Here is a 115,343-nt window from a genome sequence, read left to right as displayed (position 1 = left end):
TCAAAGGGGGTGGGGGAGCGGGTTGGCTCCCAGATGGCTCCCAGCGAGACCTTAGGCGATGGCTGCTGAGTCCGCGTTTCGCGCCGTGCACGGAGGCCGACGAGGCGAGCAGTTCGACATTTGGCTGAGCCACGCGGAGCTGGCCCAGCATTCTGCAGCAGGTGACCACGCGACATACGGCGCATGGAACAAGCTTGTCAGCCCCTGACCTGCCCTGGAACAGGGTCCGCGCTATGTCCGTTAACCGTCGCAATCCTTGGTCGCGTCTGCGGATCTACGTGTCAAAGAGGGTGATGCTCATGGGCTGCCCTGATCGCCGGACCTGTTGGCAGCGCAGCCCTACCTGGAGCCTGGCAGACTGCGATTGTGATACGCGAACCAGCAGAACTGCAGATCGATGACGACGGCCGCGTGTCCCTGCCGCTGGGGCTCCTCGCGGAGGCGGGCCTGGATGCAGCGGGCCGAATCCTGGCGTTCAGCGACGGCGACGGGCGCATCGTGCTGCAGCGATAGGTAGACGTCTTCAAGGCACTGCTGCACGACGGGACTATGTGAGTGGAGATCCCGCTGCCGCGAGGCCACTCCCGTTGCAGCGATCGGGGATTGTCGGTGCGCGGCCGCGTGGGGTCCGCGGGTGCGAGGTTTGCGATCGCCCTTCCTCGCCACAGGGAAGCACCGAGAGTAGAGCTGGACGGACAGTAACGGGTCTTCGCAGGCGGGACGCCCCGGAGGAAGCTGTCTCTGAGCTGTGGGAGATATGGGAGAGCAGAAACTACCAGAAGGACTGGCCGAGCAGTGGACACCGCCGGAGGGGTCGTGGGCGTCGTCGGCCGCGACCCGGCGGAGCATGGTCGGCAACCGGAGTCGTGATACTGCGCCCGAGCTGCTCCTCCGCTCGCTCGTCCACGCTGCTGGACTGCGCTACCGGGTAGCGGCTAAGCCGCTCCCGAAGATGCGCCGAACAGCCGACATGGTCTTCCGCCCTGTGAAAGTCGCAGTCTTCATCGACGGCTGTTTCTGGCACGGCTGCCCGGAGCACTTCGTCATGCCCAAGACGAACCAGCCGTACTGGGAAGAAAAGATCGGCCGGAACATCCAGCGCGACCGGGACACAGACGACCGCCTCGCGAAGGCTGGCTGGTGCTCCGTTTCTGGGAACACCTCGAACCAGAGGCGTGTGCTGCCACTGTCATTGAGGCTGTGGCAGCACGGCGACAGGAAGGCCAAGCCTCGAAGCATCCGAGGAAGACCTCCTGACCGTCGCGTCGCTGGAGGCAGAGGTCAGCTGAACTCCGCAGGGTTTAGCGAGAAGAGCTCGTACCGGGGGCCGTCTTGGCCTCTGCGAGATGGAGTTGATCAAGCAGGGCGAGACCTGGTCAGCTCCCGTCATAGGCCACCTGCAGTCGCGTGGTGCTCTTAGCCGTGTGCAAAAAGGCGTCGCCCTGTCCGGCCAGAGCTTCGGCTCCCGTCTCGTCCAGAATGATGCGGCTGTCGGTCGCTGTCTTGACGCGCAGGGCGAGTTGGGCAGGGAAGTTGGAGCGGATGGTCGTAGAGATGACGTCCGCACTCGGTCGCTGCGTGGCTGTAATGACGTGGATGCCCGCAGCGCGGGCTTTCTGCGTCAGGCGCTTGAGCAGCGCTTCGATCTGCTTCTTCTCTTCGGGATCGCTAGTGAGATCGGCGTACTCATCAAGGACGATGACGATCCAGGGCTTTCGATCTGCCTTGTCGACCTTGGCGTTGTACTCGACGAGCTTGCGTGTGCGGATCGCCTTCATGTCCTTGTAGCGCACGGCCATCTCTTCGACGGTTTCCTCAAGGATCTCGATGGCGTCGGCAGCGTCCATACCGATCACGCCGTCAAGGTGCGGGTCATCCTCGAAGTCGACAAGCTCGGTCCCCTTGGGGTCAACGAGGCGGAGTCGCAGGGTGCTCTTGTCGTACCGGACCAGGCCCTTGAGGATCGTATCCAGCGCGACGGACTTTCCTGATCCGGTAGTGCCGGCCACCAGCAAGTGCGGTGAGTCTGCGGAGGAGAGGTCAATGGTGACCGGGTTGCCCTCGATGTCGGCGCCCAGCGGGGCGATGAGGCTCTCGGGATTGGCCGGGCACCGCAGCCACAGCGCCTTGGCGTCGACCCCGTACTTCTCGTCGTCGATCTTGGGGATCTCGAAGAGCACGGAGCCGCGGTCGCTGCGGGCACGAATGCTGAACCCGGAGGGGAGCGCCAGGGCCAGGAAGATCTCGTCGCGTCGGTTGGTCAGCTTGTCCACGGTGACCCCAGGATTGGGGATGAACCGGAAGATATAGAAGCCGGGTCCCTCCTGCCACTTGCCGACCTCCGGTGCGGTGACCGCGACCTTGTGGCGGGCAAAGACGTCAACGATCTTGTTGTATCGAAGCGCCAGCTCCTCCTCGGAGAGCCCACCGCGGGAAGTCTTCAGAGGTGCAGGACCTGCCTCTGGGGCAGGGTGACGCGCAAGTACCGCGCCTGGCGCAGCTGTTAGAGCGGCCGCCCCGCCGGCCTCGGCAGATGCCGTTGTTTCTTCCAGAGTGGGCGGTTCGGCGGAAAGGCCCACAGAGGAGGTTTCGACGGCAGTGTCAGCGGCATTCATGGTCCCGCTGAGGTCTCCAGAGACAACAAGGGGATCGGCGTTGGTGGGGTCCTCCTTGGCGCGTAGAGCGCCGATGAGGTTCAGCAGTTCCCGTTTGTTCAACCTCACTAGGGTGTGCCTGCCGAGGCTTCCGACCGCGGGTGCCGACTGATCGTCCTCTGCCGAGATAGCCACGGCAACGCCAGTGACGTGGCCGAGCTGGACATCCTCGGAGCGTAGGGCATCAAGGACCTTCGCCTCGACCTGGCGGTGGTCGTCATTACCGAGCAGGGTACGAGCTGGAAGGTCTTCGGCCTGCGTGGTCTTTCCACTGGTCTGAGCGATCGCGGCAGCAAGCTCGTCCAGCCAGAAGGGGCGGTCGTGGCGAGCTTCGCCGTCCGAACGGAAGGCGTCCCTACACAGGTCAGTGGTGCGGTTGAGCTGTTCCTCAGCCGAACCGACGTCGAAGGTCTGGCGGAACTTGGACTCGGCGACCAGGATATCCAGGCGAACAGTGCCGTCATCCTGGACCGTCAGCACAAACCGGCCGAGGTCGGCACGGGTCTTGTGTCCGCGGCCGAACCAACGGTGGTGCTCGTCGAAGCTGATCCACGTGACCAGGCTCGTGCCCTGCCTAGAGACGGGAAACTGCTGGTCGATGACAAACCGCGTGGCTACCAGGCCGACGACTTCGTTGACCGTAGTGCCAATGCCGAGGGAGCGCAGCACGGCGCCAGGGGCCACGTTGCGGCCGACCTCGTAGATTCGTTTAGCGGTGCTTTCCGAGTCCTGTGGGGTGACGACACCGATCTGCTCAAGGCGGCGGCACAGTCGCTGAACGACGAACTGCCGACCGGTCTGCGAGCTGACAATGAGGGTGTAGGACTCGTTCTTGCCGACGCTGGGCTTGACGAGGATGACGTCAGGGCGGTTGCGCAGGGCGTCGATTTGCTCACGGCCGATGAAGCTGTCGAGAGTGACGACCCAGTGGGCCACACGGTGCAGGGTCTCGAACAGGTTCTGGTGCTGGTCGAACTGCACCTGCATCTCGAAGTAGTCGATGCCGTCGACGCTCTCCCGGGAGACCGGGGAACGGCGGTCGTAGCGCACGCACAAGGTCGACCAGGACTCAAGAGTTTCGTCGGCGGTCTCAGGCAACAGCGCTCTCACGACGTTCTCGCTGGTCTGAGCCAGGTTGTGTGAGGCTGGGTGCTTCCAGGGGTTGAAGTAGCCCGACAGGGACTCCTTCTTGGTGCTCTCCTTCATACTGGTCTGCGTGCCGAACAGTGCCGGCGCCAGAGCGAGGTCGATGGTGTCCTCCAGCCCTGACAGGTCTGCTTCCTGGTCGGGCTCCCATGCCTGAAGGATCAGTTGGACGTCGGGCAGGAAGCTGTCGTCGGACATCTCCGTACCGGAGAACTGCAGGTCGAAACCCTGGATGATCTCGTGGTGGGTGGCCTGCGGAGCCAGTACAACCAGATCAACTTTCAGACGAGGGTTCTTGGCCCGCATCTGCTTGGCCACGCGCATCGGTAGGACAGGGTCGCCGTTGCGGTCCAGAAGCAGTACGCGCAGCCCATCAAGCTTGTGGGGGTAGGTCGTCAGGTAGTCGGTGATGACGCGGACCATCTCGTCGATCGCGGTCTCGTCGACGCTGGAGAGCCAGTCCTTGGACTCGTTTCCGCCGTAGCGGACCGGTGCGTACTCCTCGTGCCCGGCTGACTCTCGCATCGGAATGGCAATAGTGCCGCCGGGGCCGACGAGGACAGCAGGTGTCCCGTGTGGGGAGATACGGTCAATGGCGTCGAAGAAGAGCTCCTCGTTTTCCTGGTTGAGGCTCAGACCTCCCTCCTTGTTCAGGGCGGTCTCGATGCTGTCAGCAGCCTCCTCGTAGTTCTTTGCCAGCCAGCGCAGCTTCAGCGGGTGAGTGGCCAGCATCATCATGCGGTGGTCGGCAAGCCCGACAACATCGGTCAGGACGACAGCCTCGAGGTCTGCGTTCGGAGCGTTGTCGGGAACCAGGGTGGTGCGAGCTTCGCGGAGCACGCCTTCCCACTCGCGTACGTAATCGTTGATCTTCCCGGCGTCAAGCCCGTCGCAGAAGCGGCTGAAATGCTCCAGCCTGAGGCGCTCCAGCTGACTGGCAAACTGCGATTCGGAAACAGGCAAGGGTTCGTCGGCCTGCCACTGCCGGGGGTCATTGAACCTTTCGAGGAAGGTGTCAAAGGTCAACTTACCGGTCTGGCCAGGGGGAGTTTGCCAGCCGTGTATGAGAGCCGCCAGCGCGATCTGCCCCGGGATGCCAAGAGGGTCCCAGCGAAAGCGTCGCTGGGCGCCGTCCATCTCGACCAGGATGCGCAGCGGGGCCCACTCCGTGTTCGGATCGAACGGCTCGTCCTCCTCCGGGAGGGGCGGCTTGGTCAGGTCCAACAGGCACTTCTTGACGTCCAGAGTCAGGCGAAGACCGGTGGATTCCCGGATGTCATCCAGGGTGTTGGCGTACAGGAAAGCAAAGAGCCAACGGCTCCACCGCCCAACTTCCTGGTTGCCTTCCAGCCCGACGACGACGGAGCCTTCCTCTTCATCGGAGAAGTAGGTCAGCTCGCGCAACAGGGCACGCAGTGGGTCCTGGACGAACTGAGAGTCCGGAAAGGCAAGCTTCTCGACTTTGCGGCGCGACCGCTTGGACAGCAGGTCGGCCAGAGGCTCCGCCCCGCCGATAGGAGCCTCGTCAAGGAAACGCTGTGCGGCTTCCTGATCTCCGAGGTCGAGTGCATCTTCGATCACCATGGCGTCGAACTCGTCGACCCGATCTGCGTCGGCCTTCTCGATCTCCTGCCGGACCTGCTGGCCCAGGCCGATCTTCTTGGACTTCTGCTCGAAGACTTCCAGCCAGAGGGTCAGGTCCTGCTCTCGGCGCAACTGACGAGAATCCTGCGGAGTGGAGCCACTGCGATTGAGGTTGAGTACGAGGCCGCGCATGAGCTCCTTGGCAGTCTCGGAGTCCGTGCCGACGTGGTCCAAGGACTCCGCACTGAACTCGGTCGCGCTTATGCGGTCTATCAGGTCGTCCTCGGTGATCTCCTTGCCCGTGGGCTGCTTGAAGGCACTTACCGAGACGTTCTTCTTGATCCGAGTGGGCAGCGCGGCGGGCTTGACGAAGAGTCCTCGGTCTGGGAAGAGATCAAGAGCCGGCAGGGCAGCAGAGATCTCCGGGTAGACCACGTCAGGGGTGCGGACCTGAGTTGCTGCGACCTTCTGCGCAGTGTCGACCAGGAAGGCTGCCCAGCGGTGCAAGGACCGGGGCTCCTCATCGGTGACGGCACCCCAGATCGCCGGCAAAACGGTGCCCATCGCGGCTGGAACAGTGCCGATACCCCCAGCTTCCCGCCATGCTTCCGCCATGAATCTGTCGAACCCACGCTCGCCGGAGGAGTCATGGTAGTTGCCCAGGATCGTGGCATCGTTCAGGGCGTTCATGGCCGCCAGCCCCTGTGCGTCCGGAGACTGTCCCCACTCGAAGAGCAACACCGCCCTGCCCTGTCCTGAATTTCGCCACTTGGTCAGCTGGTCCTGCGGTTCCAACAGGTAGTCAGCAGGGACACCTTCGATTGGCTCTGAGGTGCCGACCTTGACGACAACCTGACGGTCCGGCGAGCCCAACAGCTGACGGGCAGTGCGGCGGAGAGCCTCGGCCACGGTCGGTCGGTCGAAGCCGCTGACGCGCAGGACGGCGCGGGCCCCGTTGGCCTCAGTGACCTTGCGGAGTGCTTCGTCGGCGACGAACCGACCGAGCGCTCGGATGCTGCTGTCGGTCACCGGGGCTCCCCTCGAACCATGCTGGTTGCATCTGAATATTGAGTGAGCAGACCAATAGCGGCGAGTTTCTCCCGGAACGCCTTGCCATTGTGGTCAAGGACCGATGGGTCGACCTCGTAGGCCAACGGGCTCGTTGCCGCGACCTTGTCCTCCATCACAAGCCCATACCTCTCGTACAACAGCGTGCAGAACTTGTCGAACTCCATCTCCGCTTCCTGAGCGACGGTGGCGGAGACCAGAGCCTCGAGCATCGGGGGCTTCATGGTGAAGTGTCGGCGCCCGGCTGTCGCGTTCAAGGCTCCAACAGCGGCGAGAGTCTCGCTGAAGAACGCTCGGGGTGAGGCGACCGCGGTGCCGCCTTCCTTCAAGAATCTCTCGTAACGGCGTTTTTTACCCTCGTCGCCTTCGGCTTCGCCGATCATTACCTGGGCCTGGACATTGATAGCTTTGACGATGTCGTTGCGGAAGCCAGCGAGGTTCTTCTGCGACTCCCTGCGCAGCGGGGTTGCCTCGTTGCCGAAGTCCAACAGGATCGACTCGCGGTTGGTGGCACCGAGCTTGGTGCGTGCGAGGTGGAGCTGATGGCGTGCCAAGCAGTAGGGGACCCAGTGCATGAGGCTCTCAGTGCGCTTGGCCCTCGGGACCGTAGCGATCCGAGTGACGATGTTGCAGGTCCCCTCCCTCAGCAGATCAGGCCACGGGCTGAGCTCCTCATACAGCTCGATTTCTGTGTCTGAGCCCTCCACGGGAGCTTCGTCGTAGTCGAAGTCGTGCGCGCTGAGGGCCTTGGCGAGATTGCCCAGCGGGGTTTCGCTGTCCTGCACGAGGTCGCTCAGGCCCTTCCGGGTCGCTTCCTTGCGGTCAGGATCGAGGTCGGCACGAAGGGCTTTGTAGGCCCAACTCCCACCATCGCGAAAGAGGTAGCGCTCGATACTAGGAGCGTTGATTCCGACAGCGACTTTGGTGGCCTGCTTGCGCTTCTTAGCGCTCTTCTTGGCATCGATTTGCTTGACTCGTCGTTCGACTGCGTCGTAGTGGATGAGCTCACCGACGAACGGATAGATGTGCGCGCCGAACCAACTGGGCTGGCTGCGACGCCCTGGGATCTCAACCAACAGGGAGGAGAACAGGGCGTGGAGCGTTTCCATCGTCTCGGGAGAGTCCAGCTCGACGGCCTTGCCGAGTTCTTCAGCGCCCTCGACTATGCGGGCCTTGGTCGCGATTCGCCGGGCCAGGTCGTGCGAGGTTCTCTTGTAAGCCGTGCCGGCTCCGTTGTCCAGGAGCCCTGCGAACTGCTCCGGGTCTTCCTGATGCGCCAGGTAGACGCCGCGGGCGATCGCGAGCATCTCAAGCGGGATGTAGAAACCGCGGCCCTGCTGTTCGAGATTCACCCCAAAGAGGCGAAGGACGACCTCGGCCTTGGAACGATCAGCCATTACGCACGCACCGACCTGATCTTGTCGCCGACGTCGATCATGAGTTTTTGCATGACGTTGCCCACCAGTACCTGGATCTCGTCGTCCTTGTTCGACGAGTCAGCCAGCTCAGCCAGGGATCCACTCAGGCCGCGGATCTCTGCCTCGTGCTGCACCTCGCTGCGCAGGCCCGCGGCCCACCGCGTCAACAACTCGAAACGCAGGAGGTCCGCTTCCACCGAGACTGCGTCCTGGTCAGGGGCGACGGCTGGGATACGGATGTAGATGGCCCGGTTGAGCCACTCGACGGCGTTCCGCATCTCGGGGGTGGTGCTCGTGCCGGCTTCCCTTTGCCACTGGGTGACCTGGTCGACCACCTCGACGCCCTTGCTGGGCACTCGCCGGGAGACCACGGCCGCGCGGGCGCGGTGTGTGAAGAAGGCGGGGTCAAGTACGAAGAAGTCAGGGTTGCTCGCTGCCCGGTGAATGCCCTGGACGGCCTCCAGACCCTTGAGAAATAGGTCTCGCACTCTGGTGTCTGCCGGGTCCCGGTTCTTGTCCTGGACACGCACAAAGTCGTCTCCGGCCTGCAGACCCATGCGGGCGAAACGGTCCGTGTCGTCGTCACTGTTGAAGAAGTCGGCTCGCCGCAGGAACGTGTACAGGCCCCGCAACTGTTCGGCCTGCTTCTGGGCGTCCCGATTCGTGCGGACCTTCTGCAGGTAGCTGCTGGCGTCCGCGGGAGGGAAGTCGCCTGCCGTGTCTGGGTCCAGCCGGTCGTCGACCTGGCGACGGGAGACCCGGCCCGGGTCCAACTTCCGTAGCGCGAAGAAGGCAGGAACCAGGTGGCGCTGTTGCTGGCTCAACCGGTCGCCGAAGAGCGCTTGGTGGTACAGGTGGGGAGCTTGCCACTGCCGGTTCGAATGCGATCGCTGGTACCTGGTGTGGACGTCATCGCAGGACAGGCCGCCGGTGAGCATGTAGCTGGTGACCGACAGTGCCTGACGTGTGGTGATTACGGCCCCGGTCCGCTCGGCCGCAGCGAACATGTCCCGGATCGCGGCCCGCCGCTGAGGCCCGCGGGTGGGATCACTCAGTTCGTTGCGGTTGGCCAGAATCGGGCAGACCGTGCGTGCATCACAGGTTTCGCACCGCTTCCACCGCGATGACTGGGTCGTTGTCCACTGCTTCAGGACCCAAGGGATGAGCCCGCCGTTGGAACCGTCCGCCGCTACGGACTGGTAGTTGAGGTTGATGACGGTCACTGCACCATCAGAATCACTGACCTGCCCGCGAACTATGCCCTCCGTGAGGGTCTGCACCAGAACCTTGGCACGTCCCGTGCCAGCTTTGCCAAGGTTGTCATCCTCGGCGACGCACTTGCGTAGTTGGCCCTCGTTCGCGCAGATGATCGCGATGCCTTTGTCCGGAGGGTCGAGAAGCTCCACGAGCTTGTGAGCACCGGCCTGCGGGCTGAGCTCGCTCAGATCGCTGAGGATGTACAGCGGGCGTCCGCTACGGGTCCGGCCGACAGGGCGGCTCGCGCCTTTTGCCTCGGACAGGCTGAGGAAGACCGCCTTCCGGACATCTGGCGTGATCGGCTCGTCACCGGCCCGCAGTTTGCCCAGAAGGCTGGCGCACAGGCTCGTCTTGCCATGCCCGGCGTCTCCGGTGAGAACGATGGTCTTCGTGGCCTGTCGCTCGATGACGTTCAGCAGGTAGTCCAGTGTCACGACCGGGAACTGTGGCTGTGTCCAGTCTGCCTGCGTCTCATAGACCATCTCAGAGGTGGCGACGTCGAACGGCTGGTAACGACGAATCCGGTCGACGTGCTTGTTGACCTCTAGCGGCATGCTGCTGTCCTTCGTCGAGCGAGCTCGGAGCTGCAGAATTTTAGCTGCCAGTTGGTCTGACGGGACTGCTGCACGGATAGGTGACACCTGACCTGGCTTGCTGAGAGGCGGCCTGGAAGGATGTTGCAGTGCCCAAGCCGTATCCGAAAGAGTTCCGCGAGGACGTCGTGCGGGTCGCACGCAACCGCGAGCCCGGCGTCACGCTGGAACAGATCGCCGCCGACTTCGGCGTCCACCCGATCACGTTGTCGAAGTGGCTGCGCCGCGCCGACACCGACGAGGGCGGCGCCAAGCCCGCGCCGGTGTCGGGTGAGTCGGCCGAGCTGCGCGAGGCCCGTAAGCGCATCCGGCTCCTGGAGCAGGAGAACGAGGTACTGCGCAGGGCTGCGGCGTATCTGTCGCAGGCGAACCTGCCGTCAAAATGATGTACCCGCTCGTCCGCGAGCTGGCCGCCGCCGCTGCCCCTGACCGGGTGCCGGTGGCGGTGACGTGCCGGGTGCTCAATCTGGCCCGCCAGCCCTACTACCGGTGGCTGGCTTCACCGGTCACCGACACCGAGAGGGCCGAGGCATACCGGGCCGACGCCCTGTTCGACGCGCATCGCGACGACCCGGAGTTCGGACACCGTTTCCTGGCCGACGAGGCCCGGGCGGCCGGTGAGGCCATGGCCGAGCGGACCGCCTGGCGGATCTGCCGCGACAACCGCTGGTGGAGCGCGTTCGGCAAACGCCGAGGCCGAGGCAAGAACACCAAGGCCGGCCCGCCGGTCCACGACGACCGGGTCCGGCGGGACTTCACTGCTGCCGGGCCGAACCGGCTGTGGCTGACGGACATCACCGAGCACGCCACCGGCGAGGGCAAGCTCTACCTGTGCGCGGTCAAGGACGTGTACTCCAGCCGCATCGTGGGCTACTCCATCGACGCCCGGATGAAGTCCAGCCTTGCCGTCAAAGCCCTGGAATCCGCCGTCGCCCGCCGCGGCCAGGTCGCTGGATGCATCGTGCATTCCGACCGAGGGTCGCAATTTCGTTCCCGGAGGTTCGTTGCCGTTCTCGCACGTCACAGCATGATCGGATCGATGGGCAGAGTCGGTGCCGCCGGCGACAACGCGGCCATGGAAAGCTTCTTCGCGCTGCTGCAGAAGAACGTCCTCGACCGCCGCACCTGGGCCACCCGCCAGGAACTGCGGATCGCCATCGTCACCTGGATCGAGCGCACCTACCACCGACGCCGGCGTCAGAAACGCCTGGCCCGATTGACCCCCATCGAGTACGAAGCCATCATGACCCCACCCGCAGCCCTGGCTGCATAGAACCCGCTGTCACCTACGCGTGCAGCAGTCCCAACAGTAGGTCAAATGTTGTGACTCGGCTTGAAAATTCTCCTGGCTTGACTCCGGTCCCCGTGAAGGTGTGCAGGCGTTGGTCTCGCCTAGGCCGCAGGAGCAACAGGGGCGCAGGGCGATGGTCGTTGACGAGCTTGTTCAGGGGTTGCGGAACCGATGTGAACGGCACGTCAGTCGATGCGTAGGTGCCGGTCCGCAGCACGTGATCACCCTTGATCGAGTACGATGACCGCTCGTTCCGCCGGTTCTACGAGCAAGTGCAGATGGGGGTCACACGTGGGTGAGCGACACCCCTTGCGGGCCAAGCGGCGGCCAAAGTTTGAGGAGGGTTTCGGTTCCCTGCGAGTCGTGGACCTCTTCGCCGGCTGCGGTGGCCTCACCCTCGGTATTGCCCAGGCAGCGCACAGGCATGACGTCTCGCTCGATGTTCGTCTCGCGGTTGACTTCGAGGCTGCCCCCACCAAGGTCTTCAAGGCAAACTTTCCCAAGGCCAACGTCCAACAGGGGACCGTCGAATCCTTCTTCGATGGTGACCTTGGCGCCTCGTTGACCGCTCAGGAGAAGAAGACTCTATCCACGGTGGGTGAGGTAGAGCTCCTGATCGGCGGGCCACCGTGTCAGGGGCACAGCAACCTCAACAACCACACCCGCCGCGATGATCCCAAGAACCGGCTGTACCTGCGTATGGCCCGGGCCGCAGAGGTTTTGCGCCCTAGCGCAGTCGTCATTGAGAACGTGCTGGCCGTTGTCAACGACAAGCAGCAGGTGGTCTCCCGCGCCATCGTTCACCTCAAGAGGCTTGGATACGATGTCGCCACAGGTCGTATCGACCTGCTCAAGCTCGGGGTCGCTCAGACACGCAAGCGCCACATACTACTGGCCATCCGCGAAGACGCGCTGCCTTTTGGGTTCTCGGCTGCTGACTTGCTGAAGGTCGAGGATCGCATTGCCGTACCGCATGACCTGCGTTGGGCGATCGGTGACCTGCTCGACGTTCCCGCCAAATCATTCTTCGATGAAGCTGCCGTACCCAACGCGGACAATCAGCGGCGTATGAAGTACCTCTTCGAGAATGATGAGCATAATTTGCCGAACGGAGAGCGCCCCGAGTGCCACCGCGGCGAGCACAATTACACCTCTATGTATGGCCGTCTATGGTGGGATCGTCCGTCTCAGACCATTACCAGCGGATTTGCCACGATGGGGCGCGGACGCTTTGTTCACCCTGCTGTTCCTCGATGCCTAACCGCCCATGAGGCCGCGCGCATCCAGGGCTTCCCGGACTACTTCAAGTTCGTGGACGAGAGGGTCAAGCCTCGCTATGAGTTGACTCGCACCGAGGTTCAGGTAATTATCGGCAACGCCGTGCCCCCACCCCTGACCGAGGCGCTGACCTCCAGACTCTTCGATGCTGAAGTTCTGCAGGCGAAGAGCGGCGCGTCTCGGCAGCGCAATGACGACTTCGCTACCGCTGCTGTAGATCTCGCCTGCTGAGCCTCCAACGAACTAGTGTCCGTCCGAAGACGCCCTGGCGGGCCAGTTGCCCCCTGGGGGCTTAGACGCTGTTGTCTTTCCGAGTTTGACGACTGTGTTTTTGCTGGTCAGGGGTAGGGGCGGCGTTGATGTGGGAGTGATGGGTCGTCGTTTCGTCGCTCTCGTGGAGGTCGCGGATGCCGTCGGTTGTCGGACTGCTGGAACAGCACGAGCTTGCCGCTCGTCGTCGTGTGGACGGGCTGCGTGAGGAAGCCGACCGTATCCAGGCCGAGCTTGCGATGGCCGAGCAGGAGTGGTCGGAGTGGACGGTCGCCCGCGAGCGTGTCGGTGCGGTGCTGTCCGCGCCGGGCGGTGACTCAGTCGGCGTGGTCGCCACCGACGTGCCAGAGGGTGCCGTGACGGAAGCCGAGGTGGAGGCGTCTGCGCCTCTGGTGGTGAAGGCGAGGTCACAGGTTGCGGTGTGGCGCGAGGGGCTGGACTGGACGGCACTGTCGGTGGACTACCAGCGCATCCTGGCCGCGATCGAGGATCGGGTCCGTCTCGGTCAAGGGCCGCTGACCTGTCAGGAACTGGCCGCCGCGTTCGGCATGGATGTGGTGCCGGCCAAGGTGGAGGGGCTGCGGTCGAAGGCGAAACGCCTGGTCGCGCGGGGCTGGCTGGCCGAGCCGGCACCGGGCCGGTTCACCCTCGCGCGGAGCGTGAGCGGGCCAGGCGGCGGGTCATGATCATGGTCATCGACCAGTAGATCATCGCCTCGGCGCTGCTGGTGGATCGTTCGAAGTCACGCACCAGGCGGCGGCTTCGCATCAGGTGCGCGAAAAGCCGCTCGACGATCCACCGCTTGGGCAGCACCACGAAGCCGCGCATGTCGTCGCTCCGCTTGACGATCGCCAGGACCAGCGCGAGGGCGGTCAGGCAGTGCTCGACGAGGCTGCCGGTGTAGCCGCCGTCGGCCCAGACGAGTTCCAGCCGGTGATGAGCGCCAGCCACCTGGGCGAGTAGTTCCTTCGCGGCAGCGCGGTCGCCGATGTCCGCGCTCGTGACCATCACGCCCAGCAGCAGGCCGAGGGTGTCGACCACCACGTGCCGCTTGCGGCCGTTGACCAGCTTCCCGCCGTCGAAGCCGCGGCTGTCGGCGCCGACGACGGCGTCCGCCTTGACGGACTGCGAGTCGATCACGCCGGCCGTCGGTTCCGCATCCCGGCCCGCTTCCTCGCGGACCCGGCCGCGCAGCCGGTCGTGGAACTCTCTGACCAGCGCGTGGTCGCGCCAGCGGCGGAAGAACGCATAGACCCGGTCCCACGGCGGGAAGTCGGCCGGCATCGCCCGCCACTTCGTTCCGTTGTCGACCAGATAGCGGATCGCATCCAGTATCGCCCGGTGGCAGTACGCCTCCGGCTGCCCGCCCCGACCTCGCATCCACCCCGGCACCGGCAGCAGCGGCCGGACCACGGCCCACTCCGCGTCCGTCATGTCCGAGGGATACCGCCGAACACGCTCTGGATGGTCGGCCGCATTCCCGAACCGGTGAGCGACACAATCACACGACAGAGCAGCCGAGTTGAACTTCACCGACGCGAGCACGTACAACTGCGGCAACAGGGTCTCCTGGATCTCGGTTGGCTTCGCAACCCCGAGCTACCAAGAGGCCCTGCCTTCATGCCCACAGCCGGCCACGGTCACCCGAACGAGACTCCCGTTCGACGCCCACCCCTCACGATCGGAACGACAACAGCTACTCAGGGGCGTGGTCAATTGGCCACCGGGCTGCCACGGTGCGTGAGAATTGGCCACGGGATCTGGGATCCCACAAGCGTCGCCCGTGGCCTAGTTCGCCGGGGGGCAGACAGGAAAGAGCCACGAAAGACTGGCCAGCGAGTGCAGAGGGATGTCAACGTAGACGACCTCCCAGAACCCCCAGTTCAGAGCATTGATCGGCGCGCCTGCGGCTCCCCTGGGCGCAGCTTCTCCACTCGTTCTATCTAGCTGGCGGCGCGACGCCGACAGAGGGCTCGGGCGCCTACCGCCCGAGGTAGCCGTCGCCATGAACCGGCAGCCCTCCCGTCCAAGCGCTGCCGCGCCACGTTGCCGGCGACCAGTACACCCGAACTCGGCCCTTGGAGGCACTCCTGAATTCGCACTACCCGTTGGATCCGTCCTTTGCGGCTGGCGCTCTTCCCGCGTACTGGGTCAGCCCCCGACACCTAGCCGGCGATGACGGTCGTCTCTGCGATGTCGTCGCAGACAGCCTCACCGGTCTGGGCTGGATGAGCCTGACAGCCGTGCGAGGACGGCGAGACTTCGATGAGCTGGGAGATCACCAGGTGCTGCGCAGCACCGTTCTGCACATCAGTCCCGACGCCCTTCGGTGGGCACAGTGGATGCTGGCGGACGAGCCGTTCCACCTCGGTGGCCTGCCGGTCGCGTGGCAGGTCTCGGCCCGCTCGGACACCACCAGTTCGCTCGCGGACTGGTCCGCCTACTTCACCCCAGGCGTACCGGGAGAGGCCATCACCGAGTTTCTCCTGGCGCTCGACCAGTGCAGCCAGCCCACCACCTTGTACGACGGTCCCGAGGTGGTCCTCGCTGCGGCCGCCAGGCACGGTTGGCTCCGCGACGCCGACCAACCCCACGCGGCGGCGATGCACCCCACCTTCACCGCCCGCCTCAGCCTCGGTGAGGTGCCGCCCCTCATCCAGGATGCCGACCCCAGCGTCCTGACCGCCGAGGGGGACGGGCAGGTGGCGATGGGCTGGCAGGCGTGGGCTGAGCCTGCAATGGGGGCTCCGTACCTGTGGGCCGCCTCATTCAGCGCGAGCGTGCCTCACCGTCTGGTCGCCGCGTTCGCCTCCTCGCTCAGCTCCACGGCACCGGTACTGCGCCGGGTGCTGCCGGAAAGCACGCGGGACCAGCTCCTGTGTGCCCCCGCCAGCTGAGAAGCGCCCCCCGCGTAACAAAGCCGGGCCTCCCGTCTGGGCGGCCCGGCTTTGTGCTGCTCTAGCAGGTCTTGTGTGCAGCGGACTCGTGGCTGCTGAGGCGGGATCGTGTCAACACTGGGTGCTATGTCCCGCTTGCTGGCACCGCTGAGCGACGGTGCCTATCTGATCTCTCGTCGCTCCGATCGCTGAGGCTGGCAGACACTCCGGCCAGGCCGATTCCTCGCCCTGGTCGAACAACGACGCGGCCCTTCGTCAGAAGGTGTTGGCGGTGAAGGGACGCGAGGGTATGGCTACGAGGTCGAGCAGGCGGTTGAACTCCGTCCGGTCCTCTTCGCTCATGAGCTCGTGGGCGTTGCCGAGATTCTTCACGGTGAGCTGCTGCATGAACGGGGCGAGGAAGCGCTGCAGTGCTTCCGGGGCGTCAGCCCATGTCTGCCGGTGCTTCACGAAGCGCTTGAACTGCGCCTCAAAATCGAGGAACTCGCTGCGCGTCGCTGTGAGGACATGAGCCTGTTCTTCCTTACTGAACGGCCGTCCGTCGCGATGGCTCCACGTGTTGGTGTCGGCCCGGTACTTGAAGTCCGCGTCGGCGAGGAGGGCGATGATGTCGGGTCGGGAGGAGGTTGCGGTCATACGGGTGTGACGCTCCTTTTGGGATTGGATGGGGAGCATCAAGCGTCTGGAAAATCGCCGGTTGGGCTAACCGGCGATCGTCGGCTATGTTGCGCCCGTTTCCCCGGGTCAGTGCCTGCGGCTGGAGTGGTTCGACGCCTGAGCCGCGGGCGGTGTGGCGGTGGCCGGTGTCGGGATGCGCCGGCCGTCTCGGGTGCCTGCGGTCTGGAGGCTTTCGGGTGCTGCTGCGGGCAGGTGGGCGCTGCGGCGTAGGCGCCAGACGAGGACATCGCTGATGGAGTCGGCGCTGCCGAGCTCGCGTCGCCGGGCGGCGTCGGTGAGCAGTGCGGCGGGGTCGTGGCCCGCTTGGCGGGCGTCGGCGAGGGTGGCGGCCAGGGCGGGCCAGCCGGTCTCGGCCTGGATCCGTTCGGCGAGCTCTGGCAGTGCCTGGTGCAGGAGGTCGGCTTGCCTCTCTCGAATACGCGGTGCCATCCGCTGGCCTCGCTGGCGGAGGGTGGCGATGGGGTGGGCTGCGGCTGCCTGGTAGGCGGTGCGTAGGTGTTCGGCGGCTTGCTGGGCTGCGGCTGCCTGCTGGCTGTGGTGCCTTTTGGCGTGCCAGTTCGCTGCGGCGATGGCGAGGAAGATGGCCATGTCGATGACCATCGCCGTGGTGGCTCCGTCTTCGCCGCGGCCGAGTGCGGGGCCACTGTGGACGAGATCGTGGGCGGCCTGCCGGAGGGCGTGGTCGTGCCCGCGTACGGCGCGGACGTGGGAGCGGCTGGCCCGCTCGAACACGGACGCCGCCTCCCGGAGTTCTGCACGGGTGTGGGCCGCAGAGGTCTTGGCGAGCGCGTCCAAGACCTCACCCGCTGCGGCGATCTGCGCTGCCGCCGTGCCGTCGTCGCCGTGGTCGCCGTGGTCGATGATCAGTAGGGCCTGCCAGCCGGCGGCTGCCGCACGGCGCCGAGCGAACGCAGGATGGGTCACCTGCGGCAGGGCGGGCTGCGCCGGCTCGGAACCACCCTCGGAGACCGCCTCTGCTTGGAGGGACCAGCGTTCGCGGATGCGGGGCAGGGACAGGTCGGGTGCGAGGGTGGAGCCGGCATAGAAGACCGGCTCGTCGTCCTTGTTGCGGTCACCAGGCAGCGCGACCTTGTAGCCGAGCAGGTCGCCCGAGGGTGCGATCCGCTTGCGGATCAGAAGACCGCCGGCGGCCAGACGGTCGAAGAACTCATCTGTGGAGGCGGCGCCGGCCGACGCGCCGCGCACGGTCTCGCGCAGTTCCTCTCGCACCGTGCGCTCTCGCCCTTGGCGTTCGGCTTTGTGGCGCTCGGCGCTGGTGGGGCGTTTGGCTGCGGTGCCGTCGCCGGGGGTCACGCGGTGCAGGTCGTAGTCGGCTTCGATGAGACGGGCTTCCGCCTGGGCGCGCCGACCGGAGCGGTGGTGGTCGGGGCGGCGGCCGTCCTCGCGTACGAGGGTGGCGATGATGTGGATGTGGTCATCGGCGTGGCGGACGGCGGCCCACCGGCACCCGGCGTCGTCCGGGCCACCGGAGTCGATGCCGGTGGCGGCCACGATGCGGCGGGCGATGTCGCCCCACTCCTCGTCGCTCAAAATGCGGTCGGTGCGTGCCGCGCGGACGGAGCAGTGCCACACGTGATGGTCGGGCCGCTGGTCTGCGTCGAGGAGGTGCAGCGGCTGGTCGAGAAGCCGCTGGAGATCTTCCTTCGTCGCGGAGGGGTCGCGGCCGGGGTCAGGCGCCATGCCGTCGAAGGAGGCGACCAGGTGCGGGTCGACGTGCTCTTCGCGGGTGCCCTTGCCGTAGAGGTAGTTGAGCAGGCCGCGGGTGCTGCTGCCTTGCTTGTGGATGCTGGGGATCAAGTGGTCTCGTCTATCTGCCGGTTATTGATCCGCTCGACGGCCGCCTTGGTGGCGGTAGCCGCGCGGCGGACGTAGGTGAGGGTTTCCACGATGCGGGCGCTGTCGATATCGCCGCCCGAGTTGAGGGTCTTGGCCATCTGGTTGAGGTTGCTGCCGGCCCATCCGAGCTTGCGGCTGGTGGCGAAGAGCTCGGTGAGGATGTCGTGGTCGGCGGCGATGGTGGCGGCGGTGCGGGTCTGGTCGCGGGCGGCGGCGAGCGCGGAGTGGGCGAGGAATCCGGCGATACTCATGCCGACGGCATCGGCGCCGGCCTGGATGAGAGCGCGTTCGCGTTCGTTGAGTCGGACGCTGTGGGCGGGGCGCTGCTTCTTGTCGCGCGGGCGGGGTTTCCCCTTGGTCAGGCGCGTGTGACCGGCCTTACTTGGCTGCGAACCGCCCTCGGTCGCAGCCCTCCCGTCCGGCGCCCCCTGGCGCTGGTCGGGCCCCGCCACCCCTGGGGCGGGGGCGGGTTCGGACGTTCCCCCTGCGGGGGAGTGTCCGAACCTCCAACTTGCTCCGCTTTGGGCTGGTGTGGCTTGGGGCGCGTTCTGATGCTCTGGGCTGTGGGTGCACGAATCCTGCATGGAGAGCAGCTCCTGGTTGAGGGGAGAGGGCAGCGGACCAGGTCGACGTACGGGCAGCGTCCCCAACGCCCGCTGGTTCGAGCGGTGAGTCGCGAGGGAGGGCCGTGCGTGCCTGGTCAAGCGGTGCCAATGGGGCGGGGCCGTGGGACCAGACGGGGTGCTGGTCCCACGGCCCCCGTTCGGCGTTCAGGGCTGACCGGATATCCGGTCAGCCCGTGGGGACGGCGGTCTCGCAACCCTGCTCTGCCACCAGGAGGGCCTTGAGTTCGGTGAGCCGGTCCTCGGAGATGGGGAGGTCGGCCTCGCGGATGGCGTTCCGTAGCACGGCGCGGGTGGCTGTTCCGTGCATGGCGATGGCCGCGCGGCCGATCGCGAGGAGTTCGTCCATCTCGGCACCGGGAGGACGTCCGTAGCGTTGCGCCGCAGGGACGTCGTCCTCGTGGGATGGCTCGGTGGTCTCGCGGGTGGGGACCGAATCGTGCAGGGGAAGTTGGTTCTGCACGGATCGAGGAGGCAGGGGCTCAAGACGAAGGTTGGATTCGGCGTGCTCCCCGGCTTCCTCGCTCGTCAAGTCGAAACCTGCACCCGATCGGCTGCGCCGCGGAGTCGTCTCGACGTGGCGCATGGCGCCTTCGTTCGGAGTGAACGCGTTCCAAGGCGATGGCAGTTCGATCGTGGCCAGCGCTGTCGCGTGACGGCGGACGGCAAGCTGGTGCAGCAGCACTTCGCGCTGGCGCATGTCGATTCCCACAGACGCTAGGGCGACGGCGCGGGAAAGCCGTCGCGCGGTTCGCCGGCCTCGCCAGCCGGCGCACTGCTCCGGGGTTCGCTCCGCAAGGTGCGCGGCCAGGGCGACTGCCCTGCGGGTGGCACGGTCGCGGCTGATCTGCGCGGCGTCACGATCGTGTTCGGCGATCCCAAGGCGCGAGAGGCCGCGTTCGCGTACTTCGCGACCTATCCGGGCGAGGAGACTGTGGGAGGCAGCCTCGGGCGTGCGGATGCGTAGTTCGATGCCCATGGCCTGATGCCACAGCAGTGCGGCCATGACCGGTCCCACGAAGGCCCGCACCGTGCCGCCGACCACACCTGACTCGGCGTACGCGGGGATCACCTGCACAGCGGTGATCACCCAGGTCAGGACGCCGGGCAGGCCGGGTGCTTGCTTCGGGCCGTGCAGGTTCTGCCGCGCCAGCAGGGCCGTGGCGAAGAGGGCGAGTTCCGCGGCGGCGAACATCGCGGTGCGCTCGGTGGTGCCCCTCATGTCGAGGTAGTCGGCGGCGAACCGCCAGCTGGTGTCGGCGCTGTAGGCAGTGCATCCGACCGCGGCCAGTGCGGCGACCCTGACCGCGGGCGTTCCGGGCTGTCGCTTGGCGTGGTTTCGGGGAGCGCGTCGGTAGATCAGCCAGCTGACCAGCAGCACTGTGCAGGTGGCAAGGAGGGCGGCGAGCGCGATAGGTATCGCGTTCCAGTGCCCGAGTGCGGGCATGGCAAGTTCCGTCATGCAGGGGTCTCCAAAGGGCCCGATGCGCCGTGTGGGCAGGCGTGGGCGCGGACGGGCGGTGTGGTGAAGGTGAGCTGGTGCGGGGCGGCGCCGTGCGGTCAGGCGGAGAGCTGGCGTCTGCGGTCGGCGCCGGTGAGGACGACGGTGCTGGTCATCTCGGCGAGACGGGAGGCGACGCGGTCGCCGACGGCGTCGCGGAGCGCGGCGGTCGGCAGATTGGTCGTGAGGAGGGTGGGGAGCAGGTCGGTGTAGCGGCGGTTGACCAGCCGGTACGTGATCTCCTCGGTCCACTCCGACTGCTTGGCTGCGCCGAGGTCGTCCAGGATCAGCAGCGGGCAGGTCCTGAGGGTGGCGAGGTCGCGCTCGGCGTCGTGGCCGGGGCGTGGGCGCAAGCGGGCGTACAGGTCGGCTGTGGTGGCTGCCTCCCACCGCAGCCGTACCCCGGCGGTCAGCAGCGAGCGCACCGCGCCGTACGCCTGGTGCGTCTTGCCGGTGCCGGTGGGCCCGGCGATCAGCAGGGACGGTCCGAGTGCGATACCCCGGGTGCCGCTCGGGCCGGGCCGTGCGGCGAGCGCCACCTCGTCGACCCAGGCGGCAACCTGCTGGTGGCCGGCGAGCGCGTGGCGGTAACGGGGCGGGATGCGGGCCGCGGCCAGTTCCAGGGCGGTCACCCGTTCCGAAGGAGCCTCGGCAGGTGACGTAGTTGGATCGATGCCCCGTTCGGCGAGGATCGTGCCGAGGCGGGCGGCGAGGGTGTTCATGCGCTCCGGCTCCCGGCTGGTGGTGGCTGTGGTCACAGCTGACCCCCGTAGGCCGCCTCGACGTCAGCGGGCGCCGGGTTGGTCCATGCTCGGTGCGGGGCGGCAGCTGCCCGTGGAGCGTTCATGGCCTCGTCGACCAGGCTCGGCAGCAGCCCAGCGGACAGCCCCTTGGTACGCATGCGGTCCATCCCGGCCCTGATGTGGTCGGGGGACAACCCCTCGCCGAGCAGTTTGCTGACCACCTTGCCGAGGCGGCCGAGGACGTCGCTGGGCGGGCGGTGTTGGCATGCGGCGACGTGCTCGGCGACCAGGTCCTTGGCCGAGACCGAACCCGAGACGGCAGGGGGCGTGGGGGCGCTTGCGCTCCCCACCGGAGGTGATCCTAGATCCAGGATCCTAGGTCCTAGATCCGGACCCTGAGTCCTCACCGCAGTCTCCCAGCGTTGTGGTGAGGGCTCACTGAAATTGCTCTGACCTGCGGTTTTCCGGTTCACGGAGGGCTCGCTGCATCCGCGTGACGCATCAGGGCGTCCACCGTGAGGGCTCACGGCCTGTTCATGGAGGGCTCCGTGAACAGGCGAGGCCGCCTCGTCCGACCGGCTGCCCTGGTGGCGCGGGCAGGCCGGGCAGCGGCTGCCGCTGGGCCGGTTGATCTTCTGGTGACGGGCCCAGGTGACGATGTGCAGGTACCGCTTGCCGTCGTCGCCTTCGTACCGGCAGATCAGACCCGCACTGTCGAGCTGCGTGAGGTCGTCCTCGACCTCCAGCGGGCCGTGCTCGGGGCGCAGGGACCACAGGGCGCCGGCGATGACAGCGGCCTGGTCGCGGAAGCGGCCGTGGTCGTCCGCCTGCGTAAGCAGGCCGAAGAAGGTCCGCTCGGCATGGACGCTCACCGCGGCCAGCGACTCGGAGATGAAGGCTTCCGGCTTGATGGTGCGTATCCGCGCCATGTCTATCGCCCCGCCTTCGTGCGCCGAGCAGGCGAGTTCGGCGACGGGGATGCGACTACGGCCACGAAGGCAGTAGCTTGTTGGGGCATGCACAGTTCCTCACCCGGTGGCGTTATGACCGCCACCGTCTTGATCGTTCAGGTACGGGCGATATCGGTAGGGACTTCTTGGCCCCCGGCGTTGGCCCGCCGGGGGCTTCTTCATGTGCTCGGAACCGCAGGGGTTTCCGGGCGCATGGCCAAGACAGCCACATCTTCCCCGCACAAGTCCAGCATTCCGCCGGGAAAGCAAACAGCTCTCGGCGAACGTGTCGTGCGCGGCTTCCTTAAAACGGTAGACCCGAATCGCCGGTTGACCAAGGAGGCGCATAAATCGGGCAGTTGGCAAGCGAATCCGTGGGCGGCGCTGGTGAGCGCGCGATGCAAGATGCCCACGTCGAGACCACGTAGGTGCTACCAGCATGAGGGCAGCAGGTGATTTGGTCATCCGCCAATTCCGGTCTATGTTGCGCCGCTCGCAAGGAGCCTGGGGACCAGATCTGACAAAAAAGATGCGAAACATAGCAGCACATCGCCGGTTACCCAAACCGGCAATGCAGAGCTACAACTGACCCATGCCTGAAAGCCCCTTTGGGAATTGGTCCGGCCGGCGTGCTGACCGCCCGCGCCATTACCCGTGCCCGCACAGCGCGCGGATTCGCCCAGCGCCAGCTGGCCGAACGTGTCACCGCGCTCGGCCGGCCCATGACCATCACGATGCTGTCCCGCATCGAATGCAGACAGCGCCGCTGCGATGGCGACGACCTCGTCGCCATCGCAGCCGCTCTCGGCCTCTCCCCGCTCGCCCTGCTCGCCGAGACGAGTTAGCCGAACGAGCCCCAACAGCGCTCCCCGGGTGGGCCAACACCCGGCAGCCGCTACGCACATCACCTCGCCCGTACCTGAAACACCAAGACCGGCGTACCCGTCTCCGCACGGCCGCGCCAGAGAAGGAACCTCCTTGCGCCGAGAGGCCATTCCCCCTGCCCCGTTGCCGTTCCGCCTCCGTACCGCGAAGGAGGCGATCTCGCATGGCTGAGCAGTCAGGCACCGGCGTAGCGCCGCCCCGCCTCTACCGTCCCGAGGACATCGCTGCTGTTCTCGGCTGCTCTGCCTGGTGGGTCAAGGACAGGGCCCGCCGGCGACTGATCCCCTTCACCCGGGTCGGCCGCGCGTACCGCTTCACCGCAGAACACCTCGCAGAGATCATCCGCCTCCACGAGGAACGGCCCGCACGAGCGCACCAGCCCGTCACAGCTCGGACCGTCGCCAAGGCCGACGCCCAGCAGGCGAACGCGGCTCAGAGTGCCGCGCCCACAACCCGCCTGCGGGCGCGGCCTCCGCTCCGCGCCAGGCAGAGCCAGTTCAGCACCGTCGCGTGACACGACCGCGTGCCAAGGGAGAGGAGGAGCGTGGGTTTCGCGGAGAAGCGCGCGAACTACTGGCGTGGCCGGTACAAGACCGCACCTGGGAAGCACCTCACGGTCGTCGACGAGCAGGGCAAGGCGATCAAGTTCGCCACCAAGGGCGAGGCTCAGCGCGCCGCGAGCGAGGCCGAGAACAAGTACCGGCGCGGCGACTGGCGTGACCCGGCACTCGGCCAGGAGACGTTCGGCGAGTACGCGAGCCGCTGGTACGAGGCCCAGGACCTGGCCGCATCGACGATGCAGAACTACAAGCGCCACATCGAAGAGCACCTGCTTCCCGACTTCGGGGACCATGCGCTCGCCGGCATCCTGCGCTCGGACGTCGACCGGTGGGAGAAGAAGGAAAGGGCTCTGTACGCGGCCTCCAGCGTCAAGACCTGGCGCTCGACGTTCCACCTGATCTACGAGGACGCGATCGACGAAGGACTGATCACGTCGAACCCGGCGACGAGGCGGCGTGGGCGGGGCAAGCGCGCGGGCCGCTCCCGTGACCGAGGCCCGGAGAAGGTCGTCACCGATCCGCTCGGCATCCTGTTGATCGCCGAACGAGCAGCACTGCTGTCCGGCCGAGATGACGAGTTCGTCGGCGTCGTCCTCAAGGGATACACCGGCATGCGCTGGGGTGAAATAGTCGGCCTGGAGACCGAGTTCGCTCGGCCTGGCTCCGTCCGTGTCGAATGGCAGCTGTACGAACTGGACTCGGGCGAAATGGTGCGCTGCCCGCCCAAGGACGACAGCTATCGCACCCTCGACTCGATGGACTGGCTGTCCGCCCTGGTCGCCAATCACATCGCTCGCACGAAGCCGACGCCCTGCCCCTGCCACGGTAGGACCTACATCTTCCGCGGGCAGGGCACGGCTCGTACGGGCGGCCACCACGGTGCGAAACTCGTCGACGTCGCACGCCGTGCCGAAGTCTCCACGGGGACGGTGTCCAACGTCCTCAACCACCCCGATCGCGTCGCTGAGGCGACGCGAATGCGGGTGGAGGAGGCCATCACGGACCTCGGGTTCGTACGAGGCGGCGCGGTGGTGGAGCCTGCGGCCCACTGGCGCAGGAACGGTTTCGCGACGTGGCTATTCACCCCGGCGGTATCGGGCTGGTACCCGAAGAAGGCCCCGCAGGAGGCACGACCCGTGCCGCTACTCGGCGAGCCGTGGCCAGGAGTCCCCGCGCGAGGGCGGGGCGCCGGCCAACGAGCTGACGCCTGCTGGCTCCCGATCGCCAAGGGCCTCACGCCTCACGGACTGCGCCACGCCCATAGGACCGTGATGGAGGACCTCGGCACCGAGAAGGTCCTCATGGACCAGCGCATGGGACACATCGACGGCTCTGTCTCGGCGCGCTATGCCCATGTCACCCCAGGCATGCGCAAGCGCCTCATGTACGGCCTGACCGAACAGTGGGAGACGGCTCTCGATTCGCGGCTTGCCATGTGTCCTACATCATCGGTGCGTGTGCTCGATGACCTTCTGCGCGTTCGCCGGCAGGCGCGTGGCTTGGTGTAACACCAGCGGTGAGTGGCGCCTGTGACCCCCACGGGTCACAGGCGCTTTCGCCTTGCTCGAAGCACCTGTGCCTGCCCACCGAGCCCGATCATGCCGACGGGATCTGGGCACTCGATTCCTTCTGGTGGTTTTGGCGAATCGGCGGGCGCTGGTGCCAGCAGACCTGGCTCAATAGGCGCATGGAAATGGGTGAGCACTGGGCGTATCGAGTGAGGCCGAAGGACCTGGGCAGCGCGGTTCACCAGGTAGAGATTGTTCGTGTCGGCGGCCCCGGCAGGACGGGCGGGGTCCACGTGCGGTTCCTTGAAGGGGACGCAGCCGGGCTACAGGAATGGGTCAACCCCACGTGCCTCGTGGTTCCGTGGGCGGAGGCCGAAGAGTTCCACGCGGACGACGCGGCGGAGTTGGCGTTGGCCGAGGCGTCGCGACACGTGAGGGGCAGCACGGAGTTCGAGGCCGCGCGGCTGATCCTCGGGTTCGTCAGACCGAAGAGCAAACTGCGCCTGCGGCGAGGCGTCCAGGACGCCGGCATCCTGGACATGGGCCGACTGGATGAGACCGCACCGCTCGTCGGCATGGACCCCGCGAAACTGCGGGACGATCCTGCGGTCCACGAGAACCGCGACGGCCACTGCCTTGCAGGTTGGCCAGTCACTGAACGTCTCGCCCGCCATGTGGCCGAACGTCTCGCCGACACGATCCTGCCGGAGGTGGACCGCCAACAGCAGAGCCTTGAGCAGGAACGCGCCCAGGGTTCTTGGTACTCCTCCTACAGCCGTCGCGATGACCGCAAGCTGGACGCCGAAGCGACCGTCCTGAGGACCGTGCGGGCCTGGTGCGGCGAGGACAAGTCTGAGCGCTATGACGAACTGGTCGCCCTGCGGGCGGAGGTCATCCGGCTCGGGAAACTGGTCGAGCGGGCGGTGACGACCCTACGTGACCGCGGACACGGCTTCATCGCCTCCACCATTGAGCGCGAGCTGGGCGTCCATATCTCCAGCCTTGATCCAGACGTTCGTCGCTGAAGTCGTGCCGCCGGTCCGGCTCCGGCTTGGGTGACGCGACTTCCACCTGAGGCTTCTCCACCGACTCCACTTTCTCGGGACGCTGCGGGTGCCAGCCGTCGAGGAACGGCCGCATCTGGTCGCCCGTCGGCTGCGCATGGAAGCCGTGGCCGGTAAGTCCCCTGCCGCGCGCAGTGGGGTCGAGCCGCTCGGCCTCGGCCTTCCCCCAGGCCGACCACTCCCGCAGCCTTTCGGCGTCGAGGTCGTCGCTCGACGTGGCAGCGGCCTTGTCCAGCGCTGAGCAGAAATCCCTGATCTCCCCCGCAGTCCGCCAGTGCTCCAAGGCCGTACTGAAGAGCTCGACCCGCACCGCGTCCACGGCCTTGATCGTCGCGACGCTGACAGCGGCCTCCCACTCCTGCTGCCTGCGCTGCATCTCCTCCGCTTCCTGTAGGCGGCGCTCTCTCTCCTCCCGCTCCCGCTCCTCACGCAGTCGCAGTTGCTCCGCTTCCCGCTCCTCCCGCAGCCGCCGCTGCTGAGCCTCGCGTTCCAACCGAGCCCGTTCCTCCTCTTCGGCGTGTGCCTTGAGCGCGCGGAATACCGAACCGATCTGGTCCTCCAGCGACTTCTTGGCGGTGTCGGCCCAGTCCTTCTTCCATCCGGATCCGTAGCCCGACTGCTGGCTGAGATGCAGTTCCAGCTCGCCGGACGGCTCGGACCGGTTCGCCGGAGCAACCCGCTGCCAGTCGTACGTACGCCGGCCCGGTTGCTTGGGCACGTACCTGACCTGCTTCTGCCGCTCGCGGAAGCTGACCTCGTACGTCCTGCCGTGGACCGTCAGCAGGGGGCGCGCCTGCCGGCGCTTCTTGGACACCGCGATCTCGCCATGACGAACGATGGCCTGCTCGGCGAGGAGACGGAGCAGCGCAATCACCCGGGGGAGGACTTCCTCGGAGATCTCAAAGGCACTGTGGTCTGCGGTGACCGCGGCGACCACGTCCTCAACGTCGGTGATCACTCGGCTGCGCGCCAGGCGAATCCGATTCCACTCGGTGTCGTCCTCGCCGGTCACCCTGAGTAGCCCGAGAACGAAATCACCCCTCTCCCGCCCCGTGTGCTTGAGGTGGTACCCCTCGGGGGCGCATTGCCGCGCAGCATCGAATGCTCGCCGGTAGCGGGCCCGCTCCCCGTCGCTCGGGTTCGTGATGCGGAGGAAGCGGCCGGCCTCCTGCACTTGGGTGATCAGGGCCGTTCCAACCTCCCTCGACGACGGCCGTCGGGGCGCCTTTCGGTGGGCCTGGCTAGCGTGGGTCGCGGCGGCCTTCAGGTCAGTAGCGACTTTCTGCGGCGCGCGTTCGGACCCCTGTATCTCCGCAGCTGGGGCGGGCTGCGGCTTCCGGGCCGGTCGTTCCGGTCTTTCCGGATGATGTCCGTGCTCCAAGTAGAAGCACCCCGCACCGGTGATCTCCGCCTGCCACTTGCCCTCCTTCTTGGGCATGGTGACGAGTCCCCGTTCCTTGAGGACTATGGCGGTACGAGCAAGCTCGGGGCTGTCAGAAGTGACGGGCTCGTTGCCATGCCTGATGCGAGTGAGCAGCGAGAGTTGGCGATCGTTCAGGGGCGTCCAACGGTGCATGGTGATGGTCGTACCGTCAGTGTTCGCCCCGGCGCAAGCCGTGCGGAGAACCTTTCACTGCTCAGTGGCAGTGGCTGGGGAAGCGCTTCAGCCATCTCCGAGGCTCCTTCTCCTTGCTCGCACGGAGTAGCTCCCACCGCCGCTTCCCCAGCCCCGGGTTGTGGCGATGTCCCAGCCCCGCTGCTCGCGCATCTGTCGAGCGAAGACGTCCAGATCACGGACTGCGCACCCGCAGTCGAGCCATACCTCGATCGAGATGTAGGTGCCATCGGGCTTGTCCTCCCAGAGACGACAGTTCCCACCGGACGTCGTGCTGGTGTTCCGCCAGGCCGGTGCGCTCCTCGTCGTGAACGATGCCGAGTGCCTTGGCGTACTCGTCGAGATCGTCGATGACGAACAGGTGGCTGGACCATTCGCCGGGCCACACCGCGTACAGCTGAGAATCACCCGCTAGTACCCGCCGATAGGTCTGAGCGTCGTGGCCGTGTGTGACGGAGCCGTCCTTGTGTACCTCGATGTAGCACATGGTCCCGAGCTGGTAGGGGAATTTTGTTCCTTCGGCTCCAGCGCTGCGCGGCTGCATGGGCTTACCTTCCCCCGGTTGGTCCCTGTGGTGGAAGCCTACGGTCGGCTTCGCCGGCCATGGTCCGGGAGCCCGAAATCGGTGTGGATTCAAACTGTCTCGTGCAGGTCCGCGACCAGGGTGGAGGGTGCCACCCTCGCGAATCACGCCTCTGTCCTAGCGGGTCAGCTGACGGGCCTTACGGGCAAAGGCCGACCCGCTGTGCAAGATCGGGCCAATGACCGTATTTCAGCTGCCGGGGTGGCGGGATTTTACCCCGATATAGTGCAGATAGGGGTCTCTATCCCTCCAGTTCACCCCTGATGCCAGTTCGCACGTCAGGCAGGGCGGGTTGTGCGGCGTGGTGCCGCAAGAAACTCGCATCAACTTCGATGTCGCTCACCAGGCGCCATGCCCGCCTCTCGTAAGAGAGGCTCCCGGAGACGGTGAAAGGAAGCTTCTCCTGATACGCCTGTATTGCCCACTCGTGATCCTCGCCCGACAGCATCACGTGCACAAGGCGGGACTTTCCGTTGACCTCAGCAGCGAGGGTCACGTCCGCTGTTTCTTCATCGTCCGCAGAGGCTGAATCGTCTCGATTCAAACCCTTTACGAGCCCTACCAAGGTTTCCTGTCGAGGTGGCTCTTCTTGGCGCACCAATCGCTCTCGCACCCTGGGTAGTTCAACCATCACGTCGCGGTCGAGCGTGATCGTTGCTAGACCCACGTCTGGCCTGGGCTCCGCGGCAGCCCACTCAAAGGACAGATCGAGTTGGCGCAAGTGGCTGGGTTGCGACAGGTCTTCGAGGGACTCCACCAGCCCAGCGCTGATGCCCGCGCGGCCCGGTGACGTCAAGACATCGTCGCTCCACTCTCGGGTCAAGCGCTCAGTTGTCTCCAACCCCCGGGCTAGCGTCTCCATAACCCTGCGAGGAAATGGTGGGGCTTGGGGGCCCTGCCCCTCTGATTTAGGGGGAGCGTCTCCGAGTCTCGCGACGATGGTGAACACGAAACTGCCGCGCTTCGTGTGTCCTAGCCGGACGTCATCTTCAAGGAAATTAGATACGACCGAGGGGGATCGAACGCTATGTGATCGCGAGGGGTCATGCGCAGTGGTGGCTGCTGACCGCATCATCTTGTACAGAGCTTGAAGCGCCTTCTCCGCCTGCTGGAAGGGAATAGTTCCGTCCACCATTGCTTGGTCGAGGCGAATGAAGAAAAGATCTGCACGAGTTGCGATGATGCGTTCATATAGCGTTACTGCGTCGAGAGAGTGGATATGTCCCAGTGACAGCAGGGTATCCGTGAAACGTTGAGAGAAATCATCGAAACCCCTAGCGAGGGGTAGCATGATTCTTCCCTCGATAGCGCCGTTGGTTCCGGGAAGGCGCCAAATTTCACGCACGTGGTCCTGACGTGCTTCGAGTTCCCACTGATGGGCGGCGAGGAACTGAGATACCGCGGACGGACTCAGTGTCGCTGCGGCCTCACGGTAGTCTCCGAGGGGTGACGTACTCACCTGGTGCCTCCCTCGTCGTCGCCTATGCTCTTCATGATTCCGAGCAGCTGCTCACCCGCGAAGAGGTTCGCGCGGGGCAGGTGAACCGTCTTGGTTTTCTGTGTTCCATTGTCCGGGGCGAACTCTGACGCCGCCTGCCAGTACATACGGCTCTCGGTAATCAAGCGATTCTCATCTACGGATAGCCACTTGTCAGCATCTTCCGGCAGTAGGAGCACGCCCAGGTAGACGCGCTGGTATCGCCTGGGTTGGATGAGTTTTCTATACGGTTTGGTGTGCATCGGCCACGTCATGTGCGTGTCGTTCAAATACCGATGCTGAGTAGTGCACTTCAGTTGAAGATCAAACTCTGCACCCCAGTAGCGTCTATAGTCGGCCGACGACGTGAGCGTTATGTCTACGCCCTCGTAGTCTGTGTCATGGGACTTGACTGCGCAGCCTGCCACGTAGGCAACCATGCGAGTGAACGCCAGGCTGAAGTGCTCCTGTCGAGCAGTCATGGGAAGCTGACCATCTACGAGATCACGCTCGTCGCTCTCGCGGTCCTCTTCAACATCATCGGAATTCGAACTCACCCAGGCCCCCCTGCTGTCCAGATCGCGAACATATCGTTCATGGGCTGGCATGAGAACCCGCGGGTCGTAAGCCGCCACATGTTGACATGCTCGTGGTGTCAGCCGCAGCCCGGTTCCATCCGGCAGCAGGCCCGCGCTGCCGAGGACGTGCGCGGCGTTGCGAAACCGCGAGCGCTCTTGCAGTTTCTGAGCCGCCACTTCACCCTCGACCGGTCGGGGTGAGCGTGAACCCCATTACCTCCGCAGTCGGAAAGACCCTGGTGGAGCCAGCGATGAGGTGCCCGTCTACCTTCCACAGGCTCACCTGGATGAGAGTCGATGTAGAGGCTTTCTCACAGCCAGACCATCGAGTGAGTGCTCTGCGTGGGGAAGCCGATGGCGATGAACACCTGCCGAGGGTGCTAGATCAGCTCTGGGTTCCACTCCCCGTCCAGGTGGCCGAGTGGCGCTGCCTGCACGCGTCGAGTCGAGGGCCTGCCCCTACACGAGAGGGAGTCGCGGTGTGCCCGGTGGGAGCGTCCCGGTCGAACCGGGAGACCAGGTCGGCATAGGTGTTCGCCTGGAGGTGCGCGTCATGGTCGGCCGTTCCGCGCGTCAGCTCGACCACGATGAGGGGGCCCGGTCGCGTTCAGCCCCACCACGTCCAGCCGGTCGCGCGCAGGCACTCCGTCCGTGTCGGCCCACCGCTCGTACTCCGCGGTGATCACGGGCACCGAGTCCCCGAGCACCTGCGGGTGGGCGATCACCCACGCCTTGAGGCGCTGCCGCTCAAGAAGGCTTTCCGCGGCCAGCCTGGTGCGCGAGATCGGCGTGGCCGTCTCGCCGGCGACGGTGAAGAAATGACCCACGGCGCCCCTGGTACTCCGGCAGTGGCACGCCGGACGTTCAGAGCCTACGTGGGCGGTTTGCCTTCGCCCGCCCATCCGCCCTCTTCACCTTCTGGGAGCCGGATTCCAAGATTGGCTCCCAAACGGCTCCCAAGACGCCCCCAGGAACGAGTCAGGGGCCTGATCCACTAAGTGGATCAGGCCCCTGACCTGGTCTTACAGCTGTCGGGGTGGCGGGATTTGAACCCACGACCTCTTCGTCCCGAACGAAGCGCGCTGCCAAGCTGCGCTACACCCCGATCGTCACTGGTCTCCCGGCGACATCGATTACTTTAGCCCACCGGCGCCCGGAGACGAAATCCGGTTTTTGTCGGGATCGGGTGGGGCGTGGGTCACGCGTCCCGGGGCGTCAGTGTCAGGAGCGTCGCTTCCGGGGGGCAGGCGAGCCGGACCGGGGCGTAGCGGCTGGTGCCGCAGCCGGCCGAGACGTGGAGGTAGGCGCGGTTGCCGTGGGCGTAGTGGGTGGAGAGGCCCTTGACGCGGTCCGTGTCCAGGTCGCAGTTGGTGACCAGGGCGCCGTAGAAGGGGATGCAGACCTGGCCGCCGTGGGTGTGACCGGCGAGGATCAGGGGGTAACCGTCCGTGGTGAAGGCGTCGAGGGAGCGCAGGTAGGGGGCGTGGACGACGCCGATCGAGAGGTCGGCGTCCGTTTCGGGGCCGCCCGAGACCTCGGCGTACCGGTCGCGCTTGATGTGGGGGTCGTCCAGGCCGGTGAAGGCGAGCTCCAGGCCGTCGAGCTTGAGGCGGCCGCGGGTGTTGGACAGGTTCAGCCAGCCCGCCTCGTCGAAGCCGTCGCGCATCGGCTTCCACGGGTTGTGGACGACGCCGACCGCCGGGGCGTTCCCGTTGAGGCCGTGCTTGCCCGACGCCTTCTCGAAGAGGTAGCGGACCGGGTTGCGGAGCTTGGGGCCGTAGTAGTCGTTGGAGCCGAACACGTACACACCCGGGAACTCCATCAGCGGGCCGAGCGCGTCCAGCAGCTCCGGCACGGCCTCGGGGTCCGAGAGGTTGTCGCCGGTGTTCACGACGAAGTCCGGGCGCAGCCCGGCCAGCGACTGGAGCCAGGCGCGCTTCTTGCGCTGGCCGCTGACCATGTGCACGTCGGAGATCTGGAGGACCCGCAGCGGGCGGGCCCCCTGCGGGAGCACCGGGACCGTCACCCTGCGCAGGCGGAACGAGCGGACTTCGAAGCCTGCCGCGTAGGCGAGACCGGCGGCGCCGGCCGCGGCGGTGACCGCCGTGATTTTCAGGGGTACTCCGTAGCGTGCGCGCATGCGCCCATCGTCGCAGACGAGGCGGGCACGCAGGAAAACAGGCGGGCGCAGGGCACCCCGCACCTGCCACAATCACCCCATGACCACGCTCAAGTCCAAGCTCAAGGAAGACCTCACCACGGCCATGAAGGCGCGTGACGAGCTGACCTCGTCCACGCTCCGGCTGACCCTCACCGCGATCACCAAGGAAGAGGTCGGCGGCAAGACCGCCCGCGAACTCTCCGACGACGAGGTGCAGAAGGTGATCGCCAAGGAGGCCAAGAAGCGCCGCGAGGCGGCCGAGGCCTTCGCCAAGGGCGGCCGGACCGAGCAGGCCGAGCGGGAGAAGAAGGAGGGCGAACTGCTCGACACGTATCTCCCGCAGCAGCTGAGCGACGAGGAGCTGGCCGCGATCGTGGCGTCCGCCGTCGACGAGGCCAAGGCCGCCGGCGCCGAGGGGCCGCGTGCGATGGGTGCCGTCATGAAGATCGTCAATCCGAAGGTCGCGGGCCGCGCCGACGGCGGCCGGGTGGCCGCCGCGGTGAAGAAGCTCCTCGCAGGCTGAGTCCGCCCCCCTCCCCCAGGTCCACCCGCGGAGGATGAGTGGGCGTTGGACGTACGCGCCGGACGGAGCCGCGCCGCTCGGGTAAGCCGTCGGACGCATCCGTCGCACGGACAGGCGTCAGACGTGGACGTAGACGTATATAAGCAGGTGCGATACGAGGAGGGGCGCCCCCGGACAATCCGGGTGCGCCCCTCCTCGTATCGCACCTGCGGCTCAGGCGCCGTATCGCTGTCCGCGGCGGCTCACGGGCCGTTCGTGCCGCCGTCGTTCTGGCCGCGGCCGTGGCCGTCGTTCCCGCCGATCACGCCCGGCGGGATGCTGATGCCGGGGAACGGGTTGTTGTCGTCACCGGGCTTGTTGTCGTCGCCGGGCTTCTTGCCCGGGTCCTTGTTCTTGTCCTTGTCCTTCTCTTCCTTCTGCTTCGCCCGCGGTACATCGACGTGGTTGAAGGACGGGGTCTCGGCGGAGGTCAGGGAGCCGGTCATCGCCGTACGCCATATCGGGCCGGGGAGGCAGCCGCCACAGACGTCCTCGTAGTACTGGCCGCCGATGGTGATGTTGCTCATCGAGATCTGCTTGGCGCCGTCGCTTCCGACCCACACCGCTGTGGACAGGTTCGGCGTGTAGCCGACGAACCAGACGTTCTTGCGCTCGTCGGTGGTACCGGTCTTGCCCGCGTTGTCCCGGTCGTCCAGGCCGGCCTGCGTACCGGTGCCGTCCTCGACGACGCCCTTGAGCATCTGGTTGATCGTGTCGGCCGTGTGCTCACTCATGGCCCGGTTGCAGGTCGTCTTCGGTACGTCGATCGGCTTGCCGTCCGGCTTGGTCACCGAGAGGAGGGCGACCGGCGTGCAGTACGTGCCACGGTTGGCGAAGGTCGCGTACACCGAGGCCATGGCCAGCGGTGTCGACTCCTGGCTGCCGAGGGTGGTGGTGGGGATCTGGAGCAGCTGCTTGTTGTCGCCGCGGTCGTAGCCGACCTTCTTGGCCATCGCGAGCGTCTCGCAGAGGCCGGCCTTCTGCTCCAGCTTGGCGAAGTAGGTGTTGATCGACTTGCCCAGCGCGCTGGTCATGTCGAACATGCCCTTTTCCGACTCGGTCTCGTTCTCCACGTCCCACGGTTTGTCGTCCGCGGGGCCGCCGTCACAGGTGCGGAAGGCGTCGGCGGGCAGCGTTATCGAGGAGGGAGTGTCGAAGCTCTGGGCCGGGCTGATGCCCTTCTCCAGCGCCGCCGCCGCAGTGATCGGCTTGAAGGTCGACCCGACCTGGAAGCCGGCGTAGCTGCCGCCCATCTTGTGGTCGACGGAGAGGTTCAGCACGGTCTGGTGCTTGGACGCGTCGAGACCGTACGGCCGGGACTGGGCCATCGCCAGGATCTGCCCGGTGCCGGGCTGGACCTGGACGAGCGCGGCCGCGACCTTGTCGTCGTTGTTGACCCGGGAGGTGGCCGCCTCGTTGGACGCGGCCTGCGACCTGGGGTCCAGGGTGGTCTTGATGGTCAGTCCGCCGGTCGCCCAGAGCTTGGCGCGGTCCTTCGCGGTCTTGCCGAAGGCCGAGTCGCTCGTGACGATCTGGCGTACGTAGTCGCAGAAGAAGCCGGCACCGTTCACGGCGGTGATGCAGCCGTTCTGCGGGCGCTTGACCTTCAGCTTGATCGGGGTGTCCTTGGCCTTGTCGGCCTGCTCCTGCGAGATCTTCTTGACGTCCGCCATCCGCTGGAGCACGGTGTTGCGGCGCTTGGTCGCTTCCTCCGTGTCGTTGATGGGGTCGTAGCGGCTGGGCGACTGCACGATCCCGGCGAGCAGCGCCGCCTCCTCCAGCTTCAGGTCCTTCGCGGACTTGGAGAAGTAGCGCTGGGAGGCCGCCTCGACGCCGTACGCCTGCTGCCCGAAGAAGGTGATGTTGAGGTAGTTCTCCAGGATCTTCTTCTTGCCGAGCTCTTCCTCGACCTGGATCGCGTACTTCAGCTCCTGGACCTTGCGGCCCAGCGTCTGCTGGGTGGCCTCGGCGACCTTGGCGGGGTCGTCGCCCGCCTCCTCGACGAAGACGTTCTTCACGTACTGCTGGGTGAGGGTCGACGCGCCCTGCGCGGTCCCGCCCGCCTGTACGTTGCTGTTCATCGCGCGCAGGATGCCCTTGAGGTCGACCGCGCCGTGCTCGTAGAAGCGGGCGTCCTCGATCGCGACGATCGCGTTCTGCATGTACGGGGAGATGCTTGTCAGCGGCACCACTGTGCGGTCGCGCGAGTAGACCGTGGCGATCAGACCGCCCTTGTTGTCCAGGATCTTGGTGCGCTGACTCAGCGGCGGAGTCTTCAGGTTGGCCGGGATCTCGTCGAACCCGTCGACCGTCCCCTTGGCGGCGAGACCCAGTGCTCCGGCAGCCGGCAGCGCGATGCCCGCCAGAACGACTCCGGAGAGTGCGGCGACACCGAGGAACTTGGCGGCCTGCTGGGTCGTCGTGAGACCCCCGCCCGAGCGCTTCTTTGGCATGGGGGCAGCCTACGTTCTCATTCGCCGGACACACGTATATGCCTTGGCCTAAGCTGCTCCCAACTGTCACAGCAGTCCAGTTCCGTATCAACCCCCGTGCACGATCCGGCCACACGCTCCGGCGCTCCCGAATTCGCCTCGTGTGTCACCGAACGTCCGTTGTGATTCTGGTGAACTGTCCCGATTCTGACGGGATAGTCGCGCATGTCCTCACCTCACTCCCCTGGGTGATCTGCCGCATACGCATAGTCCGTTCGGGCCATTCAAGATTGGGCCCGAAGGGGGTGTTGTGCTGTCGCCACCTTCCGTAACGTCCTCAACTGGCAGCGGTGAATATGCCGCTGCCGCCGTGGGGGAGCCTCGATTCGGGAGAGGACGGCGCCGGGATGGGCTGGGTAACCGACTGGAGTGCGCAGGCAGCCTGCCGCACTACTGATCCGGATGAACTGTTCGTACAAGGGGCAGCGCAGAACAGGGCAAAGGCGGTGTGCACCGGATGCCCGGTGCGGACCGAGTGCCTGGCCGACGCGCTGGACAATCGCGTCGAGTTCGGCGTGTGGGGCGGGATGACCGAGCGGGAGCGCCGCGCATTGCTGCGCAGGCGTCCGACCGTGACGTCCTGGCGCCGGCTGCTGGAGACCGCCCGCAGCGAGTACGAGCGGTCCACGGGCATCCTGCCTGTGGCGATCGGGCTGGAGGACGACGAGCTGCACGAGACGTTCGCCGCCGTGGGATAGACCGGCGGCAGTACGTACGGCTTACGCGTACGAGGGGCTAGGCAGCTCCGGCCGGGGGCGAACCGGTCGCGAGCCGGTCCCCGATGGCTCGTAGCCCCGAGAGGTCATGGACATCTCCGGGCAGCGCGGCCACGGCGGTCACGGCCACCTCGGGGTGCAGTGCGGTGAAGCGGTCGCGTGTGTCCTGTTCGCGCGCGACCATCTGCATGCGTTCGGCATGCAGACGCAGCAGGGCTGCCGTCAGTTCTTCGGTGGTGACATCCGGTGTGACCTCTGTGGTGGCATCTGCCGTGACGTCGGCTTCGGGCGTCGCGTCCGAGTCGGCTTCGCGTGCGTGGGATGCGGTGGTGTCGGGGGGCGGTGCGGACCCGGCCGCGGGGGAGTCGGCGGGCTCACGAAGTCCAGCCTTCCCGGCCGTCTGATCCACAATGCCGACGGCTTCAAGATTTTCTGCGGCGGTCAGCGCCTGCTCGGCCGAGAGCCGTGCGGCGTCACTGCCGTGGACCCGGTTGAGCACCAGGCCGGCCAGCGGCATGTCCTCCGCGGCCAGGCGTTCCACGAAGTACGCCGCTTCGCGGAGCGCGTCCCGCTCCGGCGTCGCGACGACGAGAAACGCCGTACCGGGCGCCTGAAGCAGTTTGTACGTGGCATCGGCCCGGGTACGGAAGCCGCCGAACATGGTGTCCATCGCGGCGACGAAGGTCTGTACGTCACGCAGGAACTGGCCGCCGAGCAGCTTGCCCAGCGTCCCGGTCATCATCGACATTCCCACGTTGAGGAACTTCATTCCGGCCCGGCCGCCCATTTTCGCCGGAGCCATCAGCAACTTGATGAACTTCCCGTCCAGGAACGAGCCCAGCCGCTTCGGTGCGTCCAGGAAGTCCAGCGCGGACCGCGACGGAGGGGTGTCGACGACGATCAGGTCCCACTCGTCGCGCGCCCGCAGCTGGCCGAGCTTCTCCATCGCCATGTACTCCTGCGTGCCCGCGAAGCCGGCCGACAGGGACTGGTAGAAGGGGTTCTCCAGGATCGCGCGGGCCCGCTCGCCGTCCGCGTGCGCCTCGACGATCTCGTCGAAGGTCCGCTTCATGTCGAGCATCATCGCGTGCAGCTCACCGGCGTCCTCGCCCTCGATGCCCTTCACCCGGCGCGGGACGTTGTCCAGGGAGTCGATGCCCATGGACTGGGCGAGCCTGCGGGCCGGGTCGATGGTGAGGACGACGACCTTCCGGCCGCGCTCCGCCGCCCGTACGCCGAGCGCGGCGGCGGTGGTCGTCTTGCCGACACCGCCCGAGCCGCAGCACACGATGATCCGGATGTCCGGATCGTCGATCAGGGCGTCGGTGTCCAGCGAGGGGGCGGGGGCCGTCGTGCTCGTCCCCTCGCCCGCTCCCGCGTTCGTACGTGCTGTCATGAACCCGCCCCTCGTCCGGACTCGCCTGCGCCCGCGCCCTGCTCCCGGAGCCCGACCGCCAGGTCGTACAGCCCGGCCAGGTCCACCCCCTCGCCGATCAGCGGAAGCTCGTATCCCGGCAGGCCGAGGCCGGCCAGCACGGCGCGCTGCTCACGTTCCAGTTCGACCCGCTGGGTGTGCTCGGCGGCCTGCTCGACCAGGGGGCGCACGAGCCCCGCGGCGCCGGTCACGCCGGCCCGCGTCAGCGTCCTGGCGATCTCCTTGCGCCGGCCGCCGACCGTGGCACGCAGCGCGTCCCCGTCCAGCAGCTGCGGGCGCACCATGTTCACGATGACCCGGCCCACGGGTAGTTCGGCGGCCCGCAGCTCCGCGATGCCGTCCGCGGTCTCCTGGACCGGCATCTCCTCCAGCAGCGTCACCAGGTTCACCGCGGTCTCCGGGGACTTCAGCACCCGCATCACGGCCTGCGCCTGATTGTGTATCGGGCCGATCCGGGCGAGCCCCGCCACCTCGTCGTTCACATTGAGGAAGCGGGTGATGCGGCCGGTCGGCGGGGCGTCCATGATCACGTAGTCGTAGACGAACCGGTTCTGCCGGTCCTTGCGGCGCACGGCCTCGCAGGCCTTGCCCGTCAGCAGGACGTCCCGCACACCCGGCGCGATCGTGGTCGCGAAGTCGATCGCGCCGAGCTTCTTGAGCGCCCGGCCCGCGCTGCCGAGCTTGTAGAACATCTGGAGGTAGTCGAGGAGCGCGAGCTCCGCGTCGATCGCGAGCGCGTAGACCTCGCCGCCGCCCGGGGCGACGGCGATCTTCCGCTCCTCGTAGGGCAGGGAGTCCGCCTCGAAGAGCTGGGCGATGCCCTGTCTGCCCTCGACCTCGACGAGGAGGGTGCGCCTGCCCTCGGTCGCGAGGGCGAGCGCGAGGGCGGCGGCAACCGTGGTCTTACCGGTACCGCCCTTGCCGCTGACGACCTGGAACCTGCTCACGTATTCGAGCCTAACCAGTCACACCGCAGGCTACGCACGAGGCTGCGCATGGCCGGGATTGCGCAGGCATTACAGTCGGGCCATGACCAAGTGGGAATACGCGACCGTGCCCCTTCTCGTGCACGCGACCAAGCAGATTCTGGACACCTGGGGCGAGGACGGCTGGGAGCTGGTCCAGGTCGTTCCCGGCCCGAACAACCCCGAGCAGCTCGTGGCCTACCTGAAGCGGGAGAAGCAGTAGTGGCGGGCACCGTCGAGGCGAAGCTCGCCGAGCTCGGGCTGCCCCTGCCGGCGGTCGTGCCGCCGCTGGCCTCGTACCAGCCGGCCGTGCGGTCCGGGGTGTATGTGTACACCTCGGGGCAGCTGCCGATGGTGGACGGCAAGCTGGCCGTGACCGGCAAGGTCGGTGCGGAGGTCACGCCCGACGAGGCCAAGGAGCTGGCGAAGACCTGCGCGCTCAACGCCCTCGCCGCCGTGAAGTCGGTCGCGGGCGACCTGGACCGGATCGCACGCGTCGTGAAGGTCGTCGGCTTCGTCGCGTCGGCCACGGACTTCACCGGCCAGCCCGGTGTGATCAACGGCGCCAGCGAACTGCTGGGCGAGGTCCTCGGGGACAAGGGTGTGCACGCCCGCAGCGCCGTGGGCGTCGCCGTGCTGCCGCTGGACGCGCCCGTCGAGGTCGAGATCCAGGTCGAGCTCACCGAAGCCTGAGCCCGGCTCCGTAACCGCCTTCTGATCCCGCCCGGTCGCGAAGACCGGGCGGGATCTCGCGTATCCGGCGCCCGCGGCCGCATCTGTGTACGGGCCATGTACAGATCACCGCCCCCCTCGAACATCGTCGCGGTTCCGGATAGCCTCCGGCCATGTCCAATGGTCAGTGGTACCCCCCGGAATGGCCTGGCCGGATCAAGGCCCTCGCGGCAGGCGAGCTGACGGCCGCCGTGCCTCGGCGGGCCGCCACCGTGATGCTGCTCAGGGACGACGCCGCCGGGGGCGCGCCCGCCGTCCACATGCTGCGCCGGCGCACCTCGATGGCCTTTGCCGGAGGGGCGTACGCCTATCCGGGTGGCGGAGTCGACCCCCGTGACGACGACCGGCTCGTCGGCTGGGCCGGGCCCGCGCTGGAGACCTGGGCCCAGCGCCTCGGCGTCGCCACGCCGGTCGAGGCGCAGGCGGTCGTCTGCGCGGCCGTCCGTGAGACGTACGAGGAGGCAGGCGTCCTGCTCGCCGGGCCCACACCCCGGACCGTCGTCACGGACACCACGGGCGACGACTGGGAGACCGACCGCGAGGCGCTGGTCGCGCGGGAGCTGTCCTTCGCGGAATTCCTGGAGCGGCGCGGGCTGGTGCTGCGGTCGGATCTGCTGGGGGCGTGGGCGCGCTGGATCACCCCCGAGTTCGAACCGCGCCGCTACGACACCTGGTTCTTCGTCGCCGCGCTGCCGGCCGGACAGCGGACCCGCAACGCCTCGACGGAGGCCGACCGCACGGTGTGGATCACCCCGGGCGAGGCGGCCGATGGATACGACCGGGGCGAACTGCTGATGATGCCGCCGACCGTGGCGACACTGAGGACCCTGCGTCCGCATGCCACCGCCGCGGAGGCTCTGGCGGCGGCCTCGGTGCAGGACCTCACCCCCGTACTCGCACAAGCCCGTCTGGACGGTGACGAACTGGTGCTGAGCTGGCCGGGGCACGAGGAATTCACCAAGAACATCTCCACGGGCGGCAAGGACGAAACGCGCGGTGGGGGCGAAACGCCCCGAAGGGGTGAAACGCGCGGCGAGGAGAAGACGGCCGGCGTGGAAGGGGGCGCGGCATGAGCGACGCGGCGGTGTTGCCGGGGCAGCCGCGGGGCGGTGTGCTGTCCGGTCCCGCGACGGCTCGCGCGCTCAACGTCCTGGCACCCAACCCGTCCGCGATGACGCTGGACGGCACCAATACGTGGATCGTGGCCGAGCCCGACTCGGACCTGGCGGTGGTCATCGATCCGGGGCCGCTGGACGACGCGCATCTGCGGGCGGTCATCGACACCGCCGAGCAGGCGGGCCGCCGGGTCGCGCTGACGCTCCTCACCCACGGCCACCCCGACCACGCCGAGGGCGCGGCACGGTTCGCGGAGCTCACCCGTACCAAGGTACGGGCGCTCGATCCGGAACTGCGGCTCGGCGACGAGGGCCTGGGCACGGGCGACGTGATCACGACCGGCGGTCTTGAGATGTACGTGGTGCCGACGCCGGGCCACACGGCGGACTCGCTGTCGTTCCATCTGCCGGCCGACCGCGCGGTGCTGACCGGGGACACGATCCTCGGCCGCGGTACGACGCTGGTGGCGCATCCGGACGGTCGGCTGGGGGACTACCTCGACTCACTGCGGCGGCTGCGCTCGCTGACGGTGGACGACGGGGTGCACACGGTGCTGCCCGGTCACGGGCCGGTCCTGGAGGACGCGCAGGGAGCGGTCGAGTTCTACCTGGCCCACCGCGCGCACCGGCTGGCGCAGGTGGAGACGGCGGTGGAGTCCGGGCACCGGATCTCCTCCGAGGTGGTGGCCCATGTGTACGCGGACGTGGACCGTTCACTGTGGCCGGCGGCGGAGCTGTCGGTGCGGGCGCAGCTGGAGTATCTGACCGAGCACGGGCTGATCTGAGGGCGTACGTGTGAGGGGCCCTGCCGGTCACCGGCAGGGCCCCTCACACGTGAGGTACGACGCTGGGTCAGCGGGAGCGCTTGGCCAGCCGTTCCACGTCGAGCAGGATCACCGCACGGGCCTCCAGCCGCAGCCAGCCGCGGCCGGCGAAGTCGGCGAGGGCCTTGTTGACCGTCTCGCGGGAGGCGCCGACCAGCTGGGCCAGCTCTTCCTGCGTCAGGTCGTGCACCACGTGGATGCCTTCCTCGGACTGGACGCCGAACCGGCGCGACAGGTCCAGGAGGGCGCGGGCGACGCGGCCCGGGACATCGGAGAAGACCAGGTCGGACATCTGGTCGTTGGTCTTGCGCAGGCGCCGGGCGACGGCGCGCAGGAGGGCCGTGGCCACCTCGGGGCGTGCGTTGAGCCAGGGCTGCAGGTCGCCGTGGCCGAGGCCGAGCAGCTTGACCTCGGTCAGCGCGGTGGCGGTGGCGGTGCGCGGGCCCGGGTCGAAGAGCGAGAGCTCACCGATCAGCTCGCCGGGGCCGAGGACCGCCAGCATGTTCTCGCGTCCGTCGGGGGAGGTGCGGTGGAGCTTCACCTTGCCCTCGGTGACCACATAGAGGCGGTCGCCCGGGTCACCCTCGTGGAACAGCGCGTCGCCGCGCGCGAGGGTCACCTCACTCATCGAGGCGCGGAGCTCCGCGGCCTGCTCGTCATCGAGCGCCGCGAAAAGCGGGGCGCGCCGCAGAACGTCGTCCACGAGTTCTCTCCTTGTCGGCCTGTTCAGGGAACCGTGGTCCCCATCATGCCGGACGGTAAAACAGTGCGATCAATCACAAACCAGTTTGACGCACGTGCGTGCCGGAGCGTACGGCAGGGGGCCGATTGGGGGTGGATCACCGGTGACCGGGGCAGATGTCAGTGGCGGGCTCTAGGCTGGCCGGGTGTCCAGAATCGCCGGTGAGAGCGCAGGCCAAGGGGGCTGATGGGGTGTCGGACGGCCATGATTCCGCTGTGGGCGAACAGGCTGCGGGCAGCCGGAAAAACAAGGACAAAGCGACAGTAAACCGGTCCGGAAGGGCGGGAAGCGCCGGCTCGTCCGAGCGAGCGACGGCGGGCCGGGGGGAAGCGGTGGCCACAGGGGTGCAAAGCGCGGCGGCGGAGTCCGGTGCGACCGGAGCCGACGGTCCGAAGAGCACGAAGGGCACGAAGAGTGCGAAGGCTCCGGGGAAGGGGCCCGGTCGGCCGGAATCGCACCTGGCCATGGTCCGCCGTGCCCGCCGGATCAACCGCGAGCTCGCGGAGGTCTACCCGTACGCCCATCCGGAGCTGGACTTCAGGAACCCGTTCGAACTGCTGGTCGCCACGGTCCTCTCCGCCCAGACCACGGACCTGAGGGTCAACCAGACGACTCCTGCCCTCTTCGCCGCCTATCCCACCCCCGAGGACATGGCGGCCGCGGTCCCGGAGGATCTGGAAGAGATCATTCGCCCGACCGGCTTCTTCCGGGCCAAGGCCAGGTCGCTGCTCGGCCTGTCCGCCGTCCTCCGCGACGATTTCGGTGGCGAGGTGCCGGGGCGGCTGGCGGACCTCGTGAAGCTGCCGGGCGTCGGCCGCAAGACGGCCAACGTCGTTCTGGGCAACGCGTTCGGGGTGCCTGGACTCACTGTCGACACCCACTTCGGTCGGCTGGTCCGGCGGTGGAAGTGGACCGAGCAGGAGGACCCGGAGAAGGTCGAGGCGGAGATCGCGGCGATCTTCCCCAAGAGCGAGTGGACCATGCTCTCGCACCGCGTCATCTTCCACGGCCGCCGCGTCTGCCACGCCCGCAAGCCCGCCTGCGGGGCCTGCCCGATCGCCCCGCTGTGTCCTTCGTACGGTGAGGGCGAGACGGACCCGGAGAAGGCCCAAAAGCTTCTGAAGTACGAGATGGGCGGCAAGCCGGGCCAGCGGCTGAACCCACCGCCGGACTTCCCCGGAAGCCCGGCACCTCCGCTGGGCGCCGACTGAAGCGGAGGGCCGCCGCGGACTGCCGTCGCCATGTCCGGGCGCGGTTCTCGGCTGCGGTTCGCGGTCGCGGAACGAATCGTGTGACGACAGGCGTTGTGAGACGGAGGGGTGCCTATGAAGACGCATGAACCCGGCACGGGGCAGTACGGCGGCACGGAGAGCGGTGAGCGCGCGGTCGCCGTCTCGGCCGAAGGGCTGCCCGGCTGGCTCGACCCCGTGTTCCGGGCCGCGCAGACCGTACGGCCGCAGCAGCTCAGCCGCTTCCTGCCGCCGGAGAGCGGCGCGGGCCGCCAGTCGGCTGTGCTCGTCCTGTTCGGCGAGGGGGCGCGGGGCCCCGAGCTGCTCCTGATGGAACGGGCCGGAAGCCTGCGTTCCCATCCGGGCCAGCCGTCCTTCCCCGGCGGCTCCCTCGACCCGGAGGACGGCGACCAGGCGACGACCGGGCCGCTGAGGGCCGCGCTGCGGGAGGCCGAGGAGGAGACCGGTCTCGATTCGCGCGGGGTGCAGATCTTCGGTGTGCTGCCCCGGCTCTACATTCCTGTGAGCAGTTTCGTGGTGACGCCCGTCCTCGGCTGGTGGCGTACGCCCAGCCCGGTCGGGGTCGTCGATCCGGGGGAGACGGCACGGGTCTTCACGGTGCCCGTGGCGGATCTCACGGACCCGGCCAACCGGGCGACGGCCGTGCACCCCAGCGGTCACCGGGGCCCGGCGTTTCTGGTCGAATCCGCACTCGTCTGGGGGTTCACGGCCGGGGTGATCGACCGGATTCTGCACTTCGCGGGCTGGGAGCGCCCGTGGGACAGAGCCAAGCAGGTGCCGCTCGACTGGCGTGCATGACAGGCTGACTTCCGTGCTCCGCAGCTCCGGTCCGCCCGGACCACGGAGACGTACGGGCCCGGTGACGAATCTGCGAGGCAATAGACGGTGAACGTGCTGGACATCCTGCTGCTGGCCGGCGCCGTGTGGTTCGCGGTCATCGGCTACCGCCAGGGGTTCGTCGTCGGCATCCTGTCGGTGATCGGGTTCCTGGGCGGCGGTCTCGTCGCCATCTATCTGCTGCCGGTCCTGTGGGACCAGGTGACGGACGGTTCGGAGGTCTCCTCGACCGCCGCTGTCGTCGCGGTCGTCATCGTGATCGTGTGCGCGTCCGTCGGCCAGGCCTTCACCACGCACCTGGGCAACAAACTGCGCCGGCACATCACGTGGTCTCCCGCGCGCGCCCTGGACGCCACCGGCGGCGCCCTGGTCAACGTCGTGGCGATGCTGCTGGTCGCCTGGCTGATCGGCTCGGCCCTGGCGGGCACCTCGCTGCCGACGCTGGGCAAGGAGGTCCGTAGCTCCTCCGTCCTGCTCGGCGTCTCCCGGGTGCTGCCGCCCCAGGCGTCCACCTGGTTCACGGACTTCTCGTCGGTCCTCGCGCAGAACGGCTTCCCGCAGGTCTTCAGCCCGTTCGCCAACGAACCGATCACCGAGGTCAGGGCCCCCGACCCGGCACTGGTCGGCAGCCCCGTCGCGGCGCGCGCCAAGCAGTCGATCGTCAAGGTCGTCGGTACGGCCCCGAGCTGCGGCAAGGTCCTCGAAGGCACCGGATTCGTGTTCTCCGACCGCCGGGTGATGACCAACGCCCACGTCGTCGGAGGCGTCGACGAGCCGACCGTCCAGATCGGCGGCCAGGGACGTCTGTACGACGCGAAGGTCGTCCTCTACGACTGGCGGCGCGACATCGCCGTCCTCGACGTCCCCGACCTCGACGTGAAGCCGCTGCAGTTCGCCACCACGGACAACGACGCGGAGACAGGCGACAGCGCCATCGTCGCGGGCTTCCCGGAGAACGGCGCGTACGACGTACGCTCCGCGCGCGTGCGTGCCCGCATCGACGCCAACGGCCCCGACATCTACCACCGGGGCACGGTGCGCCGCGATGTGTACTCGCTCTACACCACGGTCCGCCAGGGCAACTCCGGCGGACCGCTGCTGACCCCCGAGGGCAAGGTGTACGGCGTCGTGTTCGCGAAGTCGCTCGACGACCCGGACACGGGTTACGCGCTGACGGCGGACGAGATCCGCGACGACATCACGCAGGGCCGTACCGCCAACCAGCAGGTCGACAGCCAGGGATGCGCCCTTTAAGGAGTCGGCCCCTCAGGGAGTCGGCAGCGCGGGCCCCCGAAGCGGTCCGGAGGCCGTGAGCGGGTCAGTTACGAGGATGGCGCAGCCGCGCCGAGACCCAGCGGGCCCGGCGGCGGAGGATGCGCGAGATGCCGAGTCGGGGATCATGCAGAACGTGCAATGTGTGCACCCGGCCCGGAAGGCCGTCCCCCTCATGAGTGCCCGGAACCGCCGTGGCGGTCGAGCGACGGTTGCGTGCTGCGTCACCGAAGTCGTGCGTCCAGCCCATACCCGGACGTCTGCCCGTGCCACATGGTCCGTAATCGCCTATCCGTCAGCCAATTGGCCTATGCGCCAGGCACGTGGCCATTTCTCGGACACGTGTGCCCCGGCGGCTAGCGGTCGGGCTCGGAATCCTTGAGCCAGTTGATGAGTTCGGCCGAGAACCCGGCCGGATCCTCCTCGTGGGGGAAGTGACCCAGACCGTCGAAAAGTCGCCATCGGTACGGTGCCTCGACATATTCGCCGGACCCCGCGGAGCTGCGGGTGCGGACCGCCGGATCGAGTGAACCGTGCAGATGCAGCGTCGGCACCCGCACAGGCCGTTTCATGCGCCGGTTGAACTGGATGCCGTCCGGCCGCGCCAGCGAGCGCACCATCCAGCGGTACGGCTCGATCGAGCAGTGTGCCGTCGAGGGGATGGACATGGCCCGTCGGTAGACATCCAGCGAGCTCTCGTCGGGGAACTCAGCCGTGCCCGGACCCGCCCAGTCGGTGATCAGACGGGCCACCAGCGCCGCGTCGTCGGCCACGAGCTGACGTTCCGGTACCCACGGCCGCTGGAAGCCCCAGATGTACGAGCCGGCCCGGGACTGCGCGAAGTCGGAGAGCATCGAGGAACGCCACCGTCGCGGGTGGGGCATCGAGGAGACGGCCAGCCGGCGCACCAGCTTGGGGCGCATCACCGCGGCCGTCCAGGCCAGGTATCCGCCCATGTCGTGGCCGACCAGGGCCGCGTCCGGCTCACCGAGCGACCTGATCACGCCGGTGATGTCGAGCGCCAGGTTGGCGGGGTCGTAGCCGCGGGGCGTGCGGTCGCTGCCGCCCACCCCGCGCAGGTCCATCGCCACGGCCCTGAAGCCCGCCTCGGCGAGCGCGGGCAGCTGGTGGCGCCAGGTCCACCAGAACTGCGGGAAGCCGTGCAGGAGGAGGACCAGCGGCCCTTCGCCCATTTCGGCGATGTGGAAACGCGCGCCGTTCGCCGCGACGTCCCGGTGGGTCCAGGGGCCGTCGATGCGGACGGGGCCGCCGGCCGGGGCGGACGGTGCGGGGGCGGGGTCCGCCGGGCCCGGCCCTTCGTGGCCCGCCCGGTCTTCGGAGCCGGGTGGGCCGAACGCGCTGGAATCGGGGACCGTCATGTGGTTGAGCGTGCCACAGCCGACGCGTTGTCCTGGACCGGAACGTTCTCGATGGCCCTGTCCGAGCGGGTGCTGCCGCCCACCGGGAGGATCGCGTCCGCGGCGATGCCCGGACGGGGGTGCGGCTTGACGCCCTGGAGGACGGCGGCGGTCTGCTTGGCGGAGGCGATGGACTTCTCCGGCGGCTTGACCTTCTTGAACTTCGCGTACCCGAAGAGCGCGAGCAGGATGCCCAGAAGGATGAACGCCCCGCCCACGATCAGGAACGACCAGGCGAGGCCCAGCCCCAGATTGTGGATTCCGTACGCGGCCGCGAAGCTCAGCACCGGGATCGCGAACAGGAGCAGCACGCCCGTGACGATGAACGCCGCGCTGCCGATGACGCCTCGTTTGACGTCCTGCCGCACCTCGGCCTTGGCCAGGGCGATCTCGTCGTGCACCAGTGCCGACAGTTCGGCCGTCGCCGACGCGACCAACTGGCCGAGACTGCGGTCGGCGCCGCCCGCGTAATTGCCGGGGTCGCTCATCCCTGACTCCCTCTCCTGTTCAACACGTCCGATGTCAGATCATGCCGGACTGTCCGGCTTGTTGCTCGCTGCCCCCGCCAGTCGGGCAAGGCGGCGGTGCTCGGCCGCCTTCTTCTCGTGGATGGCGGCCATCCGCAGGTGGTACGCCGGGTCGTCCTGTTCGTAGACGTCCGGCACCCCGGACCCGTCCTCGTCGAGTTCCTCCGCCTCGGACAGTGCCCTGTATCTGCGTACCCGGAGTTTGAGCAGTACACCGGAGAGTACGGCGGCAATCAGGGAGCCGAGCAGAACCGACGCCTTGATCTCGTTGATCATGCCGTCGTCACCGGCGAAGGCGAGCTCCCCGATCAGCAGCGAGACGGTGAAACCGATGCCGGCAAGGGTGGCGACGGCGAAGACATCGGCCCAGGCCAGCTCCTTGTTGAGCTCCGCCCTGGTGAGCCGGGTGGTCAGCCACGTACCGCCGAACACGCCGATCGTCTTTCCGGCGACGAGCCCCAGGACGACGCCGAGCGTTTCGGGCCGGCTGAACACACCCGCCAGCGCGCCGCCGGAGAGGGAGACACCGGCGGAGAACAGCGCGAACACCGGGACGGCGAAGCCCGCCGACAGCGGGTGGACCAGATGTTCGACGCGTTCACCGGGCGAGTGGTCCTCGCCGTCGCGGCGGGTGCAACGGAGCATCAGGCCCATGGCGACACCGGCGATGGTGGCGTGGATGCCGCTGTTGTACATCAGGCCCCAGACGACCAGGGCGAGCGGGACGTAGATGTACCAGCCGCGCACTCCCAGCCGCAGCAGCAGGTAGAAGACGCCAAGGCCGACGAAGGCGCCGCCGAGCGCGACGAAGTCGATGTCCTCGGTGAAGAAGACCGCGATGATCAGGATCGCGAAGAGGTCGTCCACGACGGCGAGGGTCAGCAGGAATGCCCGGAGTGCGGCCGGCAACGAGGTGCCGATGACGGCGAGGACGGCGAGGGCGAAGGCGATGTCGGTGGCGGTGGGGACCGCCCAGCCGTCCGTGGAGCCGTCGCCGAAGACGTTCACCAGCGTGTAGACGACCGCTGGTACGGCCATACCGCAGAGCGCGGCGGCCACGGGGAGCGCGGCAGCTTTGGGGTCGCGCAGTTCGCCCGCGACGAGTTCCCGTTTGAGTTCTACGCCGGCGACGAAGAAGAAGACCGCGAGCAGCCCGTCGGCGGCCCAGTGCGCCACGGAGAGATGGAGGCCGAGGCTTTCGGGCCCGAAGTGGAAGTGGCTGACGGCCGCGTAGCTCGAACCGAAGGTGTTCGCCCACACCACTGCGGCCACGGCGGCGACCAGCAGGATGACACCGCCTACGGTCTCCGTACGCAGGGCCTCGGCGACGAAGTTCCGCTCGGGGAGCGGAAGCAGCCCCAGGAACGTGCGGCGGGGGCCGGTGGGTGCAGGGTCGGGCGTGGCCACGGGGAGAGACCTCCGGGTCGGTACGGCAGCGATGGCATGGCTGATGCACTTGCCGACCAGACTTCCCGGCACCCCTGTGGACTTTTTTTCTTGTCTTCTACCGATCAGCGGCCACTGTACCCGGGCGATGTGCGGGGGTGTGGGTAGTGATCAGCACTCTAGATGCCCGAAGGGCGTCCGGCGCGCTGCCGGATGCCCTTCGAGTGCCGGCGCCCGTCTCCGGAGAGGGGGCTGAACTCGGCCGACGGCGTGTGCGCCAACGGCCGGGTCCGTGCTCCTCGGGCCGTGGGCTCAGTCCTCCGACGGGGCTGACGGCAGCTGGGTCTGGATCAGGTCCATGACCGAGGCGTCGGTGAGGGTGGTGACGTCGCCGAGGGCGCGGTTCTCCGCAACGTCACGCAGGAGGCGCCGCATGATCTTGCCGGAACGGGTCTTGGGCAGCTCGGCGACCGGCATGATGCGCTTCGGCTTGGCGATCGGGCCGAGGGTGGTGCCGACGTGGTTGCGCAGCTGGGCCACCAGTTCGTCGGAGGCGGTGGCGGTGCCTCGCAGGATGACGAAGGCGACGATGGCCTGGCCGGTCGTCTCGTCGGCGGCGCCCACCACGGCGGCCTCGGCGACCGACGGGTGCGAGACGAGCGCGGACTCGACCTCGGTGGTGGAGATGTTGTGTCCGGAGACCAGCATGACGTCGTCGACCCGGCCCAGCAGCCAGATGTCGCCGTCCTCGTCCTTCTTGGCGCCGTCGCCGGCGAAGTACTTGCCCTCGAAGCGCGACCAGTAGGTGTCGAGGAACCGCTGGTCGTCGCGCCAGATGGTGCGCAGCATGGAGGGCCACGGCTCGGTGAGCACGAGGTAGCCGCCTCCGCCGTTGGGTACCTCGCGGGCGTCGTCGTCGACGACGGTGGCCGAGATGCCCGGCAGGGCGCGCTGGGCGCTTCCCGGCTTGGTCTCCGTGACGCCAGGCAGCGGCGAGATCATCATCGTGCCGGTCTCGGTCTGCCACCAGGTGTCCACGATCGGGCACTTGTCGGCACCGATGTGCTTGCGGTACCAGATCCAGGCCTCGGGGTTGATCGGCTCGCCGACCGAACCCAGGACACGCAGGGAGGTCAGGTCGAACTTCGCGGGGATGTCGTCCCCCCACTTCATGAACGTACGGATCGCGGTCGGCGCGGTGTAGAGGATCGTGACCCCGTACTTCTGGACGATCTCCCAGAAACGCCCCTGGTGCGGGGTGTCGGGGGTGCCCTCGTACATCACCTGCGTGGCGCCGTTGGCCAGCGGCCCGTAGACGATGTACGAGTGCCCGGTGACCCAGCCGATGTCGGCGGTGCACCAGTAGACGTCCGTCTCCGGCTTGAGGTCGAAGACCGCGTGGTGGGTGTACGCCGCCTGGGTGAGGTAACCGCCCGAGGTGTGCAGGATGCCCTTGGGCTTCCCCGTCGTGCCCGACGTGTACAGGATGAACAGCGGCTGCTCCGCCTCGAATGCCTCGGGGGTGTGCTCGGCGGACTGGCGGCCGGTGATCTCGTGCCACCAGACGTCGCGGCCCTCGGTCCAGGCGGTGTCCTGTCCGGTGCGGCGGACGACGAGGACGTGCTCCACGGTGTCGATGCGCGAGACGGCGTCGTCGACCGCGGGCTTGAGCGCGGAGGGCTTGCCGCGGCGGTACCCGCCGTCGGCGGTGATGACGACCTTCGCGTCCGCGTCCTGGATGCGGGCGGCGATGGCGTCGGCGGAGAAGCCGCCGAAGACGACCGAGTGCGCTGCACCGATGCGGGCGCAGGCCAGCATCGCGACGGCGGCCTCGGGAATCATCGGGAGGTAGACGGCGACCCGGTCGCCCTTGCCGACACCGAGCTCGGTGAGGGCGTTGGCGGCGCGGGAGACCTCGTCCTTCAGCTCCGCGTAGGTGATGGCGCGGCTGTCGCCGGGCTCGCCCTCGAAGTGGATGGCGACCCGGTCGCCGTTGCCCGCCTCGACGTGACGGTCCACGCAGTTGTACGCGACGTTGAGCTCGCCGTCCGCGAACCACTTCGCGAAGGGCGGGTTGCTCCAGTCGAGTGTCTCGGTCGGTTCGGTGGCCCAGGTCAGGCGGCGGGCCTGCTCGGCCCAGAAGCCCAGCCGGTCCGCTTCGGCCTGCTCGTACGCCTCTGCGGTGACGTTGGCGTTGGCGGCCAGCTCGGCAGGCGGTGCGAACTTCCGCTCTTCCCGAAGCAGGTTGGCCAGGCTCTCGTTGCTCACGACTTCTCCCAGTCCCAGGGTGTCCGTTGTGTCCCGGGGCATAGCTCATCAGGCCCAAGGCCGGGTGACAAGTGTCTGCCAGGAATTGGTTTAGACCTGTGTCTCGTGTATAGGGGCATGATCCCGCTTCCGCGCCGGAGTGACGCGGTGGAGCACGGCGCCGGTGTGGCGGAGTGCCAGGTGGCGCCGTAGTCGGGTGGTGGTTCACCCGTGTGGCGGCGGTGCTGGTGGCGGGCTGGGGGGCGGTGCGGCGCGGTTGCGCGGTGACGCGGAAGCGGGATCACAAGGTCTCACGGACCCGAGGCCTGTGCGGTTCAGGCGCCGGTACGTGCCAGCTCGGCCGGTTGGGCGGGCGCGACCGGGTCGAAGACCTCATCCGGCCCGTTTCCGGTCCCCATGCGCTCGGTCAGCAGATACGACTGTGCTTCGGCGACGTGGAAATACATGCCGTGGAGCTGGAGAGTGCCGTCGGCGATGCGGCGCGCCACCGGTGGATGGGCCCGCAGGTGGTCGAGCTGCTGGACCACATTGGTCAGACAGAGCTGCTCCACCGCGTCGGCGGGCTGCCGGCCGGAGAGCCTTGCGGGGGCTTGGTTGCGCGAAGCCATTCGCTCCAGGCTGGGAAGTCCGTGCCGGAGCCAGCGCCGTAGCGGCGTGTCCCGGGTGTCCGGCTCGGCGCCGAGGAGGGCGTTCATCGCACCGCAGCCGGAGTGCCCGCACACGGTGATGGACTCCACGCCGAGCGTGTCCACCGCGTACTCGATCGCCGCCCCCACCGAGTGGTCGCCGTCCTCGGTCTCCGGGGGCGGCACCAGATTGCCGATGTTGCGCACGGTGAACAGGTCGCCCGGTCCGCTGGCCGTGATCATGCTCGTCACCAGGCGTGAGTCAGCGCAGGTGATGAAGAGCTGGGAGGGCCGCTGGCCCTCCTCGGCGAGCCGTGCCAGCTCCCCACGGACCAGGGGTGCCGTATCGCGCTGGAACGAGCTGATACCTCTGACCAGCCGGTGAGCGCCGCTCGCGCGTGAGGTCCGGGCGGTCCGTGCCGGCTGCGCGAGGCGTGGCGCCGACGCGAGGATTGTGGGCTGCGGGGGCTGCGGGGGCTGCGGGGGCTGCGGGGGCGCGGGCGACGCGGGCGTGAGCTGCGGGCCCGGCGGGGGTGAGGTGGGTGTGAGCTGCGGGCCCGGCGGGGGTGAGGTGGGGGCGGCGCTCGATTTGGTGCGGGGCTTCGCCGAGGGGGTCGTCCAGCTGGAGGCGTGCCGGGTGGTTGCGGAGGCTGCCGCAGTGGTGGGGGCCGGGCCGGTGGGGGTGGCGGTGTGGGTGGCCTCGGGGGCCGCGCCGGGGGCCGGTGGCGGGGCGGTAGCGGGGTGGTCGGCGGGCGTCCTTGTGGGAGGCGCGTGTTCGGGCTGGTCGTGGCAGTGGTGGTTGCGCCACGGGGTCCATGGACGGCAGCAGGAGTGAGCCGATGAGGTGGGCTCGGCGATCCTGCCGCCCGATCTGCCGGCGAAAGCCACTCCGCCGCCGTGTGCGCTATGGGCGTTGCTCCAGTCCTGGATCGTCTCGTACGCCGCGTGATCCATGAAGAAGCCGTCCAGTTCGACAACCACGTCGGCGTCCTGGGGCAGCCGTCCCAGCGTCCGGCTGAGCCGCGGCACGGCCAGGAAGGTCAACTGGCCGCGTACAACGACGAGATACCGGCCGTCTCGTTCGGTGACCGCGATGCGGGTGCGGGCCAGCCGGTGCAGAGCGACCACCACCGCCGCAGCGATTCCGATCGCCACGCCTTTGAGGACGCCGACGAGCAGCACTCCGGCGATCGTCGCGCCGTACACAAGGAACTCCCGGTGCCGGTGGACGTTACGGATGTGCGCGAAGCTCACCATCTTGAGCCCGACCATCATCACCAGCGCGCCGAGGGCGGCCAGCGGGATGCGCTCCAGGGCGGTGACGAGCAGGACGGAGGCGAGGAGAATCCACACGCCGTGCAGCACCGTGGAGGCGCGGCCGGTCGCCCCGGCCCTCACGTTCGCCGAACTGCGCACGGCCCCGCCGGAGACCGCGAGCCCGCCCAGCAGGCCCGATACCGCGTTGGCGATGCCCTGTGCGCGGAGCTCCCGGTCGAGGTCGGAGCGTTTGAGCGGAAGGCTGAGGCGGGCGGCGCCGACCGCTCCCTGTCCGTCTCCTGCCGCGGCGGCACCGGCAGCCCGCTCACGGCTTCGGTCGGCGGCCAGCTTGTCCACGGCGACGGCGGCGAGCAGCGATTCGAGGCTGGCCACGAGCATCATCGTGAAGACGGCTGTAGCCAGTCCGAGCACGGGGCCCTGCGGCATTTCGGGGAGGGCGTGTGAGCGCCAGGACGGCAGATCGACCCGGGCGATCGACGGCGCCGCCCACGCTGCTGCGGCGGTGGCCAAGCCCACGGAGGCCAGGGCTGCCGGAACGCGACGCAGGAGCCGACCTGACCGTCCTGGCAGCCGCGGCCACAGCACCAGGATCGCGATCGTGAGTGCGCCGATCAGTGGAGCGGCCGGACTGACACGTGCCAATTGCTCCGGGAGATGGAGCGCGTTGGAGACGGCCGAGCTCTGTGGTGAACCGCCCAGCACGATGTGCAGTTGAGCGAGCGCGATGGCGACACCGATGCCGGCGAGGGTGCCGTGCACGATGGCGGGGCTGACGGCGAGCGCGCTGCGGGCGGCGCGCAGTGAGCCCAGCATGAGCTGGAGCAGTCCCGCTCCGATGGTGATGGCGCAGGTGGTGCGCCAGCCGTAGATCTGGATCACCTCGGCCGTTACCACGGTCAGCCCGGCGGACGGGCCGGAGACCTGGAGGGGGGTCCCGCCGAGCAGTCCGGCGACGATGCCACCGACCGCGGCGGAGATGAGGCCCGCTTCCAGCGGGGCGCCCATGGCGACGGCCAGGCCCAGCGACATGGGGATGGCGAGCAGGAAGACGGTGATGGATGCGGACACATCGGCGCCCGCGATGCGGAATCGGCCGCCGCGCCGTGGCGGCGGGCTGTGTGGTCGCTTGACTCCCGAGGACCGGGGAGGGCGTGAACTGCGGGACGAGCGGTCGTGGCGAGTGGGTACGCAGGCAGACATGTTTCCCGTCTCCTCCTGAAGGGCGCGGTCGCGGAATGCGGTGACGCGGGCCGTGAATTACGGCATGCAGCGGCGGGATATCTCAACTCTCGGTAAATAGACCGTAATGGAGAGTAAAGAAGCGTGTCCAGGGTTGGCGGCAAATGGGCCAGCCGACCACCCATTCCGGTGAATAGGCAGCTTTTCATTCGGCCTGTCGCGCCGATCTCTGAGCAGTGCGTGCGACCTTGGCCGCGCCGTGTCGGCACTCGGCGCAAGCTACCTGCGAGAAAGAGGGTGGGCGGATGATGGCCGCCACGAAAAGGATCACCTTGGGCGTCATGGCTGTTGCGCTGCTCGCGGGGGCGGCCGGATGTTCGGGATCGGGCTCCGAGTCGCAGGCCTCGGGTCTCGGAGCTGTGAACGGGGCCGCCGGGGAGAAGAAGAAGGCTGCGGAAGCGGCACCCAAGAGCGTGTTCCGGGCCATCGGTGACGGATCCACCGCGTTCACGGGCGTCCAGCCCAAGCAGCCGGCGGTACAGCGCTTGGCGGCCGGCAAGAAGCCGCCTCAGTTCGTGGTGTTCTCATGGGACGGGGCAGGTGAGGACAGCCAGAAGCTCTTCTCGCACTTCCGCGAGGTCGGCAAGAAGTACCACGCCAACATGACGTACTTCCTCAGCGGCGTCTATCTGCTGCCCGAGGCCAAACGGGCACAGTACGACCCGCCCAAGCACAACGCAGGAAGCTCGGACATCGGCTTCAACGACACCAAGGGCATCCGGAACACCCTCACCGAGCTGCGTGGCGCCTGGCAGGACGGAAACGAGATCGGCACCCACTTCAACGGCCACTTCTGCGGCGCTGACGGCGGCGTGGGCACCTGGTCCGTCGATGAGTGGAAGAGCGAGATCAGCCAGGCCAAGTCGTTCGTGAAGAGCTGGAAGACGAACGATCCGGGCCTGAAGAGCGAGAAGCCGCTGCCCTTCGACTACGACAAGGAACTCGTCGGCGGACGCACTCCCTGTCTGGAGGGCCAGAAGAACATGGTGGCGGCGGCCCGCACCATGGGATTCCGCTATGACTCCAGCGGCGTCAACAACCAGGTCTGGCCGAAGAAGAAGGACGGGATCTGGGATCTCTCCATGCAGCTCGTCCCGGTACCCGGGCGCGAATTCGAGACGCTGTCGATGGACTACAACTTCATGTTCAACCAGTCCGGTACGACGCAGGGAGACCCGGACCAGCACGAGTACTGGGGCAACCAGATGCGTGACGGTCTTCTCCAGGCCTTCGACCGCGCGTATGACGGCAACCGCGCGCCGCTGATCATCGGCAACCACTTCGAGTCCTGGAACGGTGGCACGTACATGCGTGCCATCGAGGAGACGATTGCAACGGTCTGCACCAAGAAGGACGTGCGCTGCGTCTCATTCAGGCAGTTGGCTGACTGGCTCGACGCGCAGGACCCGGCGACGCTCTCGAAGCTCGAAACGCTGAAGGTCGGCCAGGCCCCGAAGGCCGGGTGGCCCGCGTTCCTCGAGGCCGGTACAGGATCCGGCCGCGACCAGGCGGCTTCGAAGGCGCCTGCGGCTGCCGCGGGGAACCCCGCCGGCCGTTGAGGGCGGTTCGCCTTCCCGTTGGGCGCCGGGCAAGCGACATGCCCGGCGCCGTCCGGTACATCGGGGCGGGTGGCTCGGCGCCGTCACGGCCGGCCCCGGCCCGGCGGGGCCCCTGACTGCCGGTTCAGGCAGGCTGGGCGGCTTCGGTCCGAACGCGGCGCTCGTCGAGCACGAAAGCCGGGTCGACCTGGGCGGCCAGATCGGCACCGGTCTTCTCGTTGCCCCAACTTTCCGCGTTTCGCAGGTGGAAGTGGACCATCTGCCGTGTGTACCGGACCCAGTCCCGCCGCTCGTACGAGTCCTCCGCGGCGTTCTGCAGTGCCTGCAGGGCCATCCTGTTGTCCGCCTCCAGCAGCTCGAAGCGCGCGGGACGGCCCTTCTCCATGGCACGTACCCAGTCGGAGTGGCCGACGGTGACCAAGAGGTCCTCGCCCACCTCGTCGCGCAGGAACTCCAGGTCGTCCTCGCCCTGCACCTTGTTGCCGACGACCTTCAGGTCGACGCCGAAGTCCCGCGCGTACTCCTTGTACTGGCGATAGACGGAGACGCCCTTGCGGGTCGGCTCAGCGATGAGGAAGGTCATGTCGAAGCGGGTGAACATCCCCGAGGCGAATGAATCCGAACCGGCGGTCATGTCGACCACCACGTACTCATCGGGGCCGTCGACGAGGTGGTTGAGGCAGAGCTCGACCGCGCCGACCTTGGAGTGGTAACAGGCCACGCCCAGATCCGACTCGGTGAACGGGCCCGTCGCCATCAAGCGGATGTCTCCGTCGTCGAGCCGCACCGTACGGGCGCAGGCGTCGAAGATCGGATTGTCTTCGCACACACGCAGCAGGCGTGAGCCCTCGCCCGGCGGGGTCGTCTTGATCATCGTCTCTGCCGAGGCGATGCGCGGGTTGCTGCCGCGCAGATACTCCTTGATCAGAGGCAGCTGCGCTCCCATGGCGGGCAGCGCTGCGGATTCCTCCTCGTCGAGGCCGAGTGCGGCCCCGAGATGCTGATTGATGTCGGCGTCCACCGCGACGACGTGGGCTTCATTGGCGGCGAGGTGGCGGATGAAGAGCGAGGACAGCGTCGTCTTGCCGCTGCCGCCCTTCCCTACGAAAGCGATCTTCATGTTCACCTAGGGTAGTCGATCGATTGCTTTGGGTTGTCTCGTTTCGTGAAGAAGGCCACTCCCGGCCAGTGGTTGCACGTGAGGCGCGTAGCCTCGCTACTTATGAGTACGACTTCCTCGGACCCGCTTGTCGCTCTGGGTGCTCTGCCGGGTGTGACCGACGCGGTGGACTCGGTGCGCAAGGCCGTCGACCGCGTCTACGGTCACCGCGTGATGCGGCGTCGCAGCAATGAGGTCACCGCGGAGGCCGCGCTTCGGGGGGCCCGTGGATCGGCCGCGCTGTCCGGCGCCGACTGGAATCTCGAAGAGATGCGCCGACGCTCGGACTTCAGTGGTGACGACGAGGCTCGTGTGATCGGAGCCGCCCTTCGCCTGACGGCGGAAGCTGGGCAGCTTCTGTCCATCTGGCGCCAGTCTCCGCTGCGAGTCCTGGCCCGGCTCCACCTGGTAGCGGCGGGCAGTGCCGCAGTCGAGGACGCGGTGGGCCGGCCCCGACTCGCGGGCGAGTCGGTGGATGAGCCGCTGATCGAAGCTTCGTTGCCGGACGCGGACGAGGTCGCGGGTCGGTTGGACGGGCTGAGCCGCCTCATCCTTTCGGGGAGCGAGGCGCCCGCCCTGGTGATGGCCGCCGTCGTCCACGGTGAGCTGCTGGCCCTGCGTCCCTTCGGCTCGTACAACGGTCTGGTGGCGCGGACAGCGGAGCGCATCGTGCTGATCGGGAGCGGGCTCGACCCCAAGTCGATCTGCCCGGCCGAAGTCGGACACGCCGAGCAGGGGAGGGCGGCGTACGCGGCGGCCTTCGACGGCTACGTGTCGGGAACGCCGGAGGGTATGGCGGCCTGGATCAGGCATTGCGGCCGCTCGGCGGAGCTGGGCGCAAGGGAATCGACAGCGGTGTGCGAGGCCCTTCAGCGCGGAGCCGCGTAACGCGCTGCCCGCAGGCGCCGCGTGGGGATGAGTCCCGGGGCGTGGTGCGGGGCCGGCGGAACCAATTGCGGCGGTACCGGTTTCGGTACCGCCGCTGGCACATCCGCCCAGTTACCAAGCGTCCTCGAAATATGCCCATCAAGCCGGGTTCTTTGCCCGTTCCTGGTGCGGCTGGCCCGTAATCGACGGGTCGACGTCGCGTGGGTGCTGGACTTCGTGCGCGGTCCGTGGGGCCTTTACTGCGTCGTCAGGTCATCCTCTCGGATGTCCTTGGTCTCGCGGGCCGTTGAGTCCTTTGTACTCCAGGGTTCCGGTGAGTGGTAGCCCTGGACGCATTTCTTTACTTTTAGGTTCAATTACGGACTAGTTGGTCTCATGGCCCTGCCGCGCGGGTCGTGCTACGCGGAGGCCGGCGTCGACCGCCGGCGGGCCGCGTACCAGACGATCCCTGCGGTGACGGCGGCTGCGCTCACCGCGGCCGCGGCCATGAGCGCGGGACGCGGTGGCAGGGAGAAGGACGGCACTCGTTGCTTGAGCCGGACGGGCCGGTCGAAGACGAGAATCGGCCACTCCCGGAGAGTCGCCTCCCGGCGCAGCGCACGGTCCGGATTGACCGCGTGCGGGTGGCCGACGGATTCCAGCATCGGTACATCGGTCGCGGAGTCGCTGTACGCGTAGCAGCGGGCCAGGTCGTAGCCCTCGGACACTGCGAGCGCCTTGATGGCTTCGGCCTTCGTGGGGCCGTAGGCGTAGTACTCCACCTCGCCGGTGAAGCAGCCGTCGTCGCCGACGACCATGCGAGTGGCGACGACACGGTCGGCGCCGAGCAACTCGCCGATCGGTTCGACCACCTCGGCGCCCGATGTCGAGACGATCACCACATCTCGCCCTGCGGTGTGATGTTCCTCGATGAGCGTCGCGGCCTCGTCGTAGATGATCGGGTCGATCAAGTCGTGCAGGGTCTCGGCCACGAGTTCCTTGACCTGCTGCACGTTCCAGCCCTTGCAGAGCGCCGAGAGGTATTCGCGCATCCGCTCCATCTGGTCGTGATCCGCACCCCCGGCGAGGAACACGAACTGTACGTACGCGGTGCGCAGCACAGCGCGGCGGTTGATCAGTCCGCCGTGGTAGAAGGACTTGCTGAAGGTCAGTGTCGAAGACTTCGCAATGACCGTCTTGTCCAGGTCGAAGAAGGCAGCTGTGCGCGGCAAGAAGCGGTTTTCCACAAGGCAGAGCATAGGGGCCCGCCATTCGGCGTAAACCCCGGCGCGTGGGTTTGCCTGAGAAGGCCGTCGGGTACACCATGGAAGTCACGGATCGTTCGCGACCGTGCTAACCCGGTCCGGCTCCTCCCCCCCCCGAGTCGGCCGTGGGGACGACCCCCGCTCTCCCCCCCGGCGGGGGTCGTCGCATGTCCGGACACGGTTCTCCCGTGCGGAACCCACCATTTCTCCTCCTTCTCGCCCATCTCGGGCCACGCCTGTGCGCGACTCATCTCAGATTGCGCCGTGACACTGGGTAGCGAAAGAGTTGCAACCGGAAGTCACCGGTATGAGCGACGGAGTTATTCACAACGACTGAGTTGTCCACGGTTTTCGACCAAGATCCACATTATTTCCCGAAGCGTCGCACCGTGATTCCACCCGTGAAGTCCATGGGTACCGGAATCACGGTTCTCGGAACGTCCCGAGATCGCCGTGAACCGCGGTGAAGGTGAGCGATGGAGGGGTGGAGAACGTGGCTGAATCCAGTGCTCGGGATCGTCTCCCGACTGCCGGTGTACGGCGCGGTGGACCGCTGATCGTGACCGAGGATGTGGAGCTGCTCGACGATCTGCTCAGGCTGTGCGCGGCCGCCGGCGCGGAGCCGGAAGTGCATCACACGCTGCCCGACCGCAGAGGGGGCTGGGAACAGGCTCCGATGGTGCTCGTCGGCGATGATGCGGCCGCGCGGTGCCGGGGGGCGGCCCGTAGGCGGGGCGTGGTGCTCGTGGGGCGGGATCAGGATTCGCCCGATGTCTGGCGCCAGGCCGTCGAGATCGGGGCCGAGTACGTGCTTCGTCTCCCCGATTCCGAGAGCTGGCTCGTGGATCAGATCGCCAACGCGGCGGAAGGCATTGGCCGGCCCGCGCTCACGGTAGGGGTGATCGGCGGCCGGGGTGGTGCTGGTGCGTCCACTCTGGCGTGTGGGCTTGCCGTGGCTGCCGCGAGAGCCGGACAACGAACGATGCTCATCGACGGGGATCCGCTGGGCGGCGGCATCGATGTGGTGCTCGGCGGTGAACGGGCTGAGGGGATGAGGTGGCCTGACTTCGCCCATTCCCAGGGGCGGGTCGGCGGAGGTGCGTTGGAGGAGTCGCTGCCCGCGTTGCACGGGCTGCGGGTGCTCAGCTGGGGCCGCGACGACTGGGTCGTCATCCCGCCGCCGGCCATGCGGTCGGTTCTGGCCGCAGCCCGCAGGCTCGGCGGGGTGGTGGTGGTCGATCTGCCACGCCGGGTGGACGAGGCGGTCGCCGAAGCCCTTGCCCAGCTCGATCTGGGCCTTGTGGTGGTCCCCGGCGAGCTGAGGGCGGTCGCGGCGGCGAAGCGGGTGGTGTCGATGGTCGGAATGGTGCTGGATGACCTGCGAGTCGTGGCCCGGGGGCCGTACGCGTCCGGACTCGACGAGCAGTGGGTGGCCGACGCCATGGGTCTGCCGCTGGTAGGTGAAGTCCCACTGGAACGCGGGCTGCTGGACGAGCAGGGCAGGGGCGAGCCGCCCGGCGGCAGCGCGCGCGGGCCACTTGCCAGGTTCTGCACCGCCTTCTGGGAGCAGGCTCTCGCCCAGGAGGACGCCAAAGGCCCGGTCGCGGGGGGCCTCTCATGACCGAGGCGCTGCTCGACGCCGTACGGCAACGGCTTGCGCACAGCGGCGCAGCGCCGACCCCGGCGGGGGTTGCCGCGGCGTTGCGCGCCCAGGGGCGATTGCTCGGCACGGCGGAAGTGCTTGGCAGAGCAGATGAGTTGAGGGGCGAGCTGATTGGTACGGGGGTGTTGGAACCGCTCCTTGCCGACCCTCAGGTTACGGATGTCCTGGTCTCCGCGCCCGATCGGGTGTGGGTGGACCGGGGCACCGGGCTCGAACTCACTGAGGTGGCCTTCGCCGACGCCGCGGCCGTCCGCAGGCTGGCGCAACGGCTCGCGGCCGTGGCGGGGCGACGGCTCGACGACGCCCGGCCCTGGGTGGACGCGAGGCTCCCCGACGGGACCCGGATGCATGCGGTGCTGCCTCCGGTGTCCGTCGGCTCGACGTGCCTCTCGCTGCGAGTGGTCAGGCCCAGGGCATTCTCGCTGACGGAGTTGGTGGAAGCGGGGACAGTGCCGCCCGGGGGCGACCGGGTGCTGAGGGCTCTGGTGGAGGCCCGGGTCTCGTACCTGATCAGTGGGGGCACGGGAGCGGGGAAGACGACCCTCCTTTCGAGCCTGTTGGGTGCGGTCGGGGAGCGCGAGAGGATCGTGCTTGCCGAGGATTCGGCGGAGCTGCGGCCGGACCACCCCCACGTCGTGCGGCTGGAGTCGCGCCCCGCGAATCAGGAGGGTGCCGGACGGGTGACTCTCAGGGATCTGGTGCGCCAAGCCCTGCGCATGCGTCCCGACCGGCTGGTGGTCGGTGAGGTGCGGGGAAGCGAGGTCACCGAGCTCTTGGCAGCCCTGAACACGGGACATGAAGGCGGTTCTGGGACTGTCCATGCCAACGCCGCCGGGCACGTTCCGGCCCGGTTGGAGGCGCTCGGGACTGCGGCGGGGCTGGACCGGGCAGCGCTGCACAGCCAGTTGGCGGCGGCCCTGTCGGTGGTGGTCCATCTCGCGCGGGACCGTGCAGGGCGCCGCCGGATCGCCGATGTCCATGTGCTGGAACGTGATGCGGCGGGTCTGGTGGTTACGGTGCCGGCGCTGCGTTGGAACGCTGCGGGTTTCGAGCGGGAACGAGGCTGGGAGCGGCTGCGGGAGCTCACCGGGGGCGTGTTGTGAGCGGCGGGTCGGCATCGGCCGGAGTCCCGGAGCTCGTGTACGCCGCAGCGCTGTGTGCGGTGACGGCGGTCTGGCTGCTGGTGGGGAACGGGCGAACGCGGCGCAGGGCCCGGGGGATGCTTTCCGGCGAGGTCAATCCGTCGGAGCCCCGGGAGCGCTGGGGGAACGTCCGGAGCCGGATCCGGGCGGGGCTGAAAGGGCGGTGGGAGTGGCTCTGCCTGCCGGTGGCTTCGGTTCTGGCGGTTCTCGGACAGTCAGTGCTGCCGATGATCGCGGGGGCGGCCGCGATTCCCGTGGTGCGGAGGTGGCTGCGCAGGAGGAGGCTGCGCGCGAAACGGGAAGTCCGGGCTGACGGGGTCGTGGACCTGTGCGGCGCGCTGGTCGGCGAGTTGAGGGCAGGGCATGAGCCGGGGCAGGCACTGGTCGTCGCGGTTCGCAGCACAGGGGTGATGGGCGAAACCGCCTTCAGGGTGTCGGCCGCCGCGCGGTTCGGCGGCGATGTTCCGAAGGCGCTGGCGCAGGCGGCGGGTGAACCGGGCCTGGAGGGGCTGGCCGGAGTGGCCGCCTGTTGGCGGGTGGCGGTGGGCAGTGGTGCGGGCCTCGCGGCGGGCCTGGACCGGCTGGAAAGCGCATTGCGGGCCGAGCGTCGTCAACGCGAGGAACTACGGGCACAACTGGCGGGAGCTTGGTCGACGGTCGCGGTTCTGGCGCTGCTGCCGGTGCTGGGCACGGGACTTGGTGCCGCGCTGGGAGCGGATCCGCTGAGGGTGCTGTTCCACAGTCCGGCCGGCCTGTTCTGCCTGGTCACAGGTGGGTTGCTGGAGGTCTGCGGTCTTCTGTGGGCCGCCCGTATCGTGCGGGCGGGGGAAGCGGCATGAGGGGCTTGGCCGGCGATGCCGTTCATACGGTGGGGGCCGTCGGTGTGGCACTGGGGCTTTGCTGCCAGGTGGTTCTGCCCTTGGCCAGGCGGCAGACCGGTCGGCGGTTGCGGCGGCGGGGCGAGTGGCTTCTGGCGGTGGCTCCGATGGCGCCCGCCGTGTGGCCGGCCACGTCCCGAGCGTCCATACCGCTCGGGGGGCGGCCCATGCCCGTTGGGCAGTTCAAACGGTGGGCGGCGCTGCTGGGCATCGTGCTGACCGGGTGGTTCCTGGTCGGTGGGCCGGTGGGGTGGGCGGTCGGCCTGGGATCGGCCTACGCCGCCTGGTGGTGGCAGCGGTCCCGCCGCGGGCAGGCTGCCGGGCTCGCGGCGGAGGAAAAGGTACGTGCGGCGGAGACCGTGCGCCAACTTCCCCTGGCAGCAGACCTGCTGGCGGCCTGTATCTCCGCCGGCGCCGGTCCGACAGAGGCGGCCGAAGCAGTGGGTGAGTCGCTGGGCGGCACCGTGGGTGAGCAGCTCGCACGCACTGCGGCGGAAATCCGGCTCGGCGGTGACCCTGCCGTCGCCTGGGGGCGGTTCGGTGAAATACCAGGCGCTGCTGCCCTGGCCCGCTGCCTGGACCGGGCGGGTTCGACCGGTGCTCCGGCGGCGGAGCCGGTGGCTCGGATGGCCGAGGCGTTGCGGGCCGAGCGGGCAAGGGCGGCTGTGGCCAGGGCCCAGCGGGCTGCCGTGATGGTCACCGCCCCTGTCGGGCTCTGCTTCCTCCCCGCCTTCTTGGCCGTTGGGGTGGCGCCCGTGGTGATCGGGCTGGCCGGGGGCTTGCTGCAACCGGCTTAGTCCAAAAATGAACATAGAGAAAATATCGGCTGATTAGGTCTGCAAGTGAGACATCGGGGGTTTGGAATGATGCGCAAAATCAGGAATTGGATGCGGTCCGTGGCGGGCGTCGTCCGGAGTCGGGCCGATAGCGGAATGACAACTTCTGAGTACGCGGTGGGCACGATCGCCGCCTGTGCGTTTGCCGCGGTGCTCTACAAGGTGGTCACCAGCCCTGCGGTCATGGCCCAACTGCAATCGCTGCTGAAGGGCGCACTCGATGCGAAGTTCTGAGACCGGTGACGAAGCGGTGGTCGGCGACGAAGCGGTCGCGGGCGTCGGATTGCTGGGCGATCGGGGTGCGGTGACGGCGGAGGCCGCGATGGTGATTCCGGTGCTGGCGGTCTTTGCCCTTGCGCTGCTGTGGGCGTTGATGGCTGCCTCTGCCCAGATTCGGTGCGTGGATGCCGCTCGGGCAGGCGCCCGTGCGGCAGCCCGTTCCGAACCGGCACCGCTCGTGAAGGAGGCCGCTCTTTCCGCGGCGCCCGCCGGGGCTGCGGTCGACGTGGAACGGTCCGGGGCGCTGTGGCGGGTCAGGGTGTCTGCTCCGACGCCCGGCCCGGGGAGCCTGGCCGTGACCCTGAGCGCGGAGGCCGCTGCGGCGGCCGAGGACGCACCGGCGAGGGAGGACGCGCTGGTCGCGGAGACAGAGGCGGGGGCGAAGCCGGGGGCCGGGGTGGGGTCCGATGCCGGTGTGACGGACGGGCACAGGGAGGGAGGAGGGCTTGGCGGGAGGCGAGCTGTGAAGGGGGATGAGGCGTGAAGGCGGGACGAGGGGCTGGGGAAGAGCGAGGAGTCGGAGAGCGGCAAGAGGCGAGGGTGCGGGACCGGCCCGCGGTCCGGTGGCTGGCGCGGAGGTGGGTGCGTGCACCGGTCCGGTGGTGGGTCCGTCCACCGGCCCGGTGGCCGGCTCGGTGGCGGGGCCGGGTGGGGGACGGAGGGCTGGCGACTGTATGGGCTGCGGTGAGCACGGCGACGCTGTGCACCGTGTTCGCGGTGGTCCTGGCGCTCGGACAGGTGGTGGCTGCTCGGCATCGTGCCGGGGGTGCGGCTGATCTGGCCGCCCTGGCCGCGGCCGACAGGGCGCTTGAGGGGGAGGCGGAAGCCTGTCGGTCGGCCCGGGAGGTGGCCGGGGCGCAAGGGGCGGAGGTGGTGCGGTGCGTTGTCCAGGGGGAGGTGGCCGATGTGACGGCCAAGGCGCGGTTCGGGCCGTACGCGCCCGTGGTCAGGGCTCGGGCGGGACCTGCGGCGACGGCTCCTCCGGCCCCTCCGCCGGTGACGCTTCCGTCTTCGGCAGGGTGGGAGAGCCGGGCTCGGCCGGGCCTTGTTCCGGTTCGAGCGAGTCCGGGGAGGCAGGACCATCAGGGGCCGGAGGCGCGGATCGGAGGAGCTCTGTGAGAAGCCGGACGGCACCTCGTTTGTGCAGGGGTTCGTTGCCGTTGCCGCACTTGGGGGACTGGATGCACGACGGGCAGCCCGCGTCGCACTCGCAGGACGCGATGGCCAGGCGTGTGGCGGACAGCCACTCGTGTGCGGTGCGGAACGCGCGCTCGGCGAATCCGGCACCGCCGGGATGGCCGTCGTACACGAAGACGGTCGGCAGCAGGGTGTCCGGGTGCAGGGGCACGGACACCCCGCCGATGTCCCAGCGGTCGCAGGTGGCGAAGAGCGGCAGCATCCCGATCGAGGCGTGCTCGGCGGCGTGCAGCGCGCCCCCGAGGATCTCGGGATTGATCCGGGCGGCGTCGAGCTGGTCCTCGGTCACCGTCCACCACACGGCACGGGTGCGCAGGGTGCGGGGTGGCAGCTCCAGCTTGCTCTCGCCGAGCACCTCGCCGGTGATCAGTTTGCGGCGGAGGAAGGAGACGACCTGGTTGGTGACCTCGACGGACCCGTAGCAGAGCCGCCCGTCCCCCCAGGGGATCTCGGTGTCAGTCTCCAGGACGGCGATGGCGGTGGTGTCGCGTGCGGTGGTCGAGTACGGCGGGGCGGCCTCCTCGACCAGGGCCACGGAGTCCTCCAGGTCCAGTTTCCGGACCAGGTAGGTGCGGCCCTGGTGGAGGTGGACGGCGCCCTCGTGCACGGTGCTGTGGGCGGCGGACTCGTCCACGGTGCCCAGTAGCCTTCCGGTGCCCTCCTCGACGATCTGGACGGGGCGGCCGCCCTCGCCACGGATATCGGTCAGGTCGGCGGCCCGCTCGCGCCGGGTCCAGTGCCAGCCCGAAGCCCGCCTGCGGAGCAGCTTCGCGGTCTCCAGCTGCGGGAGGAGGCCGGCCGTGGCAGGGCCGAAGAGCTGCAGGTCGCGTTCGGTGAGCGGCAGTTCGGCTGCCGCTGCGCACAAGTGGGGGGCCAGGACGTACGGGTTGTCCGGGTCGAGGACGGTCGACTCCACGGGCTGTTCGAACAGGGCCTCGGGGTGGTGGACGAGGAAGGTGTCCAGCGGGTCGTCGCGGGCCACCAGGATGGCGAGCGCGCCTTGACCCGCCCGCCCGGCGCGGCCCGCCTGCTGCCACAGGGAGGCCCTCGTGCCCGGATATCCGGATATGACGACGGCGTCCAGGCCCGACACGTCGATGCCGAGTTCGAGGGCGGTGGTGGCGGCGAGGCCGAGCAGCCGGCCGGAGTGCAGAGCGCGCTCCAGGGCACGGCGTTCCTCGGGGAGGTACCCCCCGCGGTAGGCGGCGACCCGGGCCGGGAGGGTGCGGTCGACCTCGGCGAGGCGTTCCTTGGCGATGACGGAGATGAGTTCGGCGCCGCGCCTGGAGCGGACGAAGGCGACCGAGCGGACGCCCTGCACGGTGAGGTCGGTGAGCAGGTCGGCGGTCTCGGCCGTGGCGGTACGGCGTACCGGGGCACCCTTCTCGCCGTGCAGTTCGGTCAGCGGGGGTTCCCACAGGGCGAAGACGAGTTCGCCGCGCGGGGAGGCGTCGTCGGCCACCTCTGTGACCGAGAGGCCGGTGAGGCGGCCCGCCGCGACTGCGGGCTGGGCGGAGGTGGCGGAGGCGAGGAGGAAGACGGGATCGGCGCCGTAGCGGGCACAGAGGCGGCGGAGCCGGCGCACCACCTGGGCGACGTGGGAGCCGAAGACGCCCCGGTAGGTGTGGCACTCGTCGATGACGACGTAGCGCAGGGAGCGCAGGAAGGAGGACCAGCGGGGGTGTGACGGGAGTATCCCGCGGTGCAGCATGTCGGGGTTGGTGAGGACGTAGTTGGCGTACTGACGTACCCACTCGCGTTCTTCGAAGGGGGTGTCACCGTCGAAGACGGCGGGCCGGATGCCGTTGCCCAGCGGAGCGGCGAGCGCCTTCACCGAGCGCCTCTGGTCGGCTGCCAGGGCCTTGGTGGGGGCGAGGTAGAGAGCGGTGGCACCTCGCCCGTTGGGGGCCTCGGAGCCGTCCAGGAGCGCGCTGAGCACCGGGGCGAGGTAGGCGAGCGACTTGCCGGAGGCAGTTCCGGTGGCGATCACGACCGATGTGCCGTCCAGAGCGTGTTCGGCGGCGGCCGCCTGATGGGTCCAGGGGTGGTCGATGCCGGCCTTCTGGATGGCCGCGATCACTTCCGGACGGATGCGATCGGGCCAGACGGCATGGGTTCCCGCGCGCGGGGGCAGGTGCTCCGTATGAGTGATGCGCGCGGACCGGCCCGCCCCTGCGGCGAGCCGGTCGAGGACCGTGTCGGGAGAGGGGCGGGAGCCCCCACTCTCCGGGGGTCGACTGGGGCGGTGATTCTTGGCCATCGGCACCGAGTGTGTCACTGGCAAGGCGGACAATGGTCCCAAGGCGTCGTGCATGGCTGCCGGTAAGTGATTGAATGCCATCGCGGCTGGCGATCCGTCCCCCGGCTCCGTCGGGGAGACCGAGGGGCGACCGCTCGATAGCAAGGTGCTGGAGGATCCGTGGACCTGTCCTTGTCGACTCGCAATGTGTCCGGCCCTGGTGGCGACCGTACGGTCGTCGAGGTCGGTGGCGAGATTGATGTGTATACCGCGCCCAAGCTGCGCGAGCAGTTGGTCGAGTTGGTGAATGACGGCAGCTACCACCTGGTTGTCGACATGGAAGGCGTCGACTTTCTCGACTCCACCGGCCTCGGCGTGCTTGTGGGCGGCTTGAAGCGCGTGCGCGCCCATGAGGGCTCGCTGCGCCTGGTGTGCAACCAGGAGCGCATTCTCAAGATTTTCCGGATCACCGGTCTGACCAAGGTGTTCCCGATCCACACCACGGTCGACGAGGCCGTCGCGGCCACCGACTGACCTCCGGTCTGCCGCCGGGCCGGTTCCATGCCGGTCCGGCGACGGTCGGGGCGACGGCGGCCTCGGTGAAGGTCCGCCGGTGCGATGGCCCTCGTTCCGTGGTCGCCGGTGATGCCGACGGCCGGTGTCCGGCGTCGGCCGTCACCCGGTCGGCGGTCTGTGGCTGACTTATTTGTCAGCCGCCCGACCCGTCGGAGACAGAGCCAGAGGCTCGGGGCCGTGGGGCCCGTTTCTGGCATGCACATACGTACGTTCGAGGGGGATCGCATGGCCACCGTTGAACTCCGCTTCAGCGCCCAGCCCGAACACGTCAGGACCGCCCGTCTCGTGGCAGCGGCCGTGGCGCGCCGGGCCGGGGTCGACGAGGCCGTGCTCGACGAGGTCCGACTCGCCGTGGGCGAGGCGTGCAGCCGGGCTGTTGGGCTGCACCGCAGTCATGGCATCACGGCCCCTGTCGCGGTCTTCCTGATCGAGGAGGAGAAGGCGTTCTCCATCGAGGTCGGTGACGAGGTGCCGGGCCCCGGCGCGGACGGCTCCGTGCCCGGTGGGGTTTCCGGACGGCGCGGTGTCGTGTCCGGCGGAGGGCTCGACCAGCCCGAGCCGGAGACCGATGACGAGGACGAGATGGGCCTCGCGGTCATCAGCGGTCTCGTCGACGACGTGGAGGTCAGGTCCGGCGCGGACGGCGGAGTGATCCGGATGACCTGGCCCAAGACGCCGGTGGCCGTACTGCCCTGAGCCGAGCGCGCCGGTTCGGCCGGGCGGCCCGTTCACGGGCAATGCCTGAGTCGGACGCGCGGGACGGCCTGTGCTGCCCTTTCGTGGGGCTGCGTCAGGCCTCCGAGGCCCTGCTGAGCAGGGCCTCTTTTTTCGCTCTCGTGAGTAATGAGGGATCAGATGAGCCATCAGTAGTGCGTCTACTGAGCGATGTTGATGTCGCGTCAGTCGGTCGGGTCGCCATGCGGCATCTGTGGGTGCCTCGTACGGGTGACTGATCGCTCGCGTGTTCCCGTTGGTGGGGGCCGTGTGGGTGAGTTGTATCTCCCTCCTTTCGCTTGGTGCAAATGGCTGCAAAAGCTGTCCTACCGGACGACTGGCACCCGGATGGAGGGCGTTCGGCGTGTAAGTTCCGGGGCCGAGAGCCTTGGAAGGGACCAATCCGGTGAACAAGAAGCTTGCAGCCGCGCTGTCCGGCGGTGCGGTACTGGTACTGACGCTGTCGGGCTGCAGCGACGACAGCGACGACAAGGTGAACGACTGGGCCAAGAAGGTCTGCGACCAGGTCCAGCCGCAGTTGCAGAAGATCGCGAACGCCAACGCCTCCATCCAGCAGCAGACGGCCGACAACAGCAAGCCCGCCGATGTCCAGGAGACCGACTCGGCCGCCTTCCACCAGATCTCGCAGGCGTACAAGGCGCTGGGTTCCGCTGTCGAGTCGGCGGGTCCGCCGCCGGTCGACGACGGTGAGACCACGCAGAAGGAGGCCGTGAAGGAGCTCAATGCCTCCTCCACCGCCTACGCGAAGCTGCAGAAGAAGGTCGACGCCCTGGAGACGAAGGACCAGGCGAAGTTCGCCGACGGCCTCAAGGGAATCGCGGACGAGCTGAACAAGATCAGCACCAACGGCGATCAGGCGCTGAACAAGCTCCAGTCCGGCGAGGTCGGCAGCGCGATGGCCAAGCAGGAGGGCTGTCAGAAGCCCACCGCGTCGGCCTCGCCCTCGACCGGTTCCTCGGACGACTCCGAGCCGTCGAAGGAAGCGTCGCCGTCCGTGTCGCCCAGCAAGAAGTCGTAACCGGCGGCCGAACGCCGTGGCCGGAGCGACGGCCGGCGCACCTCGGCCGAGCGGCCCGGCACGCCCCTGGAACGCGCGGGGCGGTGGCCGGGCCGCTGCCGTTGTCAGTGGGACCCCTCACAATGGGTCACGTGAGTAAGACCAGCCTTTTCGCAGCAGACCTGCCCGCGGCAGACCACGCGCCCCGGCTCCGCGAAGCCCTGCTCGCGGCCGCCTTCACCGCCGACGGGCTCCTCGACCTGCTCGGCGCGCCCGCCTACGCCGCGCTCGCCCGCAGCGAGACGGTTCCGGCGCTGCGCGCCACGCGGGGCGAGGCGCCGCTCGACACGCTGGTGCGACTCTTCCTGCTCCAGCGCCCCGTCCCGGCGGGGCGGGCCGCCGCCGTGCTCCCGCTGGCGGAGTGTGTGGCGGACGGCTGGCTGACCGAGAAGGACGGCGAGGTGCGGGCGACCGTCGACGTGCGGCCGTACGGCGGACCGGACGGCCAGGACTGGTTCATCGTCTCCGACCTGGGCTGTGCGGTGGGAGGCGCGGGCGGTATCGGCTCGCGCGAGAAGGGCGTCGTCCTCGGTATCGGCGGGGCGTCCACCACCCTGGCCGGGATCACCGTCCGCCGGCCCGTCGCCTCCGCCCTCGACATCGGCACGGGCTCCGGCATCCAGGCGTTGCACGCCGCCCAGCACGCCACGAAGGTCACGGCCACCGACCTCAATCCGCGCGCCCTCGCCTTCACCCGGCTCACCCTCGCCCTGTCCGGCGCCGCCCCGGCCGAGCTCCGCGAGGGCTCCCTGTACGAGCCGGTCGGCGACGAGACCTTCGACCTGATCGTCTCCAACCCGCCGTTCGTCATCTCGCCAGGCGCGCGGCTCACCTACCGCGACGGCGGTATGGCCGGCGACGATCTGTGCCGGACCCTCGTCCAGCAGACGGGCGACCGGCTCAACGAGGGCGGATTCGCCCACTTCCTGGCCAACTGGCAGCACACCGAGGGCGAGGAGTGGCAGGACCGGGTGCGTTCCTGGGTGCCGGACGGCTGCGATGCCTGGATCGTGCAGCGCGAGGTCCAGGACGTCACGCAGTACGCCGAGCTGTGGCTGCGCGACAGCGGGGACCATCGCACGGACCCGGCGGAGTACGAGGCGCGGTACGACGCCTGGCTGGACGAGTTCGCGGCCCGCCGGGCAAACGGCGTCGGCTTCGGCTGGATCACGCTGCGGAAGTCCGCCGCGGCCGCAGCCGGTGAGCCCTCCGTCGTGATCGAGGAGTGGCCGCACGCGGTGGAACAGCCGCTCGGCCCCGCCGTCGAGGCGCACTTCGCCCGCCAGGACTACCTGCGGGAGCAGGACGACGCGGCGCTCCTGGCCGCACACTTCACCCTGGCCGCCGAGGTGGTGCAGGAGCAGGTCGGGCTCCCCGGGGCGGAGGACCCCGAGCATGTGGTGCTCCGTCAGAACCGTGGCATGCGCCGGGCGACGAAGGTCGACGCGGTGGGCGCGGGGTTCGCGGGCGTGTGCGACGGCTCACTGCCCGCCGGTCGCATCCTGGACGCCATCGCCCAGTTGATGAACGAGGACCCGGTGCTGCTTCGCGACCGCACCCCCCAGGCCATTCGGCTGCTGGTCGAGGAGGGTTTCCTGGATCCGCTGCCCCCGGGTGGGCAGGTGGCCGGATGATCCGGATCGAACTGGACGAGGCGTCGCTCGGCGCGACCCGGATCGCCATCAGCCCTCTGTGGGACGCCTTTTGCAGCCTCCATCTCGCGATGCCGCACCGCCACCCCTCCCGCCCCTACGAGGAGTGGGTGGTGCGGGCCCGCGAACTGCTGAGCGAGGACGATCGGACGCATGCGCTCCGGCTGCTGATCGACGGCCCGCACCAGTTCCCGGACTTCATGCTGCCCCGGCCGGTCGGGGCGTCATCCGTCGAGACGGAGCTCGACACGATCCGGGCCACCCCTGCCGACGTCGTACGGGCCGGGGTCGCCCAGCACTACGAGGGGCTCCAGGACCACCCGCACGTACGCCCGTACGTCGCCGACCCCGAGGCCGCCTGCGGGGCGCTCGCCGATGCGTATGCCGCGTACTGGGAAGGAGCGATGGCCGCGCACTGGCCCGTCATGCGCCGCCTGGTCGAGGACGAGGTGCTCATCCGGGCCCGGACCTTCGCCACCGAGGGGGTGGACGCGCTCTTCGCCGGGCTGGAGAGCCGGGCCAGGTGGGAGCCGCCCGTCCTGGAGCTGACGAAGCACATCGACGCGGAGTACCGGGCGGGGGAGCGCCGGCTGCTGCTCGTGCCCCTCGTCTTCGCGGAGGGCTGCCGGCTCTACTCCACCGACGACCCGGATGTCCTGACGGTGTCCTTCCAGGCCCGGGGCGCGGGCGCGCTGCGCGAACGAGCCGCGGAGCGGGCCGACAGCGGTGATCGGCTCGGGCTGCTCCTGGGAAAGGGCCGGGCCTCGGTCCTGCGACAGCTCGGGGGACCCCTCACCACGGCCGGGATAGCCGACCGGCTGGGGCTCGCGCCGAGCACGGTCTCGGAGCACCTGTCCGTCCTCGCCGACGCCGATGTCGTCACCCGGCACCGAATAGGACGCAGCGTGTACTACCACCTCACCGACACCGGCCGCGCCCTCCTCGCGCTGCTGTCGGGGGAGGACGTGCTGCGCGCGGTGTCCTGAGGGGCGCGGACAGGCGGAGGCGGGCAAGGGGCGGCCGGACGATTCGGGAGGTTCCGAATCGATGGCGGGGGTGGCGGGGCCGGGCCTAACGTCCGCGCCATGCTTGCGATCGAGGCGAAGAACCTGCGCCGCACCTACACCAGCCGGACCGGCTTCCTGCGTCCGCGCCGCACCGAGACCGAAGCCGTGCGCGGGGTCACCTTCGAGGTGGCGCGCGGTGAGCTCTTCGGCCTCCTCGGGCCCAATGGCGCGGGCAAGACCACCACCATCAAGATGCTCAACACCCTGCTGCTGCCCACCTCCGGTACGGCCCGGGTGCTGGGACACGACGTGGCGTCCGACCCCGTCGCCGTGCGCCGCAGGATCGGCTACGTCTTCGGCGGTGACCGGGGCCTGTACGACCGGCTCTCCGCCCTCGACAACCTGCGCTACTTCGCCGAGCTGTACGGCGTCGAGCCGCGCGACCAGAAGCGGCGGATCGCCGAACTGCTCGATCTGGTCGGCCTCGCCGGGCGGGAGAAGGAGCGCGTCGAGGGGTACTCGCGGGGCATGCGGCAGCGGCTGCACATCGCGCGCGGCCTGCTGCACCGGCCCGATGTCCTGTTCCTCGACGAGCCGTCGATCGGCGTGGACCCGGTGGCGGCCCGCGATCTGCGCCGTACCGTCGCCGACTTGCGGTCCTCCGGCACCACCGTGCTCCTGACCACGCATTACATGGCGGAGGCCGATGAGTTGTGCGACCGGATCGCGGTCATCGCGGGCGGCACCATCCGGGCCCTGGGCACGCCGGAGCGGCTCAAGTCCCGTGTGCGGGAACGCGACGTCCTGGAGATCGAGGCGTACGGGGCGGGCGAGGACCACCTCGAACGGATCCGGGCCGTGGCGGGCGTGCACGGCGTGGCCGCCGAGGACAGAGGCAGCCGACAGGCCGTCATCGTGCAGACCGAGCACGGCGCCGACCTGCACGTCCAGGTGCTGGCCGCGCTCGAAGGCGTTCGCGTCGGACGGGTCGTCACCCGCGAACCCACGCTGGAGGACGCCTACATCGCGATCGTCGAGGAGGCGGAGGGCGGGGCGGACACGTCACCCACGACAGGCGGGGCGTGCGGGCCGGACGGCGCACCCGAGTCTGACGGCGCACCCGAGTCGGGCCGCGCACCGGAAACGGGTGGCGGCGTGCCTGGGCCCTTCGGGTCCGTACCCGCCGGGCCCGCGCCTGCCGACTTCGCGCCTGCCGGCTCCATGCCCGCCGGGCCCACGCCTGCCGACTTCGCGCCTGCCGGCTCCATGCCCGCCGGGCCCATGGACGTGGCGGTCTCCGGGGCGGCTGCCTCGGGGGGCGCGGACGCAAGGACGGTTGAGGACGTGCGGGTGGAAGCGGCGGAGGCCGGGCGGGTTGATGGGGAGGTCGTGGCATGAGGGTTGGCAGGGCCCTGCGCCTGACCCTCGTCGGGGTGCGTACCCACGTCTCGTACATGAGCCGTTCACCGCTCGAAATCACCTTCGCCGTCCTCGTGCCCCTGGTGTACGCGACCCTCTCCGTCTACCTCTTCCGCGCTGCGGACGACCCCGACCGACTGCTCACCGCCGCCGTCGGCGCCGGGCTGATGGGCATCTGGTCCTCGGTGCTCTTCGGGTCGGGCGGAGCCGTACAGAATCAGCGCTGGCTCGGCACACTGGAGACGCTCGTCGCCTCGCCGACCCCGCTCTCCCTCGTTCTGCTGCCCATCACCCTGGCCACCGCCGTCATCGGCACCTACGCCATGGGCGCGACGGTGATCTGGGGGGCCGTGCTGTTCGATGTGCCGCTCGATTTCGCGCACCCGGTGCTCTTCCTGCTCGCCGTCCCGGTCTGTGTGCTCTCGCTCGGGATGATGGGGCTGCTGCTCGCCGCCACCTTTGTGCTGCTGCGCAACGCGAACGCGCTGGCCAACCCGCTGGACGCGCCCGTGTGGCTGTTGTCCGGGATGCTCGTGCCCATCACCGTGCTGCCGGACTGGACGCGTCCGTTGTCCTGGGCGCTCCCCACCACCTGGGGCTCCCGGGCGGTGCACGCGGCGACCTCCGGCAGCGCGGGAGCCGGTGAGGTGCTGGCTCCCATGGGCGTGTCCCTGACGCTCGGCGCGTTGTACGCGTTGCTCGCCGTCCTCGTTCTGGGGCGGGTCGAACAGCGTGCCCGCGCCGCCGCGACCCTCTCGCTGGCCTGACGCCCGGCCGGACGGGCTCGACGACGCCCCCATGGCCGGACCGCTGGACGGTCCGGCGGCGCGATACCAGGCCCGGCGCGCATGAAACCGGTGCCGAATCGCGCGCAGAACCGCTCCTCGAACTGCCTCCCGAACGCTTCCCGCCCCACCCAGGAGTTGCCCGCATGCCCGCCCGTACACCGTTCCTGGACCCCGGCCCCGCACCAGCGGACCGGTCCCCGCGTCTCTACCGTCGGATCGTTTCCGCATGGCGGCTCGTCGTGATCGGCGGTGCCCTTTCCTACCGGGCGCTCTTCAACTGGACGACGCCGCCCATGTTCATCGGGACCCTGCTGGTCGGCCCCCTGCTGCAACTCCTCTTCTTCGTGTTCCTGGGCCGGCAGCTCCAGGTCGCCGACGACCGGTTCTATCTGCTCGGCAACGCAGTGATCTCCGCCTCGACCGCCTGCGTCTACGGCGGCACGATGGCCGTCGCCAACGAACGGCGGTACGGGACGTTGGGCGCGGTGCTGCTCAGCCCGCGGAACCGGGCTCCGCTCTGGTTCGGACGCGCGCTGCCGTATGTGCTGAACGGCCTCCTCATCAGTGTCTTCACGCTCTCCGCCGCCTGCCTTCTGCTCGGCCTGCGCATTCCGGTTGCGGCCCTTCCGGGGCTCGGCGCGGTCCTGCTCGCCGCCTCCGCCGGGTGTTCCGCCTTCGGCCTGGCCCTGGGGGCGCTGGGGCTGCGGTTCCGCGATGTCTTCCTCGTATCGAACGTGGCCAGTTCCGTGCTCCTGCTGCTGACCGGCGCCAACGTGCCCCGGGAGACCCTGCCGGGGTGGATGCGCGCACTCGGGGACGTGCTGCCACTGACTCACGCGGCCGACGCAGCACGTCAGTTGTCCGCCGGGGCAGGGCTCGACGGCCGGGGCGTCGCGGCGGAACTCGCGACGGGAGCGGGGTACGCGCTGCTCGCCGTCGTACTGCTCGCGGTGTTCGAACGGGGGAGCAGGCGGCGCGCCACGCTGGACGTGATGTGAGGGACGCGGGGCGGCGGCCGGCGTGTGAATCCGGCCATGGCCGGACCCTGCCCCTCTGCCGTCCTGTCGGCGGGCCCTGCTGTTCACCCCGTGTTGGCGTCCGCGACGCCGTGCGGTGGGAGCCTCCGTGAGAAATCGGGGGTGGCCCGGGGCAAGCCGGGGAAGAGGGAGGCGTACGGATATGGAGAGCGGGCCCGCTGTCTTCGCCGGAACGGCGTTCGTGCTGTTCGGTGCGGCACTGCTGCTGTGGACGGGGGCGCGCGTGCTGCACCGCGCGCCGGTGGCGTACCGGGTGAGCCCCGCCGTTTCCACCGCACTCGCCACTGTGTTCGGCGTACTTTTCCTCGTCCTCGGGGTGTGGTGCCTCGGCCGCGTCTGAGCCCGCGCCCGCAGCGCGCGACCGGTCCCGCTCCGTCGGCATGCTCCCTGCGGCCGCTGGGAACACGCCCGGGACGTCCGCCCCTCGTCCTCGACGTCCGCAGGACGGCCAGGACGCCGCCGAAACCCGCAGGCAGCGGCCGTGCGCACAGCGGACCGAGTGGGCCGGGCGGCAGGAATGGCGGAAGTCGGGTTACCGTTCGAGTGGCCGTTGCGGGCTTTCGCCGTTTGACACGGGGGCGGGTTGTACCGTCACACTCCGCAGCGACAGCACTGTCGGCAGCGCCCCTCGCGCTGCCCTGATGCCCACCGAGCGTCGACCGGAGAGAAGAGCGAAGTTGTCCCCGACCAGCGAGACCGCACAGGGCGGCCGCCGACTCGTCATCGTCGAGTCGCCTGCCAAGGCGAAGACGATCAAGGGCTATCTCGGCCCCGGATACGTCGTCGAGGCGAGCGTCGGGCACATCCGCGACCTCCCGAACGGCGCCGCCGAGGTACCGGACGAGTACACCGGCGAGGTGCGCCGGCTCGGCGTGGACGTCGAGCACGACTTCCAGCCGATCTACGTCGTCAACGCCGACAAGAAGGCCCAGGTCAGGAAGCTGAAGCAGCTGCTGGCCGAGTCCGACGAACTCTTCCTCGCCACCGATGAGGACCGCGAGGGCGAAGCCATCGCGTGGCACCTTCAGGAAGTGCTCAAGCCCAAGGTCCCGGTCCACCGGATGGTCTTCCACGAGATCACCAAGGACGCGATCCGGGCCGCCGTCGCCAATCCGCGCGAGCTGAACCAGCGCATGGTCGACGCCCAGGAGACCCGCCGTATCCTCGACCGCCTCTACGGCTACGAGGTCTCGCCGGTCCTGTGGAAGAAGGTCATGCCGCGGCTGTCGGCCGGTCGCGTCCAGTCCGTCGCCACCCGTCTCGTCGTCGAGCGGGAGCGCGAGCGCATCGCCTTCCGCTCCGCCGAGTACTGGGACCTGACCGGCACCTTCGCCACCGGGCGGACCGGTGACGTCTCCGACCCCTCGACGCTCACCGCCCGCCTCAGCGCGGTCGACGGGCGCCGCATCGCGCAGGGACGTGACTTCGGTCCGGACGGGCAGCTCAAGTCCGCCTCCGGCCAGACGCTGCACCTGGACGAGGCGAACGCCCGCGCGCTGGCCGCCGCGCTCGCCGATTCCGCGTTCGCCGTGCGGTCCGTCGAGTCGAAGCCGTACCGCCGTTCCCCGTACGCCCCCTTCCGTACGACGACCCTCCAGCAGGAGGCGAGCCGGAAGCTGGGCTTCGGGGCGAAGGCCACCATGCAGGTCGCGCAGAAGCTGTACGAGAACGGCTTCATCACCTATATGCGTACCGACTCCACGACCCTGTCGGACACCGCGATCTCCGCGGCCCGAGCCCAGGTGACGCAGCTGTACGGGGCGAACTACCTGCCCGACAAGCCGCGCACGTACGCCGGCAAGGTCAAGAACGCGCAGGAGGCGCACGAGGCGATCCGCCCCTCCGGGGACCGTTTCCGTACCCCGGCCGAGACCGGTCTCACCGGCGACCAGTTCCGGCTCTACGAACTGATCTGGAAGCGGACCGTCGCCTCCCAGATGAAGGACGCGGTCGGTAATTCCGTCACCGTCAAGATCGGCGGCCGGGCGAGCGACGGCCGGGACGCCGAGTTCTCCGCGTCCGGCAAGACGATCACCTTCCACGGCTTCATGAAGGCGTACGTCGAGGGCGCCGACGACCCGAACGCCGAGCTGGACGACCGTGAGCGGCGGCTGCCGCAGGTCGCCGAAGGCGACGCGCTGTCCGCCGACGAGGTCACCGTCGACGGCCACGCGACGAAGCCGCCGGCCCGTTACACCGAGGCCTCGCTGGTCAAGGAGCTGGAAGAGCGCGAGATCGGCCGCCCGTCGACGTACGCCTCGATCATCGGGACGATCCTCGACCGCGGCTACGTGTTCAAGAAGGGCACGGCCCTCGTGCCGTCGTTCCTCTCGTTCGCCGTGGTCAACCTGCTGGAGAAGCACTTCGGCCGGCTCGTGGACTACGACTTCACGGCCCGCATGGAGGACGACCTCGACCGCATCGCGCGGGGTGAGGCCCAGTCCGTGCCGTGGCTGAAGCGGTTCTACTTCGGTGCGCAGGAGGGGGACGAATCGGCCGGTGCCGGAGCGGCCTCCGACGCGGGCAACGGCGACGGCGACCACCTCGGCGGGCTCAAGGAACTTGTCACCGACCTCGGTGCGATCGACGCCCGGGAGATCTCCTCGTTCCCCGTCGGCAACGACATCAAGCTTCGTGTCGGGCGTTACGGCCCGTACATCGAGCGGGGCGAGAAGGACGCCGAGGGCCACCAGCGCGCGGACGTCCCCGAGGACCTGGCCCCCGACGAGCTGTCCGTCGAGTACGCGGAGGAGTTGCTGGCCAAGCCGAGCGGCGATTTCGAACTCGGCGCGGACCCGGTGAGCGGGAACCAGATCATCGCCAAGGACGGGCGCTACGGGCCGTACGTCACCGAGGTGCTGCCCGAGGGCACGCCGAAGACCGGCAAGAACGCGGTGAAGCCGCGGACGGCGTCGTTGTTCAAGTCGATGTCGCTGGACACGGTGACGCTGGCCGACGCGCTCAAGCTGATGTCGCTGCCGCGGGTGGTCGGCGAGGACGCCGAAGGTGTCGAGATCACCGCACAGAACGGCCGCTACGGCCCGTACCTGAAGAAGGGCACGGACTCGCGGTCGCTCACCTCCGAGGACCAGCTCTTCGACATCACGCTCGAAGAGGCGCTCGCGATCTACGCGCAGCCGAAGCAGCGGGGCCGGGCCGCGGCCAAGCCGCCGCTGAAGGAACTGGGCACCGACCCGGTGAGCGGGGCGCCGGTCGTCGTGAAGGACGGCCGCTTCGGGGCGTACGTCACCGACGGGGAGACGAACGCGACGCTGCGCACCGATGACAGCGTCGAGGACATCACCCCTGAGCGGGGGTACGAGCTCCTCGCCGAGAAGCGGGCCAAGGGGCCGGCGAAGAAGAAGACGGCGAAGAAGGCCGCGGCCAAGAAGGCGCCCGCGAAGAAGGCCGCGGGGGCCGCGAAGAAGACTGCGGCGAAGAAGACGACGGCGAAGTCCGCGGTGAAGAAGGCGGCCGTGAAGAAGACGGCTGGGGCTGTGAAGAAGGGTGCGGCTTCGGAGGACTGAGGTCGCGGGCCTGCGGTGGGTGGGGCGGCTGGGGGTGTGCGTCCGCCGGGTGCGGCGTCGAGGGTGGGCGCCTGCGGCGGGCTTCCCCTCCCCGCCCCTTCCCGGAACCGGGGCTCTGCCCCGGACCCCGCGCCTCAAACGCCGGCGGGGCTGGTAGGTGGGCGGGGTTCTGCCCCTGGTTTCGCGCTTCAAGCGTCGGCGGGGCTGGTAGGTGGGCGGGGTTCTGCCCCTGGTTTCGCGCTTCAAACGTCGGCGGGGCTGGTAGGTAGGCGGTCCTGCCCCGGACCTCGCGCTTCAAGCGTCGGCGGGGCTGGTAGGTGGGCGGGGTTCCGCCCCGGGCTCCGTGCCTCAAGCGTCGGCGAGGCTGGAGGGTGAGGCTCTGCCCGGGGGGCCGCGTGGCAAACGTTGGTGGGGGCTCGGGTTTCGTGGCGTTGCGGGCGTATGTTCGGATGCGGGACGCGAGTGGGGGGAGCGTCCCGATAGGCTGGGCGGATGACGCGAGCCGAGCAGCCTACGGTCGTGAGCCCCACCTCCGACACACTTGCCGCAGACTCACGCGAGCGCGCCGTACGAGCCCTGTTGCGTGTTCCCCCGCTGAAGCGGTTGTGGAGCGCCCAGCTCGTCGGCAGTACCGGCGATGCACTCGCCCTTCTCGTGCTGGTGTTGCTGTCGCTGCAAGCGGCGGTCCTTGAGGGCTCATTCGGGTCCGGATACCGCGGGGCGGCCTTCGCCGTCGCCGCCGTGTTCGGGGCCCGGATTATTTCCACCCTGCTCTTCGGAGCCGTACTTCTGGGGCCTTTGACGTCCCTGACCGCACCCGGCGGGCCGCTCGACCGGCGATGGCTGATGATCGGGGCCGACGGGCTGCGGCTCGCGCTGCTGGTCGTCGCGCCCCTGTGGATCGACTGGACGCCCGCCAACGCGCTCACGATGATCCTGGTCACCGTCTTCGTGACGGGGGCCGCCGAACGCCTGTGGACGATCGCCAAGGAGAGCGCGGCCCCCGCGCTGCTGCCCGCTCCGCCGATCGAGGGCGCCGCCGTGCGCCCGCTGCCGGACCACCTCGGCGCACTGCGCCGGCTCTCCCTGCGTACGGACTTCGCGGCCGTCCCCCTCGCCGCGGCCGTTCTGCTGGTCGCCACGGTCATCGGCAATCTGCTGGGCTCCGGCCTCGACTGGTTCTCCTTCCACCAGGCGGCCCTCGGCTCGTACGTCGCGGCCGGTCTGTTCTCCGCCTCCATCTCCACCCTGTACTTCCTGCAACTGCCCGGTACGCAGACGCCCCGCCCGCGCTCGCCGCTGGAGGGACTGCGGCGGCCCTCCGCGGGGAACGGCCCCGACAAGGGCCGTACCGGAGCCATTCCGCTGATCGTCGCCACCTGCGCGGCCGTCGCCGGAGTCATCGCCGCGGCGGCCGCGGTCGCCGTGCTGCACGCCACCGATCTCGGCGGCGGTCCCGTCACCCTGGCCCTGCTGATCCTCGCCCTGACCGGCGGTACCGGAGTCGGTATCCGTACCGCGCAGAAGGTGCTGCCGACCCTGTCGCGGCGGCGGCTGCTCTCACTGGCCACCGCCGTCACGGGCATCGCCCTCCTGGCGATGGGCCTGGTGCCCGACACCGCGACCGTCGTCCTGCTCGCCGTACTCGCCGGGTACGCGGCGGGCGTCGCCGCGAACACCGGTCATGTCCTCGTCGACCAGGAGACCGAGGAGACCCGCCGTACCAGGACCGCCGAACACCTCCAGGCCGTCGTCCGCGTCCTGATAGCACTCGGTGCGGTCGGCGGCCCCCTGGTGGCCGCGGCCATCGGCACCCACCGGCTGACCGTGGGCGACTTCGTCTTCGCCCACGGCGGCGCGGCGTTCACGCTCATGCTCGTCGGCGCCCTGCTGCTGCCTGTCGCCGCGATCGTCCTCGCCAAGACCGACGACCGCTCCGGCGTACCGCTGCGGCGTGACCTGCGCGAGGCACTGCGCGGCGGCGACCCGGCGGTCGCACCCGCCGCGACCGGCTTCTTCCTCGCCCTGGAGGGCGGCGACGGAGCGGGCAAGTCCACCCAGGTCGAGGCGCTCGCCGAGTGGATCCGGGCCAAGGGTCACGAGGTCGTCGTCACCCGTGAGCCGGGCGCGACCCCCATCGGCAAGCGGCTGCGCTCCATCCTGCTCGACGTGTCGTCGGCCGGGCTCTCCAACCGGGCCGAGGCCCTGCTGTACGCCGCCGACCGCGCCGAGCACGTCGACTCGGTCGTCCGCCCGGCTCTGGAGCGCGGCGCGATCGTCATCTCCGACCGTTACATCGACTCGTCCGTCGCCTACCAGGGCGCGGGCCGCGATCTGGCGCCGACCGAGATCGCCCGGATCTCGCGCTGGGCCACGGGCGGACTCGTCCCGCACCTGACGGTGCTCCTGGACGTCGCCCCGGAGACCGCCAGGGAGCGGTTCACCGAGGCACCCGACCGGCTGGAGTCCGAGCCGCCCGAGTTCCACGCCCGCGTGCGCTCCGGCTTCCTGACCCTGGCCGCCGCCGACCCGACGCGCTACCTCGTGGTGGACGCCGGCCAGGACCCCGAGTCGGTCACCACCGTCGTACGCCACCGGCTCGACCAGCTCCTGCCGCTCTCCGAGGCCGAGATCAAGGCCCGCGAGGAGGCTCGCAAGGCCGCCGAGGAGGAGGCCAGGCGCCGCGCCGAGGAGGAGGCCGCGCGCAAGGCGGAGGAGGAGCGCCTGGAGCGCGAACGGCAGGAGCAGCTCGCCAAGCTCCGTGCCGAGGAGGAGGAGCGCAAGCGCCGCGAGGAGGAGGAAGCGCGCCGCCGCGAGGCCGAACGACAGGCGGAGGAGGCCCGGCAGCGTGCGGAGGAAGCCCGCCGGGTCGCCGAGGAGGAAGCCAGGCAGCGTGCGGAGGAGGCCCGCCGGGTCGCCGAGGAGGAGCGGGCCCGCCGCGAGGCCGAGGAAGCCGCCTACGAGGCCGAACAGGCCCGGCTGCGCCGCCAGGCGGAGGAAGACGCCCGGCTGCGGGCGGAGGCCGAGGCCAAGCGGCTGGAGAAGCAGCGCAAGGCCGAGGAGGCCCTGCTGCGTGCCGAAACCGCACGTCGGCAGGCGGAAGCGGAGGCGGAGGCCGTCGCGGAGCGGGCCCGTGTCCAGGCCGCTCAGGAGGCGGAGGCGGCCCGGCTGCGGCAGGAGGCCGATGAGCGGAACTCCCGGGACTCCTCGCCGTCCGGACCCGACAACGAGCTGACGGTGCCCACCCCGATCGTCAACCCGAACGAGGTCACCCAGCCGGTGGCCTCTCCGGTGGACCGGCCGTCCGACGAGGCCGAGACGACGATGCTTCCGAAGTTCTCGGACGCGCCCGAGGCCCCCGGTTCCGCCGACGAGACGACGGTGCTCCCGGCGGTGCGGGACGCGGGCGAGGACTCCGGACCGGGTACGGGCCGGGGCTCCGGCCACGGTGGCGCACGGACGTCCGACCCCGCCGACCGGGTACCGCGCGGCATCTTCCGGGACGAGCGCCCGGCCGGCCCCGCGGAGGGCGAGAACGAGCGCACCCGCGAGCTGCCGCAGATCACCGACCCGCACGCGGACCCGCGGCAGGCCGAGGACCAGCAGCCGCGTTCCCGCCGGACCCGGCGTCCCCGCCCCGACTGGGCGGAGGAGACCCCGCTGGACGACCTGCCCAGCCTGGCCGACGAACTGCTGGGCGGTCATGACGACGAGGGCCCGGAGCCCTCGGGCGGACGGGGACGACGGCCGCGGCGCTGAGCGGTTGAGTGTCGCTGAGCTGCTGAGCTGAGGCCGTTACTGAGCTACTGACCGTGTTGAGCGGCTGGGTCGCTGACCGGAGTCGGGAGTTCGGTACGGCCCCGAGTCCGGGTACGGGTTCGGCTTTCGGGATGCCGGATGCGCCGGTGGTTCCGCCCCGCGAACGGGGGCGGGGCCACCGGCGTCCGCCTTGTCGGGCCCGTCCCCGTACGCGTTGTCAGACCCGTCCTCCACAATGGAAGCCGGATCGACGAGAGCCATACGTGGTCGCGTTGTCGCTGCCTCACGGGCGGTGGCGCGCCCGCAGATATCTGAAGGGCGGTGCCCCATGTCCGTATGGGACGACCTGGTCGGCCAGGACCGGGTGCAGGAACAGCTGGGCGCCGCCGCCCGGGATGCCGACACGCTGGTCACCGCCGACGCCGCGGGGGAGTCGGTGGAGACGGGCTCGAAGATGACGCACGCCTGGCTGTTCACCGGACCGCCGGGTTCCGGGCGTTCCACCGCCGCCCGCGCCTTCGCCGCCGCCCTCCAGTGCACCAGCCCGGACCGCGCCCTGGGCGGGGCGCCCGGCTGCGGCTTCTGCGACGGCTGCCACACCGCCCTCATCGGTACGCACGCCGATGTCGACGTGATCCGTACCGACCTGCTCTCCATCGGTGTGAAGGAGACCCGTGAGCTGGTGCGCCGTGCCCAGCTCTCGCCGGCCGTCGGGCGCTGGCAGGTCATCGTCCTGGAGGACGCCGACCGCCTCACCGAGGGCGCGGGCAACGTCCTCCTGAAGGCGGTCGAGGAACCCGCGCCGCGCACGGTGTGGCTGCTGTGCGCGCCCTCGCTGGAGGATGTGCTGCCGACGATCCGCTCCCGGTGCCGCCACCTCACGCTGCGTACGCCGCCGGTCGACGCGGTCGCCGATGTCCTGATCCGGCGGGACGGCATCGATCCGGAGCGGGCCGAGGCCGCCGCCCGCGCCACGCAGGGGCACATCGGCAGGGCGCGCCGCCTCGCCACCGACGAACGGGCCAGGGCGCGCCGGGCCGCCGTGCTGAAGCTTCCGCTGCGTGTCGAGGACATCGGGGGCTGCCTCAAGGCGGCGCAGGAGCTCATCGACACGGCGACCGACGACGCCAAGCAGGCGTCCGAGGAGACCGACGCGAAGGAGACCGAGGACATGAAGGCGGCGCTGGGCGCCGTCGCGGGTGGCCGCATGCCGCGCGGTACGGCGGGGGTGATGAAGGAGCTGGAGGACAAGCAGAAGCGCCGCAAGACCCGTACCCAGCGCGACAGTCTCGACCTGGCGCTCACCGAACTGACCGGCTTCTACCGTGATGTGCTCGCCCTGCAGTTCGGTTCGCGGATCGCCATAGCCAACGCCGATGCCCAGGACTCCCTGGACCGGGTCGCCCGCTCGTCCACGCCCGAGCGCACATTGCGCCGGATCGAGGCGGTGTCCGCCTGTCGCCGGGCCCTGGACCGCAATGTGGCACCGCTGCTGGCGGTGGAGGCGATGACGATGGCCCTGCGCGCGGGCTGAGGCCGGGACGGAGCGGGCGGGGGCCCCACTCCACTCCCGTCCGGTCTGCCGTCGAATCACCCGAAAGAGCGTGGAATCGGGCGGGCGGCGGAGCGGCGGCTACGCTCCGGGCATGCACACCAGGCGCCCGTTCCGCACTCTCGCCCTCGCGCTCGGCACTGCCGGCCTGCTCATCTCCGGGTGCAGCAGCGGAAGCTCGTCATCAGGTGCCGCGTCCCCCGCGCAGGCGGCCTCCGTCTCCCCCTCGCCCGTGCCGGCGGCCCTGAAGTCGTACTACGCCCAGCACCTCAGCTGGCGGGACTGCGGGGTGAGCGGATTCCAGTGCACGACGATGAAGGCGCCGCTCGACTACGCGAAGCCGGACGGCGGGGAGATCAAGCTGGCCGTCTCGCGGAAGAAGGCGACCGGCCCCGGCAAGCGGATCGGCTCACTCCTGGTGAACCCGGGCGGCCCCGGCGGATCGGCCATCGGCTATCTCCAGGGCTATGCGGCGATCGGCTATCCCGCCCAGGTGCGTGCCCGCTACGACATGGTGGCCATCGACCCGCGCGGCGTGGCGCGCAGCGAGCCCGTCGAATGCCTGACCGGTCCGCAGATGGACGTCTATACGCAGGTCGACCAGACACCGGACGACGATGCCGAGGTCACGAAGCTGAGCGGGGCCTTCAAGAAGTTCGCCACGGGCTGCGAGAAGCGTTCCGGCGAGGTCCTGCCGCACGTCTCGACGGAGGAGACGGCCCGGGACATGGACATGCTGCGCGCCCTGCTCGGGGACGAGCACCTGAACTACGTCGGGGCGTCGTACGGGACGTTCCTGGGCGCGACGTACGCGGAGCTGTTCCCCGGCCGGACCGGCCGCCTGGTCCTCGACGGGGCGATGGACCCCTCGCTCTCGTCCATCGAGCTGAACCGGGACCAGACGGCGGGGTTCGAGACGGCGTTCCAGTCCTTCGCACAGGACTGCGTGCGGAAGTCGGACTGCCCGCTCGGCACCACGTCCGCCGACGAAGCGGCGACCCGGCTGAAGAAGCTGTTCACGGAACTGGACGCCAAGCCGATCCCCACGGGTGAGTCCCGCGACCTCGGTGAGTCCCTCGCCACCACGGGCGTCATCGCCGCCATGTACGACGAGTCGGCCTGGCCCCAGCTCCGCGAGGCCCTGACCGCGGCCGACGCGGGCGACGGCTCCGGCCTGCTCGCCCTGGCGGACAGCTACTACGAACGCGAGCCGAGCGGTGAGTACGCCAACCTGATGTACGCCAACGCCGCGGTGAACTGCCTCGACCTCCCGCCCGCCTTCGCCACCCCCCAGGACGTCACCAAGGCCCTCCCCTCCTTCGAGAAGGCCTCCCCGGTCTTCGGCGAGGGCTTCGCCTGGGCAGCCCTGAACTGCGCCTACTGGCCCGTCCCCGCCACCGGCACCGCCCACCGCATCGAGGCCGAGGGCGCCGCCCCCATCGTCGTGGTCGGCACCACCCGCGACCCGGCGACCCCGTACCACTGGGCCGAGTCCCTGGCCGACCAGCTCTCCTCCGGCACCCTCCTCACCTACGAGGGCGACGGCCACACCGCGTACGGCCGGGGCAGCGACTGCATCGACACGGCCATCAACACGTACCTCCTGGAGGGCACCCCGCCGCCGGCCGACAAGAAGTGCTCCTGACCCCCATCGGGCCCCTGACCTGCGCCTACGCCACCGCTGAGGGCTGGTGCGGAGCACCCCGGGAAACTGTGTAGACTTGGCTCCGCTGCTGATCGCATCATGGTGCGAACAGGGCGCGCCGCCTTAGCTCAGTTGGCCAGAGCAACGCACTCGTAATGCGTAGGTCTCGGGTTCGAATCCCGAAGGCGGCTCTGTGGAAGCCCCGGGACTCACTCGCCGTGACCTGGGGTTTTCGCGTTCGGTCGATGTGGTCGGGTGAGGGTGGGGTTCCCCGGTTTCGCGGTGCGGCGGGGGCCTCAGGGCATGTCGTGGAGGAATTCCCACAGGGCGGACAGCAGTTCCGCCGGGGCGTCCTCCTGGACGAGATGGCCGGCGTCGGGAATGGTGCGCAGTCGGGCGCCGGGCAGCGCGTCGGTCAGTTCGTATGCCTTGGTCACCGGTGAGGAGGTCTTCCCCGGTGTCGAGGCGTTCGCCCTGCCCTGGCACACCACGGGCCACACCGGATATGCGATCACCTCTGGGGGGCGCGCCCGCCCGCCTTCGGTGACGCGCTGACCGCCCCGTTGCAGATCCGGCAACCCGTGTGAGCGACCGCTCAAGCGGTGTAGTCGAACCAGTCGAAGTGGACGGTGCCGCTCGCGGCGTACAGGCCGATGACGCGGCCGGTGAAACCGCCGGTGACCTCGGTGGAGAGGTAGCGGCCGTCCAGGGTGCCGAGCGTGGTGAAGGTGCCGTCCTGTTCCTCGAAGCCCAGCGCCACCGTGTCCGGTCCGGTGCAGGGGTCGTGGGGCGGTTCGGTACGGGTCACGTCGATGCCGAGGACCAGGGGGCCGGGCGGGGCGGGGCGGGAGGCGACCACGGTGCGCAGGGGGCCGATGCGGGCGATCAGGCGCACCTCGCCGCCGCCCGTCTCGATCGCGTAGTGGTGCAGTTCGTCCAGCCGGACCGCGAGGCCGCCACGGCCGTCCGACGCGTCGGCCAGGGTGCGGGCCCGGCACGAGAGGTGCTGCTGGCGGCGGCCCACGAACACCGCGTCCGGGTCGTCCAGGGTGCCGCCCCGGCCGTGCAGGGTCAGCCAGCCGGGGCGCTCCTTCGTACCGGACCGGGCGGCCGTCGAGCGGCGGGGCGAGATCCAGTACGGGTACGGCTCGGCGAGGTCGAAGTCGTCCCGGGCGGGGGCGGCGGGCGCGGGGACGAGCGGCCACGGGGGTGCCGGCAGGTCCGGGGACAGCTCGCCGACGACGGGCCAGCCGTCCACCCAGGTCACCGGGGCCAGGAAGGTCTCCCGGCCGAGCACGTGCCAGCCGGGGGAGCCGCCGCCCGGACGCACGCCGAGCAGCACCAGCCACCACGAGCCGTCGGGGCCCTGCACCAGGTCGCCGTGGCCGGTGTTCTGGATGGGGTGTTCGCGGCCGCGGTGGGTGAGGACCGGGTTGTCCGGGCACGGCTCGAACGGGCCGGACGGCGAGGGGCCGCGCGCGATCGAGACGCCGTGGCCGCGTTCGGTGCCGCCTTCGGCGATGAGCAGGTACCAGTGGTCCCCGATCCGGTACAGGTGCGGCGCCTCCGGGGCCTTCGCGCCCGGCGTTCCGGACCAGATGCGGCGGGGTTCGCCCAGCGTTTCGCCGGTCCGCGGGTCGATGCGGACCTGGGAGACCCCCGCCACGGTGCACCAGCAGGTGCCGTCCTCGTCCCAGGCCAGGTCCGGATCGATGCCCGGGACGCCGGGCAGCGGGACCGGGTCGGACCAGGGGCCGGCCGGGTCCGTGGCCGTGAACAGGAGGTTGCCGACGACGACGTTGGTGACGATCAGCCAGAAGCGGCCGTCGTGGTGGCGGAGCGTCGGCGCGTAGATGCCGCCGGACGACCGCGTGTCCGCCGGCAGGTGCAACTGCTCCGGGCGGTCCAGGGCATTGCCGATCTGAGTCCAGTTGACCAGGTCGCGGCTGTGGAAGAGGGGGACGCCGGGGAAGTACTCGAAGCTGGAGCACGCCAGGTAGTAGTCCTCGCCCACGCGGCAGACGCTGGGATCGGGGTGGAACCCGGGGATGACGGGGTTGCTGACCGTCGTGCTCGTCCCGACTCGGACTGGTGGCATGGCATGACATCCGTTCCTGTACGTCGAGCGCGTGCTGCCGGAGGAGGTGAGCGGCCGAGCGTTGCCTATCGAAGCGCTTCGACCAGTGGTGACAGTAATGACCTAGCTGCTCTGCGACAAGGGGGCGGAAGCGCTTGCGTCATGGTCGTCGAGATGTCATGCCGCACCTCCGTTGCTCTTGAGCAGCTGGCCGTTGACCCACTGGCCCTGCGGTGAGCAGAGGAAGTCGACCAGGTGCGCGGTGTCCCGTGGAGTGCCGAGGCGGCCGAGCGGAGTCTCGCGCGCGAGGGTGTCCGCCAGCTCCTCGGTCATCCAGCCGGTGTCCACCGGGCCCGGGTTGATGACGTTGGCGGTCACGCCCAGGTGGGCCAGTTCGCGCGCGGCGGCCAGGGTGATGCGGTCCAGGGCGCCCTTGCTCGCCCCGTACGGGAGGTTGCCGACCGTGTGGTCGCTGGTGAGCGCGATGATCCGGCCCGACCCGGCGGGGGAGCGGAAGCGCAGCCCGTACTCCCGGATCAGCAGCCAGGTGGCGCGGGCGTTCACCGCGAAGTGCCGGTCGAAACTCGCGAGGGTGGTGTCGAGCAGCCCCGAGTCCACCGACTCCGCATGGCTCAGTACGAGCGCGGTGACGGGTCCCATGCGGCGCTCCGCCTCGTCGAAGACCCGGGTCGGGGCGTCGGGGTCGATGAGGTCCGCCTCGATGGCCGCGGTGCGGGCGCCGTGCTCGGCGAGGGACGCCTCGATGGCGGCGGTCGCGCCGCGCTCCTCGCCCCAGGTCATGCGCCGGTCGTACGGCGTCCAGTAGGTGAAGGCGATATCCCAGCCGGAGGCGGCCAGTTGACGCGCGATGCCCGCGCCGATGCCGACCGTGCGGCCGACCCCGGTGATCAGGGCGACCGGGCGGGGCGGGGTGGGTGCCGGGTCGGTGGCGGGTGTGGGCTGTGCGGCCGGCGTGGGCTGTCCGGGGGTGGGCTGTGCGGCCGGTGTGGGCTGTCCGGGGGTGGGCTGTGCGGCTGTTGTGGGCTGTCCGGGTGTGGTCACGGGGGCTGATCCTGCTGGACGAACTCCCCTCCCGGCAACGGAATTCGAGCCGTTCCCACTCCGGTCGTACGGCTCAGGCGCGGCGGCGCAGGACCGCGGTGCGGGCCCTCAGCAGATTCGGCACCAGGGAGTAGACGACGGCCGGCACGACGATCCCCGTGATGACCAGAGTGCGCAGGAGCATCGGGAAGCCCTTGACGTAGGGGCCGACGAGCAGTTGCACGACGGTCAGGGCGGCGAAAACCGCGATCCAGGTGAGCACGGCGCGCGTGTGCACGGAGGGCGGCGCGGGCGGCTGGGCGGTCGTGGTGGAGGTGGCGGATGCGGTGGTGGGGCAGGTGGCGGTGGTCATGAGGAGTCCCGTCCGGTGCGGTGGTGTGGAGGCTTGGATGTGTGGATGTGTGGATGTGTGGATGCGTGCGGAAGGTGGTGCCTGGTGCCTGGGCGTCTGTGGTGCCGCGGGCCACTCTGCCAACCAAACAGTTGAGTGTCAACCATCCAGCTGGTTGGCATCCGTGCGAAGCCGTTCTACGCTGGTCCCATGACCCCGGACACGACCCACACCAAGGAACGGCTCCTCGCGGCGGCGAAGGAGGAATTCGCGGCTTACGGAATCGCCGGAGCGCGCGTCGACCGCATCGCCGAGCTGGCGGGCGTGAACAAGGAGCGGATCTACGGGTACTTCGGCAACAAGCAGAAGCTGTTCGACGCGGTCGTGGGGCGTGCGCTGGACGAGCTGGCCGAGGCCGTCCCGCTCAAGGGCGGCGACGATCCTGCGGAGTACGTGGGCCGGGTGTACGACTTCCACCGGGACAATCCGGTCCTCGTCCGGCTCTTCTTCTGGGAAGGCCTGCACTACCGCGAGGGCGTGCTGCCCAACGAGGAGCGGCGCCGCGGCCACTACGAGGAGAAGATCGCCGCCCTGGCCGAGAGCTTCGGGACCGAGGCGTCGCCGCAGGTCGCGGCCTGCCTGCTCAGCCTGATCGGGCTCGCCGCCTGGCCCAACGCGGTGCCGCAGCTCGCGCGGCTCGTCATCGGTACCGAAGCCGGGGCCGACGGCGGTCCCGATCTGCGCGCCCATGTCGTGGCCTTCGCCCGGCAGGCCCTGCCCGGCGTCCGGCCCGCCACGCCGACGGCCTGAGGCGAGCCGCTCGGGCGGGCGGTCTGAGGCGAGCCGCGCGGGCGGGCGGCCTGAGATGAGCCGCGCGGCGGGCGGTCTGAGGTGAGCCCGCCCCGGCCGGGGACAGTACCCGGAGCGGGCTGCTGATGGTCCTGGTCATCGCCTTGGTGTACGCGGGGATCGCGCCGGCCAACACGCAGGTGGTGGCGGCATCGGACCGGGCGCGCGACTTCGCCGTGCTGTCCGCCTCGCTCGCCCTGCGTGCGCGGTTGGTCGAACCGGCGCTTTTCCGGCGGTAGTCGGGGGGCCTACGTGGCGAGTGAGGCGACCAGCTCCGCCGCCTCGGCGATGAGTCCCGTCTCGGCCGGGCTCATCGTCGGGTTGAGGGTGCGGCGGGTGGCCGCGTCGGCGAGGTGGCGGGCCGGGATGCCGTCGTCGGCGGCGGCCAGGAGCGGGACCAGGGTGGTGACCAGCACCCGGGCGTCGACCGCCGCCGGATGGGCCGGATCGACGGCCACCTGCGCCAGGATCAGCGCCGACATGGCCCGGTCCAGGGCCGGCGGGCCCTCCTCGGCGTTGCTCCAGTCGATCACGACCGGGCCGTCCGCCGTCAGTATCACGTTGTCCGGGTGCAGATCGAGGTGCAGGACGCGGTCCTCGGGGTCGGGCGAGAGCCGGGCCGGGACCGTGTGCAGGTCCGCGAGCAGACCGGCCAGCAGGGCGGCCCCCTCCTCGGCGCCGACCGCCCCGGACAGCAGGGACTCCAGCATCGTCGGACCGTGCAGGCGTTGCAGGACCAGGTCGCCGGGCCGGGCCGACGGGGGCTGCGGGCCGAGCCGGGGGACCGGGTAGCCGGAGGCCGAGAGGTAGGACATGACGGGCAGTTCGCGGGAGGCGTCCATCCCGGCGCGGTAGCGCCGCAGGACCCACGCCTCGTCCAGCTCGTACACGTCCGCATCGCGTCCGCTGCCCAGCAGTTGGCCTATTCGCATGACAGGAACCTACTTGGGCGCATCGCCCGGGGGGAGTGCGGGCCCGGACCCGTCACTTCGCGTCCGAGTAGCGCTCCACCACGGCCGTGGTGAACGGGAAACGGACCGGCGTCTCGCCGAAAGCCGTCCGGCCGGCCAGCTCGGCGGCCTCCCGGATCGCCGTCACCACCGCCCCGGTCTCCTCCAGCGGGCAGTGCACGATCACCTCGTCGTGCTGGAAGAACACCAGCTCCGCCCGGAGCCCGGCGGCCGCCACCGACCGGCGCAGCGCCGCCAGGAGGAGCAGCGCCCAGTCGGCGGCGCTGCCCTGCACCACGAAGTTGCGGGTGAACCGGCCGCGCGCACGGGCGTCGGTGGAGGCGTAGCCCGGCAGGAAGCCGTAGCCCGTGGGCCGTTCGGACCCGGCCGGGTCCGACTCGGCTTCCTCCTGGGGGATTCCGGCTTCGCCGTCCTCCCCGTGGCCGGCCGCGGGCGGGCTGGTGCGGCCCAGCCAGGTGCGTACGAGACGGCCCTCCTCGCCGGCCTTCGCGGCGTCGTCCACATAGGACACCGCGCGCGGGAACCTGCGGCGCAGGGCCGCCAGATTCTTCAGGCCGTCGCCGGAGGTCTGGCCGTAGACGGCACCGAGGAGCGCGATCTTGGCGTGGTCGCGGTCGCCGTGGAAGGCGCGGTCGGACAGCGCGGTGTAGAGGTCGCCGTCGTGTCCCGCCACCTCCATGAGGCCGGGGTCCCGGGAGATCGCGGCCAGCACCCTCGGCTCCATCTGGTCGGCGTCCGCGACGACCAGGCGCCAGCCCGCGTCGGCGACGACGGCCCGCCGGATCACCTTGGGGATCTGGAGCGCCCCGCCGCCGTTGGTCGTCCACCGCCCGCTGACCGTGCCGCCCGGCTGGTACTCGGGGCGGAAGCGGCCGTCGCGGACCCAGTCCTGGAGCCAGCTCCAGCCGTGCGCGGTCCAGATCCGGTACAGCTTCTTGTAGGCGATGAGCGGCTCGACCGCCGGGTGGTCCAGCGCCTCCAGCTCCCAGCGGCGCGTCGAGCGCACCTTGATACCGGCCTGCGCGAACGCCTTCACCACATCGGCGGGCAGGTCCGGGCGCACCCGGCGGCCGAAGGCGGCGGACACCTCGTCGGCCAGCTCGGCCAGCCGGCGGGGCTCGCCGCCGCCCGCGTACCGCTCGCCGAGCATCTCGTGCAGCACCTCGCGGTGGACGTCGGCCCGCCAGGGCAGGCCCGAGCGGTTCATCTCGGCGGCGACCAGCATGCCCGCCGACTCGGCGGCCGTCAGCAGGCGCATCCGGTCCGGCCGGTCCGTGGCGTCGTGGCGGGCGAGCTGGGCCGCGTACACCTCGACCAGCGCGTCGAAGGGCAGCTCGGGGCCCGAGGACGGTTCGAACAGGGAGGACTGGGAGCCGGGCACCGCCGACCGGGGCGGCGGATCGGGCGGCACCGGGCCGCCGCGCAGCCGGGCCAGGGCGGCCGCGGCGGAGCGGGGCTCCCCGAGCCGGCCCTCGTGGCCCAGCAGCAGGGACTCGGCGACCTCCACGTCGTAACAGCGCTCGACCCGCACCCCGGCGGCGAGCAGGCGCGGGTAGACCTCGGGCGTCGAGCGCCACACCCAGCGGGTGACGTCGGGCCGGGAGCGGACGGCCGCGGCCACGTCGGGCTCGGCCAGGACCGGGCCCGCGGGCAGGCCCGCGCGGTCCAGCGGGGCGAGCCGCGCACCCCCGCCCTCCGTGACGGCCAGCGCCCAGCGTTCGGTCATGCGGCCGAGTCTGGCACCCGCCACTGACAACGCCGGCCGGACACGGGCGCCCCCCCGCGGTCCGCCCGCGCACCAGCCGTGGATCAGCCGTGCGCCGCCCACGCGTTCGATATCCACAGGGTGTGGATGAATCCTGTGCGTCCCGCCCCGCCTACCCTGACCTCATGGAACCGGTGATCGACCAGGCGTTCGCAGCCGCCCTCTATACGGACGACGACGCCGGCCTCGACACCGGCGCCTCGCTGCTCGCCGCCGCCCCCGCCGCCGACGCGGAGCTGGTGCGCCGGGGTGAGGAGTTCGTCCGGCGGGCCTGGGAGCGCGGCTGGCTGCCCGCCGATGTCGTCCGCTTCGTCCGCCGCGACCTGGACGAGCACGCGGCGGGGCTGGCCGCCGGGCTGATCGCCGCCGAGGTCCGGCGCTACCCGGAGCTGCCGCCGCGCTGGCGGTCCCAGCTGGACGAGCTGCCCGCCGCACCGCCCCCGGGCCGGCCCGACCGGTTCTCGTACGCCTCAGCACTGCTCGGGCTCTACCGGCTGCTGCTCACGCTGCCGGTCATCGAGCCCGTCGGGCCGCCGCCCGGCGCGGCGCGCGAGGCGCTGTACCGGCCGCCCGTCGCGGGCGAGCCCCGCATGCTGACCCGTATCCGCGCGCTGCTGGCGAAGGCGGAGGCGACCGGATTCCCCGAGGAGGCGGAGGCGCTCTCCGCCAAGGCGCAGGAGCTGATGGCCCGGCACAGCATCGACGAGGCCCTGCTCGCGGCCCGTACCCACGGCGACCGCACGCCGGGCGCGTGCCGTATCGGTGTGGACGCCCCGTACGAGACGGCCAAGGCGATCCTGCTCGACGCGGTGGCCTCGGCGAACCGCTGCCGGGCCGTGTGGAACAGCGACTTCGGCTTCACCACGGTCGTGGGGTTCGAGGCGGACCTGGAGGCCGTGGAACTGCTCCACACCTCGCTGCTGGTGCAGGGCACCGCCGCGATGACCCGGGCCGAGGCCGGGCAGCGGGCCGGCGGACGCAAGCGGACCAAGACGTTCCGGCAGTCCTTCCTGATGGCGTACGCCCAGCGCCTCGGCGCCCGGCTGGCCGACGGCACCGCCCGCGCCACGGCCGAGGCGGACGCGGAGGGCGGCGCCGGGAGCGGCGCGGGCGCCGCCTCCGGGCTGCTGCCCGTGCTCGCCGCGCGGGACCTGGCGGTCACCGACACCGCCGAGAAGATGTTCCCCCGGACCACGACCACCCGGGTCAGGGGCGCCACCGACCTGGACGGCTGGACCCACGGCACCCGGGCGGCCGACCGGGCACGCATGGGCGGGAGGACGCCGGAGATCCGGGACTGAACCGGGGTTGGAAATCCGGGACCGGCCTGGGGGGGCAGGAGATCCGGGATCGATCCGGGCGCCGGAGATCCGGGATGGACCCGGGGGCAGGAAATCCGGGACCGGCTCGGGCGCCGGCCGGGAGCCCGGCGGACGGCTGTCCGGATACCCGGGGACGGCCGCCCGGACACCCCCGGACAGCCGCCCCGGACAGCCGCCCGGACACCCCCGACACCGGCCGCCCGGACACCTGGTCCGACAACTCGGGCAAAAGGTGAAATCCGGCTAGGCTCGGGTCATGAGCTGGCTCCGGGCGCTGAGGGAGACCGCCCGCTCCGGCCTGACGATCGAGCGGCGGCGCCTCGAACCGCTGATCGCGCTGCGCGGCGCGGCCGGTCTCGCCCTGGTCATCGGGGTGAGCCTCGCGCTCTTCGGACCCGTGGTCGCCGCCAGCTCCGCGTTCGGCGCGTTCCAGGCGGCCATCGCCACCTTCCAGCGCAGCTGGCGCCCCCGGCCCGTGCTTGCCCTGATCTCCGGCGTGAGCCTCGGCCTGTCCACCTTCATCGGCTACGTCACCGGCTCCCACCTGCCGCTCTTCCTGGTCCTCCTGGTGCTCTGGACCTTCCTCGCCGGGCTGGCCTGGGCGGCGGGCCCGACCGGCGGGATCATCGCCGCGTCCAACGTCGCGATCATGCTGGTCACCATCACCCTGCCCACCTCCGTGGGGCAGGCGGCCCTGCACGCCGCGATGATCGTGTTCGGCGGGATCGTCCAGGCGGCCCTGATCGTGCTCCTTCCGATCCGGAGATGGGGCCCGCAGCGCGACGCGCTCGCCGACGCGCTGGCCGCCGAGGCCGACTACGCCCGGCGGCTGCGCCACGACCCGGTCGCCCACTTCGACCCGGTGCCGCTGATGCACGCGCGCCGGGCCGCCGCCGTCACCCCGCGCGAGGCCCGGCGCCGCCCCGCCGAACTGCACGGCTCACGCGGGATCGCCGAACGCATCAGGCCGGTGCTCGCCTCGCTCGCCGACCCGGCCATGGGCGTGCCGTCCGAGGGCCCCGAGCGCGACCGCGTCCGCGAACTGCTGGCCGCCGCCGGATCGGTGCTCGACGCGGCGGCCCGCGCCATTCGCAACGGCGATCCGGTGAAACTGCCCGGACCCGCCGTCGCGGCGCTGCGGACCCCCGACACCGGGGCCCTGCTTACCGGCCCGCCGCTGCGCGCCGCCGACCGGCTGGCCGCCCTGCTCTCCGACGTGATCGAGGCGGCCGAGGGCGACGGCACGAGGGAGGAGCGGGCCGGGGCCGAGGAGGCCGCCGACGCGATCAACGCCGGCCGGCCGGCCGCCCCGCACCAGCAGCGCCCCACCCTGCTGCGTCTGGTCCCGGTCGTGATCGGGGCGATGCGCCGCGAGGTGCACCACGGCTCCCCGATCCTGCGGCACGCCGTCCGGATCGCCGCCGTCGCCGCGGTCGGCTATCTGCTGGGCCGAGCCCTGCCGTTCGGGCACGGCTACTGGGCGCCGCTGGCGGCCGTGATGGTGATGCGGCCGGAGTTCTCCCAGACGTACGCGCGCTCGGCCGCCCGGTTCGTCGGCACCGTCGTCGGGGTGTTCCTGGCCACCGCCATCGTCCAGGCCGCGCATCCGGGCCCCGGCCTCTCCGCCGTCTTCGCCGTGGCCTGCGCCCTGTTGATGTACTTGCTGATGCGCACCGGCTACGCGGTCGGCCAGGCCTGCGTCGCCGCGTACGTCGTCTTCCTGCTCGGCATGGCCGGCGACGACTGGTCCCAGACCGTCTTCGAACGGGTCCTGCTCACCCTGGTCGGCGGGCTCCTCGCGATGATCTCGTACGCCGTCTACCCGGCCTGGGAGACCCCGCGGCTGCGCGGCCGGCTCAGCGACTGGCTGAAGGCGGGCGGCCGGTACGCCGCCGCGGTCGTCGACCAGTACGCCGACCCGGCCGAGCGCGGCGACGACGAGGTGCGCCGGACCCTGCTGGCCACCCGCGAGGCCCGGGTCGCCTGGCAGGAGGCGGTGGCGGCCGCCCAGCACGAACCGGTGCGCCACCGCGGCCTCTCGCGCGGTGCCGCCGACGCCACCCAGCACGCGCTGGCCCAGCTCGGCCGGGTCGCGATGCTGATGGAGGCGCATCTTCCGGGGCGCGGGGCCACGCCCGTACCGGGGGCGGGACCGCTCGCCGAGGCGCTGCGCCGGGCCACCGACCGGGGCGCGAAGGCGGTGCGGGAGCGGCGGGTGCCGGACTGGACGCCGGTGCGCGAGGCGCTGGAGCGCTGGGAGGAGGAGAACCGGGCGGCGGCCGGGGAGCCCGGGGAGCCCGGGGACGCGGTACGGGAGGCCGGCGGGGCGGAACCGGAGCCTCCCGCCCCGTATCCGCCGGAATCGAAGCCGCCCGCCCCGCAAGACGCCGAGCCGGAGCCGCCCGCCCCGCAAGACGCCGAACCGGAGCCTCCCGCCCCGTATCCCGCCGAGCCGGAGCCGCCCGCCCCGCAAGACGCCGAGCCGGAGCCGCCCGCCCCGCATGCCGCCGATCCCGTCCTGCGCAACAGCACGCGTCTGCTGCTCGAAGCGCTGGAGGACTTCTCCCGGGGGCTGACGCCGTGACGTCATGAGCCCTGTTCGGTCACGGCGTCGGCAGGTCCGGCAGGTCGGGGAGGTTCTTCAGGGCGTCGGCGTCGGTCTTGGCGAGCTTGTCCCGGGCGCCGCCGTCCCAGGAGATGACAACGGTCTTGCCGTCGTTGGACTCGACCGATCCCGCCGTCCGGGCGGTGTCCCCGTCGGCGCACTTCAGCTCCAGCTTCGGCTTGCCGGAATCCGAGACGTTGCCCGAGCAGACATGGGACTCGGCGACGACGACGGCCTTCCCGGATGCGACGGAGAGCACCACCGCCTTGCCGTCGGTCTGCCCGGCCCACGCGCCCTCCAGGGCCTTGGCGCCGCCGGCGGACTCGTCGCCGCCGTCCTCCGCGGAGGGCGAGGCGCTGCCGCCGCCCGCCGACGGGGTCGCGGCCGCCCCGGATTCCTTGCCGGATTCGCTCTTGTCACCGTCGCTTCCGCAACCGGTGAGCGCGAGGGCGGTCAGCAGACCGGTGGCGAGGACTGCGCCGGTACGTGCGATTTTGTACATGTGCATTTCCCCCTGAAAGACGAATGGCCGTCCAAGCTACCAGTGGGTCGCACGAGCCCCCGGTGAGTCAACTCCCCGAATCGGGAGCCGAAGAGGCCCTTCGTTCGTCTTCTTCTGACAGAAGCTGTAATCGCGGGAACACCCCGCGTGCACGTGCATCTGCTCATGCATCCGCTCATGCAGCAGAATTTGAACACAGCTATGATCCGAGACAGTTGACACTTGCACCTTGCAACTCGGGGAGCGTCCTGTGCACCACGTGTACAACGGCATGGCGGCCACAGAGCTTCGCGGAGTCGTCTGGCAGAAGAGCAGACACAGCAACTCCCAGGGTTCCTGCGTGGAGTTCGCGAAACTGCCCGACGGAGATGTTGCCATGCGCAATTCGCGCCATCCCGATGGGCCGGCGCTGGTCTACACACCGGCCGAGATAGAGGCGCTGCTGCTCGGCGTGAAGGACGGGGAGTTCGACCACCTTGTGGGCGGAGTGCTCGACCGCCTCGTGACGGAGGGCTGAACACCACTGCCCCGCAGCGGTGTTCAGCCCTCGCGTGTCACTCTGTTACGGGTATGACGGTGCCGTCACACCGGGTCGGACAGCCGGAAGAGCGCCCAGACGACCTTGCCGTGCGGGGTGCCGGTGTACGGCGTGCTCTCCGTACTCAGTACGGGGGACGGGTGCCAGCCCCAGCAGTCGCTGAAGGACTCCACGAGGAACAGGCCCCGGCCCGACTCCGCGGAGTCCGCCGCCTCGGAGGCGACCGGGCTCGCGTGGCTCGGGTCGCGCACCGCGCACACCAGGCGTGAGGTCCAGCGCATCAGGTGCAGCCGCACGGGCGGGTCCTGGGGCTCGCGCGGGGCGTCGGCCGGCAGTGCGTGCCGCAGGGCGTTGGTGACCAGTTCGGAGACGACCAGCCCGACGTCGTCGAAACGCTCGCTCAGACCCCAGCCCCCCAGGGTCGCCCGGGTGAACCTCCTGGCGCCGCCGACCGCTTCGTAGCGGGCGGGCAGTGGGCAGGTGGCGGATCCGGAGACGGCAGAGGGATCGATGGGGGGAAGCCCCTGCCGTAACGGCTCGATGAGCATCGCCGATCCATTCGTCCCCATGCGAGGCACTCCCGGGAATCGCGGCTGTATCGGTACGGCGTACAGGTACAGCGGCACAACAACACGAACGAGCACGCAGGTGCGCGGGCTCCATGCTTCCGAATGCGCAGGGCAGATGCAAGGGCAGATGCACGTGCACGCGCCGGACCTGTCCGCTCCCGTGCCGGTTCTTGCTCATTTCTTCCCACCGGCAGTTCTGCCGTCCTGGAGAAGTCTTCGCCTTTGCGTAATCGAATGAGTACGGGCTGAAGCATTTTGATGGCAGAATCCGGCACTTGGGGTTCAGGGGGGACCTCGATGCCAGGAAACGATGGGGAGGGTTGGACCAGTGGCGGCAGGCGAGTCGAGTGGGTCCGTGGTGCGGCGCATCCTGCTGGGCTCTCAGCTCAGAAGACTGCGCGACTCGCGCGGTATCACGCGCGAGGCGGCCGGCTACTCGATCCGGGCCTCCGAATCGAAGATCAGCCGCATGGAGTTGGGACGGGTGAGCTTCAAGGCCAGGGACGTCGAGGATCTGCTCACGCTCTACGGCGTCACGGACGAGGCGGAGCGTGACTCCCTGCTCGGCCTGGCCCGTGAGGCCAATGTGGCGGGCTGGTGGCACAGTTACGGCGATGTGCTGCCCGGCTGGTTCCAGACATATATCGGTCTGGAGGGAGCGGCCTCGCTCATCAGGATCTACGAAGTCCAGTTCGTGCACGGGCTGTTGCAGACCGAGGACTATGCCCACGCGGTGGTCACGCGGGGCATGCGCGGCGCCCCCGCCGCCGAGATCGACCGCCGGGTCGCGCTGCGTCTGGAGCGGCAGAAGGCCCTCGTCTCCGAGCGCGCGCCCCGCTTCCACGCCGTACTGGACGAGGCGGCGCTGCGCCGGCCGTACGGCGGACGCGAAGTGATGCGTGCGCAACTGCGGCATCTGATCGATATGTCGGAGCAGCCGAACATCACGCTCCAGGTGGTGCCGTTCAGTTTCGGCGGACACGCCGGTGAGAGCGGCTCCTTTACGATGCTGCGATTCCCGGAATCCGATCTGTCGGACATTGTCTATTTGGAGCAGCTGACAAGTGCGCTCTATCTGGACAAGGACGAAGAAGTCGCCCAGTACGAAAAGGCGATGACGCGGCTCCATGACGAGAGCCCCGGCCCCGAAGAGAGCCGTGACCTGCTTCGAGGACTTCTCCAACTCTCGTGAAATTTCAGTACGATGGCGTTCCTACAGGAGTCTGCACCTGAGTTAGGGATCGCATGTCCTTCTTCCAAGAGCTGGCCGACCAGTACATCGACGGCGAATGGCGGACGGGCACCGGCTCCTGGGACATCATCGATTTCAACCCGTACAACGGGGAGAAGCTCGCCGCGGTCACCATCGCCACGGCGGCCGAGGTGGACCTCGCCTACCGCGCCGCCGAGCGCGCCCAGGGCGAGTGGGCCACCGCGAGCCCCTACCGGCGGCGCGACGTCCTGGAACGGGCGCTGCGCGTCACCGAGGAGCTGGCCGGCGAGATCGTCGAGGCGATCATCGACGAGCTGGGCGGCACGCGTTCCAAGGCCGAGTACGAGCTGGCGCTGACCCAGGAGTTCCTGCGCGAGGCGGCCCGGCAGGCGCTGTCCCCGGACGGCCGCATCCTGCCCTCCGCGGTGGACGGCAAGGAGAACCGCCTCTACCGGCTGCCCGTCGGGGTCGTCGGCGTGATCGGCCCGTTCAACTTCCCCTTCCTGGTGACGATGAAGTCGGTCGCACCGGCCCTGGCCCTCGGCAACGCGGTCGTCATCAAGCCCAACCAGAACGCCCCCGTCCTCGGCGGCGGTCTGATCGCGAAGATCTTCGAGGAGGCCGGGCTGCCGGCCGGTCTCCTCAACGTGGTCGTCACCGACATCGCCGAGATAGGCGACGCCTTCATCGTGCACCCCGTCCCCAAGGTGATCTCCTTCACCGGATCGGACCGGGTGGGCCGCCATGTCGCGGCGACGGCGGGCGGCCTCTTCAAGCGCACCATCCTCGGACTCAGCGGAAACGGCGCCCTGGTGGTCCTGGACGACGCCGACATCGACTACGCGGTCGACGCCGCCGTCCACAGCCGGTTCGTCTACCAGGGCCAGGTCTGCATGGCCGCCAACCGCATCCTGGTGGACCGCGCGGTGGCCGCGGAGTTCACCGAGAAGTTCAGTGCCCGGGTGGCCGCCCTGAAGACCGGCGACCCGCGTGAGCCGGACACCTGTATCGGCCCCGTCATCAACACCTTCCACGCCGACTCGCTGGCCGCCCTGGTCGACCAGGCGCTCGCCGAGGGCGCGCAGGCGACGGTACGCGGGCGGGTGCGCGGCAACCTGGTCGAGCCGACCGTGCTCACCGGCCTGCCCGACGACTCCCCGCTGCACGCGCAGGAGATCTTCGGCCCGGTGGCCCTGCTGGTCCCCTTCGAGGGCGAGGACGACGCGGTGCGGATCGTCAACGAGAGCCCGTACGGGCTCAGCGGCGCCGTGCACACCGCGAGCACCGAGCGGGGCGTGCGGTTCGCCCAGCGGGTGCGCAGCGGGATGTTCCACGTCAACGACTCCACCGTCCAGGACGACCCGGGCATCGCCTTCGGCGGCGAGAAGAACTCCGGCCTCGGCCGGCTCAACGGGGAAGCGGCCGTCGAGGCGTTCACCACCCAGAAGTGGATCTCCGTGCAGCACGGCCGCAGCGTCTTCCCCTTCTGACCTCCGCAAACACCCGAGGGCACGTCCCGCTACTCTGGTCAAGCCGACCAGAGAGGTGGAGGGCATGTCCGCGATCCGGCTGCTGGTCCTCGGTGCCGTACGCCACCACGGCCGGGCCCACGGCTACCAGGTCCGCAACGATCTGGAGTTCTGGGGCGCCCACGAGTGGTCCAACGCCAAGCCCGGCTCCGTCTACCACGCGCTGAAGCAGCTGGCGAAGCAGGGCATGCTGCTCGCCCACGAGGTCGCGCCGAGCACCGCGGGCGGCCCGCCGCGCATCGAGTACGAGATCACCGAGCAGGGCACCGAGGAATACCTCGCCCTGCTGCGCGCCTCGTTGACCTCGTACGACCAGAAGATGGACGTGCTCTCGGCGGGCATCGGCTTCATCGTGGACCTGGAGCGCTCCGAGGCGGTGGCGCTGCTGCGGGAGCGGCTGGCGCACCTGGCCGCCTGGCGCGCGGATGTCGTCGGACGCTACACGCCCGGTGCGGACGGGCACATCGGCGAGATCATGAACATGTGGATCCACTCGGCGGACGCCGGCGCGGAGTGGACGCGGGGGCTGATCGAGCGGATCGAGGGCGGGGCGTACGTCTTCGCGGGCGAGGGCGAGCCGTTCGTGGGGGTGCTCGCCGAGGGCGAGGCGAACCCGTACGCGACGGGCGTCCCGGACCCGGGGGACGCCCGCTGAGGAGCATCGTGCCTCAGTGGTGGAACGAGGTCGCCGCGTTCTCGTTCCGGGTCAGCGGGTGCGGCTGGGCGCGCAGTTCGGGCAGCAGCAGCCGCAGGTCCTCAAGGAGCAGCTCCGCCAGGTCCGACGAGAAGCCGTTGCGGCACACGATCCGGAGCACCGCCAGGTCCTCGCGGTGCGCGGGGAAGGTGTACGCGGGCACCAGCCAGCCGCGTTCGCGCAGCCGCCGCGAGACGTCGAAGACGTCGTACGCCGTCACCTCCGGCTTGGTGGTCAGCGCGAAGACCGGCAGCTGATCGCCCCGGGTGAGCAGGCGGAAGTCGCCCAGCTCCTCGATCTTCGCCGCCAGTCCGCACGCCACGTCGCGGGCCGCCTGCTGCACGGCCCGGTAGCCGCGCCGGCCCAGCCGCAGGAAGGTGTAGTACTGCGCGACGACCTGGGCGCCCGGCCGGGAGAAGTTCAGCGCGAAGGTGGGCATGTCGCCGCCCAGGTAGTTCACGCGGAAGACCAGCTCCTCGGGCAGGTTCTCGGGCGAGCGCCACAGCACCCAGCCGACGCCCGGGTAGACCAGGCCGTACTTGTGGCCCGAGGTGTTGATGGAGGCGACGCGGGGAAGCCGGAAGTCCCACACCAGGTCCTCGTCCAGGAACGGCGCCACCATCGCCCCGGAGGCCCCGTCCACGTGCACGGGAATGTCGAGTCCGGTGCGCTTCTGGAGGTCGTCCAGCGCCGCGCACAGCTCCTCGATGGGCTCGTAGCTGCCGTCGAAGGTGGAGCCGAGGATGCCGACCACACCGATGGTGTTCTCGTCGCAGAGCTCGACGGCGGCCTGCGGGTCGAGGTGGAAGCGGTCGCCCTCCATGGGCACGAGGCGTGGCTCGACCTCCCAGAACGTGCAGAACTTCTCCCAGCAGATCTGGACGTTGACGCCCATGACGAGATTGGGCCGGGCGGTGGCCGGGTAGCGGTCGGCGTTCCTGGCCGACCAGCGCCGTTTGAGTGCCAGCGCGGCGAGCATGCAGGCCTCGCTCGACCCGGTCGTGGAACAGCCCATGGCCGTCGCGGGGTCGGGGGCGTGCCACAGGTCGGCGAGCATCGACACACAGCGCCGCTCCAGCTCGGCGGTGCGCGGGTACTCGTCCTTGTCGATCATGTTCTTGTCGAGGCACTCGCCCATCAGCACCCCGGCCTCGGGCTCCATCCAGGTGGTGACGAAGGTGGCGAGGTTGAGCCGTGCGTTGCCGTCGAGCATCAGCTCGTCGTGGACCAGCCCGTACGCGGTGTTGGGCGGCAGCGGCCCGTCCGGCATGCGGTGCCTGGGCGGGGCCGCCTCCATGCCGGCGACCGGGTCGGCCACCCCGTAGAAGGGGTTCAGCGCGAGCCTGCGCTGTTCGGGGGAGGGTTCCTTGCTGTGCGCCGAGCCCTGGTGGAGCGGCATCGCAGACCTGCCTTTCTCGGCCCGCGCCCGCGAGGCCGGACGAATCCGACGATACGGACGCCGGTCGGGCCCGCCACCCGTGCGGGGCCGTCCGGTTCAGCGCAGCGCCGTACCGTCCTCGCGCAGCTGCATCTGCGGGCGCCCCGTCACCAGCAGCCAGGCGGGCAGCGAGGCCACGCACAGCACCGGCAGCAGGGACATGTCGGCGGCCAGCACCGCCGCCGTGAACAGGCTCAGCCAGCCCTGCCCGGTGACGGCCAGCAGGACGCCGAGGACCGAGCAGGTCACCGCGAGCGCCACCGGCACCGCGTCGACGAGCGCGTGCGCGCACAGGCCGAGCGCGACGCCGGTGAACACCGCGGGGAAGATCCGGCCGCCCCGGAAGCCGCAGGTCGCCGCGATCACCAGGGCGGCCGTCTTCACCACGGCCATCGCCCCGAATTCGGCGGCCGACCGCCCGTCCGGGTCGGCGGCGATCGTCTTCACCTCGTCCAGCCCCTTGAACAGGGTGAGATGCCCGCCCAGCGCCCCGAGCAGGCCGAGCAGCAGCCCGCCCAGGGTCAGCGCCAGGACGGGGTACGGCAGGGCCCGGAAGGCGCGGTGCGCCGGCGGGAAGGCGTACACCGCCGCGAGGCCGAGCACCGCTCCGGCGGACGCGATCACGAGGGCGGCGAGCAGGTCGCCCCAGTGCGGGGGCCCGTACGCGGGCAGGGACAGGTCGAAGCTGGGGTGGGCGGCCAGCGTCATGGTGAGGGACCCGGCGGCGCCGGCCGCGAGCGGTGCGAACAGCTTGTCCCAGAGCGCGCCCCGGCCGGGGGCGGTGGCCAGCGACTCGGTGAGGATCAGCGCGGCGGCCACCGGGGTGCCGAACAGCGCGCCGATGGTGCCGGCGACGGCGAGCGCGAGCCACAGCTCACCGGGCGCGCCGGGCGCGAGGCGGCGGCCGGCCCAGGCGGCCAGCGCGATGTTGGCGGCGGTGATCGGGTTCTCCGGGCCCAGGCTGACCCCGCCCGCCAGCGCCAGGACGGTCACCACCAGGAGCCCCGGGACCACATGCGGCGGCAGCGGCGGGTCGATCAGCCCCATGGTCGCCGGGTCCGGACCGGCGCGCCCGGGTACCGCCCGGATGACCAGACCGGTCACCAGGCCGGTCGCGGTGAGCATCACGATCATCCACAGCGAGGAGTACCGCCCGACCGAAAGCGCGTCGGGCAGTGTCTCCCAGAGCACGTCCTGCAACTTCTCCGCGAGCAGGCTGACGCCGAGCAGGACGAGCGCCGAGACCACGCCGACGGCCAGGGCGGGCACGATGAGCGCGAGCAGCCGGCGCGCGGGGGCCGGCTCGGCGGCGACGGCGGTATCGGTGGACACGCGCACACCATAGCGACGTAAAAGCCGCAGAAGACTTCAAAAGGCGCGGTTCGTCCTTGCCTTCCGGCTTGCACCTCACGCGACGTCAGGACCCAGGCTCGGACACGTACCCACACAGGAAGGAGCGGGGAGCCATGGAGCACTCCGTGGGAGAGGTCGCCGGATTCGCCGGGGTCACGGTGCGCACGCTGCACCACTACGACTCCATCGGCCTGCTCTCACCGAGCGGGCGCAGCCACGCGGGCCACCGGCGCTACAACGACGCCGACCTCGACCGGTTGCAGCAGATCCTGTTCTACCGGGAGCTCGGCTTCCCGCTCGACGAGATCGCGGCCCTGCTCGACGACCCGGACGCGGACCCGCAGAAGCATCTGCGCAGGCAGCACGCGCTGCTGTCGCACCGGATCGCCGAACTCCAGCGGATGGCCGCCGCCGTCGAGACAGCCATGGAGGCACGAAGGATGGGCATCAACCTCACGCCCGAGGAGAAGTTCGAGGTCTTCGGGGACAAGGACCCGGAGCAGTACGCCGAGGAGGCCGAACGCCGCTGGGGCGGCACCGACACCTACGCCGAGTCGCAGCGCCGGGCCGCCGGCTACACCAAGGAGGACTGGCAGCGGATGAAGGCCGAGGCCGACTCCTGGGCCGAGCGCTACCAGGCGCTGATGGAGGCAGGTGAGCCGGCGACCGGTGAGCGGGCCATGGACATGGCCGAGGAGCACCGGCTCCACATCTCGGGCTGGTTCTACGAGTGCGGCTACGAGATGCACCGGTGCCTCGGCGAGATGTACGTCGCCGACCCGCGGTTCAAGGCGTTCTACGAGTCGATGCGGCCGGGGCTGGCCGAGCACCTGCGCGAGGCGATCGACGCCAACGCGGGGCGCCGGGAGTAGACGGTACGGGTCCGTCACGGGGGCGGGGAGCCCCGCCCCCGCGGCGCGCCCGGCTCAGGACCGGCTGATCACCGCGGCCGTGCCGTACGCGCAGACCTCCGTGCCCACGTCCGCCGCCTCGGTCACGTCGAACCGCATCATCAGCACCGCGTTGGCGCCGCGCGCCCTCGCCTGCTCGACCAGCCGTTCCATGGCCTGGTTGCGGGTCTCGACGAGCGTCTTGGTCAGCCCCTTCAGCTCGCCGCCGATCATGGACTTGAGACCGGCGCCGATCTGGCTGCCGAGGTGACGGGACCTGACCGTCAGGCCGAACACCTCGCCGATGACCTGCGTCACCTGGTGGCCCGGGACGTCGTTCGTGGTGACGACCAGCACGTCGGCCTGGGCCGCCTGGCCGCCGCCGTAATCCTCGATACCCATGGATGGCACCTCCTGGGACCGATTTTTGCCCCGGTTCATCCCCTGTGCATCTCCACAGGGGCCGGTGGAACCCGGAGGCGCCGCGCCGCGTTGATAGCTTTGGGCGGCCACGCAGCCGCTTATCGACCTCATCCTGGAGCCCGGACCCTTGAATACGCTTGCGCTCGGACCGAGCTGGCTGGACCCGGACTATCTCATCGGCCAGTTCGGCCTGGCCGGCGTGCTGGCCATCGTCTTCGCCGAGTCCGGGCTCCTGATCGGTTTCTTCCTGCCCGGTGACTCCCTGCTGTTCACCACGGGCCTGCTGGTGACGACGGAGAAGCTGCATACCCCGCTGTGGCTGGTCTGCGTCCTGGTGGCACTGGCGGCGATCATCGGCGACCAGGTGGGATACCTCTTCGGCCGCAAGGTCGGGCCCTCGCTCTTCAGCCGGCCCGACTCGCGCCTGTTCAAGCAGGAGAACGTCGAGAAGGCCCACGAGTTCTTCGAGAAGCACGGCCCGAAGTCGCTGATCCTGGCCCGCTTCGTGCCCATCGTGCGGACGTTCACCCCGATCATCGCCGGGGTCAGCCGGATGAACTACCGCTCGTTCATCGTGTTCAACGTCATCGGCGGCGTGCTGTGGGGCGTCGGCGTGACGCTCCTCGGCGCGGCCCTCGGCAACGTCGAGTTCGTGCACAAGAACATCGAGGCGATGCTCGTCCTGATCGTGCTGATCTCGGTCGTGCCGATCGCCATCGAGTTCCTGCGCGCCCGCGGCAAGGCGAAGAAGGAGGCGGCGGACACCGGTGACGGCGAGCTGCCGTCCCAGGACCAGGCCGCCGGCCGCCGCGGCCGGCACGCCAAGCGCTGACCCCCGCCCCGGCGCACCGGCCGGGTCAGAAGCCGCGCGTCCGCTTGGCCGCGCGGCGGTTCGCGCCGCCGACCGCGCCCGGCACCCGCATGAACAGCCGGGAGATCTCGCTCCCCAGGTTCACCCCGATGGCGATGGCCAGAGCCGTCGCCACCGCGGTCGACAGCGAGGCCAGCCCCCGGTCCAGCTCGTTCTGCGCGACGCCCAGCAGCCCGAAGTACGTCGCCGAACCGGGCAGCAGCGGCCCGATCGCGGCCGTGATGAAGGGCAGCGACGAGGTGTAGCGGTAGCGCGAGAACAACTGCCCGAACAGCCCGACGAGCCCGGCGGCCGCCGCCGTCGCGGCCACCGCCGACAGATGGCCCGTCCGGGCCATCGCCCCGAAGACGATCCACGCCACCGCGCCGTTCAGGGTCACCGCGAGCACCGTCGCCCGCTCCTGCTGGAGCAGGATCGCGAACGACAGGGTCAGCACCATCGACGCCAGGATCTGGGTCACCGGCCGGTCGTGCGTGATGAACCGCGCCTCCGGGTCCAGCTCCGCGCCCAGTTGAAGGCCCCCGTAGAGCGCCAGCAGCACCCCGGTGACGATGGCGATGAAGAAGTACATGACTTCGAGCAGCCGCGCCGCCGCCGTGATGTAGTACCCGGTCAGCCCGTCCTGCACGCCCGCCACCAGCGCCCGCCCCGGCAGCAGGGCGAACAGCCCACCGGTGATCACCGCCGACGGCCGTACGTCCGACCAGTGGGTCAGCGTCAGCGCCACCCCCATCGCGGCGGGCGGCATCGCCGCCACCACGAACTGGTAGAACTCCGGCAGCCCGCGCCCCGCACACAGCCAGGCCAGCCGGTCGCCGAGCATCGCGCCGAGCGCCGCGATCACGAACACCAGCGGGCCGCCGCCGACCAGCACGGACGCCGCACCGGCCAGCCCGCCAGCGGCCAGCGTGAGCACCCAGCCGGGATACGGGTGCCGGTTGCGGCGGATCTCCGCGAGGCGCCGGTAGGCCTCTTCGAGGGAGACCTCGCCCTCGACCGTGGTGATGTCGTCGATGAGCCGGAAGACCGCCGCCAGCCGGGTGTAGTCGGTGCCCCGGCGGCGTACCGTACGGCTCGCCGTCACCGGGTCGTCCACCAGCGACGGCTGGTGCGAGATGGACAGCAGCGTGAACGTCACGGTCGGCTCGCAGCGGTCGAGGCCATAGCTGCGCGTCACCGCGAACATCGCCGCCTCGACGTCCTCGGCGCCCTCACCGCCCGCGAGCAGCAGCTCCCCGATACGCAGCGTCAGGTCGAGCACGCGCGGCACCGCGGGCCCCGCCTCGTCGTGCCGCTGGACCGGCTCCGGCGCCGGGCGCTCGGCGACCGGCATCCGCAGCATCGTGCGCATCCGGTCCTGCCAGGGCGCCTCCTTGGTCAGCCGGACCATCGGGATGCCGTGCGCCGGAGTGAACGCCGGCGGGGAGTCCCGCACGCTGTACGTGCTCGGCAGGGCGAACGCCGAACCGGTCGTCTCCGACCCGGAACCGGAGTCCGGACCCTGCGGCTCGGGCGTCAGACCGGCCGGAAGCGCGAACTCCGACGTCGGGTGGTCCTCCTCCGACGGCGGCGCGGGACGGTCCGTACCGGCAGGCACGGAGAAGGCACTGCGCGCCTCGTCGGACTGGGGCTTCTCGTCATCGGGCCCGCCCGGTTCCGCCACCACTCGCCCTCGCTCCTCATCGGCTGCGCGTCCTCGGCTGCGCTCCTGCCCAGTATGGCCACGCCCATGGGAGCGCACACGAAACGGGCGGCACACCCGTGAAGGAGTACCGCCCGTTCAGTGGTCCGTTTCCGCGAACGGAACGTCAGTGCGCGCCGTGCGACTCAAGACGCTTGCGGGAGGCCTCGATCTCGGCCTCCGCCTCGGCGCGGCCGACCCAGTCGGCGCCCTCGACGGACTTGCCCGGCTCCAGGTCCTTGTACACCTCGAAGAAGTGCTGGATCTCCAGGCGGTCGAACTCCGACACGTGCTGGATGTCCTGCAGGTGCTCCACCCGGGGGTCGGACGCCGGGACGCAGAGCAGCTTGTCGTCGCCGCCGGCCTCGTCGGTCATCCGGAACATGCCGATCGCGCGGCACTTGATGAGGCAGCCCGGGAACGTCGGTTCCTCCAGGATGACCAGCGCGTCCAGCGGGTCGCCGTCCTCGCCGAGGGTGTTCTCGACGAAGCCGTAGTCCGCCGGGTAGCTGGTCGAGGTGAAGAGCCGACGGTCCAGACGAATCCGGCCGGTCTCGTGATCCACCTCGTACTTGTTGCGCGAACCCTTCGGGATCTCGATAACGACGTCGAACTCCACGGGTGGCTCCTCCATGATCAACACATACGACTGGTGGTTAAGTGTCCCTCACGCAGATGTGTGCTCGCGAAAGGGGCTGGTCAACGGTGGCCGAGCCGGTGGAAAGACCGTCGATCGACCCGCCCGGCGGGCCGGGCGGATCCCTCGCGGGCCGCCTGGGCGTGCGGGGCGGACTGAACAACTGGCAGTTCACGGCCGTCTCCGCCGTCGCCGGTCTGGCGCTCGCGGCCGGCGCGGTCCTCGCCGCCGGCCCCTGGGACTCGGGTCAGCGTAAGGCCGAGCAGGACTGGGCGGCCGCCCGCGCCCGTACAGGTGGCGCACATCACGTGCCCGGCGACCCCTCGGGCCCCGCCCCCGCCCCCAGCGCCCCGGCCGTCCTCGCCGCCCTCGGCACCACCGTCCAGGACGCCCCGGCCGGCGCGACGCCCGACCTGCGCGCCGTCCTGGACCCGCTGCTGAAGAACGACGCGCTCGGCGACCGGCGTGCCGCCGTCGTCATCGACACCGCCACCGGCAGGCGGCTGTACGGCAAGGGGGCCGACGCCCCCATGACACCCGCGTCCACCGTCAAGATCGCCACCACCGTCGCCGCCCTGAGCGCGCTCGGCCCCGACCACCGCATCCCCACCACCGTCCGCGCCTCCGCCGACCTGCGCACCGTCACCCTCGTCGGCGGCGGCGACCCCACCCTCGACAAGGCCGCCCTGCGCACCCTGGCCGCCGGCACCGCCCGCGCCCTGAAGGCCGGCAAGGTCACCTCCGTACGGCTCCGCTACGACACCTCCGGCTACACGGGGCCCTCGCACCACCCGATCGGCCCCAACGAGAACATCGCTCCGATGAGCGCCCTGATGCTGAACGAGGGCCGCCAGGACGACTCCTCCAGCGGCCCCGCCCCGCGCAGCGAGGACCCGGCCGGGGACGCCGCCCGCACCTTCGCCGCGCTCCTGGACGACGCCGGGATCACCACCGGGGCCGACCCCGCCGCCGGCCGCGCCGCCAAGACCTCCCGTACGGTCGCCACGCATCTGTCCGCCCCGCTCTCCGGCCTGGTCGAACGGGCACTCACCAACAGCGACAACGACATCGCCGAGGCACTCGCCCGGCAGACCGCCGTCGCCGCCGGCGAACCCGCCGACTTCGACGGCGGCCGACGGGCCGTCACCGCCCAGCTCAAGAAGCTCCGGCTGCCCCTCACGGGCGTGAACATCGCCGACGGCAGCGGGCTCAACCGCAAGGACAAGGTCACCGCCGCCCTGCTGGCCGGTCTCCTCGCCCGCGCGGCCGACCCCGGCCACCCCGAACTGCGCCCCGTCCTCACCGGCCTCCCGGTGGCCGGATTCAGCGGCACGCTCAGCGGCCGCTACACCACGAAGGCCGGAGGCACCGGCTTCATCCGCGCCAAGACCGGCACCCTGACCGGCGTCAACAGCCTCGCCGGCACGGTGGTCGACACCCGCGGCAGGCTCCTCGCCTTCGCCTTCCTGGCCTCCGGCACCACCGCCCCCTCCGAGGCCCAGGCAGCCCTCGACAAACTCGCCACCGCACTCGCCGCCGGCGAGCGATGACCCCGTCAACACCTCCTCGTTCATGGGCCCGAGCACGTACGGTTGACGCATGACGAGCATCGGTGGTGCAGGGATGGTCGACTGGAACCTCGCGGTCGCGACCGCGACCCGGCTTGTGCGGCCGGGCCCCGAGATCAGCCGCGAGGAGGCCCGCGAAGTCGTCGCGGAGCTGCGCAGGCACGCGAAGGCCGCGGAGGAGCACGTCCGTTCCTTCACCCGGATGATCCCCGAAGGGACCGAACCGGAGGACACCCCCGTCCTGGTCGTCGACCGCACGGGCTGGATCAAGGCGAACGTCGCGGGCTTCCGCGAACTGCTGCGCCCCCTCCTGGAGAAGATGGAGGAACGGCGCGGCGGCGGCGCGGGCGGTGCCGTGCTCGGCGCGGTCGGCTCCAAGGTCACCGGCGTCGAGGTCGGGATGCTGCTGTCCTTCCTGGCCTCGCGCGTCCTCGGCCAGTACGAGACCTTCGCCCCCGCCACCCGCGAACTGCCCGCGTCCGCCGACGGCGGCGGCCGGCTCCTGCTGGTGGCGCCGAACATCGTGCACGTCGAGCGCGAGCTCGATGTCGACCCGCACGACTTCCGCCTCTGGGTCGCCCTCCACGAGGAGACCCACCGCACCCAGTTCACCGCGGTGCCCTGGCTCCGCGACCACCTCCAGGGCGAGATCCAGTCCTTCCTGGACGAGACCGACGTCGACCCGATGACTTTCCTGGAGCGGCTGCGCGAGGCCGTCCAGTCACTCGCCGGAGGGAGCCCCGAGGGCGAGGAGGGCGAGGACGGCGGCCGCAGCCTGGTCGAGCTCGTCCAGACCCCCGCCCAGCGCGAGATCCTCGGCCGCCTCACCGCCGTGATGTCCCTGCTGGAGGGGCACGCCGACTACGTGATGGACGGCGTCGGCCCCGAGGTGGTGTCCTCCGTCGGCGAGATCCGCGAGAAGTTCCAGCAGCGCAGGGCCCGCGGCGCGAGCCGGCTGGACCAGGCGCTGCGCAAGCTGCTGGGGCTCGACGCCAAGCTGCGCCAGTACCGGGACGGCGAGCGGTTCGTGCGCGCTGTGGTCGACAAGGTCGGCATGGACGGCTTCAACCGCGTGTGGACCTCTCCCAACACCCTCCCGACCAAGGCCGAGATCGCCGCGCCCGAGGACTGGATCGCGCGGGTGCACCGTAAGGCAGAGTCGTGAGCCCGGCCCGTGCGCGGGCCCGGGACCCGAAGGCAACGCGCCGGTAATCACCCATCCGAGGGACCGTGGGGGCATGGGAAGGCGTGCAATGCTCGATGAACGGCATTGCTCTGTCACCATCGACGCACTCTGAGTGACGGCACTCCTTCTCGTCCGGCACTCCGAGCCATCCCCCGAAGAACTTCACGAAGGGCACCGGACATGGGTCCCCATCCTGCGGTCGCGGCGATACGCCTGGCGGTCCGCCGCGTACTCCACGACGTCATCGCCGAACACGCCGAACAGACCGAACGCGCCGGGCACGCCCCGCACCCCGAGCTCGCACAGGCCGGAGCGGGCAGCCGCCGCACCGCCCTCCCCGAACGAGCCGATACCCCTCTGGTGCTCGTGGCATGCTCCGGAGGCGCCGATTCCATGGCGCTCGCCTCCGCCCTCGCCTTCGAGGCCCGCAAACTCCCCGTCCGGGCCGGCGGCGTCACCGTCGACCACGGCCTCCAGGACGGCTCCGACATCCGCGCCACCGAGGTCGCCACCCGGCTCGCCGCCATGGACCTCGGCCCCGCCGAAGCCGTCGCCGTCCGCGTCGGCCGCGAGGGAGGCCCCGAGGCCGCCGCCCGCGACGCCCGCTACGCCGCCCTCGACGCCGCCGCCGAACGCCACGGCGCCGCCGCCGTCCTGCTCGGCCACACCCGCGACGACCAGGCCGAGACCGTCCTGCTGGGCCTCGCCCGCGGCTCCGGCATCCGCTCCCTGTCCGGCATGGCCGCCGCCTCGGGCCCGGCCGGCCGCTACCGCCGCCCCTTCCTCCACCTCGACCGCCAGACCGCCCGCACCGCGTGCCTGGCCCAGTCCCTGCCCGTCTGGGACGACCCGCACAACGTCGACCCCGCCTACACCCGCTCCCGGCTGCGCCACGAGGGCCTGCCCGCCCTGGAGAAGGCCCTCGGCAAGGGCGTCGTCGAAGCACTCGCCCGTACGGCGCAGCTCTCCCGCGACGACGCCGACGCCCTGGACACCTGGGCCGCGGCCGCCGACCGTGACGTACGCGACGACGCGGGCCGTCTGGAGTGCGCCAAGCTGTACGCGCTGCCCCCCGCGGTACGCCGCCGGGTGCTGCGCCGGGCCGCCATAGAGGCGGGTTCACCGGCCGGTTCGCTGTTCGCCCGGCACATCGAGGAAATCGACCGCCTCGTCACCGGCTGGCGCGGCCAGCAGGCCATCAACCTCCCCGGCCGCGTCGAAGCCCTGCGCCAGGGTGGCAGACTGGTCATCCGGCAGAGCTGAGCACAAGCGGCTGACACGCAGGGCGATCGCCGCGCAGGCCCGGGACTCCATCCCGGACCCGGCAGGCACAGAAAGAGACGCGGGTGAACGAGAAGGACATGGGCGCCGACCTCCAGTCGGTGCTCCTCACCAAGGAAGAGATCGACGCGAAGCTCACCGAGCTCGCCGCGAAGATCGACGCGGAGTACGCCGGCAGGGACCTGCTCCTCGTCGGAGTCCTCAAGGGCGCGGTCATGGTCATGGCGGACCTGGCGCGCGCGCTGTCCACCCCCGTCACGATGGACTGGATGGCCGTCTCCTCGTACGGCGCGGGCACCCAGTCCTCGGGTGTCGTCCGGATCCTCAAGGACCTGGACACCGACATCAAGGGCAAGCACGTCCTGATCGTCGAGGACATCATCGACTCGGGCCTGACCCTGTCCTGGCTGATGTCGAACCTCGGCTCGCGCGAGCCGGCGTCGCTGGAGATCTGCACCCTGCTGCGCAAGCCGGACGCGGCGAAGGTCGCGCTCGACTGCAAATGGGTCGGCTTCGACATCCCCAACGAGTTCGTCGTCGGTTACGGGCTGGACTACGCGGAGAAGTACCGCAACCTCCCCTTCGTCGGAACGCTCGCTCCGCACGTCTACGGAGGCTGAGGGCCCGCGGCCCCGCTGCCGCGGACTCCGGGAACCCTCACAGGCCTCCCGCCGTTGAGCCTTCGAAGGCGGGTTCGCCGGACGTCCGAGGCGGACGCCGGTGCCAATGCTGGGGTACCGTCCGAGGAACAGTCTTTACTCACAGCAGCATTTACCTACGGGCAGGAGGGACGGGGCGACTTCGCTCCGTATGGATGGACGTGAAGCGATACTTCCGTGGGCCGGTCATGTGGATCGTGCTGGCCGTCCTCGCCGTGGTCGTGTTGATGAATGTCGTCGGCTCGGGCGGCGGCTACAAGACGGTGGACACCGGCCAGGTGATCCAGGCGATCAGCAAGAACCAGGTGGAGCAGGCCAAGCTGACCACCGGTGACGATCAAATCCTCAAGATTGAGATGAAGGACGGCCAGAAGCTGGCCGACGAGTCCGGCAGCAAGTTCCAGGCGAGCTACATCGGCAATCAGGGCGTCCAGCTCGCCGACATGCTGCAGAAGAAGTTCGAGAGCGGTGACATCGAGAAGGGTTACACCGTCTCGCCGTCGAAGCAGTCCCCGTTCGTCTCGATCCTCTTCTCGCTGCTGCCGTTCGTCCTCATCGTGGTCGTCTTCCTGTTCCTGATGAATCAGATGCAGGGTGGCGGCTCCAAGGTCATGCAGTTCGGCAAGTCCAAGGCCAAGCTGATCACCAAGGACACCCCGAAGACGACGTTCGCCGACGTGGCGGGCTCGGAAGAGGCGGTCGAGGAGCTCCACGAGATCAAGGAGTTCCTCCAGGAACCGGCGAAGTTCCAGGCCGTCGGCGCCAAGATCCCCAAGGGCGTGCTGCTGTACGGGCCCCCCGGTACGGGCAAGACGCTGCTCGCGCGCGCCGTCGCCGGTGAGGCGGGCGTCCCGTTCTACTCGATCTCCGGTTCCGACTTCGTCGAGATGTTCGTCGGTGTCGGTGCCTCCCGGGTCCGTGACCTCTTCGAGCAGGCCAAGGCGAACGCCCCGGCGATCGTCTTCGTCGACGAGATCGACGCCGTCGGACGCCACCGCGGCGCCGGCATGGGCGGCGGCCACGACGAGCGCGAGCAGACGCTGAACCAGCTGCTCGTGGAGATGGACGGCTTCGACGTGAAGGGTGGCGTCATCCTGATCGCCGCCACGAACCGGCCGGACATCCTCGACCCGGCGCTGCTGCGTCCGGGCCGCTTCGACCGGCAGATCGCCGTCGACCGCCCGGACATGCTGGGCCGTCTGGAGATCCTCAAGGTCCACCAGAAGGGCAAGCCGGTCGCCCCGGACGTCGATCTCGGCGCCGTCGCCCGCCGCACCCCCGGCTTCACCGGCGCCGACCTGTCGAACGTGCTGAACGAAGCGGCGCTCCTCACGGCGCGCAGCAACAAGAAGCTCATCGACAACGAGATGCTCGACGAGGCCATCGACCGCGTCGTGGCGGGCCCGCAGAAGCGGACCCGGATCATGTCCGAGAAGGAGAAGAAGATCACCGCGTACCACGAGGGCGGACACGCCCTGGTCGCGGCGGCCTCTCCCCAGTCGGACCCGGTCCACAAGATCACGATCCTCTCCCGCGGCCGCGCCCTCGGTTACACGATGGTGCTCCCG

Annotated in this window: 96 protein-coding genes, 2 tRNA genes and 2 pseudogenes (1 of these 100 only partly in view); 57 read left to right on the top strand and 43 right to left on the bottom strand. The window is 69.7% G+C overall.

The window, feature by feature from the left end; all coding sequences use genetic code 11:
* Positions 1–366 precede the first annotated feature (366 nt).
* Together P8A18_RS15130 and P8A18_RS15125 are read left to right on the top strand one after the other, a co-directional pair.
* Positions 367–513 carry a hypothetical protein gene (locus P8A18_RS15130; protein WP_306055061.1) on the top strand — a complete coding sequence of 49 codons (147 nt, stop codon included), beginning with the start codon at positions 367–369 and terminating at the stop codon, positions 511–513.
* Positions 514–847: 334 nt separating this feature from the next.
* Positions 848–1,257: pseudogene (locus P8A18_RS15125) on the top strand (very short patch repair endonuclease).
* Between the two features lie 119 nt (positions 1,258–1,376).
* Here the strand turns inward: P8A18_RS15125 and P8A18_RS15120 are convergent.
* Genes P8A18_RS15120 through P8A18_RS15110 form a run of 3 tightly spaced genes read right to left on the bottom strand, consistent with a single transcriptional unit; the run spans position 1,377 to position 9,681 of the window.
* Positions 1,377–6,413 carry an FtsK/SpoIIIE domain-containing protein gene (locus tag P8A18_RS15120; protein ID WP_306055059.1) on the bottom strand — a complete coding sequence of 1,679 codons (5,037 nt, stop codon included), beginning with the start codon at positions 6,411–6,413 and terminating at the stop codon, positions 1,377–1,379.
* Positions 6,410–7,849: a hypothetical protein gene (locus P8A18_RS15115; protein ID WP_306055057.1), complete on the bottom strand. Its 1,440-nt coding sequence runs from the start codon at positions 7,847–7,849 to the stop codon at positions 6,410–6,412. The genes P8A18_RS15120 and P8A18_RS15115 overlap by 4 nt, the downstream gene beginning before the upstream one ends.
* A complete protein-coding gene (locus P8A18_RS15110; protein WP_306055055.1) occupies positions 7,849–9,681 on the bottom strand; it encodes a hypothetical protein in 1,833 nt (610 codons plus the stop codon). The genes P8A18_RS15115 and P8A18_RS15110 overlap by 1 nt, the downstream gene beginning before the upstream one ends.
* A gap of 128 nt (positions 9,682–9,809) precedes the next feature.
* On the opposite strand from P8A18_RS15110, the gene P8A18_RS15105 reads away from it, so the two are divergent.
* From P8A18_RS15105 to P8A18_RS15095, 3 genes are all read left to right on the top strand, one after another.
* Positions 9,810–10,993, top strand: a protein-coding gene (locus P8A18_RS15105; protein WP_306053333.1) for an IS3 family transposase whose coding sequence is annotated in 2 segments (ribosomal slippage) — positions 9,810–10,097 and positions 10,100–10,993 — 1,182 coding nt in all. Because the reading frame shifts where the segments join, the coding sequence is not laid out codon by codon here.
* Between the two features lie 381 nt (positions 10,994–11,374).
* Positions 11,375–12,520, top strand: coding sequence for a DNA cytosine methyltransferase (locus tag P8A18_RS15100; RefSeq protein WP_306055053.1), 1,146 nt, complete (start codon positions 11,375–11,377; stop codon positions 12,518–12,520).
* A gap of 176 nt (positions 12,521–12,696) precedes the next feature.
* Positions 12,697–13,245 carry a hypothetical protein gene (locus P8A18_RS15095; RefSeq protein WP_306055051.1) on the top strand — a complete coding sequence of 183 codons (549 nt, stop codon included), beginning with the start codon at positions 12,697–12,699 and terminating at the stop codon, positions 13,243–13,245.
* Here P8A18_RS15095 and P8A18_RS15090 read toward each other — a convergent pair.
* On the bottom strand, positions 13,202–13,993 hold the full coding sequence (locus P8A18_RS15090; RefSeq protein WP_306055049.1) for an IS5 family transposase: 792 nt from the start codon (positions 13,991–13,993) through the stop codon (positions 13,202–13,204). The genes P8A18_RS15095 and P8A18_RS15090 overlap by 44 nt on opposite strands.
* 644 nt (positions 13,994–14,637) lie before the next feature.
* Here P8A18_RS15090 and P8A18_RS15085 point away from each other — a divergent pair.
* Complete coding sequence (locus P8A18_RS15085) at positions 14,638–15,456, top strand: SPDY domain-containing protein (RefSeq protein ID WP_306055047.1); 819 nt, start codon at positions 14,638–14,640, stop codon at positions 15,454–15,456.
* Positions 15,457–15,711: 255 nt separating this feature from the next.
* Here the strand turns inward: P8A18_RS15085 and P8A18_RS15080 are convergent, their stop codons facing one another.
* From P8A18_RS15080 to P8A18_RS15055, 6 genes are all read right to left on the bottom strand, one after another.
* Positions 15,712–16,092, bottom strand: coding sequence for a hypothetical protein (locus P8A18_RS15080; protein WP_306055045.1), 381 nt, complete (start codon positions 16,090–16,092; stop codon positions 15,712–15,714).
* Positions 16,093–16,200: 108 nt separating this feature from the next.
* Positions 16,201–17,952 (bottom strand): relaxase/mobilization nuclease domain-containing protein, encoded by a 1,752-nt coding sequence (locus P8A18_RS15075; protein WP_306055042.1) that lies wholly within the window; start codon positions 17,950–17,952, stop codon positions 16,201–16,203.
* A complete protein-coding gene (locus P8A18_RS15070) occupies positions 17,949–18,242 on the bottom strand; it encodes a plasmid mobilization relaxosome protein MobC (protein ID WP_306055040.1) in 294 nt (97 codons plus the stop codon). Before P8A18_RS15070 ends, P8A18_RS15075 begins: the two co-directional genes overlap by 4 nt.
* A gap of 541 nt (positions 18,243–18,783) precedes the next feature.
* Positions 18,784–20,076 (bottom strand): hypothetical protein, encoded by a 1,293-nt coding sequence (locus P8A18_RS15065; protein WP_306055038.1) that lies wholly within the window; start codon positions 20,074–20,076, stop codon positions 18,784–18,786.
* Between the two features lie 98 nt (positions 20,077–20,174).
* Positions 20,175–20,873: an ATP-binding protein gene (locus P8A18_RS15060; protein ID WP_306055036.1), complete on the bottom strand. Its 699-nt coding sequence runs from the start codon at positions 20,871–20,873 to the stop codon at positions 20,175–20,177.
* Complete coding sequence (locus P8A18_RS15055; protein WP_306055034.1) at positions 20,870–21,787, bottom strand: hypothetical protein; 918 nt, start codon at positions 21,785–21,787, stop codon at positions 20,870–20,872. The genes P8A18_RS15060 and P8A18_RS15055 overlap by 4 nt, the downstream gene beginning before the upstream one ends.
* 635 nt (positions 21,788–22,422) lie before the next feature.
* On the opposite strand from P8A18_RS15055, the gene P8A18_RS15050 reads away from it, so the two are divergent.
* The 4 genes from P8A18_RS15050 (at position 22,423) to P8A18_RS15035 (ending at position 25,786) form a co-directional block, all read left to right on the top strand.
* Complete coding sequence (locus P8A18_RS15050; RefSeq protein ID WP_306060920.1) at positions 22,423–22,653, top strand: helix-turn-helix domain-containing protein; 231 nt, start codon at positions 22,423–22,425, stop codon at positions 22,651–22,653.
* A gap of 203 nt (positions 22,654–22,856) precedes the next feature.
* Positions 22,857–23,207 (top strand): helix-turn-helix domain-containing protein, encoded by a 351-nt coding sequence (locus P8A18_RS15045; protein WP_306055032.1) that lies wholly within the window; start codon positions 22,857–22,859, stop codon positions 23,205–23,207.
* A gap of 30 nt (positions 23,208–23,237) precedes the next feature.
* A complete protein-coding gene (locus P8A18_RS15040; RefSeq protein ID WP_306055030.1) occupies positions 23,238–24,761 on the top strand; it encodes a LacI family DNA-binding transcriptional regulator in 1,524 nt (507 codons plus the stop codon).
* A 179-nt stretch (positions 24,762–24,940) separates the two neighbouring features.
* Entirely contained in the window at positions 24,941–25,786 is an 846-nt protein-coding gene (locus P8A18_RS15035) for a PE-PGRS family protein (RefSeq protein ID WP_306055028.1), read from the top strand.
* Here the strand turns inward: P8A18_RS15035 and P8A18_RS15030 are convergent.
* The 7 genes from P8A18_RS15030 to P8A18_RS15000 form a co-directional block, all read right to left on the bottom strand.
* Positions 25,716–27,401: a PE-PGRS family protein gene (locus tag P8A18_RS15030; RefSeq protein ID WP_306055026.1), complete on the bottom strand. Its 1,686-nt coding sequence runs from the start codon at positions 27,399–27,401 to the stop codon at positions 25,716–25,718. The two genes, P8A18_RS15035 and P8A18_RS15030, sit on opposite strands and share 71 nt — an antisense overlap.
* Positions 27,402–27,615: 214 nt before the next feature.
* Positions 27,616–27,984 (bottom strand): hypothetical protein, encoded by a 369-nt coding sequence (locus tag P8A18_RS15025; protein ID WP_306055024.1) that lies wholly within the window; start codon positions 27,982–27,984, stop codon positions 27,616–27,618.
* Positions 27,985–28,264: 280 nt separating this feature from the next.
* Positions 28,265–29,482, bottom strand: coding sequence for a hypothetical protein (locus tag P8A18_RS15020; RefSeq protein ID WP_306055022.1), 1,218 nt, complete (start codon positions 29,480–29,482; stop codon positions 28,265–28,267).
* Positions 29,479–30,255, bottom strand: a complete 777-nt coding sequence (locus P8A18_RS15015) for a DUF4365 domain-containing protein (RefSeq protein WP_306055020.1) — start codon at positions 30,253–30,255, stop codon at positions 29,479–29,481. The genes P8A18_RS15020 and P8A18_RS15015 overlap by 4 nt, the downstream gene beginning before the upstream one ends.
* A gap of 374 nt (positions 30,256–30,629) precedes the next feature.
* Positions 30,630–30,905, bottom strand: coding sequence for a hypothetical protein (locus tag P8A18_RS15010; RefSeq protein ID WP_306055018.1), 276 nt, complete (start codon positions 30,903–30,905; stop codon positions 30,630–30,632).
* A 204-nt stretch (positions 30,906–31,109) separates the two neighbouring features.
* Positions 31,110–31,183: transfer RNA gene (locus tag P8A18_RS15005), tRNA-Pro, on the bottom strand.
* 93 nt (positions 31,184–31,276) lie between these two features.
* Positions 31,277–32,218, bottom strand: a complete 942-nt coding sequence (locus tag P8A18_RS15000; RefSeq protein ID WP_306055016.1) for a metallophosphoesterase — start codon at positions 32,216–32,218, stop codon at positions 31,277–31,279.
* Positions 32,219–32,297: 79 nt separating this feature from the next.
* On the opposite strand from P8A18_RS15000, the gene P8A18_RS14995 reads away from it, so the two are divergent.
* Complete coding sequence (locus tag P8A18_RS14995; protein WP_306055014.1) at positions 32,298–32,762, top strand: GatB/YqeY domain-containing protein; 465 nt, start codon at positions 32,298–32,300, stop codon at positions 32,760–32,762.
* A 242-nt stretch (positions 32,763–33,004) separates the two neighbouring features.
* On the opposite strand, the gene P8A18_RS14990 is transcribed toward P8A18_RS14995, so the two are convergent.
* Positions 33,005–35,254 carry a transglycosylase domain-containing protein gene (locus tag P8A18_RS14990; protein ID WP_306055012.1) on the bottom strand — a complete coding sequence of 750 codons (2,250 nt, stop codon included), beginning with the start codon at positions 35,252–35,254 and terminating at the stop codon, positions 33,005–33,007.
* Positions 35,255–35,640: 386 nt separating this feature from the next.
* Between P8A18_RS14990 and P8A18_RS14985 the strand changes: the two genes are divergently transcribed.
* On the top strand, positions 35,641–35,991 hold the full coding sequence (locus P8A18_RS14985) for a WhiB family transcriptional regulator (protein WP_018551136.1): 351 nt from the start codon (positions 35,641–35,643) through the stop codon (positions 35,989–35,991).
* Between the two features lie 37 nt (positions 35,992–36,028).
* Here the strand turns inward: P8A18_RS14985 and bagB are convergent, their stop codons facing one another.
* The gene (gene bagB / locus P8A18_RS14980) at positions 36,029–37,405 is read right to left on the bottom strand and encodes an ATPase BagB (RefSeq protein ID WP_306055009.1); all 1,377 of its coding nucleotides are present in this window, start codon (positions 37,403–37,405) and stop codon (positions 36,029–36,031) included.
* Positions 37,402–38,391: an ATPase BagA gene (gene bagA, locus P8A18_RS14975; RefSeq protein ID WP_306055007.1), complete on the bottom strand. Its 990-nt coding sequence runs from the start codon at positions 38,389–38,391 to the stop codon at positions 37,402–37,404. The genes bagB and bagA overlap by 4 nt, the downstream gene beginning before the upstream one ends.
* Before the next feature lie 82 nt (positions 38,392–38,473).
* On the opposite strand from bagA, the gene sp36 reads away from it, so the two are divergent.
* The 4 genes from sp36 to P8A18_RS14955 all read left to right on the top strand — a co-directional run bounded on the left by sp36 (position 38,474) and on the right by P8A18_RS14955 (position 41,041).
* Complete coding sequence (gene sp36 / locus P8A18_RS14970) at positions 38,474–38,632, top strand: Sp36 family protein (RefSeq protein ID WP_003991873.1); 159 nt, start codon at positions 38,474–38,476, stop codon at positions 38,630–38,632.
* Positions 38,632–39,102, top strand: coding sequence for a RidA family protein (locus P8A18_RS14965; RefSeq protein ID WP_018551139.1), 471 nt, complete (start codon positions 38,632–38,634; stop codon positions 39,100–39,102). Before sp36 ends, P8A18_RS14965 begins: the two co-directional genes overlap by 1 nt.
* A 152-nt stretch (positions 39,103–39,254) precedes the next feature.
* A complete protein-coding gene (locus tag P8A18_RS14960) occupies positions 39,255–40,214 on the top strand; it encodes an NUDIX hydrolase (RefSeq protein ID WP_306054999.1) in 960 nt (319 codons plus the stop codon).
* Positions 40,211–41,041: an MBL fold metallo-hydrolase gene (locus tag P8A18_RS14955; protein WP_306054997.1), complete on the top strand. Its 831-nt coding sequence runs from the start codon at positions 40,211–40,213 to the stop codon at positions 41,039–41,041. Before P8A18_RS14960 ends, P8A18_RS14955 begins: the two co-directional genes overlap by 4 nt.
* Before the next feature lie 67 nt (positions 41,042–41,108).
* Here P8A18_RS14955 and P8A18_RS14950 read toward each other — a convergent pair whose 3' ends face one another.
* Positions 41,109–41,783: a Crp/Fnr family transcriptional regulator gene (locus tag P8A18_RS14950; protein ID WP_014046869.1), complete on the bottom strand. Its 675-nt coding sequence runs from the start codon at positions 41,781–41,783 to the stop codon at positions 41,109–41,111.
* A 383-nt stretch (positions 41,784–42,166) separates the two neighbouring features.
* Here P8A18_RS14950 and nth point away from each other — a divergent pair, with 383 nt between their 5' ends.
* The 3 genes from nth (at position 42,167) to P8A18_RS14935 (ending at position 45,163) form a co-directional block, all read left to right on the top strand.
* Entirely contained in the window at positions 42,167–43,033 is an 867-nt protein-coding gene (gene nth / locus P8A18_RS14945) for an endonuclease III (protein WP_371933773.1), read from the top strand.
* Positions 43,034–43,147: 114 nt separating this feature from the next.
* The gene (locus P8A18_RS14940; protein WP_306054990.1) at positions 43,148–43,870 is read left to right on the top strand and encodes an NUDIX hydrolase; all 723 of its coding nucleotides are present in this window, start codon (positions 43,148–43,150) and stop codon (positions 43,868–43,870) included.
* An 87-nt stretch (positions 43,871–43,957) separates the two neighbouring features.
* Positions 43,958–45,163 carry a MarP family serine protease gene (locus tag P8A18_RS14935; protein ID WP_306054989.1) on the top strand — a complete coding sequence of 402 codons (1,206 nt, stop codon included), beginning with the start codon at positions 43,958–43,960 and terminating at the stop codon, positions 45,161–45,163.
* 64 nt (positions 45,164–45,227) lie between these two features.
* Here the strand turns inward: P8A18_RS14935 and P8A18_RS14930 are convergent, their stop codons facing one another.
* The 6 genes from P8A18_RS14930 to P8A18_RS14905 all read right to left on the bottom strand — a co-directional run bounded on the left by P8A18_RS14930 (position 45,228) and on the right by P8A18_RS14905 (position 53,752).
* A complete protein-coding gene (locus tag P8A18_RS14930) occupies positions 45,228–45,431 on the bottom strand; it encodes a hypothetical protein (RefSeq protein ID WP_306054987.1) in 204 nt (67 codons plus the stop codon).
* 106 nt (positions 45,432–45,537) lie between these two features.
* Positions 45,538–46,560 (bottom strand): alpha/beta fold hydrolase, encoded by a 1,023-nt coding sequence (locus tag P8A18_RS14925; RefSeq protein WP_306054985.1) that lies wholly within the window; start codon positions 46,558–46,560, stop codon positions 45,538–45,540.
* A complete protein-coding gene (locus P8A18_RS14920; protein WP_018551146.1) occupies positions 46,557–47,087 on the bottom strand; it encodes a phage holin family protein in 531 nt (176 codons plus the stop codon). The genes P8A18_RS14925 and P8A18_RS14920 overlap by 4 nt, the downstream gene beginning before the upstream one ends.
* Before the next feature lie 39 nt (positions 47,088–47,126).
* Positions 47,127–48,533, bottom strand: coding sequence for a Na+/H+ antiporter NhaA (gene nhaA, locus P8A18_RS14915; RefSeq protein WP_306054984.1), 1,407 nt, complete (start codon positions 48,531–48,533; stop codon positions 47,127–47,129).
* A 291-nt stretch (positions 48,534–48,824) separates the two neighbouring features.
* Positions 48,825–50,822, bottom strand: a complete 1,998-nt coding sequence (gene acs, locus P8A18_RS14910; RefSeq protein ID WP_306054982.1) for an acetate--CoA ligase — start codon at positions 50,820–50,822, stop codon at positions 48,825–48,827.
* A gap of 272 nt (positions 50,823–51,094) precedes the next feature.
* Complete coding sequence (locus tag P8A18_RS14905; protein WP_306054980.1) at positions 51,095–53,752, bottom strand: bifunctional SulP family inorganic anion transporter/carbonic anhydrase; 2,658 nt, start codon at positions 53,750–53,752, stop codon at positions 51,095–51,097.
* A 416-nt stretch (positions 53,753–54,168) separates the two neighbouring features.
* On the opposite strand from P8A18_RS14905, the gene P8A18_RS14900 reads away from it, so the two are divergent.
* Positions 54,169–55,482: a polysaccharide deacetylase family protein gene (locus tag P8A18_RS14900; protein ID WP_306054978.1), complete on the top strand. Its 1,314-nt coding sequence runs from the start codon at positions 54,169–54,171 to the stop codon at positions 55,480–55,482.
* A gap of 124 nt (positions 55,483–55,606) precedes the next feature.
* On the opposite strand, the gene P8A18_RS14895 is transcribed toward P8A18_RS14900, so the two are convergent.
* Positions 55,607–56,602 carry an ATP-binding protein gene (locus P8A18_RS14895; protein ID WP_306054976.1) on the bottom strand — a complete coding sequence of 332 codons (996 nt, stop codon included), beginning with the start codon at positions 56,600–56,602 and terminating at the stop codon, positions 55,607–55,609.
* 102 nt (positions 56,603–56,704) lie between these two features.
* Between P8A18_RS14895 and P8A18_RS14890 the strand changes: the two genes are divergently transcribed.
* On the top strand, positions 56,705–57,529 hold the full coding sequence (locus P8A18_RS14890; RefSeq protein ID WP_306054974.1) for a Fic family protein: 825 nt from the start codon (positions 56,705–56,707) through the stop codon (positions 57,527–57,529).
* Positions 57,530–57,927: 398 nt separating this feature from the next.
* On the opposite strand, the gene P8A18_RS14885 is transcribed toward P8A18_RS14890, so the two are convergent.
* Positions 57,928–58,767, bottom strand: coding sequence for an HAD family hydrolase (locus tag P8A18_RS14885; RefSeq protein WP_306054972.1), 840 nt, complete (start codon positions 58,765–58,767; stop codon positions 57,928–57,930).
* A gap of 565 nt (positions 58,768–59,332) precedes the next feature.
* On the opposite strand from P8A18_RS14885, the gene ssd reads away from it, so the two are divergent.
* The 7 genes and pseudogenes from ssd to P8A18_RS34305 all read left to right on the top strand — a co-directional run.
* Positions 59,333–60,394: a septum site-determining protein Ssd gene (gene ssd / locus P8A18_RS14880; protein WP_306054970.1), complete on the top strand. Its 1,062-nt coding sequence runs from the start codon at positions 59,333–59,335 to the stop codon at positions 60,392–60,394.
* Complete coding sequence (locus P8A18_RS14875; RefSeq protein ID WP_306054968.1) at positions 60,391–61,539, top strand: TadA family conjugal transfer-associated ATPase; 1,149 nt, start codon at positions 60,391–60,393, stop codon at positions 61,537–61,539. The genes ssd and P8A18_RS14875 overlap by 4 nt, the downstream gene beginning before the upstream one ends.
* 35 nt (positions 61,540–61,574) lie before the next feature.
* Positions 61,575–62,417 (top strand): type II secretion system F family protein, encoded by an 843-nt coding sequence (locus P8A18_RS14870; RefSeq protein ID WP_306054966.1) that lies wholly within the window; start codon positions 61,575–61,577, stop codon positions 62,415–62,417.
* Positions 62,414–63,253 (top strand): type II secretion system F family protein, encoded by an 840-nt coding sequence (locus tag P8A18_RS14865; RefSeq protein WP_306054964.1) that lies wholly within the window; start codon positions 62,414–62,416, stop codon positions 63,251–63,253. The genes P8A18_RS14870 and P8A18_RS14865 overlap by 4 nt, the downstream gene beginning before the upstream one ends.
* 66 nt (positions 63,254–63,319) lie before the next feature.
* The gene (locus P8A18_RS14860; protein WP_306054963.1) at positions 63,320–63,526 is read left to right on the top strand and encodes a DUF4244 domain-containing protein; all 207 of its coding nucleotides are present in this window, start codon (positions 63,320–63,322) and stop codon (positions 63,524–63,526) included.
* Positions 63,513–64,055: a TadE family type IV pilus minor pilin gene (locus P8A18_RS14855; protein WP_371933673.1), complete on the top strand. Its 543-nt coding sequence runs from the start codon at positions 63,513–63,515 to the stop codon at positions 64,053–64,055. Before P8A18_RS14860 ends, P8A18_RS14855 begins: the two co-directional genes overlap by 14 nt.
* Positions 64,052–64,477, top strand: a pseudogene (locus P8A18_RS34305) (Rv3654c family TadE-like protein); the annotation flags it as partial. The gene P8A18_RS14855 and the pseudogene P8A18_RS34305, both read left to right, overlap by 4 nt.
* A gap of 40 nt (positions 64,478–64,517) precedes the next feature.
* Here P8A18_RS34305 and sftH read toward each other — a convergent pair.
* Positions 64,518–67,109, bottom strand: coding sequence for a DNA 3'-5' helicase SftH (gene sftH, locus P8A18_RS14845; protein ID WP_306054961.1), 2,592 nt, complete (start codon positions 67,107–67,109; stop codon positions 64,518–64,520).
* Between the two features lie 78 nt (positions 67,110–67,187).
* On the opposite strand from sftH, the gene P8A18_RS14840 reads away from it, so the two are divergent.
* The 14 genes from P8A18_RS14840 to P8A18_RS14775 all read left to right on the top strand — a co-directional run bounded on the left by P8A18_RS14840 (position 67,188) and on the right by P8A18_RS14775 (position 85,952).
* On the top strand, positions 67,188–67,541 hold the full coding sequence (locus P8A18_RS14840; RefSeq protein WP_003967428.1) for an STAS domain-containing protein: 354 nt from the start codon (positions 67,188–67,190) through the stop codon (positions 67,539–67,541).
* Positions 67,542–67,808: 267 nt separating this feature from the next.
* Entirely contained in the window at positions 67,809–68,279 is a 471-nt protein-coding gene (locus P8A18_RS14835; protein ID WP_018551162.1) for an ATP-binding protein, read from the top strand.
* A 424-nt stretch (positions 68,280–68,703) separates the two neighbouring features.
* Positions 68,704–69,336 (top strand): small secreted protein, encoded by a 633-nt coding sequence (locus tag P8A18_RS14830; RefSeq protein WP_306054958.1) that lies wholly within the window; start codon positions 68,704–68,706, stop codon positions 69,334–69,336.
* A 122-nt stretch (positions 69,337–69,458) separates the two neighbouring features.
* Positions 69,459–71,009, top strand: coding sequence for a DUF7059 domain-containing protein (locus tag P8A18_RS14825; protein ID WP_306054955.1), 1,551 nt, complete (start codon positions 69,459–69,461; stop codon positions 71,007–71,009).
* Positions 71,006–72,013, top strand: coding sequence for an ArsR/SmtB family transcription factor (locus P8A18_RS14820; RefSeq protein WP_306054953.1), 1,008 nt, complete (start codon positions 71,006–71,008; stop codon positions 72,011–72,013). Before P8A18_RS14825 ends, P8A18_RS14820 begins: the two co-directional genes overlap by 4 nt.
* Positions 72,014–72,112: 99 nt before the next feature.
* A complete protein-coding gene (locus P8A18_RS14815; RefSeq protein ID WP_306054950.1) occupies positions 72,113–73,432 on the top strand; it encodes an ABC transporter ATP-binding protein in 1,320 nt (439 codons plus the stop codon).
* Positions 73,429–74,220, top strand: a complete 792-nt coding sequence (locus P8A18_RS14810) for an ABC transporter permease (RefSeq protein WP_306054948.1) — start codon at positions 73,429–73,431, stop codon at positions 74,218–74,220. The genes P8A18_RS14815 and P8A18_RS14810 overlap by 4 nt, the downstream gene beginning before the upstream one ends.
* A gap of 164 nt (positions 74,221–74,384) precedes the next feature.
* Positions 74,385–75,239 (top strand): ABC transporter permease, encoded by an 855-nt coding sequence (locus P8A18_RS14805; protein WP_306054946.1) that lies wholly within the window; start codon positions 74,385–74,387, stop codon positions 75,237–75,239.
* 181 nt (positions 75,240–75,420) lie between these two features.
* Positions 75,421–75,618, top strand: coding sequence for a hypothetical protein (locus P8A18_RS14800; RefSeq protein WP_018551169.1), 198 nt, complete (start codon positions 75,421–75,423; stop codon positions 75,616–75,618).
* A 337-nt stretch (positions 75,619–75,955) separates the two neighbouring features.
* A complete protein-coding gene (gene topA, locus P8A18_RS14795; protein ID WP_306054943.1) occupies positions 75,956–78,805 on the top strand; it encodes a type I DNA topoisomerase in 2,850 nt (949 codons plus the stop codon).
* Positions 78,806–79,297: 492 nt separating this feature from the next.
* Positions 79,298–82,564, top strand: a complete 3,267-nt coding sequence (tmk, locus tag P8A18_RS14790; RefSeq protein ID WP_306054941.1) for a dTMP kinase — start codon at positions 79,298–79,300, stop codon at positions 82,562–82,564.
* A gap of 328 nt (positions 82,565–82,892) precedes the next feature.
* Positions 82,893–84,098 carry a DNA polymerase III subunit delta' gene (locus P8A18_RS14785; protein WP_306054939.1) on the top strand — a complete coding sequence of 402 codons (1,206 nt, stop codon included), beginning with the start codon at positions 82,893–82,895 and terminating at the stop codon, positions 84,096–84,098.
* 112 nt (positions 84,099–84,210) lie between these two features.
* Positions 84,211–85,761 (top strand): alpha/beta hydrolase, encoded by a 1,551-nt coding sequence (locus P8A18_RS14780; RefSeq protein ID WP_306054937.1) that lies wholly within the window; start codon positions 84,211–84,213, stop codon positions 85,759–85,761.
* Positions 85,762–85,878: 117 nt separating this feature from the next.
* Positions 85,879–85,952: transfer RNA gene (locus P8A18_RS14775), tRNA-Thr, on the top strand.
* Between the two features lie 105 nt (positions 85,953–86,057).
* Here P8A18_RS14775 and P8A18_RS14770 read toward each other — a convergent pair.
* The 4 genes from P8A18_RS14770 to P8A18_RS14755 all read right to left on the bottom strand — a co-directional run bounded on the left by P8A18_RS14770 (position 86,058) and on the right by P8A18_RS14755 (position 89,252).
* Positions 86,058–86,198 carry an alpha/beta fold hydrolase gene (locus tag P8A18_RS14770; RefSeq protein ID WP_306054935.1) on the bottom strand — a complete coding sequence of 47 codons (141 nt, stop codon included), beginning with the start codon at positions 86,196–86,198 and terminating at the stop codon, positions 86,058–86,060.
* Between the two features lie 158 nt (positions 86,199–86,356).
* Positions 86,357–87,859: a glycoside hydrolase family 43 protein gene (locus P8A18_RS14765; protein ID WP_306054933.1), complete on the bottom strand. Its 1,503-nt coding sequence runs from the start codon at positions 87,857–87,859 to the stop codon at positions 86,357–86,359.
* 156 nt (positions 87,860–88,015) lie between these two features.
* The gene (locus P8A18_RS14760; protein ID WP_371933672.1) at positions 88,016–88,900 is read right to left on the bottom strand and encodes an SDR family oxidoreductase; all 885 of its coding nucleotides are present in this window, start codon (positions 88,898–88,900) and stop codon (positions 88,016–88,018) included.
* Positions 88,901–88,973: 73 nt separating this feature from the next.
* A complete protein-coding gene (locus P8A18_RS14755) occupies positions 88,974–89,252 on the bottom strand; it encodes a putative antibiotic biosynthesis monooxygenase (protein WP_306054931.1) in 279 nt (92 codons plus the stop codon).
* Positions 89,253–89,441: 189 nt separating this feature from the next.
* Between P8A18_RS14755 and P8A18_RS14750 the strand changes: the two genes are divergently transcribed.
* Positions 89,442–90,041, top strand: coding sequence for a TetR/AcrR family transcriptional regulator (locus tag P8A18_RS14750; RefSeq protein ID WP_306054929.1), 600 nt, complete (start codon positions 89,442–89,444; stop codon positions 90,039–90,041).
* Between the two features lie 125 nt (positions 90,042–90,166).
* Positions 90,167–90,319 carry a hypothetical protein gene (locus tag P8A18_RS14745; protein ID WP_306054927.1) on the top strand — a complete coding sequence of 51 codons (153 nt, stop codon included), beginning with the start codon at positions 90,167–90,169 and terminating at the stop codon, positions 90,317–90,319.
* A gap of 9 nt (positions 90,320–90,328) precedes the next feature.
* Here the strand turns inward: P8A18_RS14745 and P8A18_RS14740 are convergent, their stop codons facing one another.
* Both P8A18_RS14740 and P8A18_RS14735 read right to left on the bottom strand, forming a co-directional pair.
* Complete coding sequence (locus P8A18_RS14740) at positions 90,329–91,012, bottom strand: phosphotransferase (protein WP_306054925.1); 684 nt, start codon at positions 91,010–91,012, stop codon at positions 90,329–90,331.
* A gap of 52 nt (positions 91,013–91,064) precedes the next feature.
* Positions 91,065–92,777 carry a bifunctional 3'-5' exonuclease/DNA polymerase gene (locus tag P8A18_RS14735; protein WP_306054923.1) on the bottom strand — a complete coding sequence of 571 codons (1,713 nt, stop codon included), beginning with the start codon at positions 92,775–92,777 and terminating at the stop codon, positions 91,065–91,067.
* A 164-nt stretch (positions 92,778–92,941) separates the two neighbouring features.
* Here P8A18_RS14735 and P8A18_RS14730 point away from each other — a divergent pair, with 164 nt between their 5' ends.
* Entirely contained in the window at positions 92,942–94,117 is a 1,176-nt protein-coding gene (locus P8A18_RS14730; RefSeq protein ID WP_306054921.1) for a DUF2786 domain-containing protein, read from the top strand.
* Positions 94,118–94,394: 277 nt separating this feature from the next.
* Positions 94,395–96,722 (top strand): FUSC family protein, encoded by a 2,328-nt coding sequence (locus P8A18_RS14725; protein ID WP_306054919.1) that lies wholly within the window; start codon positions 94,395–94,397, stop codon positions 96,720–96,722.
* 19 nt (positions 96,723–96,741) lie between these two features.
* Here the strand turns inward: P8A18_RS14725 and P8A18_RS14720 are convergent, their stop codons facing one another.
* Positions 96,742–97,245 carry a hypothetical protein gene (locus P8A18_RS14720; RefSeq protein WP_306054917.1) on the bottom strand — a complete coding sequence of 168 codons (504 nt, stop codon included), beginning with the start codon at positions 97,243–97,245 and terminating at the stop codon, positions 96,742–96,744.
* Positions 97,246–97,495: 250 nt separating this feature from the next.
* Here P8A18_RS14720 and P8A18_RS14715 point away from each other — a divergent pair, with 250 nt between their 5' ends.
* The gene (locus P8A18_RS14715) at positions 97,496–97,762 is read left to right on the top strand and encodes a DUF397 domain-containing protein (RefSeq protein ID WP_306054915.1); all 267 of its coding nucleotides are present in this window, start codon (positions 97,496–97,498) and stop codon (positions 97,760–97,762) included.
* Between the two features lie 65 nt (positions 97,763–97,827).
* Here the strand turns inward: P8A18_RS14715 and P8A18_RS14710 are convergent, their stop codons facing one another.
* Entirely contained in the window at positions 97,828–98,352 is a 525-nt protein-coding gene (locus tag P8A18_RS14710; RefSeq protein WP_306054913.1) for an ATP-binding protein, read from the bottom strand.
* A gap of 310 nt (positions 98,353–98,662) precedes the next feature.
* Here P8A18_RS14710 and P8A18_RS14705 point away from each other — a divergent pair, with 310 nt between their 5' ends.
* From P8A18_RS14705 to P8A18_RS14695, 3 genes are all read left to right on the top strand, one after another.
* The gene (locus P8A18_RS14705) at positions 98,663–99,544 is read left to right on the top strand and encodes a Sco1979 family transcriptional regulator (protein ID WP_306054911.1); all 882 of its coding nucleotides are present in this window, start codon (positions 98,663–98,665) and stop codon (positions 99,542–99,544) included.
* A 53-nt stretch (positions 99,545–99,597) separates the two neighbouring features.
* Positions 99,598–101,055 (top strand): aldehyde dehydrogenase family protein, encoded by a 1,458-nt coding sequence (locus P8A18_RS14700; RefSeq protein ID WP_306054910.1) that lies wholly within the window; start codon positions 99,598–99,600, stop codon positions 101,053–101,055.
* A 64-nt stretch (positions 101,056–101,119) separates the two neighbouring features.
* Positions 101,120–101,749: a PadR family transcriptional regulator gene (locus P8A18_RS14695; protein ID WP_306054908.1), complete on the top strand. Its 630-nt coding sequence runs from the start codon at positions 101,120–101,122 to the stop codon at positions 101,747–101,749.
* 13 nt (positions 101,750–101,762) lie between these two features.
* Here the strand turns inward: P8A18_RS14695 and gad are convergent, their stop codons facing one another.
* Both gad and P8A18_RS14685 read right to left on the bottom strand, forming a co-directional pair.
* A complete protein-coding gene (gene gad / locus P8A18_RS14690) occupies positions 101,763–103,187 on the bottom strand; it encodes a glutamate decarboxylase (RefSeq protein ID WP_306054906.1) in 1,425 nt (474 codons plus the stop codon).
* A gap of 96 nt (positions 103,188–103,283) precedes the next feature.
* Complete coding sequence (locus tag P8A18_RS14685; RefSeq protein WP_306054904.1) at positions 103,284–104,558, bottom strand: ion channel protein; 1,275 nt, start codon at positions 104,556–104,558, stop codon at positions 103,284–103,286.
* A 134-nt stretch (positions 104,559–104,692) separates the two neighbouring features.
* Between P8A18_RS14685 and P8A18_RS14680 the strand changes: the two genes are divergently transcribed.
* Complete coding sequence (locus tag P8A18_RS14680) at positions 104,693–105,451, top strand: MerR family transcriptional regulator (protein ID WP_306054901.1); 759 nt, start codon at positions 104,693–104,695, stop codon at positions 105,449–105,451.
* A 54-nt stretch (positions 105,452–105,505) separates the two neighbouring features.
* Here P8A18_RS14680 and P8A18_RS14675 read toward each other — a convergent pair whose 3' ends face one another.
* Positions 105,506–105,871, bottom strand: a complete 366-nt coding sequence (locus P8A18_RS14675) for a YbjQ family protein (protein WP_018551195.1) — start codon at positions 105,869–105,871, stop codon at positions 105,506–105,508.
* Positions 105,872–106,019: 148 nt separating this feature from the next.
* On the opposite strand from P8A18_RS14675, the gene P8A18_RS14670 reads away from it, so the two are divergent.
* On the top strand, positions 106,020–106,724 hold the full coding sequence (locus P8A18_RS14670) for a DedA family protein (RefSeq protein WP_306054898.1): 705 nt from the start codon (positions 106,020–106,022) through the stop codon (positions 106,722–106,724).
* 25 nt (positions 106,725–106,749) lie between these two features.
* On the opposite strand, the gene P8A18_RS14665 is transcribed toward P8A18_RS14670, so the two are convergent.
* Together P8A18_RS14665 and P8A18_RS14660 are read right to left on the bottom strand one after the other, a co-directional pair.
* A complete protein-coding gene (locus tag P8A18_RS14665) occupies positions 106,750–108,429 on the bottom strand; it encodes a threonine/serine exporter family protein (RefSeq protein ID WP_306054896.1) in 1,680 nt (559 codons plus the stop codon).
* A 142-nt stretch (positions 108,430–108,571) separates the two neighbouring features.
* A complete protein-coding gene (locus P8A18_RS14660; protein WP_018551198.1) occupies positions 108,572–109,063 on the bottom strand; it encodes an inorganic diphosphatase in 492 nt (163 codons plus the stop codon).
* Between the two features lie 86 nt (positions 109,064–109,149).
* Between P8A18_RS14660 and dacB the strand changes: the two genes are divergently transcribed.
* The 5 genes from dacB to ftsH all read left to right on the top strand — a co-directional run.
* A complete protein-coding gene (gene dacB, locus P8A18_RS14655; RefSeq protein ID WP_306054894.1) occupies positions 109,150–110,631 on the top strand; it encodes a D-alanyl-D-alanine carboxypeptidase/D-alanyl-D-alanine endopeptidase in 1,482 nt (493 codons plus the stop codon).
* A 49-nt stretch (positions 110,632–110,680) separates the two neighbouring features.
* Positions 110,681–111,814: an Rv3626c family coenzyme F420 biosynthesis-associated protein gene (locus P8A18_RS14650; protein ID WP_306054892.1), complete on the top strand. Its 1,134-nt coding sequence runs from the start codon at positions 110,681–110,683 to the stop codon at positions 111,812–111,814.
* A gap of 201 nt (positions 111,815–112,015) precedes the next feature.
* The gene (tilS, locus tag P8A18_RS14645; RefSeq protein ID WP_306054890.1) at positions 112,016–113,098 is read left to right on the top strand and encodes a tRNA lysidine(34) synthetase TilS; all 1,083 of its coding nucleotides are present in this window, start codon (positions 112,016–112,018) and stop codon (positions 113,096–113,098) included.
* A gap of 98 nt (positions 113,099–113,196) precedes the next feature.
* Positions 113,197–113,736 carry a hypoxanthine phosphoribosyltransferase gene (gene hpt, locus P8A18_RS14640; RefSeq protein ID WP_306060913.1) on the top strand — a complete coding sequence of 180 codons (540 nt, stop codon included), beginning with the start codon at positions 113,197–113,199 and terminating at the stop codon, positions 113,734–113,736.
* Between the two features lie 194 nt (positions 113,737–113,930).
* Positions 113,931–115,343, top strand: the 5' portion of a protein-coding gene (ftsH, locus tag P8A18_RS14635) for an ATP-dependent zinc metalloprotease FtsH (protein WP_306054889.1). Its footprint extends 612 nt past the window's final position; only the first 1,413 of its 2,025 coding nucleotides appear in the window; it begins with the start codon at positions 113,931–113,933; its stop codon lies off the right edge, out of view.

It is taken from the genome of Streptomyces sp. Mut1, from assembly GCF_030719295.1.
In the GTDB taxonomy this organism is placed as follows: Bacteria; Actinomycetota; Actinomycetes; order Streptomycetales; family Streptomycetaceae; genus Streptomyces; species Streptomyces castrisilvae.
This window is presented reverse-complemented; position numbering and strand designations above follow the sequence as displayed.

Excerpts from the sequence above, each read along its gene's own strand:
- P8A18_RS15115 (WP_306055057.1), bottom strand. The coding sequence starts at position 7,849 with ATGGCTGATCGTTCCAAGGCCGAGGTCGTCCTTCGCCTCTTTGGGGTG.
- P8A18_RS15110 (WP_306055055.1), bottom strand. The coding sequence starts at position 9,681 with ATGCCGCTAGAGGTCAACAAGCACGTCGACCGGATTCGTCGTTACCAG.
- P8A18_RS15095 (WP_306055051.1), top strand. The coding sequence starts at position 12,697 with ATGCCGTCGGTTGTCGGACTGCTGGAACAGCACGAGCTTGCCGCTCGT.
- P8A18_RS15090 (WP_306055049.1), bottom strand. The coding sequence starts at position 13,993 with ATGACGGACGCGGAGTGGGCCGTGGTCCGGCCGCTGCTGCCGGTGCCG.
- P8A18_RS15080 (WP_306055045.1), bottom strand. The coding sequence starts at position 16,092 with ATGACCGCAACCTCCTCCCGACCCGACATCATCGCCCTCCTCGCCGAC.
- P8A18_RS15070 (WP_306055040.1), bottom strand. The coding sequence starts at position 18,242 with ATGAGTATCGCCGGATTCCTCGCCCACTCCGCGCTCGCCGCCGCCCGC.
- P8A18_RS15065 (WP_306055038.1), bottom strand. The coding sequence starts at position 20,076 with ATGACGGAACTTGCCATGCCCGCACTCGGGCACTGGAACGCGATACCT.
- P8A18_RS15055 (WP_306055034.1), bottom strand. The coding sequence starts at position 21,787 with ATGGCGCGGATACGCACCATCAAGCCGGAAGCCTTCATCTCCGAGTCG.
- P8A18_RS15045 (WP_306055032.1), top strand. The coding sequence starts at position 22,857 with ATGGCTGAGCAGTCAGGCACCGGCGTAGCGCCGCCCCGCCTCTACCGT.
- P8A18_RS15035 (WP_306055028.1), top strand. The coding sequence starts at position 24,941 with ATGGAAATGGGTGAGCACTGGGCGTATCGAGTGAGGCCGAAGGACCTG.
- P8A18_RS15030 (WP_306055026.1), bottom strand. The coding sequence starts at position 27,401 with ATGCACCGTTGGACGCCCCTGAACGATCGCCAACTCTCGCTGCTCACT.
- P8A18_RS15025 (WP_306055024.1), bottom strand. The coding sequence starts at position 27,984 with ATGCAGCCGCGCAGCGCTGGAGCCGAAGGAACAAAATTCCCCTACCAG.
- P8A18_RS15000 (WP_306055016.1), bottom strand. The coding sequence starts at position 32,218 with ATGCGCGCACGCTACGGAGTACCCCTGAAAATCACGGCGGTCACCGCC.
- P8A18_RS14995 (WP_306055014.1), top strand. The coding sequence starts at position 32,298 with ATGACCACGCTCAAGTCCAAGCTCAAGGAAGACCTCACCACGGCCATG.
- P8A18_RS14990 (WP_306055012.1), bottom strand. The coding sequence starts at position 35,254 with ATGCCAAAGAAGCGCTCGGGCGGGGGTCTCACGACGACCCAGCAGGCC.
- P8A18_RS14985 (WP_018551136.1), top strand. The coding sequence starts at position 35,641 with ATGGGCTGGGTAACCGACTGGAGTGCGCAGGCAGCCTGCCGCACTACT.
- bagB (WP_306055009.1), bottom strand. The coding sequence starts at position 37,405 with ATGACAGCACGTACGAACGCGGGAGCGGGCGAGGGGACGAGCACGACG.
- sp36 (WP_003991873.1), top strand. The coding sequence starts at position 38,474 with ATGACCAAGTGGGAATACGCGACCGTGCCCCTTCTCGTGCACGCGACC.
- P8A18_RS14960 (WP_306054999.1), top strand. The coding sequence starts at position 39,255 with ATGTCCAATGGTCAGTGGTACCCCCCGGAATGGCCTGGCCGGATCAAG.
- P8A18_RS14955 (WP_306054997.1), top strand. The coding sequence starts at position 40,211 with ATGAGCGACGCGGCGGTGTTGCCGGGGCAGCCGCGGGGCGGTGTGCTG.
- P8A18_RS14940 (WP_306054990.1), top strand. The coding sequence starts at position 43,148 with ATGAAGACGCATGAACCCGGCACGGGGCAGTACGGCGGCACGGAGAGC.
- P8A18_RS14930 (WP_306054987.1), bottom strand. The coding sequence starts at position 45,431 with ATGGGCTGGACGCACGACTTCGGTGACGCAGCACGCAACCGTCGCTCG.
- P8A18_RS14925 (WP_306054985.1), bottom strand. The coding sequence starts at position 46,560 with ATGACGGTCCCCGATTCCAGCGCGTTCGGCCCACCCGGCTCCGAAGAC.
- P8A18_RS14920 (WP_018551146.1), bottom strand. The coding sequence starts at position 47,087 with ATGAGCGACCCCGGCAATTACGCGGGCGGCGCCGACCGCAGTCTCGGC.
- acs (WP_306054982.1), bottom strand. The coding sequence starts at position 50,822 with ATGCCCCGGGACACAACGGACACCCTGGGACTGGGAGAAGTCGTGAGC.
- P8A18_RS14900 (WP_306054978.1), top strand. The coding sequence starts at position 54,169 with ATGATGGCCGCCACGAAAAGGATCACCTTGGGCGTCATGGCTGTTGCG.
- P8A18_RS14895 (WP_306054976.1), bottom strand. The coding sequence starts at position 56,602 with ATGAAGATCGCTTTCGTAGGGAAGGGCGGCAGCGGCAAGACGACGCTG.
- P8A18_RS14890 (WP_306054974.1), top strand. The coding sequence starts at position 56,705 with ATGAGTACGACTTCCTCGGACCCGCTTGTCGCTCTGGGTGCTCTGCCG.
- P8A18_RS14885 (WP_306054972.1), bottom strand. The coding sequence starts at position 58,767 with ATGCTCTGCCTTGTGGAAAACCGCTTCTTGCCGCGCACAGCTGCCTTC.
- P8A18_RS14875 (WP_306054968.1), top strand. The coding sequence starts at position 60,391 with ATGACCGAGGCGCTGCTCGACGCCGTACGGCAACGGCTTGCGCACAGC.
- P8A18_RS14865 (WP_306054964.1), top strand. The coding sequence starts at position 62,414 with ATGAGGGGCTTGGCCGGCGATGCCGTTCATACGGTGGGGGCCGTCGGT.
- P8A18_RS14860 (WP_306054963.1), top strand. The coding sequence starts at position 63,320 with ATGATGCGCAAAATCAGGAATTGGATGCGGTCCGTGGCGGGCGTCGTC.
- P8A18_RS14855 (WP_371933673.1), top strand. The coding sequence starts at position 63,513 with ATGCGAAGTTCTGAGACCGGTGACGAAGCGGTGGTCGGCGACGAAGCG.
- sftH (WP_306054961.1), bottom strand. The coding sequence starts at position 67,109 with ATGGCATTCAATCACTTACCGGCAGCCATGCACGACGCCTTGGGACCA.
- P8A18_RS14835 (WP_018551162.1), top strand. The coding sequence starts at position 67,809 with ATGGCCACCGTTGAACTCCGCTTCAGCGCCCAGCCCGAACACGTCAGG.
- P8A18_RS14825 (WP_306054955.1), top strand. The coding sequence starts at position 69,459 with ATGGGTCACGTGAGTAAGACCAGCCTTTTCGCAGCAGACCTGCCCGCG.
- P8A18_RS14820 (WP_306054953.1), top strand. The coding sequence starts at position 71,006 with ATGATCCGGATCGAACTGGACGAGGCGTCGCTCGGCGCGACCCGGATC.
- P8A18_RS14815 (WP_306054950.1), top strand. The coding sequence starts at position 72,113 with ATGCTTGCGATCGAGGCGAAGAACCTGCGCCGCACCTACACCAGCCGG.
- P8A18_RS14810 (WP_306054948.1), top strand. The coding sequence starts at position 73,429 with ATGAGGGTTGGCAGGGCCCTGCGCCTGACCCTCGTCGGGGTGCGTACC.
- P8A18_RS14805 (WP_306054946.1), top strand. The coding sequence starts at position 74,385 with ATGCCCGCCCGTACACCGTTCCTGGACCCCGGCCCCGCACCAGCGGAC.
- P8A18_RS14800 (WP_018551169.1), top strand. The coding sequence starts at position 75,421 with ATGGAGAGCGGGCCCGCTGTCTTCGCCGGAACGGCGTTCGTGCTGTTC.
- tmk (WP_306054941.1), top strand. The coding sequence starts at position 79,298 with ATGACGCGAGCCGAGCAGCCTACGGTCGTGAGCCCCACCTCCGACACA.
- P8A18_RS14785 (WP_306054939.1), top strand. The coding sequence starts at position 82,893 with ATGTCCGTATGGGACGACCTGGTCGGCCAGGACCGGGTGCAGGAACAG.
- P8A18_RS14780 (WP_306054937.1), top strand. The coding sequence starts at position 84,211 with ATGCACACCAGGCGCCCGTTCCGCACTCTCGCCCTCGCGCTCGGCACT.
- P8A18_RS14765 (WP_306054933.1), bottom strand. The coding sequence starts at position 87,859 with ATGCCACCAGTCCGAGTCGGGACGAGCACGACGGTCAGCAACCCCGTC.
- P8A18_RS14755 (WP_306054931.1), bottom strand. The coding sequence starts at position 89,252 with ATGACCACCGCCACCTGCCCCACCACCGCATCCGCCACCTCCACCACG.
- P8A18_RS14750 (WP_306054929.1), top strand. The coding sequence starts at position 89,442 with ATGACCCCGGACACGACCCACACCAAGGAACGGCTCCTCGCGGCGGCG.
- P8A18_RS14745 (WP_306054927.1), top strand. The coding sequence starts at position 90,167 with ATGGTCCTGGTCATCGCCTTGGTGTACGCGGGGATCGCGCCGGCCAAC.
- P8A18_RS14740 (WP_306054925.1), bottom strand. The coding sequence starts at position 91,012 with ATGCGAATAGGCCAACTGCTGGGCAGCGGACGCGATGCGGACGTGTAC.
- P8A18_RS14735 (WP_306054923.1), bottom strand. The coding sequence starts at position 92,777 with ATGACCGAACGCTGGGCGCTGGCCGTCACGGAGGGCGGGGGTGCGCGG.
- P8A18_RS14730 (WP_306054921.1), top strand. The coding sequence starts at position 92,942 with ATGGAACCGGTGATCGACCAGGCGTTCGCAGCCGCCCTCTATACGGAC.
- P8A18_RS14725 (WP_306054919.1), top strand. The coding sequence starts at position 94,395 with ATGAGCTGGCTCCGGGCGCTGAGGGAGACCGCCCGCTCCGGCCTGACG.
- P8A18_RS14720 (WP_306054917.1), bottom strand. The coding sequence starts at position 97,245 with ATGTACAAAATCGCACGTACCGGCGCAGTCCTCGCCACCGGTCTGCTG.
- P8A18_RS14710 (WP_306054913.1), bottom strand. The coding sequence starts at position 98,352 with ATGGGGACGAATGGATCGGCGATGCTCATCGAGCCGTTACGGCAGGGG.
- P8A18_RS14705 (WP_306054911.1), top strand. The coding sequence starts at position 98,663 with ATGGGGAGGGTTGGACCAGTGGCGGCAGGCGAGTCGAGTGGGTCCGTG.
- P8A18_RS14700 (WP_306054910.1), top strand. The coding sequence starts at position 99,598 with ATGTCCTTCTTCCAAGAGCTGGCCGACCAGTACATCGACGGCGAATGG.
- P8A18_RS14695 (WP_306054908.1), top strand. The coding sequence starts at position 101,120 with ATGTCCGCGATCCGGCTGCTGGTCCTCGGTGCCGTACGCCACCACGGC.
- gad (WP_306054906.1), bottom strand. The coding sequence starts at position 103,187 with ATGCCGCTCCACCAGGGCTCGGCGCACAGCAAGGAACCCTCCCCCGAA.
- P8A18_RS14680 (WP_306054901.1), top strand. The coding sequence starts at position 104,693 with ATGGAGCACTCCGTGGGAGAGGTCGCCGGATTCGCCGGGGTCACGGTG.
- P8A18_RS14675 (WP_018551195.1), bottom strand. The coding sequence starts at position 105,871 with ATGGGTATCGAGGATTACGGCGGCGGCCAGGCGGCCCAGGCCGACGTG.
- P8A18_RS14650 (WP_306054892.1), top strand. The coding sequence starts at position 110,681 with ATGACGAGCATCGGTGGTGCAGGGATGGTCGACTGGAACCTCGCGGTC.
- tilS (WP_306054890.1), top strand. The coding sequence starts at position 112,016 with ATGGGTCCCCATCCTGCGGTCGCGGCGATACGCCTGGCGGTCCGCCGC.
- hpt (WP_306060913.1), top strand. The coding sequence starts at position 113,197 with ATGGGCGCCGACCTCCAGTCGGTGCTCCTCACCAAGGAAGAGATCGAC.